The 115,343-nt window shown below is 38.7% G+C and carries 86 protein-coding genes and 1 tRNA gene (2 of these 87 running past the window's edge); 69 read left to right on the forward strand and 18 right to left on the reverse strand.

Translation table 11 applies throughout. From position 1 onward, the window contains the following. Positions 1–1,011, forward strand: the 3' portion of a protein-coding gene (locus I6F42_RS05685) for a beta-ketoacyl synthase (protein ID WP_197151385.1). Its footprint begins 897 nt before the window's first position; only the last 1,011 of its 1,908 coding nucleotides appear in the window; the start codon falls outside the window, past its left edge; it ends in the stop codon at positions 1,009–1,011. Between the two features lie 181 nt (positions 1,012–1,192). Then, positions 1,193–2,218 carry an energy transducer TonB gene (locus I6F42_RS05690; RefSeq protein ID WP_197151386.1) on the forward strand — a complete coding sequence of 342 codons (1,026 nt, stop codon included), beginning with the start codon at positions 1,193–1,195 and terminating at the stop codon, positions 2,216–2,218. A gap of 107 nt (positions 2,219–2,325) precedes the next feature. On the opposite strand, the gene I6F42_RS05695 is transcribed toward I6F42_RS05690, so the two are convergent. After that, on the reverse strand, positions 2,326–2,742 hold the full coding sequence (locus I6F42_RS05695) for an MgtC/SapB family protein (RefSeq protein WP_024590122.1): 417 nt from the start codon (positions 2,740–2,742) through the stop codon (positions 2,326–2,328). Positions 2,743–2,955: 213 nt separating this feature from the next. Between I6F42_RS05695 and I6F42_RS05700 the strand changes: the two genes are divergently transcribed. Together I6F42_RS05700 and I6F42_RS05705 are read left to right on the forward strand one after the other, a co-directional pair. Further along, positions 2,956–4,473 (forward strand): BCCT family transporter, encoded by a 1,518-nt coding sequence (locus I6F42_RS05700; RefSeq protein WP_308807875.1) that lies wholly within the window; start codon positions 2,956–2,958, stop codon positions 4,471–4,473. A 71-nt stretch (positions 4,474–4,544) separates the two neighbouring features. Then, on the forward strand, positions 4,545–4,883 hold the full coding sequence (locus tag I6F42_RS05705) for a hypothetical protein (protein ID WP_197151388.1): 339 nt from the start codon (positions 4,545–4,547) through the stop codon (positions 4,881–4,883). Here the strand turns inward: I6F42_RS05705 and fghA are convergent. Together fghA and I6F42_RS05715 are read right to left on the reverse strand one after the other, a co-directional pair. Further along, on the reverse strand, positions 4,837–5,679 hold the full coding sequence (gene fghA / locus I6F42_RS05710; RefSeq protein ID WP_121954832.1) for an S-formylglutathione hydrolase: 843 nt from the start codon (positions 5,677–5,679) through the stop codon (positions 4,837–4,839). The genes I6F42_RS05705 and fghA overlap by 47 nt on opposite strands. Positions 5,680–5,751: 72 nt before the next feature. Beyond that, complete coding sequence (locus I6F42_RS05715; RefSeq protein WP_007375333.1) at positions 5,752–6,873, reverse strand: S-(hydroxymethyl)glutathione dehydrogenase/class III alcohol dehydrogenase; 1,122 nt, start codon at positions 6,871–6,873, stop codon at positions 5,752–5,754. Between the two features lie 134 nt (positions 6,874–7,007). Between I6F42_RS05715 and I6F42_RS05720 the strand changes: the two genes are divergently transcribed. The 8 genes from I6F42_RS05720 to I6F42_RS05755 all read left to right on the forward strand — a co-directional run bounded on the left by I6F42_RS05720 (position 7,008) and on the right by I6F42_RS05755 (position 16,475). Continuing rightward, a complete protein-coding gene (locus I6F42_RS05720) occupies positions 7,008–7,880 on the forward strand; it encodes a LysR family transcriptional regulator (RefSeq protein WP_169060182.1) in 873 nt (290 codons plus the stop codon). Between the two features lie 147 nt (positions 7,881–8,027). Beyond that, complete coding sequence (locus tag I6F42_RS05725) at positions 8,028–9,245, forward strand: lipoprotein-releasing ABC transporter permease subunit (protein ID WP_165721537.1); 1,218 nt, start codon at positions 8,028–8,030, stop codon at positions 9,243–9,245. After that, positions 9,238–9,936, forward strand: coding sequence for a lipoprotein-releasing ABC transporter ATP-binding protein LolD (gene lolD / locus I6F42_RS05730; RefSeq protein ID WP_007375330.1), 699 nt, complete (start codon positions 9,238–9,240; stop codon positions 9,934–9,936). Before I6F42_RS05725 ends, lolD begins: the two co-directional genes overlap by 8 nt. Further along, on the forward strand, positions 9,926–11,170 hold the full coding sequence (locus I6F42_RS05735) for a lipoprotein-releasing ABC transporter permease subunit (RefSeq protein WP_165735013.1): 1,245 nt from the start codon (positions 9,926–9,928) through the stop codon (positions 11,168–11,170). Before lolD ends, I6F42_RS05735 begins: the two co-directional genes overlap by 11 nt. Positions 11,171–11,287: 117 nt before the next feature. Then, positions 11,288–11,761, forward strand: coding sequence for a DUF1456 family protein (locus tag I6F42_RS05740; RefSeq protein ID WP_002960721.1), 474 nt, complete (start codon positions 11,288–11,290; stop codon positions 11,759–11,761). 373 nt (positions 11,762–12,134) lie between these two features. Then, positions 12,135–13,487 carry an NADP-specific glutamate dehydrogenase gene (gene gdhA, locus I6F42_RS05745; protein WP_007582676.1) on the forward strand — a complete coding sequence of 451 codons (1,353 nt, stop codon included), beginning with the start codon at positions 12,135–12,137 and terminating at the stop codon, positions 13,485–13,487. A gap of 198 nt (positions 13,488–13,685) precedes the next feature. Continuing rightward, positions 13,686–15,035 carry a GTPase HflX gene (gene hflX, locus I6F42_RS05750; RefSeq protein ID WP_024592374.1) on the forward strand — a complete coding sequence of 450 codons (1,350 nt, stop codon included), beginning with the start codon at positions 13,686–13,688 and terminating at the stop codon, positions 15,033–15,035. Between the two features lie 129 nt (positions 15,036–15,164). Continuing rightward, a complete protein-coding gene (locus I6F42_RS05755; protein ID WP_197151391.1) occupies positions 15,165–16,475 on the forward strand; it encodes an IS4 family transposase in 1,311 nt (436 codons plus the stop codon). A gap of 85 nt (positions 16,476–16,560) precedes the next feature. On the opposite strand, the gene I6F42_RS05760 is transcribed toward I6F42_RS05755, so the two are convergent. Together I6F42_RS05760 and I6F42_RS05765 are read right to left on the reverse strand one after the other, a co-directional pair. Further along, positions 16,561–18,294: an AMP-binding protein gene (locus I6F42_RS05760; protein WP_197151392.1), complete on the reverse strand. Its 1,734-nt coding sequence runs from the start codon at positions 18,292–18,294 to the stop codon at positions 16,561–16,563. Between the two features lie 185 nt (positions 18,295–18,479). After that, entirely contained in the window at positions 18,480–18,926 is a 447-nt protein-coding gene (locus I6F42_RS05765; protein WP_007582681.1) for a DUF3010 family protein, read from the reverse strand. Positions 18,927–19,281: 355 nt separating this feature from the next. On the opposite strand from I6F42_RS05765, the gene thrS reads away from it, so the two are divergent. The 10 genes from thrS (at position 19,282) to I6F42_RS05815 (ending at position 29,945) form a co-directional block, all read left to right on the forward strand. Continuing rightward, positions 19,282–21,192 carry a threonine--tRNA ligase gene (gene thrS, locus I6F42_RS05770; RefSeq protein ID WP_197151395.1) on the forward strand — a complete coding sequence of 637 codons (1,911 nt, stop codon included), beginning with the start codon at positions 19,282–19,284 and terminating at the stop codon, positions 21,190–21,192. A 59-nt stretch (positions 21,193–21,251) separates the two neighbouring features. Further along, positions 21,252–21,812: a translation initiation factor IF-3 gene (infC, locus tag I6F42_RS05775; protein ID WP_002960714.1), complete on the forward strand. Its 561-nt coding sequence runs from the start codon at positions 21,252–21,254 to the stop codon at positions 21,810–21,812. A gap of 212 nt (positions 21,813–22,024) precedes the next feature. After that, the gene (gene rpmI / locus I6F42_RS05780) at positions 22,025–22,225 is read left to right on the forward strand and encodes a 50S ribosomal protein L35 (RefSeq protein WP_002960713.1); all 201 of its coding nucleotides are present in this window, start codon (positions 22,025–22,027) and stop codon (positions 22,223–22,225) included. 15 nt (positions 22,226–22,240) lie between these two features. Further along, positions 22,241–22,600: a 50S ribosomal protein L20 gene (gene rplT, locus I6F42_RS05785; protein WP_002960711.1), complete on the forward strand. Its 360-nt coding sequence runs from the start codon at positions 22,241–22,243 to the stop codon at positions 22,598–22,600. Positions 22,601–23,087: 487 nt separating this feature from the next. Continuing rightward, the gene (locus tag I6F42_RS05790; RefSeq protein ID WP_197151397.1) at positions 23,088–24,905 is read left to right on the forward strand and encodes a M14 family metallopeptidase; all 1,818 of its coding nucleotides are present in this window, start codon (positions 23,088–23,090) and stop codon (positions 24,903–24,905) included. Position 24,906: 1 nt separating this feature from the next. Further along, the gene (locus I6F42_RS05795; protein ID WP_166376284.1) at positions 24,907–25,548 is read left to right on the forward strand and encodes an MBL fold metallo-hydrolase; all 642 of its coding nucleotides are present in this window, start codon (positions 24,907–24,909) and stop codon (positions 25,546–25,548) included. 107 nt (positions 25,549–25,655) lie between these two features. Then, positions 25,656–26,114 carry an Lrp/AsnC family transcriptional regulator gene (locus I6F42_RS05800; protein WP_007375323.1) on the forward strand — a complete coding sequence of 153 codons (459 nt, stop codon included), beginning with the start codon at positions 25,656–25,658 and terminating at the stop codon, positions 26,112–26,114. A gap of 129 nt (positions 26,115–26,243) precedes the next feature. Beyond that, positions 26,244–27,800, forward strand: a complete 1,557-nt coding sequence (locus I6F42_RS05805) for a SulP family inorganic anion transporter (protein ID WP_010554472.1) — start codon at positions 26,244–26,246, stop codon at positions 27,798–27,800. A 251-nt stretch (positions 27,801–28,051) separates the two neighbouring features. Continuing rightward, positions 28,052–29,128, forward strand: a complete 1,077-nt coding sequence (locus I6F42_RS05810; protein WP_007582687.1) for a sensor histidine kinase — start codon at positions 28,052–28,054, stop codon at positions 29,126–29,128. Continuing rightward, entirely contained in the window at positions 29,121–29,945 is an 825-nt protein-coding gene (locus I6F42_RS05815; protein WP_007582688.1) for a LytTR family DNA-binding domain-containing protein, read from the forward strand. The genes I6F42_RS05810 and I6F42_RS05815 overlap by 8 nt, the downstream gene beginning before the upstream one ends. Before the next feature lie 68 nt (positions 29,946–30,013). Here the strand turns inward: I6F42_RS05815 and pyk are convergent, their stop codons facing one another. Continuing rightward, positions 30,014–31,450, reverse strand: a complete 1,437-nt coding sequence (gene pyk / locus I6F42_RS05820; RefSeq protein WP_007582689.1) for a pyruvate kinase — start codon at positions 31,448–31,450, stop codon at positions 30,014–30,016. Positions 31,451–31,827: 377 nt separating this feature from the next. Between pyk and gndA the strand changes: the two genes are divergently transcribed. Beyond that, positions 31,828–33,201, forward strand: a complete 1,374-nt coding sequence (gndA, locus tag I6F42_RS05825; RefSeq protein WP_010554474.1) for an NADP-dependent phosphogluconate dehydrogenase — start codon at positions 31,828–31,830, stop codon at positions 33,199–33,201. A gap of 69 nt (positions 33,202–33,270) precedes the next feature. Here the strand turns inward: gndA and ansA are convergent, their stop codons facing one another. Next, positions 33,271–34,281, reverse strand: coding sequence for an asparaginase (gene ansA / locus I6F42_RS05830; RefSeq protein WP_197151398.1), 1,011 nt, complete (start codon positions 34,279–34,281; stop codon positions 33,271–33,273). Between the two features lie 82 nt (positions 34,282–34,363). Further along, positions 34,364–36,229 (reverse strand): signal peptide peptidase SppA, encoded by a 1,866-nt coding sequence (gene sppA / locus I6F42_RS05835; RefSeq protein WP_197151406.1) that lies wholly within the window; start codon positions 36,227–36,229, stop codon positions 34,364–34,366. 219 nt (positions 36,230–36,448) lie between these two features. On the opposite strand from sppA, the gene I6F42_RS05840 reads away from it, so the two are divergent. From I6F42_RS05840 to I6F42_RS05870, 7 genes are all read left to right on the forward strand, one after another. Then, positions 36,449–38,410 carry an FAD-dependent oxidoreductase gene (locus I6F42_RS05840; protein ID WP_010554476.1) on the forward strand — a complete coding sequence of 654 codons (1,962 nt, stop codon included), beginning with the start codon at positions 36,449–36,451 and terminating at the stop codon, positions 38,408–38,410. A gap of 93 nt (positions 38,411–38,503) precedes the next feature. Then, positions 38,504–39,187, forward strand: a complete 684-nt coding sequence (locus I6F42_RS05845; protein ID WP_007582701.1) for a DoxX family protein — start codon at positions 38,504–38,506, stop codon at positions 39,185–39,187. Between the two features lie 130 nt (positions 39,188–39,317). Then, on the forward strand, positions 39,318–39,866 hold the full coding sequence (locus I6F42_RS05850) for an NAD(P)H nitroreductase (protein WP_007582703.1): 549 nt from the start codon (positions 39,318–39,320) through the stop codon (positions 39,864–39,866). 203 nt (positions 39,867–40,069) lie between these two features. Beyond that, the gene (locus I6F42_RS05855) at positions 40,070–40,447 is read left to right on the forward strand and encodes a hypothetical protein (RefSeq protein ID WP_007582705.1); all 378 of its coding nucleotides are present in this window, start codon (positions 40,070–40,072) and stop codon (positions 40,445–40,447) included. Positions 40,448–40,605: 158 nt separating this feature from the next. Next, positions 40,606–40,696 (forward strand) — tRNA-Ser (locus I6F42_RS05860). 52 nt (positions 40,697–40,748) lie between these two features. After that, the gene (locus I6F42_RS05865; RefSeq protein WP_010554477.1) at positions 40,749–41,135 is read left to right on the forward strand and encodes a hypothetical protein; all 387 of its coding nucleotides are present in this window, start codon (positions 40,749–40,751) and stop codon (positions 41,133–41,135) included. Between the two features lie 69 nt (positions 41,136–41,204). Then, positions 41,205–41,825, forward strand: coding sequence for an FKBP-type peptidyl-prolyl cis-trans isomerase (locus tag I6F42_RS05870; protein ID WP_007586200.1), 621 nt, complete (start codon positions 41,205–41,207; stop codon positions 41,823–41,825). A 375-nt stretch (positions 41,826–42,200) separates the two neighbouring features. Here I6F42_RS05870 and I6F42_RS05875 read toward each other — a convergent pair whose 3' ends face one another. Then, positions 42,201–44,570 (reverse strand): TonB-dependent receptor domain-containing protein, encoded by a 2,370-nt coding sequence (locus I6F42_RS05875; protein ID WP_197151410.1) that lies wholly within the window; start codon positions 44,568–44,570, stop codon positions 42,201–42,203. Between the two features lie 439 nt (positions 44,571–45,009). Between I6F42_RS05875 and I6F42_RS05880 the strand changes: the two genes are divergently transcribed. The 6 genes from I6F42_RS05880 (at position 45,010) to I6F42_RS05905 (ending at position 52,894) form a co-directional block, all read left to right on the forward strand. Continuing rightward, positions 45,010–47,337 (forward strand): agarase, encoded by a 2,328-nt coding sequence (locus tag I6F42_RS05880; protein ID WP_197151413.1) that lies wholly within the window; start codon positions 45,010–45,012, stop codon positions 47,335–47,337. Then, positions 47,324–48,301 carry an SMP-30/gluconolactonase/LRE family protein gene (locus I6F42_RS05885; RefSeq protein ID WP_165725842.1) on the forward strand — a complete coding sequence of 326 codons (978 nt, stop codon included), beginning with the start codon at positions 47,324–47,326 and terminating at the stop codon, positions 48,299–48,301. The genes I6F42_RS05880 and I6F42_RS05885 overlap by 14 nt, the downstream gene beginning before the upstream one ends. Positions 48,302–48,500: 199 nt before the next feature. Then, on the forward strand, positions 48,501–49,610 hold the full coding sequence (locus I6F42_RS05890) for a mandelate racemase/muconate lactonizing enzyme family protein (RefSeq protein ID WP_010554481.1): 1,110 nt from the start codon (positions 48,501–48,503) through the stop codon (positions 49,608–49,610). 448 nt (positions 49,611–50,058) lie between these two features. Next, positions 50,059–51,231 carry a cytochrome P450 gene (locus I6F42_RS05895; protein ID WP_197151416.1) on the forward strand — a complete coding sequence of 391 codons (1,173 nt, stop codon included), beginning with the start codon at positions 50,059–50,061 and terminating at the stop codon, positions 51,229–51,231. Between the two features lie 60 nt (positions 51,232–51,291). Beyond that, positions 51,292–51,600 carry a 2Fe-2S iron-sulfur cluster-binding protein gene (locus I6F42_RS05900; protein ID WP_007586189.1) on the forward strand — a complete coding sequence of 103 codons (309 nt, stop codon included), beginning with the start codon at positions 51,292–51,294 and terminating at the stop codon, positions 51,598–51,600. A 16-nt stretch (positions 51,601–51,616) separates the two neighbouring features. After that, positions 51,617–52,894: an NAD(P)/FAD-dependent oxidoreductase gene (locus I6F42_RS05905; RefSeq protein WP_010554483.1), complete on the forward strand. Its 1,278-nt coding sequence runs from the start codon at positions 51,617–51,619 to the stop codon at positions 52,892–52,894. Here I6F42_RS05905 and I6F42_RS05910 read toward each other — a convergent pair. Beyond that, positions 52,880–53,734 (reverse strand): helix-turn-helix transcriptional regulator, encoded by an 855-nt coding sequence (locus I6F42_RS05910; RefSeq protein ID WP_010554484.1) that lies wholly within the window; start codon positions 53,732–53,734, stop codon positions 52,880–52,882. The genes I6F42_RS05905 and I6F42_RS05910 overlap by 15 nt on opposite strands. A 36-nt stretch (positions 53,735–53,770) precedes the next feature. Here I6F42_RS05910 and I6F42_RS05915 point away from each other — a divergent pair, with 36 nt between their 5' ends. From I6F42_RS05915 to I6F42_RS05925, 3 genes are read left to right on the forward strand one after another with little or no spacing between them, the layout of a single operon-like run. After that, positions 53,771–54,880 carry a Zn-dependent alcohol dehydrogenase gene (locus tag I6F42_RS05915; RefSeq protein WP_007586186.1) on the forward strand — a complete coding sequence of 370 codons (1,110 nt, stop codon included), beginning with the start codon at positions 53,771–53,773 and terminating at the stop codon, positions 54,878–54,880. Between the two features lie 11 nt (positions 54,881–54,891). After that, entirely contained in the window at positions 54,892–55,710 is an 819-nt protein-coding gene (locus I6F42_RS05920; protein WP_010554485.1) for an alpha/beta hydrolase family protein, read from the forward strand. Positions 55,711–55,721: 11 nt separating this feature from the next. Continuing rightward, entirely contained in the window at positions 55,722–57,644 is a 1,923-nt protein-coding gene (locus tag I6F42_RS05925; RefSeq protein WP_197151417.1) for a beta-agarase, read from the forward strand. A 510-nt stretch (positions 57,645–58,154) separates the two neighbouring features. Here I6F42_RS05925 and I6F42_RS05930 read toward each other — a convergent pair. Next, positions 58,155–58,541: a YkgJ family cysteine cluster protein gene (locus I6F42_RS05930; protein ID WP_007586180.1), complete on the reverse strand. Its 387-nt coding sequence runs from the start codon at positions 58,539–58,541 to the stop codon at positions 58,155–58,157. 663 nt (positions 58,542–59,204) lie between these two features. Between I6F42_RS05930 and I6F42_RS05935 the strand changes: the two genes are divergently transcribed. Further along, complete coding sequence (locus I6F42_RS05935) at positions 59,205–59,633, forward strand: hypothetical protein (protein WP_007586178.1); 429 nt, start codon at positions 59,205–59,207, stop codon at positions 59,631–59,633. 136 nt (positions 59,634–59,769) lie between these two features. On the opposite strand, the gene I6F42_RS05940 is transcribed toward I6F42_RS05935, so the two are convergent. Next, entirely contained in the window at positions 59,770–60,765 is a 996-nt protein-coding gene (locus tag I6F42_RS05940) for an alpha/beta fold hydrolase (protein WP_197151418.1), read from the reverse strand. Positions 60,766–61,233: 468 nt separating this feature from the next. On the opposite strand from I6F42_RS05940, the gene I6F42_RS05945 reads away from it, so the two are divergent. Next, positions 61,234–63,699 carry a ricin-type beta-trefoil lectin domain protein gene (locus tag I6F42_RS05945; protein ID WP_007586175.1) on the forward strand — a complete coding sequence of 822 codons (2,466 nt, stop codon included), beginning with the start codon at positions 61,234–61,236 and terminating at the stop codon, positions 63,697–63,699. A gap of 234 nt (positions 63,700–63,933) precedes the next feature. Here the strand turns inward: I6F42_RS05945 and I6F42_RS05950 are convergent, their stop codons facing one another. Together I6F42_RS05950 and I6F42_RS05955 are read right to left on the reverse strand one after the other, a co-directional pair. Next, positions 63,934–65,037: a 6-bladed beta-propeller gene (locus tag I6F42_RS05950; RefSeq protein WP_197151419.1), complete on the reverse strand. Its 1,104-nt coding sequence runs from the start codon at positions 65,035–65,037 to the stop codon at positions 63,934–63,936. Between the two features lie 77 nt (positions 65,038–65,114). Then, positions 65,115–65,888, reverse strand: a complete 774-nt coding sequence (locus I6F42_RS05955; protein WP_007378079.1) for a phytanoyl-CoA dioxygenase family protein — start codon at positions 65,886–65,888, stop codon at positions 65,115–65,117. A 235-nt stretch (positions 65,889–66,123) separates the two neighbouring features. Between I6F42_RS05955 and I6F42_RS05960 the strand changes: the two genes are divergently transcribed. The 8 genes from I6F42_RS05960 to pbpC all read left to right on the forward strand — a co-directional run bounded on the left by I6F42_RS05960 (position 66,124) and on the right by pbpC (position 81,957). Continuing rightward, positions 66,124–66,891 carry an IclR family transcriptional regulator gene (locus I6F42_RS05960; protein WP_197151421.1) on the forward strand — a complete coding sequence of 256 codons (768 nt, stop codon included), beginning with the start codon at positions 66,124–66,126 and terminating at the stop codon, positions 66,889–66,891. 250 nt (positions 66,892–67,141) lie between these two features. Beyond that, positions 67,142–69,913 carry a TonB-dependent receptor gene (locus tag I6F42_RS05965; protein WP_007586166.1) on the forward strand — a complete coding sequence of 924 codons (2,772 nt, stop codon included), beginning with the start codon at positions 67,142–67,144 and terminating at the stop codon, positions 69,911–69,913. A 72-nt stretch (positions 69,914–69,985) separates the two neighbouring features. Beyond that, a complete protein-coding gene (locus I6F42_RS05970; protein ID WP_197151424.1) occupies positions 69,986–71,539 on the forward strand; it encodes a tryptophan halogenase family protein in 1,554 nt (517 codons plus the stop codon). 23 nt (positions 71,540–71,562) lie between these two features. Further along, complete coding sequence (locus tag I6F42_RS05975; protein ID WP_197151425.1) at positions 71,563–72,285, forward strand: SapC family protein; 723 nt, start codon at positions 71,563–71,565, stop codon at positions 72,283–72,285. Between the two features lie 219 nt (positions 72,286–72,504). Further along, positions 72,505–72,984, forward strand: coding sequence for a hypothetical protein (locus I6F42_RS05980; RefSeq protein ID WP_197151555.1), 480 nt, complete (start codon positions 72,505–72,507; stop codon positions 72,982–72,984). Between the two features lie 27 nt (positions 72,985–73,011). Next, entirely contained in the window at positions 73,012–73,605 is a 594-nt protein-coding gene (locus tag I6F42_RS05985; protein ID WP_197151426.1) for a DUF1287 domain-containing protein, read from the forward strand. Between the two features lie 65 nt (positions 73,606–73,670). Then, on the forward strand, positions 73,671–79,595 hold the full coding sequence (locus I6F42_RS05990; RefSeq protein ID WP_197151433.1) for an alpha-2-macroglobulin: 5,925 nt from the start codon (positions 73,671–73,673) through the stop codon (positions 79,593–79,595). Further along, positions 79,576–81,957 (forward strand): penicillin-binding protein 1C, encoded by a 2,382-nt coding sequence (gene pbpC, locus I6F42_RS05995; RefSeq protein WP_197151435.1) that lies wholly within the window; start codon positions 79,576–79,578, stop codon positions 81,955–81,957. Before I6F42_RS05990 ends, pbpC begins: the two co-directional genes overlap by 20 nt. Before the next feature lie 285 nt (positions 81,958–82,242). On the opposite strand, the gene I6F42_RS06000 is transcribed toward pbpC, so the two are convergent. Both I6F42_RS06000 and I6F42_RS06005 read right to left on the reverse strand, forming a co-directional pair. Next, positions 82,243–82,857: a GntR family transcriptional regulator gene (locus tag I6F42_RS06000; protein ID WP_007586156.1), complete on the reverse strand. Its 615-nt coding sequence runs from the start codon at positions 82,855–82,857 to the stop codon at positions 82,243–82,245. A gap of 172 nt (positions 82,858–83,029) precedes the next feature. Next, entirely contained in the window at positions 83,030–85,369 is a 2,340-nt protein-coding gene (locus I6F42_RS06005) for an agarase (protein WP_197151437.1), read from the reverse strand. A 326-nt stretch (positions 85,370–85,695) separates the two neighbouring features. On the opposite strand from I6F42_RS06005, the gene I6F42_RS06010 reads away from it, so the two are divergent. The 16 genes from I6F42_RS06010 to I6F42_RS06085 all read left to right on the forward strand — a co-directional run bounded on the left by I6F42_RS06010 (position 85,696) and on the right by I6F42_RS06085 (position 110,951). Further along, the gene (locus tag I6F42_RS06010) at positions 85,696–87,291 is read left to right on the forward strand and encodes an MFS transporter (RefSeq protein WP_007583098.1); all 1,596 of its coding nucleotides are present in this window, start codon (positions 85,696–85,698) and stop codon (positions 87,289–87,291) included. Further along, a complete protein-coding gene (locus I6F42_RS06015) occupies positions 87,288–88,226 on the forward strand; it encodes a sugar kinase (protein ID WP_197151440.1) in 939 nt (312 codons plus the stop codon). The genes I6F42_RS06010 and I6F42_RS06015 overlap by 4 nt, the downstream gene beginning before the upstream one ends. A gap of 9 nt (positions 88,227–88,235) precedes the next feature. Further along, positions 88,236–89,318, forward strand: coding sequence for a family 43 glycosylhydrolase (locus I6F42_RS06020; protein WP_197151452.1), 1,083 nt, complete (start codon positions 88,236–88,238; stop codon positions 89,316–89,318). Positions 89,319–89,330: 12 nt separating this feature from the next. Further along, on the forward strand, positions 89,331–90,386 hold the full coding sequence (locus I6F42_RS06025) for a UDP-glucose--hexose-1-phosphate uridylyltransferase (RefSeq protein ID WP_033039538.1): 1,056 nt from the start codon (positions 89,331–89,333) through the stop codon (positions 90,384–90,386). Next, a complete protein-coding gene (gene galK, locus I6F42_RS06030; protein WP_197151455.1) occupies positions 90,383–91,537 on the forward strand; it encodes a galactokinase in 1,155 nt (384 codons plus the stop codon). The genes I6F42_RS06025 and galK overlap by 4 nt, the downstream gene beginning before the upstream one ends. 10 nt (positions 91,538–91,547) lie before the next feature. Next, entirely contained in the window at positions 91,548–92,576 is a 1,029-nt protein-coding gene (galE, locus tag I6F42_RS06035; protein ID WP_197151459.1) for a UDP-glucose 4-epimerase GalE, read from the forward strand. 67 nt (positions 92,577–92,643) lie between these two features. Beyond that, positions 92,644–94,983: an alkaline phosphatase D family protein gene (locus I6F42_RS06040; RefSeq protein WP_197151460.1), complete on the forward strand. Its 2,340-nt coding sequence runs from the start codon at positions 92,644–92,646 to the stop codon at positions 94,981–94,983. A gap of 210 nt (positions 94,984–95,193) precedes the next feature. Beyond that, positions 95,194–98,664, forward strand: coding sequence for a TonB-dependent receptor (locus I6F42_RS06045; RefSeq protein WP_197151462.1), 3,471 nt, complete (start codon positions 95,194–95,196; stop codon positions 98,662–98,664). Positions 98,665–98,811: 147 nt separating this feature from the next. Continuing rightward, a complete protein-coding gene (locus tag I6F42_RS06050; RefSeq protein ID WP_197151465.1) occupies positions 98,812–100,086 on the forward strand; it encodes a family 16 glycosylhydrolase in 1,275 nt (424 codons plus the stop codon). Positions 100,087–100,090: 4 nt separating this feature from the next. After that, positions 100,091–101,776 (forward strand): sodium:solute symporter family protein, encoded by a 1,686-nt coding sequence (locus I6F42_RS06055; protein WP_197151467.1) that lies wholly within the window; start codon positions 100,091–100,093, stop codon positions 101,774–101,776. Then, entirely contained in the window at positions 101,766–102,980 is a 1,215-nt protein-coding gene (locus tag I6F42_RS06060) for a glycoside hydrolase (RefSeq protein ID WP_197151469.1), read from the forward strand. Before I6F42_RS06055 ends, I6F42_RS06060 begins: the two co-directional genes overlap by 11 nt. Beyond that, a complete protein-coding gene (locus tag I6F42_RS06065) occupies positions 102,973–105,258 on the forward strand; it encodes an FAD-dependent oxidoreductase (RefSeq protein ID WP_197151471.1) in 2,286 nt (761 codons plus the stop codon). Before I6F42_RS06060 ends, I6F42_RS06065 begins: the two co-directional genes overlap by 8 nt. A 14-nt stretch (positions 105,259–105,272) precedes the next feature. After that, a complete protein-coding gene (locus I6F42_RS06070) occupies positions 105,273–106,421 on the forward strand; it encodes a lactonase family protein (protein ID WP_197151473.1) in 1,149 nt (382 codons plus the stop codon). A gap of 9 nt (positions 106,422–106,430) precedes the next feature. Beyond that, a complete protein-coding gene (locus I6F42_RS06075) occupies positions 106,431–107,015 on the forward strand; it encodes an RNA polymerase sigma factor (protein ID WP_197151475.1) in 585 nt (194 codons plus the stop codon). Then, positions 107,012–108,568: a LamG-like jellyroll fold domain-containing protein gene (locus I6F42_RS06080; protein ID WP_197151477.1), complete on the forward strand. Its 1,557-nt coding sequence runs from the start codon at positions 107,012–107,014 to the stop codon at positions 108,566–108,568. Before I6F42_RS06075 ends, I6F42_RS06080 begins: the two co-directional genes overlap by 4 nt. Before the next feature lie 64 nt (positions 108,569–108,632). Beyond that, the gene (locus I6F42_RS06085) at positions 108,633–110,951 is read left to right on the forward strand and encodes a beta-galactosidase (RefSeq protein WP_197151480.1); all 2,319 of its coding nucleotides are present in this window, start codon (positions 108,633–108,635) and stop codon (positions 110,949–110,951) included. A gap of 2 nt (positions 110,952–110,953) precedes the next feature. Here I6F42_RS06085 and I6F42_RS06090 read toward each other — a convergent pair whose 3' ends face one another. Next, positions 110,954–111,160, reverse strand: coding sequence for an AraC family transcriptional regulator (locus tag I6F42_RS06090; protein WP_308807876.1), 207 nt, complete (start codon positions 111,158–111,160; stop codon positions 110,954–110,956). On the opposite strand from I6F42_RS06090, the gene I6F42_RS06095 reads away from it, so the two are divergent. Both I6F42_RS06095 and I6F42_RS20315 read left to right on the forward strand, forming a co-directional pair. Next, complete coding sequence (locus I6F42_RS06095) at positions 111,095–111,292, forward strand: hypothetical protein (RefSeq protein ID WP_007583024.1); 198 nt, start codon at positions 111,095–111,097, stop codon at positions 111,290–111,292. The genes I6F42_RS06090 and I6F42_RS06095 overlap by 66 nt on opposite strands. A 220-nt stretch (positions 111,293–111,512) precedes the next feature. After that, positions 111,513–111,641, forward strand: a complete 129-nt coding sequence (locus I6F42_RS20315; protein ID WP_269435891.1) for a hypothetical protein — start codon at positions 111,513–111,515, stop codon at positions 111,639–111,641. 91 nt (positions 111,642–111,732) lie between these two features. On the opposite strand, the gene I6F42_RS06105 is transcribed toward I6F42_RS20315, so the two are convergent. After that, a complete protein-coding gene (locus I6F42_RS06105; RefSeq protein ID WP_010552867.1) occupies positions 111,733–113,688 on the reverse strand; it encodes a CRTAC1 family protein in 1,956 nt (651 codons plus the stop codon). Between the two features lie 290 nt (positions 113,689–113,978). Here I6F42_RS06105 and I6F42_RS06110 point away from each other — a divergent pair, with 290 nt between their 5' ends. Both I6F42_RS06110 and I6F42_RS06115 read left to right on the forward strand, forming a co-directional pair. Further along, on the forward strand, positions 113,979–115,001 hold the full coding sequence (locus tag I6F42_RS06110) for a zinc-binding dehydrogenase (RefSeq protein WP_165725812.1): 1,023 nt from the start codon (positions 113,979–113,981) through the stop codon (positions 114,999–115,001). A 31-nt stretch (positions 115,002–115,032) separates the two neighbouring features. Beyond that, positions 115,033–115,343, forward strand: the 5' portion of a protein-coding gene (locus I6F42_RS06115) for a 2,5-didehydro-3-deoxy-L-galactonate 5-reductase (protein ID WP_033012689.1). Its footprint extends 454 nt past the window's final position; only the first 311 of its 765 coding nucleotides appear in the window; the start codon lies at positions 115,033–115,035; its stop codon lies beyond the right edge, outside the window.

Consider the following 115,343-nt stretch of genomic DNA (forward strand, 5'->3'; position numbering starts at 1 on the left):
ACACGCGTTGCGGTTGTCGCAAGTGTTGAATGTGCTATTACACCAGAAGTGATTGAAGGCTTTGGTAACATGAGCGCACTTGCAAATGTAGAAGGTTTGCGCCGTTTAGATAACTTATCAAGTGATGAAGAACCAGATTATCGTAAAAGTAGCCGACCATTTGGCGACAACTGCGGCTTTACATTAGGTGAAGGCGCACAAGTTGCTATTTTAATGGACGATGCCTTAGCCCTTGAACTAGGCGCTGACATAATGGGCTGCGTACCAGATGTATTTGTAAATGCAGATGGCATAAAAAAATCAATTACGTCACCAGGGCCTGGTAACTATATTACCATGGCTAAATCGGCTGCTTTAGCAACGAGCCTTTTAGGCAAAGAAGCCTTGCAAGAACGTAGCTTTATTTTAGCGCATGGCTCAAGTACACCGTTAAACCGCGTAACAGAGTCGTTGATATATCACAAAGTGGCACAAACGTTCGCTATTGATAATTGGAAAGTGACAGCGCCAAAAGCCTATGTTGGTCATACTATAGCTCCTGCAAGTGGCGACCAATTAGCGATAGCTTTAGGTGTATTTAGCCATAATATTATGCCGGGTATTACCACAATTGATAAAGTGGCTGATGATGTTTACACCGATCATCTTGATATTCGTAATAGCCATTACGAATGCGCCGATATGGATATTGCTTTTATAAATTCAAAAGGCTTTGGCGGTAACAATGCAACAGCTACCGTACTTTCACCAAAAGTAACAATGCAAATGCTCGCTAAGCGCCATGGCGATGAAGTTATGAGTAGTTACGCGCAGAAAAACGTGGCAATTAAAGCCGCGCAACAAACGTATCAAGCTCAAGCTGATTTAGGCCAATATGAGCTTATTTACCGCTTTGGCGACGGACTTATTGACGACAATGACATTGTAATAGACGAGCAAAGTATTCAGTTACCGGGCTTTGAAAAAGCAATTACGTTTAGCACAACAAATTCCTATCAAGATATGTTTTAAGCACACATACTTGCTAGCAAGGCGCTTTTTAAGCGCCTTTTTTAATGCCTCAAATATATTTACCTATTAAGTTTTTTCTAAGTAAAGCTCATTAAATGAACTAACCTTTTGTGTTTACACTTGCTTTTATGTTGATCGTTTGTTTCTATTATATAAACACTATCTAGGATGGATAAAACTGATGAAAAAACTCATATTAGCGCTTTCTTTAACTTGTACTTTTACTCAACTCTCTGTTTTTGCTGACGACTTTATTCCTGCAGAAGTAATTAATAAAAACTACGATCAGCTCACTAATACTTCTTCGCGCGCTTCGAGGTTAGAGGGGATTAATTTGAGCAGTTACGTGGTTGATAAAAGCGGGCAGGTTAGTAATATAGAAATTGTAGCTACGGTTGGGCAAAAAAAGTACCAAAGAGAAGTAATGGATTACGTGTCTAAGCTCAACTACAAAAGTGCAAAATTAAATGGTGAGACTATACCTGTAGCAAAAACCATTACTGTAAGTTCGCAAAATTTACATATTAATTTTTCAAACGATAAAGCGTCTCGCGGCTTTTTTAATGATTATGAGCAAGCTAGTAAATTAATCGACGAAAAGAAATACGATGAAGCTAAAAGCCGTATCGATGAATTAGAAAATGAACATACAAAAAATACGGTTGAGATTGTTTTGCTTGCATGGCTTAAAAGCCAGCACAGTTATTTTGTGCAAGACTGGAAGAGCTTTGATCAGCATATCTACGAAGCGTTTTTATTTAGGGATAATCTACCAGATCAAATTCAAAAACGTGTGATTAAAAACGCTTTACAGTGGTTTATATCAAAACAAGATTATGTACGTGCTTATGATGCAATAGATGCACTAGGCAATATTGAATCCATAACCTTTACAGAGCAAAACAAGGAACAGTTGTTAACTCAAGTGAACGATATTTATAAAAACTCGGGAGATATTAAGCAACAATTTAGTTTAGCTTCAGAACAAGCTGTAATGCCTATGATGTCGAAGTCTGAAGTTAAATTAGAATCAGAATTACCACTGAGCAAAGTGCAACTTAGATGCGAAAACAAAGTCGTTGACTATGACACTAATACAATTGATAAAATTGTTATTTCGAAAAATGATTTGCGTTGTGGATTATTAATAAAAAGCGCTCAAGCACAAACAATTACACTTAAGCAAAGCGGTGAAAGCTTTTTATAAAAATTGTAACTCCCCACATATAAATTATGGGGAGTTATTGCATTAATAAGTTTTGGCTATTCAAATAATGCATTGGAATTTTGCTGCAATACTTATTAAAAAAACTGTTACTTAAACTTTTTTACATACCTAAGCGTTATAAAATTAATAATGGCAAGTAAAATGGCTATTTCGTAACGGCTGTAGGCTACAGCTATACCAATTAAGCCCATATTCCAAATACTGGCTGCGGTTGCTGTGCCGGAGGTTGATTTGTTATTTTTCAAAATTGCGCCACCGCCAATAAAACCAATACCAGTAATGATGCCTTGCAACATTTTTGATTGAGCTTCTGCGCCATCTAAAACCGACATAGCAATTAATGCATACCCACACGATGCAACAGCAACAAGAGGAAAGGTACGAAGGCCTGCGCCATCATTACTACGCTCTCTGTCGTAAGCCATGGGTAGTGCAAGTAGGTATGCAATACCTAAGTGTATTAAGTTATCGATGATTTCATTCCACTGTAAATCAATTTCCATTATTGAACCTGTGCTGGTTAACTTTGTTAATAATAAGCAAACAGTAAGCCATGGCATAAATGACTATTAATCAATGAGTTATTGTTAATGCCTGTATTTAACAAGAATTATTGAGGAAACTTTTACATGTTTTTATTACTATTTTACGCAATAGTTAATTTGATCTGAGTTTTAAAGCCCCGTATTCTTTTATCCAGACTAAAAGACACCTATGTGAATCTCTTGCCTTTAAATAAAACATTAAGCACACCCACTAAGCTTGAAAAAACAGCCTTACTATTTTGCGTTGGGTTATCTGTTATTGCTTTTTTATTTCCTGAATTACTCACAGAGCACTTACAACCCGCTATTAATAAAATTTTAGGTTATTTAGGGTCGCCATTTTTTATATTGGTAAACTTGTTACTTTTTTCTGTGATAGCTATTGCTATAAGCCCATTAGGGCAACGAAAAATAGGAGGAACGCAAGCACTTGTTGAGTTTAGTACCTTTGGTTGGCTTTCTATGTTGTTTGCAGCAGGAATGGGCTCAGGACTTATATTTTGGGGAGTAGCAGAGCCTGCACTACACACAGTTAACTCGCCTTTAAAGCAAAGCTTGTATCCCAACCACCAAACAAGTGGTTTGGCACTTACACTAGTTAATTGGGGCGCGCATGCATGGGCGCTCTATGCAGTATTTGGCTTGGTATTAGGTGGGCTTACTCGCAATAGTGGTACAGCGGGCGATATTAGTGCTCCTGTGATCAGTGCAACTAAAGGCGTTATTAATCGGGCTTGGCAGTTACAGTTGAGCTTTAGCATTAAATTAATTGCCATACTTGCAATATTTTTTGGTGTCGTGGGCACAATTGCTAATTCAACTTTATTACTGCGTAAAGGGCTCGAGCTTGAGCTAGGGGTTGAGTCTGCTTTATTTTCGGGGTTTATTATTATTTTTTTAATTGCGCTGCTTTATACTATTTCTGCAAAGTTGGGGCTTAAAAAAGGAATTCAAACTCTTAGTAAATTTAATGTGTTTTTAGCATTTGCACTTATAGCATGGCTATTAATTTTTGTGCCTATACAGCCAATTATAGATATAGCAATAGGCGGTACATGGGATTACATTCAGCTCATAACCACAGGTACATGGCAGTTTGAAAGCGTACTTAATGACCCTGCATGGGCAACAGGTTGGACATACAATTACTATTTTTGGTGGTTAGCTTGGGGTCCGTTTGTTGGTGTGTTTTTGGCAAAAATTAGCCAAGGACGGCCGGTTTGGCAATACATATTAGGTGTCGTATTTGTACCAACCTTTGTGACTATTATATGGTTTAGTGTGTTTTCGGGCTCTGCAATTGCGTGGGATCAAACTCACAATGCAGGCATTTTAGCGGCTATTAAAGCCGATTATACGCAAGGGCTGTTTGTATTTTTCGAGCAATTAGGCTGGCAAGGCGGTCTATTAATTTGGTCAAGTTTATTGCTTCTACTCATTTTTGTAGCCACATCAGCAGACTCTGCTGTTTTGGTTATTCGCCAATTAAGTGGTGCAAGTGAAGCTCAAACATGGAGCTTGTATGCTTGGTCGTTTGCACTAGGTTTATGCGCTTTTGTTTTGTTAGTACAAAACAATGAACCATTAAACAGAAGCGTTGCGATTATTGGAGCGCTTCCTTTTTTAATTATATTTATATTGCAATTAATTGGTTTTATTAAAGAGTTCATACGTGAATTTAAGCACTAAGGCTTACATTTTTTTACAATGCTATTTTTAAATTGTATATAATTTAGGTAATTATATTGGTGGGGTTAATAATGCGTACTTTATTGATTATTCTATTTTCAAATGTATTAATTGGTTGCGCTGCTGCGGGTATAATTTTAGATGGGGCAGCGCGCTCTCAACCTAGCCCAGTAAATGCGGGGCCTGTTGTAAAAGATAAAGAGGGCTTTAGCTTTACTAAACTCGGTGTTGAGGCCGATATGGCTATAGTTGAATTTATTAAAGGTAAGGGCAATAACAATACGGTACAAGTATGCAGGCAAGTGAGTAAAGTATTGAAAGAGTGTGTAGAGTTAGAAAAGTCATCCCTACACACTAATGAGCCTATGCAGTTAAAAACTGATGATGAAATAATAAGTGTTGGTCAATAAAGCTGCTTATAAAAAAGTAGCTATGATCGTAGCCTGCTTGCATTTCAAGTGTAAGCGGGTAGCCTTTTTTATCAGCAATAGCGACTAAGTTTTCTGGCTTAAGTTGCTCTTGTAAAAAGCCATCAGCATCACCTTGACTCACTAACATGGGTAAGTAATGAGCTTGCTCTGCGTTTTTCATCAACTCGCAGCTATCATATTGTGCCCAAAGCGCCTTATCATTTCCTAAATAGCCAGTAAATGCTTTTACACCCCAAGGGCATTCAATCGGATTTACAATAGGGCTAAAAGCCGAGGCACTTACAAACGCAGTCGGGTTTTTAAGTGCAACCATTAATGCACCGTGCCCGCCCATAGAGTGACCACTAATTGCTTTTGTGCTTGTAATCGGAAAATGTTGTTCAATAAGTGCTGGTAATTCACTAACAACATAATCGTACATATTAAAATGAGTGTTGTAAGGAGCTTGCGTGGCATTTACGTAAAAGCCTGCGCCTTGTGCAAAGTCGTAACTGTCTTCATTGGGTACGTTTTCGCCGCGCGGGCTAGTGTCAGGCGCTACAATAGCAATACCCAGCTCAGCTGCTTTTTTAAATGCGCCGGCTTTTTGCATAAAATTTTCGTCTGTACAGGTTAAACCTGATAGCCAATAAAGTACCGGTACTTTGTTTGTCTCACTTGCGCCAGGTGGTAAAAATACGGCAAAGCGCATAGTGCTATGTGTACTTTGCGAGCTGTGAGTATATTGTTTATGCCAACCGCCAGACACTTTTACACTTGAGATATTTTCTAACATACTTAATCCTTAAAAGCCGTAAACTTAAAAGTATTACGGCTTATTAATAAGCTATTTTACGAATGCAGTTTATTAGTAATGAATGACTGTACGAATACTTTTGCCTTCGTGCATTAAGTCAAACGCTTCATTAATATCTTCAAGGCCCATTGTATGAGTAATAAAGTCGCTAAGAGCAAATTCACCCGCCATGTAACGCTCAACAATTTCAGGAAGTTGTGAACGGCCCTTAACACCACCAAATGCGCTACCACGCCATACACGCCCAGTTACCAGTTGAAACGGACGGGTTGATATTTCTTGGCCAGCACCCGCCACACCAATAATTACCGATTCTCCCCAACCTTTATGGCAACACTCAAGTGCTGAGCGCATTACGTCAACATTACCGATACATTCAAACGAGTAGTCAACGCCGCCGTCTGTCATTTCAACAATAACCTCTTGAATTGGCTTGTCGAAATCTTTTGGGTTAATTAAATCAGTTGCACCTAGTTTTGTAGCTAAATCGAATTTAGTGGTGTTTATATCAACACCAATAATACGACCCGCACCAGCCATTTTTGCGCCAATAATCGCAGACAAACCAATACCGCCTAAGCCGAATATAGCAACAGTGTCGCCAGGCTTTACTTTAGCAGTGTTGGTAACTGCGCCCATGCCTGTTGTTACACCACAGCCTAGTAAGCAAATCTCTTCTAGTGATGCTTCTTTATTTACTTTAGCGAGTGAGATTTCTGGCAATACAGTGTACTCAGAGAACGTTGATGTACCCATGTAGTGATAAATTGGTTGGCCGTCTTTAAAAAATCGTGTAGTGCCGTCTGGCATTAGGCCTTTACCTTGTGTTTCGCGCACGGCTGAACACAGGTTAGTTTTACCTGAAGTACACATTTTACATACGCCACATTCTGCAGTGTATAAAGGAATAACATGATCCCCAACTTCAACACTCGTTACGCCTTCGCCAACAGCATAGACAACACCAGCCCCTTCGTGACCTAAAATAGCAGGAAATATGCCTTCAGGATCTTGGCCTGATAATGTAAATGCATCGGTATGACACACACCTGTAGCGGTAATTTTTACCATTACTTCGCCTTTTTTAGGCATCATCACATCAACTTCTTCAACACTAAGTGGTTGATTAGGACCCCAAGCAATGGCAGCTTTTGATTTAATAAATTCAGACATGTGTTTTATTTCCTTTAACTGGCTATTAAAAAATAATTGTAGACCCAATTTGCTTGGGTGATGGGGTTATTGTATTTGTTTCTCAAATAATGATAATCTCAATTTTATTAAAACACTTTTACAGTATGGTAATAATGTCGCGTTGGAATGGAATAGATGAGTTTATAGCTGTAGGGGAGGAGGGCAGCTTTACTGCGGCTGCAAAAACGCTTGGGCTTTCGGTTGCGCATATTAGCCGCCATGTTACGGCGCTTGAGCAACGTTTAAATACCCAGCTTTTAACCCGTACTACTCGTAAAGTGGTTTTAACTAAAGAAGGCGAAGTGTATTTACATCAAATAAAGCACTTACAACATGCTATGGATGAGGCAACTCAAGGTCTTGCCACGCACCAAACTACACCAAAGGGTAAAATTAAGCTCACAGCCCCTGTTATGTATGGGGAAACGTTCATTATGCCTATAGTGCATAATTTTATGAAGGATCATCCCGAGGTCGAAGTTGTTGCCACACTAAGTAACGAGCAAGAAAACTTATTAGAAGGAGGATTTGATTTAGCAATAAGGCTTGGGCATTTAAAAGATTCGAGCTTAAAAGCGCGTAGGTTAAGTGCGCGGCGTTTTATTATGTGCGCGGCACCACAGTATTTAACGCGATTTGGTGAGCCGCATACTTTAGGCGAGCTAAACAGCCATGAATGTTTAATTGGGAATAGTAGCTACTGGCGCGTAAACGAAAATGGGCGCGATAAACACATTAAAATAGCGGGGCGGCTACAGTGTAATAGTGGTTGGGCGCTGGTGGATGGCGCAAAAAAGGGGCTCGGTATTGTACAACTCCCAGACTACTACATTGAAAACGAAATTAACTCAGGGCAATTGGTGCCTATTTTAACACCCTATCAACCACAGCAAGAAGGAGTATGGGGCGTGTATCCGCCAAGGCAGTTTGTGGCCACTAATGTACGGGTATTGCTCGATTATTTAGTTAAAGGGCTGAAAACTTAACCGCGAATTAATGGTTAAACACGTATTGCTGTAAATATAGCCAAGTATCAGATTTTTAAATTATTTCTTACATTTTACGCCATACCCAAAGGCACTTTTTTCGTGCTACTATTGCTCAATACTTTTACGATAAGTGTTAAAAATAATATGTTTCAACCGGTTAGCTTATTTATAGGGCTTAGATATAGTCGCTCCTCTAAAGGAAATGCGTTTATATCGTTTATTTCGTTTTTTTCTATTGCCGGTATCGCTATTGGTTTAATGGCATTATTTACGGTAAGCAGTGTAATGAACGGGTTTGAAAATAGCCTAAAAACCAATATGCTTGGACTTATTCCGCATGTTGAAGTTAGCGCAGGTAAAAACACTGCCACCCAAATGAACACCCTAAAAACCGACCTCGAACAATCTCCTTATGTTGATCATGTAAGCTTATATCGCCACGGTGAAGCTATTTTGCAAACGAATAAAGACTTGCACGGCGTTTTATTACAAGGCCTTTATAACGATAGTGGTTCTTTGTATAGAATTACCGATAAAATAGTGCAAGGCGATTGGAAAACTGTATTAAACAAAAATTACAACATTGCTATAAGCCGTTATTTGAGTCGTAAATTAGGCGTTAGCGTGGGTGATAAGCTTCGCGTTATTATGCCTAATGCTTCAACGTATACACCACTTGGGCGAGTACCCAGCCAGCGTTTATTTAAAGTTGCCGCAATATACGAAACCGGATCTGAGATAGATATGGCGCTTGCGTTTACGAGTGGCGCTTCACTACAACGGGTGTTAAAGCTGGATAAAAACACTGCCCCAAATTTAAGTGTTTCATTGCACGAACCTTTCGAACTAGATGAGTTTATTGAAGCAAGCCAGCGTATTTTACAAGATCATAATTATAGTGATTGGCGCAGTACCCAAGGTACTCTATTTGCAGCCGTTGCTATGGAAAAGCGCATTATGTCTATGTTGCTTGCCCTCATTGTATTGGTGGCTGTATTTAATATTGTATCGGCATTAACCATGATGGTAAGCGAAAAACAAGGTGAAGTAGCCATACTACAAACGTTAGGTTTAACACCTTCGCAAGTGCAAAAAGTGTTTATGGTGCAAGGCCTATATAACGGCGTAATTGGTACCGCAATAGGCGCATTTTTAGGTGTAATATTTAGTTTATATATAAATGAGCTACTTGCATTAGTGGGCTTAAACTTACTGGCGGGTATAGAGCTTCCGGTAAAATTTGATATTTTGAGTTTAGTAATAATAGCGTTTGCCAGTATTGCTATGAGCTTTTTAGCTACCTTATATCCTGCGCGTAAAGCCGCAAAAGTAAAACCAGCAGAGGTATTACGTTATGAATGATTTAGTAATTAGTTGTGAAAATTTAAGTAAGGTTTATCAAGATGGCAGCAACCAAGTTGAAGTATTAAAAGGCGTTGATTTAGCGCTTCAGCAAGGTGAAATGCTCGCTATTGTGGGGAGTTCTGGCTCTGGTAAAAGTACGCTTTTACACATACTTGGCACATTAGATACCGCAAGCTCAGGTAGCGCTAAAATTAAAAACCAAGAAGTTGCAAAACTTTCGCGAACAGAGCAAGCCGCATTTAGAAACCAAAATTTGGGCTTTATCTATCAATTTCATCACTTATTAATGGAGTTTAGCGCAGTTGAAAACGTGGCTATGCCATTATTAATTAAAGGCCTGAGTGCAAAAGAAGCCAAAGCTCAAGCGCTCGATATGCTCGAAAAAGTCGGCCTTGCACATCGCAGCTCGCATAAACCGTCTGCGCTTTCTGGTGGAGAGCGCCAGCGCGTGGCCATTGCCCGCGCACTGGTTACTAAACCTGCGCTTGTGCTTGCTGATGAACCAACCGGTAATTTAGATAAACAAAATGCGATTAAAATTTACGATTTAATTAATGAGCTTAACCAAAGCTTAAACACGAGTTTTGTGGTAGTTACACACGATTTAGAACTTGCCGATAAGCTAGGCAAAATAGCTTATTTAGACGATGGAAAATTAGCTATTAAAGAGTCGCAGCATGTTGCTTAGTGCATTTTTAAGTAAACGTTTTAGAGCCTATTCAGGACACAAAGATGAAAAAAACGGCTTTGTTAGTTTTATCGCTAAAGCGTCGACTATTGGTATTTTATTAGGTGTCGCGGTTTTAATTGTGGCGCTGTCGGTAATTAATGGTTTTGAGCAGCAACTAGTACATAGATTGCTAAGTGTTGTGCCGCAGGTTGAATATGTAGCACCAAGTAGACCCATCGCGAATTGGTCGCAAAAAGTTGAGGATTTACAAACACAACCGCATGTAACAGGGGCTGCGCCATTTATTGCAGTGAATGGGATGGCGCAATATAAAAGCCAGCTAAAAGCGATAGAAATTCGAGGTGTTGAGCCATCGCTCGAGAGTAATGTATCGGCGGTAAATCAATTTACCAGTGGTAAATTAGTGAGTCAGTTAGGCCTTGATGATGTAATTTTAGGTAAGCAAATAGTAAAACAGTTAGATGCAAAAGTAGGCGACAACATTACGTTACTTATTCCGCAAATAGGCCAAAAAGGTCAGTCATTATTAGCGCCTAAACGCGTAACACTTAACCTTGCAGGTGTTATAGAAATGGGCGGCCCCATTGATAGTACCGCTGCGTTTATACATCTTAATAAAGCTCAGCAAACATTGGGTTACGATGAAACTCAAGTAACAGGGCTGCGGTTAAGTGTTGATGATGTGTTTACGGCGCACCAAATAGCGCTAAAAGTGGGCCAAACTATTGACGACTACGTGTATGTTTCCAGTTGGTTTAGAACCCAAGGCAGCCTTTATCAAGATATTCAAATGGTACGTACCATTGTTTATATTGTGGTGTTTTTAATTATAGCGGTAGCCAGTTTTAATATTGTGTCCTCTTTAGTGATGGAAGTACGCGAAAAACAAGGCAATATCGCAATTTTAAAAACCATGGGCGCGAAAGACAGTACTATTTTAGCCACCTTTGTAATGCAAGGCTTAATGCAAGCATTTGTAGGCGTGGCACTAGGAACACTAATTGGTGTGGTATTAGCGCTTAATATAAGTGAACTTTTTACGTGGATAAGCCAATTATTTGGAGCTAATCCACTTGAGGGCGTTTATTTTATAGAGTTTTTACCAAGTAAATTAGTACTTGAAGACATTGGTATTACAGTGATTGTTACGTTTGTGCTTGCGATACTTGCCACTATTTATCCTGCATGGCAAGCAACGCGCGTAGATCCTGCCAAGGTGCTTGGTAACTAGGTATAAGAAGCTCAGATAAAAATTAATAGGGTGGTATTAGTAAACCTGTTAAACTAGGTGCTTATTTAAAATTAAGCAATAACTGCTTGGTTGCTATACCTCACTTTGGGATTTACTTTGACTAATAACGATATTTTACGCCGCATTCGCTACACTTTTAACTTAACTGATACTGCTATGGTCAATGTTTTTGCATCAGCAGAGCATACGGTCACCAAAGAGCAAGTAATTGCATGGTTAACTAAAGAAGGTGAAGAGGCTTTTACCCCAATAAGTGATACTGAGTTTGCTAGCTTTTTAAATGGGTTTATTAATACCCAACGTGGCAAACGCGAAGGTGAGCAACCAGAGCCTGAGAAAAAGCTAAACAACAATATTATCTTTATGAAGCTACGTATTGCTTTAAATATGAAAGCAGAAGATGTTATAGCAACACTTGCACTTGTTGATTTTGATTTAAGTAAACATGAGTTAAGCGCATTTTCTCGAAAAGTAGATAACAAACATTACCGTGTTTGTAACGATCAAATATTACGTTTGTTTTTAACTGGCGTACAAAAGCAGCACCGTCCAGAAGAGTCTGCTGAGTAACTGGTTTTAGCTAATTAGTTTTTAGTTAGTGGGTTTTTTGCGAGCGCAATGCAGTATAAAACCCATTAATTGTTATATTTTTAAACAAACCCACACCTAACCTAATACTTCTAAAATTCCCTTTTGAAAATATAAAAACTCACTTGGCACTGTTTTAATTTTAAATCTGTGAATTTAAATTCATCTTTAATAAATAAAAATTAAGCTTCCAATCAAAAATAATTCACGTAGCTCGCGTTAAATATCTCAATTTTTCATGCTAAGGTAATAGTTAATTATATTAAATTAAGACCTTAAAGCATGAATCATAAACTTGATCACGTTTACTTTAACATCTGATAAATACTTTTATTATTAACACGGAAGAATAATTATGAATTATATCCATAGCACAATCGCACAATTAAAAAATAGTAGTCCTGCACAATGCGAGTTTTATCAAGCTGTTGAAGAAGTACTTGAATCACTCGAACCTATCTTAGAAAACTCAGAAAAATACAAAAAAAATGCAATTATACAACGCTTAGTTGAGCCCGAACGCCAAATTATGTTTAGAGTTCCCTGGGTTGATGACGAAGGCAATATTCAGGTAAATAAAGGCTACAGAATTGAGTTTAACTCTGCACTTGGCCCCTATAAAGGTGGCTTACGTTTTCACCCAAGTGTGAATGCCAGCATAATTAAATTTTTAGGGTTTGAGCAAATATTTAAAAATGCTTTAACAGGTTTACCGATCGGTGGTGGTAAAGGCGGGGCAAACTTTGATCCAAAAGGGCGCTCAGATGCTGAAATAATGCGTTTTTGCCAATCATTTATGAGCGAGCTCTATCGCCATATTGGCCCTACAACCGACGTACCCGCTGGAGATATTGGAGTAGGGGCAAGAGAAATAGGTTACTTGTTTGGTCAATATAAGCGTTTGACTGGGCGCTATGAAGGTGTTTTAACAGGTAAAAGCTTATTGTGGGGTGGATCGCTTGTACGAAAAGAAGCCACGGGATACGGCGCTGTTTATTTTGCTGACTATATGCTGCAAGCGCGTGGCGATAGCCTACAAGGTAAGCGCTGCTTGGTCTCGGGCGCAGGTAATGTGGCTATTTATGCCATGGAAAAGCTTTATCAAATGGGGGCAACACCAGTAAGTTGCAGCGACTCTCGTGGCACTGTGTATCATGAGTCGGGTATAGATTTAAATCTTATTAAATGTTTAAAAGAGCAATCGCGTGATTGCTTGAGTGTATATAAACAAACTCACCCCGATGCTATTTATATTTCTGTAAATGACTACCCTAAAGATGGGCACGCTGTTTGGCGCTTTAATGCCGACGCTGCTTTTCCGTGCGCCACACAAAATGAATTAACACAGGCAGACGCTAACGCATTATTATCCGGCGGTTGTTTATTAGTAAGTGAAGGCGCAAACATGCCTTCAACAAAAGAGGCTATTGATTGCTTTATTGCTGCAAAAATTGCGTATGGGCCAGGTAAGGCCGCCAATGCTGGCGGCGTTGCAACAAGCCAATTAGAAATGGCGCAAAATGCGAGTATGCAAAGTTGGACCTTTGAAGAAGTTGACGAAAAGCTAAAACAAATTATGAAAAATATATTTGTTACCGCTAACGATACCGCTACAGAATTTGGTGAGCCTGGAAACCTTTTATTAGGCGCTAACATTGCAGGCTTTAGGCGTGTTGCAGATGCAATGATTGAGCAGGGCGTCGTTTAATATTAAAGCTGAAAAATAAGGCTTTAATATAATGTGATTTTAAAACTAGCCATAAAATTGAGTATATTATGGTTAGTTTTAAATATTAACGTTATTAGTGAACTATAACCCTATAAAGCTGGGCTATAACAGCGTAGGATCAAGTTACTTTCGAATGAAAATTAGGTTTGCACTTTAGGTGCATTAAGACAAAAAATTATGCAACTAACTGCAAAACCATCACTTCCTAATGCGTTACTTATTTCTATTAGTACACCACAATTTAAAGGTGACGAAGCAACAGAGTCGCTTGCAGAGCTTGCTCGTTTGGTGACTACGTTAGGATTTAAAGTAGTAGGTACGCAATCGCAAAAGCAAAGCTCAACTCAAAAAGTTAATGTACTGGGCTCAGGTAAACTAGCTGAAATAGCACACCTTACCGGCAATAAAGGGATGGTTGAAAACGAGCAAGAAGATGATTTACTTGATGAAGACCCTTTAACCGAAATATCCTCAGAAATTCCATCAGACGAACTTGATTTTGCATGTGCCGATGTAGTGGTATTTGACTGCGATTTAACGCCTTCTCAACTGCGTAATGTTGAGAACCAGCTTGGTGTAGAAGTATTTGATCGCACCGGTATTATCATTGAAATATTTAGCCGTCATGCGCGTACTAAAACTGCAAAACTACAAGTTGAAATTGCTCGCCTTAATTATGTAGCGCCACGGCTTCGTGAAACATCAACAGGTGATAAAGAACGCCAAATGGGTAAAGGTGCGGGTGAAACCACACTTGAGCTAAATCGCCGTAAGGTGCGCGATCAATTAGCAGAATTAAAGCGTGAGCTTGTTAGTGTTCAAGATGTAATGATGGACAGACGTACGCAGCGCTCTGAGCTATTTTCAGTGGCCTTAATTGGTTACACCAATGCGGGCAAGTCATCAATGATGCGCGCAATTACAGGTAGTGATGTAGAAGGCGAAAATAAACTCTTTGCAACGCTAGATACCACTGTTCGGGCGCTGTATCCGATTACCCAGCCTCGTATATTGGTTTCAGATACGGTTGGTTTTATTAAAAAATTACCTCATGATTTGGTTGCTTCATTTCATTCAACGCTCGCTGAGGCACATGATGCGTCGTTATTGTTGTATGTTGTAGATGCTTCAGATCCTTCTTTTCGCTCACAACTTGAAGTAGTACATAAAGTACTGGCAGAAGTTGGGGTAGAAGGTAGCAAAAAATTATTAGTACTGAATAAGTCAGACCAATTAAGTACTGAGCAGCAGCAGTCGCTAATGGATGAATTTCCTGATGCGATGATGACCTCTACGCGTAATCCAGATGATATTAGTAAATTGCACAAATACATTATTGGCATTGCTCAAGAGGACATGATTGAAGAAGAGATTGTTATACCGTACACAGCCAAAGGTATCGTGGGCGAAATCCGATCGAGTATGAGTGTTGTTAAAGAAGAATATGAATACAGCCACATTAAATTAACAGTGCGCTCGAGTGCGATTGATTTAGAACGTTTAAAAAAGAGAATGTTAGATTTATAATAAATTTAGTATACAAAAAGCACAGCCAATTGGCTGTAATGCCGATCATTTAAGAATTAGTTAATAGCACTTGAACGATCTTCTAGGTATGTAAGAATCCGAATTCTTTTGTAGAATTCGGATTTTTTTATGCAACTTTCTAATGCTCTCGATATTATTAACAACATCAAACCTAATGACGTTGAAACACTCGCAGACTTACTCCCTTTATCTCTTATCGAAGAAGCCTATGCACTGACCGAAACCGTTACACTACGAAAAAGAAAACTAACCCTAGAATCGATGGCTTGGTTGTTGATCGGGATGGTTATTTATAATGACAAATCGATGGCCGATGTCGTTAATATGCTCGACATTGTTGACCGCGAGGGTAAGCCATTTGTTGCGCCAAGTGCTTTAACTCAGCGTCGTAAAAACCTAGGTGAAGCCGCCATGAAAGCCTTATTTGAATGCACCCAAAGGCATTGGAATAATGGCGCTAATCATCCTCATTGGAATGGGCTTACCTTGCTTGGTGTCGATGGTGTTGTTTGGCGTACGGATGACTCACCCCAAAACAATGAAGCCTTTACAAAACCGACCAATACACAATACCCACAGGTCAGAATGGTGTGTCAAATGGAGCTAAGCAGCCACCTAATCACGGGGAGTGCTTTTGATGATTACAAGGTCAATGAAATGGTGCTGGCTGAAAAGCTTATAGAAACCACACCCGATAACAGTCTCACTTTATTCGACAAAGGTTTCTATTCTTTAGGGCTTTTACATAAATGGCAAACGACTGGCTGTGAACGTCACTGGCTAATCCCCCTGAAAAAAAATGTGCAATATGAAGTTATTCAAACATTAGGGCGTAATGATAAATTAGTCCAACTTAGCAGCAACCCAAGAGCAAGAAAGATGTGGCCAACGCTGCCTGACACCTTAATAGCGAGGTTAGTGACTCGAAAAATAAAGGGTAAATCATACAGTGTGATGACATCGATGACAGATCCGATGCAATATCCGTCAGCCGATATAGGCGATTTATATAGTCACCGCTGGGAGATAGAGCTTGGTTATCGCGAACAAAAGCAATATATGCTGGGTAATCGATTAACATTAAGAAGTCGCTTACCTGCGCTTGTAAAACAAGAGCTGTGGGGAGTGTTGCTTACTTATAATATGGTGCGATATCAGATGGTAAAAATGTGCCACACATTAAAAGGTGATTATTTACCATACCAACTCAGTTTCAATGGTAGTTTAGCTCAAATAATGAGGTTGCTTGTTGGATTACCTTATTCAACACCTGGAGCCATACCACGTCAATTAAGATACTTTTATGCGATGGCAGAAAGCCTCATTCTAGAGCCACGAAGGGGGCGAAGTTTTCCTCGTTCAGTCAACCCAAGACCACAGCGGTACGCTAGAAATAAAAAAGCCGTCCACCTTAAGTGAACGGCATTAGCCAATTGGCTGTGCTTTTTAATCGTTACTTGAGGGAGATTTATTATTCAGAGTTCAGATTTTTTGTAGAGAAAAATTAGGAGAAGGCTTTGTCGCTTAGCTCTTCTTGCATTTGCTCACGCATTTTAAATTTTTGCAGTTTACCTGTTACTGTCATTGGATAGTTTTCTACAAAACGGATATGTCGTGGCATTTTAAAGTAGGCTAGTTTGTCTTTTAAAAACTCACGAATTGCTTGCTCATCAAGCACAGCGTCTTCTTTTGGTTGGATCCAAGCGCACACTTCCTCGCCATACCTTTCATCTGTTATACCAAATATGGCAGCATCTTGAATGCCCGGGTAGGTGTAAAGCACTTCTTCTATTTCGCGCGGGTAAATGTTTTCGCCGCCACGAATAATCATATCTTTAATACGGCCAACAATAGTGACAAACCCTTCTGTATCCATGACACCTAAATCGCCAGAGTGTAGCCAACCACTTTCATCTATTGTGGCTTTTGTTTTAGCATCGTCATTCCAATAGCAGCGCATTATACCTGCACCTTTACTACACACTTCGCCAGGTTGACCAATTTGTTGAATGTTACCCAGCTCGTCAATAATTTTAACCTCGGTATGGGCAAGTGCGCGGCCAACCGTCGTTACTTGCCGCTCTATTGAAGAGTCTGTTTCGGTAATGTTGTTTATGGGGCTGCACTCAGTTTGCCCGTAAGCAATCAGTACTTGATGCATGTTCATTTGTGTTTGTACTTTGCGCATTACTTGCTCTGGGCATGTAGAGCCTGCCATTACACCCGTGCGTAAAGTACTTAAGTCATAATCGTTAAAATTACTTAGCTCAAGCTCACTAATAAACATGGTAGGTACACCGTGCAGCGCTGTACATCCTTCTTGTTGAACTACATCTAGTGTGGTTTTTGCATCAAACGAATCGCCTGGATAAATGGCTGCTGCACCTTTACTAACACACAACAAGCTACCCAATACCATTGCAAAGCAATGGTATAACGGGATGGGGATACATAACTTGTCATCGCTCGTAAAGTGCATAGATTCGGCGACGAATAGCGCATTATTTAAAATATTTTTATGAGTGAGCGTTGCGCCTTTTGGGTTGCCTGTTGTGCCTGATGTAAATTGTATATTGATGTCTTGCTCAGCATTTAAGTTTGCACCTATTGCTTTTAATTCAAGTTCATGTGCCGATGTTGGCAAGTTAATAACATCATTAAAAGAGTACATACCAGGAGATGCTTCATCGCCAATGCGGATTATATTTTTAAGAGTGGGCAGTGCTTTTAAATTAAGTGTGTCTTTATCGCAAGTTGCAAGTTCTGGAGCCAAACCATTGAGCATTTCTAAATAATCACTGCCTTTAAAGTTTGATGCTGTGATTAGAGTAGAGCATTCAACACTATTTAAGGCGTATTGTAATTCGTTAGGGCGATATGCAGGGTTGATGCAAACCATTATTGCGCCAATTTTTGCGGTTGCAAATTGAGTTAAGCACCACTCAATATTATTAGGAGACCAAATACCAACACGCTCTCCTGGTTTTACACCAAGGGCCAGTAAGCCCATAGCAAGTTGATTAACTTCTTTTTGAAATTCTTTATACGTTAAGCGAATACCCTGGTGATGAACTACAACAGCTAACGCCTCTGGATTTTTGTCGACAATAAAGTCAAAGTACTCGCCTATAGTTGAATTTGTTAAAGGTGTGCTTTGTATACCTTTAAAATAGCTTTGCGATAACGGTAAGTGATTTATTTGTTCTACTTCTTTTACCGCAATAGTGTGTGTGTGCATTGCTCTCTCCATGAAAATGTGTGTGAGTTATGTAAACTACAAAGTTAAAATAAACACATATTGTCGACAAAGAGAAGTGCAGTTAGACTAATGTATTATTAGATTAATAAAATCTAATCATGTTTTTTAGATACAAAAAAACGCGTCTTACAATGTAAGTACGCGTTTTTAAACGAGTAATGAGTTTACATTTCGTCGCTGCGGTATGTTTTTTTCATTATGTAAACGTAAGCGTTTACAAATGCATTTTCTTGGTACTTTTTAAGACCTGTTTCTTCAAAATCAATAGGAATAGGATTACGCTTTACCTGTTCTTTAATTTCAGTTGTGGTAAATAAACGTACGTCTAAATTGTCGATTAATTGAATCGCAGTTTCCATTTTGAATCCCTTTGCGCTGCCAGCAAATTTACCTTTAGGCTGACGCTCACGGATTGCAACAGAATCAATTTGGTAATCTTGCATTAGTTTTGCAAAATCGAATTGAAATTTACGCATTACTTCAGTGTCGTTACCGTTACCTAAGGTAAAGCGTGTTTGGCGCACATCGCGAATATCAAATACGTCATTATCTTTACTTAAAATACAAAGTAGTACATCACTACCGGTAATTTCTACACCACATGTTCTCATGTCTATTCTCTAAAATAACTTAATTACGCAGTATTATACGCAACACACATTAAAATGCGAGTGTAGGTATAGTTGTAGGTGCGTAATTAGTGCGTTGATGCTTTTATATTTTAATGAAATGATTTTTTTTGCTCTAAAAGTTACATTTTGTGCTCAAAACGGGTGGATTTCACCCCTTAAAACTTGTAATTAAATGCGCAGCACGCGACAATATATCTTTGTAGTTGAATAGACTCTGCATCTACATTTATTAGTCAATGCTTATTCGTAAAAGCGTTGTCGAGTCATTCTCATTTAATTTATTAAAAATACACGTGATACATTGTAGGTGTCACCACTGTAGCAAGGATTTATAATGCCAGTTATTACTCTTCCAGACGGAAGTCAACGTAGTTTTGAAAACCCTGTAAGCACGCTTGATGTTGCAAACGATATTGGCCCTGGTTTAGCTAAAGCGACCATTGCGGGTCGTGTTAATGGCGACCGTGTTGATGCATGTGATTTAATTAGTGAAGACTCTCGCCTTGAGATCATTACCGCTAAAGACGATGACGGCCTTGAAATCATTCGTCACTCTTGTGCTCACTTAATTGGTCATGCAGTTAAGCAACTTTTCCCAGACGCGAAAATGGCAATTGGTCCTACCATTGATAACGGTTTTTACTACGATATCGATATGGAACATTCATTATCACAAGATGATCTTGAAGCAATTGAAAAGCGTATGTTGCAACTTGCAAAAACCAACTACGACGTAGTGAAAAAAACAGTAAGCTGGCAAGAAGCACGCGATACATTTGAAGCGCGTGGCGAAACATACAAAATAGAAATTCTGGACGAAAACATCGCTAAAGATGACCGCCCAGGGTTATATCATCACGAAGAATATGTAGACATGTGTCGTGGACCTCACGTTCCTAACATGAAATTTTGCCAAAACTTCAAAATAATGAAAGTTGCGGGTGCATATTGGCGTGGTGATTCAGAAAACAAAATGCTACAACGCATTTACGGCACAGCGTGGGGCGATAAAAAGCAACTTAAAGCGTATTTAAAACGCCTTGAAGAAGCTGAAAAACGCGATCACCGCCGTATTGGTAAAGCGCTTGATTTATGGCATTGGCAAGAAGAAGCGCCAGGCATGGTATTTTGGCACAACGATGGTTGGAGCATTTACCGCGAGCTTGAAGAATTTGTACGTGAAAAATTACGCGAATATGAGTACGAAGAAGTAAAAGGTCCAATGATGATGGACCGTTCACTTTGGGAAAAATCAGGTCACTGGGAAAAATATTCAGAAGCAATGTTTACCACTGAGTCTGAAAAGCGTGAATACGCGATTAAACCAATGAACTGCCCAGGACATGTGCAGATCTTTAACCAGGGTTTAAAATCGTACCGTGATTTACCACTTCGTATGGCTGAATTTGGTTGTTGTCATCGTAATGAACCATCAGGTGCACTACACGGTTTAATGCGTGTACGTGGCTTTACACAAGATGATGCTCACATTTTCTGTACCGAAGAGCAGATAATGGACGAAGTTTCAGCGTGTATTAAGATGGTTTATGATACATATGAAACATTCGGATTTGAGAAGATTGTAGTTAAGCTATCTACTCGCCCAGAACAACGCATTGGTGAAGACCATATGTGGGATAAAGCAGAGCTTGCTTTAGCCGAAGCACTTAAGCTAAACGATATTGAATTTGATTATCTTCCGGGTGAAGGCGCGTTTTATGGTCCAAAGATTGAATTTACTTTATACGATTGTTTAGACAGAGCGTGGCAGTGTGGTACAGTGCAATTAGACTTTGCATTACCGGGTCGTTTAGGCGCTACTTATGTAGCAGAAAATAACGAACGTCGTACACCTGTAATGATACATCGTGCTATTTTAGGTTCTATTGAACGCTTTATTGGCATTTTAACTGAAGAGTACGCTGGTTTATTCCCGACGTGGCTTGCGCCAAAGCAAGTGGTAATTATGAATATTACCGATAAACAGGCTCCTTATGTTAAAGAAGTTGTACAAAAATTAAATAAACTTGGAATTAGAGCCGCTGCTGACTTGAGAAATGAGAAGATTGGCTTTAAAATCCGTGAGCATACACTGAAGCGTATTCCATACTTGCTTGTTGTTGGCGATAAAGAAGTTGAACAACAAGAAGTAGCAGTGCGTACTCGCACAGGTGAAGACCTAGGCAAATTTAATGTCGATGATTTTGTAGCTAAAATTAGCGAAGAAGTTAAAAATCGACAGTAAAAATCGAGCGTGTAAGGCATTAACAAACAGCCAATTACACGCTTATATTATTGATATTCTTGGAGGAACGTACTATTAGAGGCGGCAAGAAAGGGCAACAAACAGCTCAAAAAAATCGTATTAACGAAGAAATTACAGCGCAAGAAGTTCGTTTAATTGACATTGAAGGCGAACAAGCTGGAATTCAGTCATTACAAGACGCGCAAACTATGGCCGATGCAGCGGGTGTTGATCTTGTTGAGATCAGTCCAAACGCTGAGCCGCCTGTTTGTAGAATCATGGATTACGGTAAGTTCATCTTTGAAAAAAGCAAAGAACTAAAAGAGCAGAAGAAGAAGCAAAAGCAAATCCAGATAAAAGAAATCAAATTCCGTCCTGGTACGGATGAAGGTGATTATCAGGTTAAGCTTCGCAACTTACGTAAGTTCTTAGAAGCTGGCGATAAAGCTAAGATTACTATCCGCTTCCGTGGTCGTGAAATGGCTCACCAAGAAATTGGTATAGAATTATTAAACCGTATCAAAGCCGATTTAGAAGAACTTGCAGTAGTTGAGTCTTTCCCAAATCGTGTTGAAGGTCGCCAAATGGTTATGATGATGGCGCCTGTTGCTAAAAAATAATTTTTAAGCGATAATACGCACCGAAATTAGCTCAGGTCTGCAAGTAATATGCGAATATTCACCTGGGTTAACCGGTATTAAAGTAAGATTGCGGCATTTATGTTGGGTCTTCACCGGAACATGGCAGTAAGTTAGGCCTAAAAGTGGAGCTATAGAAATATATCTCACGCCTGCTTACTAATTTAAAAGCAATACAATTTGGAGTTATTGCAATGGCTTATAAGCTAAAAAGTCACAGTGGCGCTGCTAAGCGTTTCAAAAAGACTGCTTCTGGCGGTTTCAAGCGTAAACAAGCGCATCTTCGTCATATTCTGACTAAGAAAACTTCTAAGCGTAAGTTACACCTACGTCCTAAGATGATGGTTCATAAAAATGACCATGGTCTAGTTTCACGTATGTTACCGTTCGCTTAATAGGGGTTTTTAGAAATGGCAAGAGTTAAACGCGGCGTTGTCGCACGTGCACGTCACAAAAAAGTTTTAAAACAAGCAAAGGGTTACTACGGAGCACGTTCACGTGTTTACCGCGTAGCTTTCCAGGCTGTTACTAAAGCGGGTCAATACGCTTACCGTGACCGTCGTGCGAAGAAACGTACTTTCCGTCAATTATGGATTGCACGTATCAATGCTGCTTCACGTCAAAATGGTCTGTCTTACAGCCGTTTTATCAATGGTCTTAAAAAGACATCTGTAGAAATCGATCGTAAGATCCTTGCAGATATCGCTGTTTATGACCAAGTTGCATTCGCAGCGCTTGTAGAAAAAGCAAAAGAAGGCCTAGCCGCTTAAGCTTTTTCATATAAGTATTAAAAAAGGAGCCTATGGCTCCTTTTTTTGTGCCTGTAATTTAATAACTTACACTTTTTTATAGCTGAGCTAAATCGGCTTTTTCAAATTAATACCCATCTGCTTATATTAGCTCTATTTATCGATAAAAAGATACGTTAGAGCAGGGCGAAATTCACTATTTAGTTGTTCTTGGCAATTGCTCCATCATTACTCACTCTCCTGGATCCATGCAGACGTATATCAGACATTTTTGGCGCTGTTAGCGTCAGATGTAATCCTTTAAATTGATTAAGTATTTTTACGAGTTGGTATAAATAGTAATGTAATGAATTACTGTACATTAATAATGTTGTATAGCCTTAAAAGACAGGTGTGAATGAGTGACATGTAATTGGCTGCATTTTTTTGTTGAATCACCGCAGTTTCCTCATTATAAAAAATTTAGTTGATATAATTTATATAATTAAGGCGTTTGTTAGAGAATTTTATGTTTGCAAGTTTACTAGTTTTATCTGCGAGTGTGGCGTATGACGCACACTTACCTCCATTAATTGAGTGGCAGGGGAAAAGCGTAGAGCTTTTACAAAAACAAGGGCCGTTAACTACTGATTTTGAGCTGTCAGCAGGGGAAGCGTCGCCCGATTATGCAAATACAATGGCATTTGTAGATAGGTTAGTTGCTGCAAACCCTACTCAGTTTCAATCTCAAACCATTGGCTATAGTAATAGCAAGCGTGCAATAAAAATGTTGATTGCCAGTGAACAAGGTTTTTTTGAAGCAAGGCAAATGGCTAATAGCACTAAGCCAACTATTTTTATCCAGGCAGGAATACATTCTGGTGAAATAGACGGTAAAGATGCCATGTTTATGTTACTCAGAGATATAGCGACGGGTAAGCGCCGTGACATTTTAAAAAAGGTAAACATATTATTTATTCCTATTTTAAATGTAGATGGACACGAACGTAGTAGTGCATTCAATCGCATCAATCAACGGGGCCCTACAAAAATGGGCTTTAGAACAAATGCTAATAACCTTAATTTAAATCGTGATTTTACTAAATTAGATACCCCAGAAGTTAGAAGTGTTCTAAAGGTTATTAACGACTACAACCCAAATTTATACATTGATGTACACGTAACCGACGGCGCAGATTACCAATACGATGTGACTTATGGCTACAATCCGGTATTTTCAAGCGAGTCGCCTGCGGTATCTGATGCACTAAACCAGTTTTTTAAACCTCTGATTGACGATACGCTAGCTAAGCAAGGGCACATGCCAGGGCCACTTGTTTTTGTTATGGATAAGCGCGACTTTAAAAAAGGATTAGCGGGATGGGTTGCTACGCCGCGCTTTTCAAATGGTTGGGGTGATTTAAAGTCATTACCGACTATTTTAGTTGAAAATCATTCATTGAAGCCTTACAAGCAACGTGTATTAGGAACTTACGTATTTTTAGATGGTGCTATTACTGCGCTATCAAAGCACAGTCATGAATTAGCTAATGCAGTAAAAAAAGAACAGGAATTTGTTCCTAAACAGTTAATAGTAAAGCGTGGCTATTCCAAGCAAGCTGATACGATTGCGCAGTTTAAAGGTATTGAGTATTCATCAAGCATGAATGCGCTCTCAGGCCAAAATGAAGTGAAGTATTTGGGTAAAGCACATACATATACCGACTTACCTATTTATTGGCAAAAAGATGTACAACATACAGTTGAAGTACCTAAAGCTTTTTTTATTCCGCCTGTATATCGCAATATTATTAAGAAACTAAAGTTACATGGTGTCTCTATTAATAAACTTGAAGGGGCAAACACACAGCCTTTAAAAGTAGCAAAGTTGGCAGACTACACGTTTGATAAAGCACCATTTGAAGGCCGTTTTAGAGTGTCAGCAAGTTTTGATTATGTCCCTGCTATAAATGTAGATTTAGATGGTTGGTATCAAGTCAATACTCAACAAAAAGCAGGTGAGCTTGCTGTGCATTTATTGCACCCTGAAGCACCAGATTCGTTTTTTGCATGGGGGGAATTTAATACAATTTTTCAGCGTACTGAGTATATGGAAAACTATGCACTAATTCCGTTTGCACGCCAAATGCTAAAAGACAATCCAAAGCTAGCGCTTAAGTTTGATGAAAAGCTTAAAGATAAATCGTTCGCAAGCGACGCTGATGCGAGATTAAACTGGTTATATGAGCAAAGTCCATTTTATGATCAAGCGTACTTAAAGTACCCAATATTGATGTCATTTGAAGAAGAAGTTGTTATCCCGGATCAAAAAAGTAAAGAAATCTAATATGCAAATTATAACCATACCCGTCACTGCATTTGCACAAAATAGTCGTATTATTTGGTGTAGTGAAACTAAACAAGCCGTAGTCATAGACCCAGGTGGCGACCCTGATAAAATAGTAGCAGCCCTTAATGAGCATAAACTAGAATTAAGTGCTATTTGGTTAACGCACGGGCATTTAGATCATGTGGGTGGGGCTGATATTTTACGTAATCAATTTAACGTACAAATTATTGGCCCACAAAAAGATGAGTACTTCTGGTTTGAAAACTTACCTATGCAAGCACAAATGTTCGGGTTTAAACCCATTGAGCCTTTTTATCCGGATATTTGGCTAAACCATAACGATACCGTGAGCGTAGGTAAACTTAGCTTTTTAGTGAAGCATTGCCCAGGGCATACACCTGGTCATATTGTGTTTTATCAACAAGAGAATGAATGCGTTATTGTAGGTGATGTTATTTTTAAAGGCTCAGTAGGGCGAACTGATTTCCCTAAGGGGAACAGCGAACAACTTATAGAGTCGATTAAGACGCATATTCTAACCTTACCTGATAATACTAAAATATTGGCAGGGCATGGGAGCGACACTACGGTTGGATTTGAAAAACAAACAAACCCTTTTGTGAGTGGTAAGTTTGGTTAAGTTACTTATTTGAAGTTTGGCAAACTGCATAAAAATTAAAAATAAGCAGACTGAGTTTTAAAATGGTTGTATAATTTAACCAGTTTATTTGATAAATAAGAAATAAAATGTCTCTAAATCACGTAGATCGCCAAATATTGGCACTTTTACAACAAGATGCTAGTTTATCAACCGCAGAAATTGCTGATAAAGTAGGCTTGTCTCAGTCTCCATGCTGGCGTCGAATTGCCAAGCTAGAGCAAGATGGTTATATAAAAAGCAAAGTGGCTCTTTTAGATGAGAAAAAACTTGGCTTTGATATGCTTGTATATGCACATGTGCGCTTATCAAATCACGGTAAAAAGAACCTTGCTGAATTTGAAAAACTTATAATGAGTTATGATCAAGTAACAGAGTGTTACACCATGGCCGGAACAATGGACTTTATGCTACGCATAATTTCACAAGGCATAGAAGGTTATGAGCACTTTGTACGCGATAATTTACTAAGCTTAGAATATGTACAAGAAGTACATTCTAATGTAACAATGACATGTGTAAAACGTAGTACTTCCCTCCCTTTATAAAAGCACTTCTTTTAAAAGCTAAACCTCTTTTAGTTTAGTTTAACCACATAATGACAATTGTTAACTGAGCGCTAATTTGGTAGAATTTAGCGCTTTTTTTGATACCCATTACACCATTTGAGGAACTCAATGTTTAACTTACTCAGTAGGGCGCCTAGCTCTGCTAAAAACGATATACTCTCTGGATTAACTGTGGCGCTAGCCTTGGTGCCAGAAGCTGTTGCGTTTGCCTTTGTTGCAAATGTAGAACCTTTAGTTGGTCTATATGCCGCGTTTATCGTTGGTTTAATTACGGCTATATTTGGTGGCCGCCCTGGTATGATTTCAGGTGCAACCGGTGCACTAGCTGTTGTTATGGTAAGTTTAGTGCTTGATCATGGTGTTGAGTATTTATTTGCGACCGTATTGCTCATGGGCATACTGCAGATACTCGCGGGTGTATTTAAACTCGGTAAGTTTATCCGCATGGTTCCTCATCCGGTAATGCTTGGTTTTGTAAACGGCTTAGCTATTGTTATTTTTCTTGCTCAGTTAGGACAATTTAAAGTGCCTGATGGTATGGGCGGACAAGAATGGATGACGGGTAACCCGTTATATATTATGCTTGGTTTAGTGGCTTTAACGATGGCTATTATTCAGTTTTTACCTAAACTAACAACGGCTGTACCCTCTACATTAGTCGCTATTATTACAGTGACCGCTTTAGTTATTGGTTTGGACTTAGAAGCGCATACCGTAGTTGATTTCTTAAAAGGAATGACAGGCGACGAAGCTGCAACAATTGCAGGCGGTTTACCTCAGTTTCATATTCCTATGGTACCGTTTACTTTCGAAACGCTACAAATTATTTTTCCTTATGCACTTATTTTAGCGGCTATTGGTTTAATTGAATCATTATTAACGCTTAGCTTAATTGACGAGATTACAGAAACTCGCGGTCATAGTAATAAAGAGTGTATAGGCCAAGGCGCTGCAAATATTACTTGTGGTATGTTTGGTGCTATGGGTGGTTGTGCAATGATTGGTCAATCAATGATCAACATTAACTCAGGTGGTCGTTCTCGCTTATCGGGTATAAGTGCTGCATTGATGTTGCTTGCGTTCATCATATTCGCTTCAAGCTTAATTGAGATGATCCCACTAGCTGCACTTGTTGGTGTTATGTTTATGGTTGTATTAGGTACGTTTGAATGGGCCAGCTTTAAAATGATGAAGCGTGTGCCTCTATCAGACGCGTTCGTAATAGTACTTGTATCGGGTGTGACGGTTATTACCGATTTAGCGATTGCAGTATGTGTAGGTGTTATTGTATCTGCATTAGTATTTGCTTGGCAGCATGCTAAGCACATATACACAACTAACTATATTGATGAAGAAGGCGCTAAAGTATATGAGTTACATGGCCCGCTTTTCTTTGGTTCAGTTAAAAACTTTGCAGAGTTATTTGATGTTAAAAATGATCCTAAAAATGTAATTGTTGAATTTAAGCATAGCCGCGTATCTGATCACAGTGCAATAGAAGCAATTGACACACTTGCTGATAAGTACACAAAAGCAGGTAAACAACTTCACTTACGTCACTTAAGTAAAGACTGTACGCAGTTGTTGCATAAAGCACGTGATTTGGTTGAAGTGAATGTGATTGAAGATCCAACATACAAAGTAGCATCAGACAAACTAGCTTAATTTACACAAAGCTATTTATATTTAAAAAGCGAAAGGTGAATAACCTTTCGCTTTTTTAGTGTATCTACTATTTGTTTGCGGTAAGACTATTAAAAAGCAAGGTAGGCTGTAGTGCTATGCAAACTCATAAATCTATATAATAAGACTATCTAATTTTATTAAAATTAGCCCTACATAGGTAAAAATAATAAAGAATAACAAGCGCCTATTTTATGGAATTAGTCTTTAACTATACGGAGTAAACATCTATTTTGAACTGGCAATCTTTAGTCGATAACAGACAGCGCTTTTTTTGGCTTTTGCAAATTGCAGGCTGGATTGGTTATGCGTTAGTAAATTATATTGGCTCTAAAGTATTTGAAATGCGTGATATATACGTATTTGTTATTTTATTAAATGCTTACGCTGGTTGCTTAATGACAGTACCGCTTAGGTATATTTACCGTAAAATTTGGAATGCCTCGCCTTGGGTATTAATGATTGTGGTATTTGGTGCCTCTTATGTAACAGGTACTTTATGGGCTGTCGTTCAAAAATTTAATTTGTGGGAAATATACCGCCATGGTTATAGACCAGAGGAGTGGTTTTATTACCTGCAGCAAGGTTTAGATTCGGTTTATATTATTTTATGTTGGAGTGGTTTGTACTTTGGCGTTAAATATTATCAGTTATTACAAAGTGAGCGACAAAAAGCACTAAAAGCCACAACTATGGCACACGAAGCGCAATTAAAAATGCTTAGGTATCAGCTCAATCCCCATTTTTTATTCAATACACTTAACGCTATTTCTACTTTAATTTTGGTTAAAGAAAACAAAGATGCTAACTTAATGGTAGCAAGGCTAAGTGACTTTCTACGTTATACATTAAATACCGATCCAATAAAGAAAGTACCGCTAGAGCAAGAGTTACATGCACTCATGCTTTACTTAGAAATAGAACGTGTACGTTTTGATGAGCGATTAAAGGTAAATGTAGATATAAGCGAGCAAGCTAAAGAGGCTTTAGTACCGAGCTTAATTTTGCAACCTATTATTGAAAACGCAATTAAGTATGCTATTGCCCATCTAACAGAAGGTGGAGTAATTGATATAAAAGCACAGGTATTTGCGAATGAGTTATTACTAGAAGTGGGCGACAACGGCCCAGGTACTGACATACTCGATGGCCAATTAGTTAACGCTCAAGGCGTAGGTGTTGCTAATACCAAAGATAGATTAAAAACGTTGTATGAAAATAATTATTCGTTTGTATTATCACATAATACGCCAAGTGGATTAAAAGTTAATCTGCGAGTACCTTTTGAGAAGGCTGTGAAAAATGACTAAAATAAAAACACTCATTGTTGATGATGAACCGTTAGCACGAAAAGGTTTAGCGGTAAGGCTCGAAGAATACTCTGATATTGAAGTAATTAAATTGTGTAGTTCAGGCGCTGATGCAATTGAAATGTGTCAAAGCGAGAAAATTGATTTGGTTTTTTTAGATATTCAAATGCCAGGTATGAATGGCTTTGAAGTAGCAAGAGCCCTTAGCGAAAGCTCAAAAGCATTACCAGCGATTGTATTTGTAACGGCCTTTGACCAGTTTGCTGTAAAAGCGTTTGAAATTCATGCTCTCGATTACATTTTAAAACCCGTTGATGATAACAGACTAAAACAGGCGGTAGAAAAAGTGCATACCTACTTAAAAACGCAGCAAGACAACGCCCATAAGAAAAAACTAGCGAGTTTTGTAGCCGGTATTACTGGTAACAATTGCGAAGAAATACTTAAAAAATTAGCCACTGGCGATATGCTAACAGACAGACGTTACCCAGAATCGCTTGCTGTAAAAGAGCAGGGTGAAATTATTCGAGTACCAGTAGCGACTATCCAATGGGTTGATGCAGCAGGTGACTATATGTGTTTACACTGTGAAGACGGACAAACGCATATTCTACGTAAAACAATGAAAGAGCTTGAGCAAGAGCTCGACCCTCAGTTATTTGTGCGTGTGCACCGCAGCGCAATAGTAAATACAAAACAAATTAGTAAACTGGTTACACAAGTAAGTGGCGAGTATTTATTAGTACTTGAAAATGGCCAAGAATTAAAAGTGAGCCGTAGCTACCGAGATAAGGTTAAAGCGGCGTTAGCAAGTTAAAGCTAACGCTTTTATTACAGACACAAAAAATGCGAGCTAAGCTCGCATTTTTTATATTCGGCGTTTAATTATGCAACAGTTACAATTTTCATTGTGTTAGTTGCGCCCACAGTTTCCATTGAGTCACCGTGAGTAATAATTACTGTATCGCCAGACTGTAAAGACCCTTGAGAAACTAAAGTATCAAGCGCGGCTTTTACCATACCGTCTTTTTCAGTTTTTGTAGAATCAAAAAATACTGGGTAAACACCACGATAAAGTGCTGTTTGACCTAATGTACTGGCATGACGTGAAAGCGAGTAGATTGGTAAGCCTGAGCTGATACGCGACATTAATTTAGCCGTACTACCAGATTCAGTAAGTGTGATAATTGCTTTAACAGAATCTAAGTGATTAGCTGCATACATAGCAGAAAGCGCAATTGATTCAGCATTGTTAGAAAAGCGACTATCTAAACGGTGTTTAGAAACGTGCGTTTCTTTTTGCGATTCAGCACCTAAACAAACGCGTGCCATAGTCGCAACTGTTTCTTCAGGATAATCACCTGCAGCTGTTTCAGCTGAAAGCATTACAGCATCTGTTCCATCAAGAACAGCATTTGCAACATCCATAACTTCTGCACGTGTAGGCATAGGGTTATCGATCATCGATTCCATCATTTGCGTTGCTGTAACTACAGTACGGTTTAATGAACGAGCACGACGAATAATTAGTTTTTGCTTGCCCATAAGAGCAGCATCACCAATTTCAACACCTAAATCACCACGAGCAACCATTACTGCGTCAGACGCTAAAATGATGTCATCAACAGCTTCTTGGGTTTCAACGGCTTCAGCACGTTCAATTTTAGCAAGTAACTGTGCTTTTGAACCAGCAGCTTCAGCAAGTGAGCGTACGTAGCGCATATCGTCGCCACTACGTGGGAATGATACGGCAATGTAATCTACGTCAATTTCAGCGGCAGTTATTAAATCTTCTTTGTCTTTTTCAGTAAATGCTGGAGCAGTTAAGCCACCACCTAAACGGTTAATACCTTTATTGTTAGATAAAACACCGCCAACAGTGACTGTACAATGCACTAAATGCCCAGCTACTTCATCAACACTTAATTGAATAAGGCCGTCATTTAGAAGTAGTAAATCGTTAGGGCTTACATCGTTAGGTAATTCTTTATAATCAATACCTACAGAGTTTATGTCGCCTTCGCCTTTTTCCATTTTTGCATCAAGGGTAAATTTTGCACCCACAGCAAGCGTTACTTTACCTTCTTTAAAAGTAGAAACGCGGATTTTAGGGCCTTGAAGGTCAGCAAGTATAGCAATATGCTTGCCTAATCTTTTTGCAATATCGCGTACAGCTTGTGCACGGTCTTTATGATCTTGGGCAACACCATGTGAGAAGTTTAAACGTACTACATTAGCCCCAGCGATAATAATTTTTTCTAAGTTGTTATCTCTATCGGTAGCAGGTCCAAGGGTAGCGACTATTTTCGTGCGTCTTAGCATCAATTTCTCCTGTTTGCTTGGTGAAAGCATGTTGACGTTATTTTGTTGACTTAAAATATCTATATTAGAATAAAATATTTTAGTTATGTGCAAACTTCAAAGGTTTGCCACTATTTTATACAAAACTATTGTGTCATCATTATGACACCGGTGTCAGAATGCGTCAATGATCTTAATTTCAATTAGCTTTGCTTTTAGTCACCCCTAGACCATTGATGTTTGATATAATTACGTAGCTTATTTATCTGTAATAAAAAAGCATGTTGTATTGACTCATAATTAGTATTTTATGACTGTATGAGTATAATGCACGCGGTATTATTTAATTTATACACTGAATTTTCTAACCAAATAGTTGTTACCGAGGAGGACACTAGATGCAAGTTGCATTAGTAGGGTTAGGCGTTATGGGAAAAAATCTTGCCCTAAACTTGATTGAAAAAGGGATAACGCTAGTCGCTTATGACAAAAACCCACATGCGGGTGAAGAGTTACTAAGTTGTGCTAAATCTCAAGGCATGGCTGATAGGCTTCACATTGTCTCTGATTTAAGAGACATGGTAAGGCGTTTAGAGGCACCTCGTTCTATTTTATTACTTGTTCCTGCTGGTGAGTTAGTTGATACAGTTTGTAATGAACTTGTAGAGGCCGGCGTTAACTGTGACGATATGATTGTCGATTGCGGTAATAGTAATTATAAAGACGGTATAACGCGTAAACTTAAATACCAAAATAAATTTGAATTTGCCACTATGGGAATTTCTGGCGGTGCAGAAGGCGCTCGCCATGGTCCTGCAATGATGGCAAGTGGTTCTGAGGGTGGTTGGGAACGTATTGAGCCATGGTTTGAAAAAGTAGCTGCTAGCTATAATGGCGACTCGTGTTTTGCACGTGTTGGTCAATCAGCAAGTGGTCATTTTGTAAAAATGGTTCACAACGGTATTGAATACGCACTTATGCAACTTATTGCAGAAGTGTACCAATTACTTCGTTTAGGCACTAATCGTTCTCCAAAAGAAGTGGCTGAGATATTTAATGACTGGTCAGAAGGTCAATTAAATAGCTACTTACTGTCTATTTCTAGCCACATATTGTCACTTGAAAATCATAATAATGTACCGCTTGCGGACTTAATTGATAATAAAGTTGGCGCTAAAGGTACTGGTCTTTGGACTGCGCAAAATGCACTAGAACTTGGTATTGCAGTTCCTTCACTTGTTGCTGCTGTACAAGCTCGTCATTTAACTAATGCATGTAATACAACGGCTGCACAAGAGATGACGTATGCATCTAAATCAACTAACAATGTTGAAATTGATTTAGAAGAGCTAAAAGAAGCGTTCTTACTTGCAAGCTTACTAGCGTATCGCCAAGGTTTAGCGTTAATTAAAGGTGCATCACGTACTCATCAGTGGAAAGTTGATTTATCTAAAACGCTTCAAACGTGGCGTGCTGGTTGTATTATTCGTGCTGACTACCTTGATAGCGTTGCACAAGGTGTTGAATTTATTGATACCCTTGAGAAAGAGTCTAACTCTTTGCGCAAAATTACCGGACAAGCAATAATGACTGGTTTAGCATTCCCTGTATTGGGTGCTACACAAACGTATTTAGCAACATTAACCACACCGAGTAATGGGCATTTAGTTCAAGCCCAGCGTGATTACTTTGGTGAGCACGGCGTTAAAACCCATAGCGGTGAAACATGCCATTTAACTGACTTAGTAGATATCGACGCTAAAGTTAGGTAATAAACAGTTGTTTAAAACGATAAAGGCACGCTATTTAGCGTGCCTTTTGTATTTTAGGCGCGGTGAGATTTAACGGCTTAATTCACCACGTAAATTGTCTTGCATTAAATGACGAATCGTCTCTACTTCTAGCTTTTGGCTAAATAAATAATGTAATTTAGTTAAACACGCTTCAAGGGTCATATCGTATCCACTAATAACACCAATATTTAACAGTGCATTACCCGTTGCATAGCCGCCCATATTTACATGGCCTTTTAAGCACTGGGTTAAATTAACAATAACGACGCCACGTTTACTTGCTTCTTCAAGTATTGATAAAAAGTTAGGATCTTGCGGTGCATTACCTACACCAAAACTAAGCAACACCAAGGCTTTAATATTGCCATTAACTAAGCTTTTAACCACTTCTTGACTAATACCAGGGTATAAATAAAGCACACCAATGGGTTGAGGTGTAATAGGAGTAACTTGCAGCTCATTTTCAACATAAGGACTAAGTTGGCCTTTAATAAGTTGAATACTAATACCCGACAACGCTAAGGGATCAAGATTAGGCGACGCAAATGCATTAAATCCATCGGCGTGGGCTTTAGTTGCTCTGTTACCTCTAAACAGTTGGTTATTAAAAAATAGACTTACTTCTGCAATTGGATAATTTGCCGCTAAATACATTGCATTCAGAAGGTTTACTTGACCATCTGAGCGTAATTGAGAAAGCGGAATTTGTGAGCCAGTTACAATCACAGGTTTAGTTAGGTTTTCGAACATAAACGATAGTGCTGAGGCTGTATACGCCATTGTATCGGTGCCATGAAGCACAACAAAACCATCATAATCTTGGTATTTATCTTTAATGTCATCAGCAATAAGTTGCCAATGCTCAGGAGACATATCTGAAGAATCTATAAGAGGGCAGTATTCGTGAATATCAAACAAAGGCATTTCATCACGGTTAAACTCTGCGTTGTTCATTACGGTTTCTGTTAAAAAACCTTCAGCAGGAATATAACCTCGACTCGATTTTTTCATACCTATAGTACCGCCAGTATAAGCGATATAAATGCGTTTACGTTTCATAAAAAAAGCCCAGTAAAAAAACTGGGCTTAGTATAACGTTAAGTAACTTTAAATACAGCTGATTAGGTAAAGCTATGCACTTTTATTGTGCAACGTTACACACTAAACAGCGTGCATATACACCTTGTGGGTCGTTGTAATCTTTAAGGTTTTCAACTTCAGTACTTAATTGGTTAATAACGCTTTGCAAGTTAGCTTGCGTTGCTAACACAGATGTTTTTTGTGTTTGTAAACCAAGCATCGATTTAATAGATGCGTTACCAAAAATGTTTTGAATCATTTTTTCTTGCGAGCTTAAATCTTGTTTAATGGTTTTAACTTCATAGTGATTAAGTTTTGCAAGTGCTGCGGCTGCTTTTATAGCATCTTGTTTATCACCAAGTTTGTCTACTAAACCCAGTTCAAGTGCTTGAGATGCAATCCATACGCGGCCTTGGGCAATTTTATCAACTTGCTCAGGCGTCATATTACGGGCATCAGCGACAACGTTTAAAAAGCGACCGTATGCTTCTTCAACGCTCATCTGAATTACTTGACCCATTTTTTCGTTTAGGGGACGAGTGATAGAAAAACCAGCCATTTCGGTTGTTGCAACGCCATCTGAATAAACACCAATTTTAGATAAGGTTTTTTCAAATGTCATAAACGTACCAAATACACCAATTGAACCTGTAATAGTACTCGGTGCTGCCCAGATTTCGTTTGCAGCAGAGGCAATCCAATAACCACCTGATGCAGCTACAGAGCTCATAGAGGCAATAACAGGCTTACCAGCAGCTTTAAGCGCTAATACTTCTGCACGAATAACTTCAGAGGCAAACATACTACCGCCACCTGAATCAATGCGCAGTACGACCGCTTTAACTTTGTCATCAAGGCGTGCTTTACGAAGTAGGGCTGCTGTAGAGTCGCCACCAATTTCTCCAGCTTTACGCTCACCATCAACAATTGTACCTTTAGCAACTACAACGGCGACTTTTTCGGTAATAGGGTTATCAAATTCAATCGGTGGTTTAACTAAGCTTAAGTATTCACGAAATGAAACTTGCTTAAATGTTTTGCCATCTTCTTGTGCGCCAACTAAATCAATTAATTGTTTGCGAACTTGTTGATTTGTTTTTAAAGAATCAACCCACTGGTGGTCAAGTGCATATTTACCTGCATCGCCATCTGCAGCTTTCATTTTTTCAAGATATACGTCCATTGTCTCGTCGAAATTTGACTCATCAAATGGGCGAACCGCAGCAACATCTTGTTTGTATTCGCTCCAAAGAGCGCCTAACCAAACACGGTTAGCTTCTTTGGCTGCTTCAGACATGTCGTTACGAATGAAAGGTTCTACTGCTGACTTAAATGTACCAACACGGAAAATATGCTGCGTTACTTCAAGTTTTTCAAGTGCATCTTTAAAGTAAAGCGGATACATGCCGTAACCTTCAATACCTACGCTACCGTATGGGTGCATAGCGATTTCATCAGCATGTGATGCAATATAGTATTGTGCTTGGGTATAGTAATAACCCGATGCAATCACTTTTTTGCCAGCTTGTTTAAATGCATCAATAGCATTGGTAATTTGCTTAAGTTTGTTTAAATGCGCTTTAGGCATTTCTTGTAAATCAAGCAGCATCACCGTAATGCGATCGTCTTTAGTCGCTTCGTTTATTACTTCAACAATATCGTCGAGTAATATTTCGCTTGGCGCTTCAGAACCAGAAGTAGCATCACTAATTGCAGCTTCGACCGGATCTATGTATGTTTTTTCTTCAACAATAGGGCCATTTAGGTCAAGCCTAAGCACAGAGCCATTTTCAACTATTATTTTATCGTCGTCACTTGAGAGTGACACTAAGAAAACAATTACCAGTAATAAAAACAGAATGTTGAGTATTAAACGACGAGAAAAGTTAATTCCAGTCCAAATACCTTTAAATACCTTTGCTATCAAAATAGCTCCTTAATTTGGTACAGTTAATACATTAGTTCCATCTTAGCCTAGAATAAAAATAAATTTAACTGCTAAATCGTAACGAAGTGTTTATGAGGTGCTATTAATACATGTTTTTATGGCTTTTTTTAATTAAATGAAGGCACATATTGCTTATTACTTGCCATTAAAGCAGAATTAGCTAATGCATACAGGTTAGACCAGTTAACGGGGCACAAGATGTTAGAACAACAATTACAACTAAAACACACACAATTACGTAACCGCTTAGTGATGGGCTCAATGCATACAGGCCTTGAAGAGGGATGGCATAACCGCAAACGCTTACGTGCATTTTATGAAGCACGTGCAAAAGGCGGTACCGCAATGTTAATTACGGGCGGATACAGCCCTAATTTACGTGGCAAATTAACACCTATTTCATCTTCATTTAATAGTTATTACGATGTATTTAAGCACCGCGCTTACACAGATGCTGTGCATAAACACGGCGGAAAAATTTGTTTGCAATTATTACACGCTGGACGTTATGCGTATCATCCATTCAATCAGGCACCAAGTGCAATAAAAGCACCTATTAATCCTTATAAACCTAAAGCGATGACGCTTGGCTCGATTAAGAAAACAATTAAAGACTTTGCGCACTCTGCCTATATGGCTGAAAAAGCTGGCTACGATGGCGTTGAAGTTATGGGTTCTGAAGGGTATTTGATTAATGAGTTTATGGCGCCGCACACCAATAAACGTGAAGATGAATTTGGTGGCAGCCTAGAAAATAGAATGCGACTTGCGCTTGAAATAGTTAAAGCTGTAAGAGCAAAAGTATCTGAGCAATTCTTAATCATTTTTAGATTGTCGGTTATTGATTTAATCCCAAACGGTTCAACACCAGAGGAAGTTGTCATACAAGCTACCGAGCTTGAAAAAGCGGGTGTTGATATATTTAACACAGGTATTGGTTGGCACGAAGCGCGTGTACCGACTATTGCGAGTATGGTGCCGCCAGGTGCATTTAAAGAAGCATCAAAACGTTTAAAAGACGTGGTGAGCGTGCCAGTTATTGCTGTTAACCGAATTAATACTCCAGAAATAGCTAACGATATTTTAAATGCAGGCGAGGCTGATTTAATTTCGATGGCAAGGCCGCTACTTGCCGATCCAGAGTTTTTTAATAAATACGCAAATAATCAATCTAAGCAAATTAATATTTGTATAGGGTGTAACCAAGGTTGTCTAGATCACGTATTTAAAAATAAACGTGCTACGTGTTTAGTTAATCCACAAGCTGCATTTGAGCTAGATTACCCGTTAGAGCAAGCAACCAAAGCTAAAAACGTATTAGTAGTCGGTGCAGGCCCTGCTGGTTTATCGGCAAGTTGTTACTTGGCTCAAAAAGGGCATAACGTCACGTTAATTGATCAAAAACCGCAAATGGGTGGCCAATTTAATTTAGCTATGCAAATACCGGGCAAAGAAGACTTTAACCATACTCTTACTTACTTCACTAATGAGCTTGATCGATTAAAAGTAACTGTAGAGCTTGGTAAAGCTTATGACGATTCAATGCTTAAAAGCTATGATGACATCGTATTTGCAACTGGCGTTAGGCCGCGTGAAGCCTCTATTAAGTGTAGCGATGATAAGCGTGTATTTGCTTATGACGAAGTTATACGCGGCGAAGTAGAGTTGGGTAAATCAATTGCTATTTTAGGTGCCGGTGGTATAGGTTTTGATATGGTTGCGTTTTTAAGCGAACATAAATCGCAAACTATTAGCGAGTTTAAAACGCAATGGGGGATTGAGTGTGAAGCCCAACCTCATAAAGATGAACGTCAATTGTATATGTTAAAACGCAGTGCGGGTCGTTTTGGTAGCGAGCTTGGTAAAACAACGGGTTGGATACATCGCCAAGTTGCTAAGCAGCATGGCGTTAAGCAAATTGCTGATTGCCAATACCAAAGCTTTGATAAAAGCGGACTAACTATTAATGTTGCTGGTGAAACTCAAGTACTGCCAGTAGACACGGTTATTGCCTGTATTGGTCAGGTTTCTAACAACGAAGTGCTAGAAAATTACACAGATAACGCAAAGGTACATGTTATAGGCGGAGCTAAACTAGCTGCTGCTATTGATGCTAAACGCGCTATTTTTGAAGCTCTTCAGGTCGCTAGAAGTATTTAACCTTTGTAAATAAATTGAAATAGTTTATCAATTCATGCGGTCTTTGCTGTTTATAGTCTATAACTTAATAAACAGTGAACACACAGGATACGCATGAACAAACTAACCAATCTTTATGATGCAATATTGGGTAAACTATCATTTTTAGATGGTTTACCTGCATTGCTATTTCGCTTGATTTTAGCCCCTGTTATGATCATTGCAGGTTATAACAAACTTGCTATAAGCGGTGAGACAGAAGGTTTCTTTGATAACTTTTTAGCATCTCCAGATGTAGTTCAATGGTTTGGTAATAATGAATGGGGTTTAGGATTACCGTTTCCTGACTTACTAGCTTTTTTAGCTGGCTGGAGTGAATTTTTAGGAGGTTGGTTTTTATTACTTGGCCTTTTAACTCGCTTGGTCAGTATCCCACTTATGTTCACAATGGTTGTCGCTGCAACCTCAGTGCATTGGCATAATGGTTGGTTTGCAATAGCACCAACTAATCCAGAAACAAGTGCTGCGCAAGTGCTCGATTGGTTATCAATTCCGGGCGCTAAAGAAAGCCTTGAAAACTCACTAGAAGTACAAGACCGAATAGGTAAAATTCGTGGCTTAGTTGAAGAACACGGTTTTCCTGATTATCTATACGAAAAGGGCAAGCCGTCTATTTTAAACAACGGTATAGAATTTTCGGCAATTTATTTTGCTATGCTTCTTAGCTTGTTTTTTATGGGCGGTGGGCGTTTTGTTAGTATAGATTACTGGTTAAGGCGAAATATTGTAAAAGAATAACGTATTTAATCTACTTTACTAACGGCCGCATAGCTTAACCCTTTGCGGCCGTTTTGCATTTTAATTTCTCGGTATTTATTTTTTAAGGGTTTAAATGTTACTCTAGCGTTTTGAATTTTGAGGAATCGTTATGAACGCTATCGAGCTTTTACTTACCCGCCAATCAGACTCTAAACTAACAGAGCCGGGCCCTACGCCTGAGCAGCTCGACATAATTAAGCAAGCAGCATTACGTGTTCCTGATCATGGCTGTATAGCACCGTGGCAGTTCATTGTTGCTCAAGGTGATGCACGCAATAAACTGGGTGAAATTTACCATCAAAGTGCAGTGGCAGAGCAACAAGAAGAAAAAGTAATTAACCGTGCTAAAGAGCTTCCCCTTCGTGCGCCTATGATTGTAATAGCAATTGCTAAATATCAAGAACACCCAAAAGTTCCTCGAATAGAACAAGTACAAAGCGCAGGCTGTAGTGTATTAGCGATGCAACAAGCTGCATTTGCCCAAGGGTTAGGCGGTGTTTGGCGCACAGGCTACTTTGCACAAAGTAGCGCGGTTAAAAAAGCGCTTAACTTACATGAGCAAGATGAAATAGTAGGGTATTTATATATAGGTACACCCGAAGTCGATTGTAAAAAGTCGCCTCGCCATAAGCCAGAAAACTATTTTAGTAATTTGTGAAATAGTATGAACTTTGCGCAACTTACATAGTCATAATTCATTAAGGTTACAAAGAGTATTATTCAAAAGTTAATGGCTTGGCTGTAAGAAGCGCTTGGAAGCACTAAATTTACTAAATCTTCTTCAGTTTGTTTTTTAATCGGTTGTTTTTTGATACATTATGGAAAGTCTTAATAAAAATAACGATAAAGAAGACGAAAACTATGGGAAATTTATTTTTACGTGAAAAAGAGAATTGGCTAGCATGGTCAATTTGGGGAATCATTGGTGCTTTTGTAACACTGTATGTTGCAATGAGCACAAATGCATCACACTTTATAGCCGGTTCAGCGATGGGTATGCTTGTGTTGTTAACATGGTGGATGCACCAGTCCAAACGTTTCGACTTTGGGCGTGCATTTAAAGTATGCTGCTACGTTTTATCGCTTAGTGTGCTACCAGCTTTTATGTTTGTTGTAGTACCAAGTGATGATTTAAATCGATTCGATTTAATTTTTCAAGGCGTTACCTTTACCGCACTGAGTATACTGGCTTGTTTAATCTGCTCTTGGATTGCACGTAGACCTAAACAATATTATTAATGTGTTTAACTTTAGTCTATTAACTACACTTTTATTAAAGTGAAGAGCTTAACAAAAGAACAAAGTGGGTCTATTTTATCCAATATGTTAATATTTTATATTAATTTCTATTTAGCTCTTTACAAGTTATGTATTTAGCCATATTATTCGCGCCGTGCGGAGAGATGGCAGAGTGGTCGAATGCACCGGTCTTGAAAACCGGCATGGGTTTATAGCCCATCTAGGGTTCAAATCCCTATCTCTCCACCATTATTTAAAAAAACCGCCTTATGGGCGGTTTTTTGCTTTGTGGAGTTTCTAAATGACTAAAGCAACAAACCTACCAACCTCGCAGAAATTAATAAAACATCTTTTATTATGGACTGTATTTGGTTACTGCTATCAAAGTGCTATTAGCTTATTAGTAAAAATGGCTATAGATGCTCAACCAGAGTATCCATTAATTACCGCTTTAATTTATGGTGTTGGTTTTAATGTTTTAGCTGCCCATCTTATTACCAAATACGATAAGCATTGGCCAGTTATTGGCTCTGTTTTTATTGGTTGTATAGGGCTGCTTGTAGTGCCATTTTTACTGTTTGGCGAATCAGGATTACTAACAATGCCTCTACTTGTTGGAATTTTATTCAGTTTGCCGCTTTGTAGTTATATTGTTGGCCTAATTAAGCTAAAACTCAGCAAAAACTAGCCCCAAACGCGGTTTATTTTGTGATAGCATAGTCGCGTCTTTTAACTAACAAAACGTGAAAAACACATTATGTCAGATAATTTTACTACAGATGCTGAAAAAGCAAGTTACGGTATTGGCTTACAAATGGGTGAGCAACTTAAGTCTAATCCTTTTGAAGGCTTAAACCTAAATTCAGTATTTGAAGGCATGAAAGATGCGTACGCTGGTAGCGCATTTCAAGTTGAGATCCCTGAGATCCAAGCTGCATTTGAAAAAATCAACGAAGAGATTCAAGCTCGTCGTGAAGAAGAGTCTAAAGTACTTTCTGCAGAAGGTATTTCATTCTTAGAAGAAAACGCAAAACGTCCTGAAATCACAGTAACTGAGTCTGGTCTTCAATACGAAGTACTAGCAACTGGCGAAGGCGAAAAGCCAACAGCTGAGTCTACAGTACGTGTTGATTACCACGGTACACTTATTAACGGTACTGTGTTTGATAGCTCATACGAGCGCGGTCAACCAGCTGAATTTCCAGTTGGTGGCGTGATCAAAGGCTGGACTGAAGCATTACAAATGATGCCTGTAGGTACTAAATGGCGTATCTACGTTCCTCATGAGCTTGCTTATGGTGAACGTGGCGCAGGTGCTGCAATCGCACCTTTCTCAACGCTTGTATTTGACGTTGAGCTACACGAAATCATTTCTTAAATTAAATTAAATAAATTTTAATTTAAAAGTGTAAAAAGCCGTATTCAATTTGAATACGGCTTTTTTGTGTTTGTAATTTAAGAGTTTTATACCAATTCGCTTAATTAAGTTATCTGTTTTTCGCTAAGAAAATTGTGTCGATAACAAGGTAAAAATTTCGTTGTTTAGTTGTTATCACTAATTGCTCTTGCATTGCTCTACCTCCTGCATCCATGCAGTCGTATATCAGCAATTCTTAACGCAGTTAGCGTCAGGTTTAATCCTTCAAATCGATTAAGTATTACTGCGTGTTGATATTATATATTCTAAAAATAAAAAAACCGCATTAATAAAATGCGGTTTGTAAATATATAAACTAAAAACTATTTTTAATTATTAAAAATAACCACGAACACCAAAGCGGAAGTTTCTGCCTGGTAGTGGGGCTTTATCTTTAATAAATGAGCTATGCACAAAGCCTAACTCATCAGTAATGTTATCCACGTTTATATAAAGCTGTGCATCTACACTGCCTAAACCTAATTGGTAATTAGCTTGTGCATCAAATAACGTATAGCCGTCCGTTTTTGTTTCAAATGCAGTTACATCGTTTTGATCAAAGTAATGAGTACCCGTCAGTGTTAGTTGTAAGTCACCTAAATCGTACTGTAACTCAGAGCCTAATTTATTGGCAGGGATACGCGGTAAGTTGCCTTCGTCGTCTTTTAGTTTTGCACGAGTTGAGTCACCAAATACTTTAACCATAGCGCTTGGGGCTACTTGGTAATGTGCGTCAAACTCAATTCCATAAAGCTCTGCGTCTTTACTTGTAAACTGATAAACCGCAACAGCATCGTCATGTGCACCAATAGCTGATTCTAAACCATCTTCTTCATCGTAAACTAACCCCGTATTTTCTTGGAAATAAAAGTTTTTAATATCGTTATAGAAAAAGTTAACGGTGTAGCCAAAATCACCGCTAAAACGTCTAAAGCTTAAATCTAGGTTTGTTGAGGTTTCTTGCTTGATATTCTCTGGCTCAAAATGCGCTTCATTATCTTCAATGTTGTAACCAAGACCTAGCTCATAAGTGCCGGTTGCAATGTGTAAACCATTTGATAAAAGCTCTGCCGAAAGTGGTGCTCTTTCTGAGTGAGAAATACTTGTCGCAATACTATGACCCGGCCTGTACTGCCAGATGGCACCGGCAGAGGCGCTTAAATTGGTAAAGCTTTTATTGTATCCAATAGTTTCTTCGTCGCTATGATCTATTTCTACTTCATCGTGGCTATGTTCGTGTGCCGTGATTTGGCTTTCAATTTTGTAATCTTCTACACGTGCACCAAGCTCTATTGTCACGTCGCCAAATTCACGCTCTTCTAGTAAATATAATGCGTTAGTTGTAGTTACACTCGCGGGTGTAAATGCTTCTTCACCAATTGCATCGTAGTCAGAATCGCTGTAGTGATAGCCCATCATTCCGTGCCAATCAGCAAACTTATGCTCTACATTTAGACGTGCTTCAGTCGTTTTATTTTTAAAAGTAGTACCAATTTCGCCATCTTCAATTTCGCTGTGTGAATAATCTGTATAGCCAACACGTAGGTTGATGGTTTCAATCCAGTTATTATGAAGAGCGTAACTTACAAGCCCTTGCCAGCGGTCTTGCTCTAAATGTGCGTAAACAGGCTCTTCAGCAGCTTCATCTTCATGTTCAGCATGCTCTTCTTCAGTTTCACCTTCGTGATCGTGATGATGCTCATGCCCAGGAATACCGTAATCAGTCTCAATGCTACCGTAAGAAAAACCAATCGTTAAGTGATCGCCAACATAGCTGGTACCAAAGTTGAGTGTTTCGCTATCAATAAAAGTATTTTCTACCGAGCTTTCGGTTTCAACATCGCCATCATCGTCGGCAATAGTAAAGGTCGGTGTTTGGTAATCATCGCCGCTGCGCTTAGTACCATCAAAATGAAAGTTAAAGCCTTCATTACCTGTTTCAAGTTTTGCAGCTACGGTGTTTGAATTTGACACCGTATCGTGGCTGTATTCAGCAGCGCCTGTAAGCTCGTCGATATTGCTAGTAGGAATACGGTTATCAACCACGTTTACAACGCCACCAATTGCACCAGAGCCATAAAGTAGGGTACTTGGACCGCGCAACACTTCAATTTGCTCTGCCGCTAGGCTGTCGCCTGATGTCGCGTGGTCTGGGCCAATTCGCGACGCATCGCTGGCATCTAATCCATTTTGTGTGATTTTAACGCGAGGGCCATCTAAACCACGAATAATTGGGCTTGATGATACAGGGCCAAAGTAACTTGCATTTACGCCTGGTAAACCTTTAAGAGTTTCGCCAAGTGTTGGTTTAGATTTATTTCTTAATTCATCACCTGAGAGTACGCTTACTGGCGATATCATTTCTAGGCTGTTCTTATGAAGTGCAGAGGCATAAACAACAACTGTTTCAACCGATGTTGGTTTAAGTGACACAGACAGATTATTTGAAGATTCGGTAACAGCAATACGAGAGTCTATGTAGTTGTCTTTACTAATATGTAATTGGCTGTTTGCATCTATATCGATAGCAAACTCGCCTAAATCATTACTTTTAACGCTTTGGTTTTTGCCATGGACATGGATAGAGGCATTTTTAATTGGTTGATTTTTATCATCCATTACTTTACCAGTAACGGTTGCAGCCAAAGCTGATTGAGAACATAAAACAGAAAAAATAGCAGAGGAGATTAATGTTAACTTTGTCATGGATATATTGGTTCGTGGTTATTATGTTGTGATATAATATAACACCGCAAAATTAACGAATCAACAATGTTATAGTATAACTTTGTATTTTGCGTTCAAACCACTAAAAGTGCCGATAAACTGTTTGCTCTACTATAGAAGTTAATCTGGCATTAACTCTACTTTACTGTAACAAATCTACTCGTAGTACCCTCAAAGAATATCTGCTAATGATTATGGAGAGTAGTGTTTAAAGTATTGAATTTTATGTTTTTTATCTATAACTTATATTTTTTAATAGCTCCCTCTATTATATAACGCTTCTAAAATCCACTGTATTGTTAACAGTTAATTGTTTTGTATCGTCGTGTGTGTAATTATCTTGTGTAGTTTTAACGCTTTTTAGCTATCAATTATTGCTCAAAAGTACACATTTAAACACGCACAATAGTAGGCCAACATGTTTCTCAATCCTTACAGTGTAAAATTAGCATCCTCGTTTTTTTGTTTATCGGTACTTGCAGGGTGTCACAATGCGAAAACTTCAGATCAAGATTCAACTAAAGGGGCCACTCCATTAAAAAAAGAGCATATAATTTTTGATTTTGAACAGGATAATTACAGCCAATATATAAATACAATTAATGGCTTTAGTACATTAATAAAGGAAGGTGGAAACCATAAACTAGCGGTTACATTAAAATCTAAATCTAATGTAGAAAGTGATTTTGAATTCATTAATCCAAAAGGATGGAATTGGCAAGCAACAGGAAACTTTGCCCTTGCACTTGATATACAAAACCCTGATGAGGTTTCTACTCACCTATACATAAAGACAATAGACAAGTCGGGACAATTTCAAACTCGAAGTGTTGTTGTGCCTGCTCAGTCGCAAAACACGTATTATATAGAATTAAAAGGCGTAAATTTGAATGTTAATTCAGGTATTCGCTCAAACCCACCAAGTTGGAAGAGCAGTTATACGCCAATAGTATATAGAGGCGGACAAAAAAATATCGATGTAAGTAGCATTGTTAAAGTATCATTTGGAGTAAAGGGATTACTTGAGGATAAACGTTTTTTAATAGATAACGTTCGCTTAATCAAACCAACTAATTTTGATACTCACTATCTTAAAGGGTTAGTTGATAAATTTGGGCAAAATGCAAAATTAGACTTTACCAACAAAGTATCTTCAACAGAGCAGCTACAAGTTATTTCTCAAAAAGAGCAAATTAACTTACAAAACTCACCAATGAAAGGACGTTCTAAATATAGTGGCTGGAAAAACGGCCCACAATTAAAGGCAACGGGATATTTTAGAACCGAAAAATACAAAGGGAAATGGAGTTTAGTCGACCCAGAAGGTTATCTGTTTTTTTCAACCGGCATTGATAACGTTCGTATGGCAAATACTTCAACCATAACCGGTTACGATTTTGATCAAAGCTATATCAAACAGCGTGAAGCTGGTGATTTAACACCAGAGGATTCTCTTGGGTTAAACCCAGCCCCAGAGGCAGCGTGGCCAACACGCTATAAAAGCTCAGCACTTAGAGCTGATATGTTTAATTGGTTACCCGAGCAAAATAACCCTTTAGCAGATAATTACGGCTATAGGCGCGAAGTTCACAGTGGTGCAATTAAAAGAGGTGAAACATTTAGCTTTTATCGCGCTAATTTACAGCGAAAATATCAAGCCAACAATAATAACAATTTAATGAAACAGTGGCAAAACACCACAGTGAAACGCATGCTTTCATGGGGTTTTACTTCATTTGGTAATTGGATAGAAGAAGATTATTACCATACTAATAAATTACCTTATTTTGCTAATGCGTGGATCATTGGTAATTTTAAAACGGTAAGCAGTGGTAACGACTACTGGAGCCCATTACCTGACCCATTTGATTCCTTATTTGTTGAGCGCGCTGATGTAACGCTTGCAAAAGTAGCCCAACAAGTTAAAAACAGCCCTTGGTGTGTTGGTGTATTTATTGATAACGAAAAAAGCTGGGGCATGATGAATTCTGACGCCGCACGTTATGGTATTGCTATTAATACACTTAAAAATAACGCCCAAAATAGCCCGACTAAAGCACAATTTGTTACCTTAATGAAAAATAAGTACAGCAAAATTAGCAAACTGAATGAAGCATGGAATATACGCCTTGCCTCATGGGATGAGTTTGCTGCAGGCGTCGCACTTACGCAGTTTAACGAGCAAACTAATGAAGATTTATCTACTATGTTATTTCATTACGCTAATCAGTATTTTGCCGTGGTAGACGCGGCTATTGCTAAACACCTTCCAAATCAGTTAAATATGGGGGCACGTTTTGCCGATTGGGGTATGACGCCTGAAATAAGAGCCGCCGCTGCCGCGCATGTAGATGTGATGAGCTATAACTATTACCGGGAGGGATTAAACGAAGATTTTTGGGCGTTTTTATCAGATATAAACATGCCAAGCATTATAGGTGAATTTCATAATGGTGCGCTTGATTCTGGTTTATTAAATCCAGGACTTATACATACTCAATCTCAGCAAGAGCGTGGTACTAAATATAAAAAATACATGAATAGCGTTATAGACAACCCATATTTTGTTGGTGCGCATTGGTTTCAATACATCGACTCTCCACTAACCGGACGAGCATACGATGGTGAAAACTATAATGTAGGCTTTGTAAATGTAGCTGATATTCCATACAAACCGCTTGTAGATGCAGCTAAAAGCATGAATAAATCGTTGTATGAACGTAGGTATAACAATGCTAAAAATTAAATATATACTAAGCGCATTGTGTGTTTTATGTTTGGGTGTATCTGCTAAGCAAAGTAACACACTTTTATTCGAGCAAGGTCCCTACAAAATATTTAATGAGCAAGCGCTTGAAGTGCTTAACTTAAATAGCCATGTTAAAACCCTCGCCTCGGGTTATGCTTGGCTAGAGGGGCCTGTTTGGATTAACCAAGGAGGGTATTTATTATATTCTGATATACCTAATCATCAGGTATATAAATACACTCCAGGCAAAGGAGCAAGTTTGTATTTAGCACACAGCGGCTATTCAAACGGTTTAATTGTGAATAAGCAAAATGAGCTTGTACTTTTACAATCGCGCTCACGTGTAATATCAAAAATGAAGGCATCATTGAGCGTGCCTAAATCAAAATACTTACACATAGTTAGTCATTTCAATACGCAAAAATTTAACAGCCCTAATGATGGTGCTTTTAATGACGACGGCACGCTTTATTTTAGCGATCCCCCCTATGGTTTGCCCAATCAATTAGATGACGAAAGTAAAGAGCTTAATTTTCAGGGAGTATACTCACTTAAAAATACAGGGGAGCTTACCTTGTTAGATCGTGATCTTATTTATCCTAATGGGGTCGCATTATCAGCTGATAATAAAACCTTATATGTAGCAGCATCCAATGCAAATAAACCCGCATGGTATCAGTATCATTTAAACGATAGTGGGGCAGTGATAAGTAAATCATTATTTTATGAATTACCATCAGTAACTAAGCACGACAAAGGTTTACCGGATGGTTTAAAGGTACATAAAAGTGGGGTTATTTTTGCAACTGGACCTAACGGGTTATGGCTGTTTAATAAAAACGCTGAGCTATTAGCTCAAATTGAAATGCCAAATATTAGTGCTAATTTAACGTTTAATCAATCACAAAATCGCGTTTATATAACAGCGCATACGCAACTACTTGCACTTGATTTAAAATAACTTCGCTTTTTCTATAGCTTATTTCAAACCTTTTTAAACACAGCGATAACGTGTGTAGTTTCATAAACTAAAACACGAATGCATTAATATTTAACTAAGTTAATTTCGTTTTATTTAACAAGATAGACTTTACAACGATCACTAGCTGTTGTAGATTGTTAACAATGAACAGTGTTATGTAAACTAATTCGGTGGCTTAATGAAAGTATCATCACAAACAATTAAAAGTGTAAAAGTCGAGTATTACCAAATTCCGTTAGCTGAAGTGCTAAGTGATGCGAAGCACGGTGATCACACTCACTTTGAAGTTATTACACTGCATATTATAACTCATGATGGTTATGAGGGGATGGGGTATACCTACACTGGCGGTAAAGGTGGTCGTGCAATTTATTCACTTCTTAACGATGAAATTAAGCCTGGTCTAATTGGACAAAGTTCAATGTCTATCATGGCAATTTGGGACAAATTACAGTGGGAACTTCATTATGTTGGCCGTGGTGGTTTACTTAGTTTTGCCATATCTGCAGTCGATATAGCGCTGTGGGATATTAAATGTAAGCGTTTAAACGCGCCATTATGGCAAGTCGCGGGCGGTAGCTGTAATCAAACAAAATGTTATGCAGGTGGAATAGATTTAAACTTTAGCCAAGAAAAGCTGCTTAATAATATAGGTGGTTACCTGCAGCGTGGTTTTAATGCAGTAAAAATTAAAGTAGGTAAACCCAACTTTAAAGAAGACATAGAACGCGTAGCCGCAGTAAGAGATCTAATTGGCGAAGATAAAACGCTTATGGTAGATGCTAATTATTCAATGAGTGTCGAGCAAGCTATTCGTTTTGCCAAATCAATTGAAAAATACGACATTACTTGGTTTGAAGAACCTACCATACCTGATGATTACAAAGGCTTTGCTCGTATAGCGCAAGCTACTTCGATACCGCTTGCAATGGGTGAGAATTTACATACATTGCACGAATTTGGCTATGCGATTGACCAAGCTAAATTAGGTTTTTTACAACCAGATGCATCAAATATTGGTGGCATAACAGGGTGGTTACATGTAGCGAGTATGGCATATACCCATAATTTACCTATTTGTAGCCATGGCATGCATGAACTACATGTATCACTGTTGGCATCTCAGCCTCACGCTGGTTTTTTAGAAGTTCATTCATTCCCTATAGATGAATATACAACACGTCCTTTAAAGCTTGAAAATGGGCAAGCGTGCGCGCCAGATATAATTGGGACGGGTGTAGAATTTGACCCTCAACTAATGAGAACACATTTAATTAAACAGTCGTAACTAGAAAAATTAGTAATAAAAGAAAAGAGTTGTTGTGTGTCCACAAATTCAGTGTAGAAATTATTTATCAAGGAATGAATGATAATCTCTTTGTCATAAGTTTTAATTTATGAGTACTGATTTTGTGGACGCTTTTATAAAGGTAAATAGTTATTGCCATTGCAAATATTGATTTTTTTACACAAACCCAAATTGCTTAGTCTGCTGTAAAACTGTTGGTTGCAATTCACACCGAAAATAGCTTCATTACCTAGATTTTAAATTAATTAGTTAGGGGCTCTCACAACTCCGTCAAAAGCCAGCTTTAATTGCTGGCTTTTTTATATTTAAAATAGCAATAAAGAGCATCAAATTACCATTTTTAAGCAAAATCCGTGTATTTGTATAATAAAGTTGCGATTAAAATGGTGTAACAAAAATAGATTAATAATAGAAATTAGGTTTCATTATGACGTCAAAAGTAACTGGTATTAGCGAGTTTCCCGATGCGTTTGCACAGCAACGAAAAGTAACAGGAATGGGTCAAATGGATGACCAAAACGATCCTGTAAATATGATCTTAGGCTTAAAAGATGTACGAAAAGCAGCGCATAATTGTGCTGTTTTTCAATCGGGTGCTAAACCTGGACGTATTGTAATTCCATCAGAAGTGGCAATACGTGAAACACGCCAAATTCCGTTTGAAGTAGACCCTCCTCAGCACGGTGGCTTTCGTGAATTATTAAACCCTTGGTTTAAACGCCCATTAGATGAATGTTACCAAGCGCGTTTACAAACCATTATTGATGAAACTATTGAAAACGCCTTTAAAGCAGAGTCATTTGATGTGGTGTCACAATTTGCTTTACCACTTCAATCTAAAGCGTTAACGCTGTTACTTAATACCTCAATGGATAAAGCACAAACATGGATAGATTGGGGTACTCATGTATTTAGAAGTGAAGACAGTGACCTTGATGGCGATAAAGCCAATATTCTATACAACTACATTGATGAGCAAATAGAAAACGCCATTGCAATCCCGGGTGATGATTTATATTCAGTGCTTTTAAATTCACAGGCGAACGGTAAAAAGCTGAGTAAAGAAGAAGTAAAAGGTGTGATGATCCTCACCTTTGCAGGGGGGCGCGACACCGTTATAAACGCGATCACAAACTCTATTGCCTACTTTAGCGAAAACATCAGCGATTTAAAGCGTATTGATGATGAGCCTGAAATATTAAACAGGGCCGTAGAAGAACTAATTCGCTATTTTTCGCCGCTTACGCAAATGGGCCGTGTCGCTACGCAAGACACAAGTGTATGTGAGCACGCTATAAAAGCCGACACACGAGTTTCGTTATGTTGGGCGTCGGCTAATCGCGATGAAAAGGTATTCAAAAACCCTAACAATGTCGACTTCGATCGAAAAGTTAACCCGCATATTAGTTTTGGTTTTAGCCATCACAATTGTTTGGGCGCAACGCATGCCCGCCAAATTTTACGTCAACTAGTGTTATCGCTTGCTAATAAAGTTGCTCAAATAGAGGCAATAAAAGCAGATGAAAATATTGAAAAACTCGGTGAGTTTTCAAGAAAGGTTGGCTTTAACAGTCTGCACGTTAGCTTTAAATCAAAATAAAAACACCGTAGAAAATAGTTAAATAAATATAGTAACAAGTAAAAGTAGAGGATTAATACGATGGCGAAAGTAATATTTATAACCAAAACAAACGATGCAGTTGAAGTAGAAGGCGACAGTGGCTCGCTAATGGAACTGGCATCAGCAAATGGTGTTGCTGGTATTGATGGTGATTGTGGCGGTGTATGTTCGTGTGCAACGTGTCATATTTACTTAACACCGGATGACTTTAAAAAAGTAGGCACACCCGATGAGATAGAAAGCGACATGCTAGAGCTGGACGATAACGTAACGCAATACAGCCGTTTATGTTGCCAAATTGAGGTGTCTGAAAATATTGATGGCATGACCTTCAGAGTAGCCAATTAAAAGCGGGTACAGCATTATGCAAAACACACAATTAGAGCCAAACTCACTGCAGCAAAGCGTTGTTATTATTGGTGCAAGCCATGGCGGCGTTAACTTTGCATTTAACTTACGCCAGCAAGGTTGGCTGGGTAAAATTACATTACTCGATAGCGATCCTGAACTGCCATATCACAGGCCACCGCTGTCTAAAAAAACGCTGCAATCGTTAGAGGTAAAATCAATACCTTTAAAGGTGCAAAAATCCTACACAGATAGCCATATAGATTTATGTTTAGGTAAGCGTGTTACTGCAATTAATAAAGATAACAAAATAGTTACTCTTGAAAATAATAAGCATCTAGCATTTGATAAATTAGTAATCGCAACCGGTTGCTCAGCTTTTATTCCTCCAATTACAGGCCTTAGTGAAACTGTAGATGAATATGGCACCTCTCAATATTTCGCAATGCGAACACATAGTGATGCCGTAGCAATAAAAAAAGCGCTAAGTGCAAGCACTAACAAAGAAGTGGTGATTATTGGTGGAGGTTATATCGGCCTTGAATCGGCGTCATCCTTTATTGCACTTGGCGCTAAAGTAACGGTTATCGAAAAACAAGAAAAAATACTATCGCGAGTCACATCATCTGCTATGTCTGACTTTTTAACTGATTTACACAAAGCGAAGGGGGTAGACCTGCAAACAGCAAAAGATATTGTACAAATTAAGCACACAAACAATAAACATTATGTGCAATGTAGTGATGGTAGTGAGTATCCCGCCGATTTTATTTTAATTGGCGTAGGTGTAAGGCTAAATACACAACTTGCAACAGATGCTGAGCTGGTGGTTGATCAAGGCATAAAAGTAAATGACGTATGCCAAACATCACACCCTGATATCTACTCAATTGGTGATTGCACTATTCATTTTAATAAAATTTATAATCGTTGGATCAGACTTGAGTCGGTACAAAACGCAGTTGACCAAGCTAAAGTTGCTGCGCAGTTTTTAGCTAAAAATAATACGTCAGCTCCTGCACTCCCTTGGTTTTGGTCAGATCAATACGAATATAAATTACAAATAGTAGGTTTATCACAAGGCTATAACGAGATTATTAAGCGCCAAGAAGCTCCCGGTCAATTTTCACTTTGGTACTTTAATAACGACACACTGCTTTGTGTGGAAGCTGTTAATTATGCAAAGGCCTATGTACTTGGCACACAGGCTATTAAGCAAGGTTTAAAGGTAAACAAACAGGTATTGAACAATTTGACTATAGCACTTGCAAAGCCTCAGTTATTTCAGGCGTAACTGCTGTCGATACTGATGCGGAGTCACTTTAAAGTGATGTTTAAACTGCTTAATAAAATACGACGGGCTAGAAAAGCTTAAATCGTAAGATATATCAGTCACCGAAACATCACTTTGCCCGAGTAACCGTGCGGCATTATATAACTTGTGCTGAATCAGGTAGTCGGAATAAGGCTCTCTAAAGTGCTTTTTAAATACCCTTGAAAAATACGAAGGTGATAAATGGCAAAGGGCTGCGGCTTGCTCAAGTGACAGGTTAAGGCCGTTATTTGTTTTAAGCTCATTAATTACCGGAGCAAGCTTTTTAAAACTTGCTGAGCTACTTAATGACGTTTGCTGCTTAGATAAACTGCTTTTACCATATTCGCACACCATAGTGATTAAGCTATCAAACAGTTGAGCACAGGTTTTACTTTTAGGATTTTCGTTAAATTCGCTAAGCATCCAAGCGAGCAACTTATGAATCCTTTTTTGTATTTCAATGCTAAAGCTTAAATGCAAACCAGTTTTTAGTAATTCTATAAATTCTTGTAAGGCCTGATTATTAAGGCGTTCAGGCATAAATTGCACAATATACCAAGATTTAGGGCGCGGATTTAAAGCAAAGTCGTGGGTTTCCATAGCGGGTGTAAAAACGGCCTCAAAATCAGAAAGAATCGATTCACCTTGATGATAAAAATAAGTGCCGTCAATTTGTTCAAAAAATATAAATTCATGCACCTGATGAAAGTGCATAAAACATGAATAGCTATCGTGCTGAAGATAACTTACATGATGAATTTCGAAATCGTAACCGTCTTTTATACAAAACGGTTCACAGTAAATTGTCGGTTGCTTCATAACATAATACTTATATTTAGAGACTTAGGAGTCTACATGTACAAGGCAAAAGCTGCAATTGCAGATGGAAAAGGCGGTTTTTTCTTCGATACCGTTAATGTCGGAAAACCAAGTGCTGGCGAAGTAAAAATTAAAATAAAAGCCTCAGGTATTTGTCATACAGATTGGGATTCAATTAAAACGTGGAATAAAAAATTTATCATTGGTCATGAAGGCGCAGGAACCGTTGTTGAGTTGGGCGAAGGTATAACGGAATTTACTATCGGCGATAAAGTAATACTAAATTGGGCAATTCCGTGTGGTGAGTGTTTCCAGTGCCAAGAGGGTAATTTACACATTTGTGAAGTAAATAGCCCCGTAACGGGCAATGGTTTATGCGGGCACGCAGGTAAACAAGCGTGTGAGCATAATGGCAATAGCTTAGAGCGCTCATTTCATTTAGGTACGATGAGCGAATACACCGTCGTTAAGGCTGCTGCAGTTATAAAAATACACAGTGACATTCCTTTTCCAAGTGCAAGTATTGTTGGTTGCGGCGTAATGACCGGTTATGGATCAGTAGTTAATGCAGCTAAAGTAAAAGCAGGTTCTTCAGTGGCCGTATTAGGCTGTGGAGGCGTAGGACTAAATGCAATACAAGGGGCTGCAATTTCAGGCGCCGCTAAAATAATAGCAATTGATTTGTCACCGGAGCGATTAACACAAGCTAAAGCATTTGGTGCTACACATACCGTACTTGCTAAAAAGTATGACCCTGATTTAGTTCACATGATAAACGAAGTTAAAGCGCTAACAAATAGTCGCGGAGCCGATTATGCCTTTGAGTGTACAGCAGTGCCGGCACTTGGTTCAGCGCCATTAGCATTAATACGCAGCGCGGGCGTTGCGGTGCAAGTGAGTGGCATTGAGCAAAAAATAGATTTTGATTGCGAACTATTTGAATGGGATAAAATTTATATAAATCCGCTCTACGGGCAATGTAATCCTAAGCGCGACTTTGCTCAAATACTAGACCTTTATGACGCAAAAAAGCTCAAGCTCGATGAGCTAGTCACAAAAACTTACTCGTTAGATGAGTTACAAACAGGCTTTGACGACATGCTAGCAGGGCGTATCGCTAAAGGTGTCGTCGTGTTTGATGATTAAAGGAGTATAAAATGGCAATTCATCGTTTAGAAATATCAAATAGCAGCTACACCGCTGATAACTTTGTAACGCTAACCGCGTATAGCAGCCACTTAAAAGGGCGAGGTGATATAAGCATTTACCAAGAAGCAACCAGTAATAAAAATGTACCTATGATTGTATTACTGCATGGTGTGTATGGTAGCCACTGGGTGTGGAGCCAGCTAGGGGGCGTACATAAAGTGTATCAGCAGCTTCGTAGCAGTGGCCTTAACGAGTTTGTATTAGTGATGCCATCAGATGGCGCGCACGCCGAGGGCAGCGGGTATTTGCCACTTAAAAATGCAGATTATGAAGCATGGATAGTTGATGATGTGATTAGCGCTGTTATTCAAACTCAACCAATGTGCTCGAGCTCATCAAATATTTATATTACGGGCCTTTCAATGGGAGGGTATGGAGCATTATGTTTAGGTGCAAAGCATCCAACTATTTTTAGCGGTATATCAGCGCATTCATCAATTACTGAGCTTGACGACTTTAATCACTTTGTTGATGAACACACTCTAAAGCCACTAAAAAAAACCACTGATAAGTACAAAGGCGACGTGTTTAAAACATTGAGCGCGAATAAAAAGACATTACCGCCACTGCGATTTGATTGCGGAAAAGACGATGTACTTTTTAGTGCTAATACTGCGCTTGCAAAAAAGCTAGTTGATGAAAATGTTCCTCATACGTTCGATATTTTTGCAGGCACCCATTGCTGGGAGTATTGGCACGAACATGTAGCTAAAACTATGATCTTTTTTGCTCAATTAGAAAGCAAAACTCACACACAATTAAAATAAGGAGATAACCCATGAAAGTCATTAGCTCACTTTTAATTGCATTTGCATGTACTGCATCAAGCAATTTAGTCGCACAGCCAGAAGTATCCGTAAATTTAAACGTAAAGCGAAGTATTGACGGCCTATCAACCTTTGATAGAAGCAAATATATTGTTATGCATTCGATGCTAACAACAACCGATTGGAAGGGGGAAGAAGATAAGCTCGACTACTTACTTAACGACCTTGATGTGTACTTTGGTCGTGATAACGGTTCTATGCCGTATTACGCGACTCAAGTTGAGCAGAACCCAAATAATCTAGGGTACGCAAGCCCTGAGAGTATCGCTGCTTATGGCAAAACTGCTCGCGAAGATTATTATGGTAAAACGTTGTCGAAGCTTCATAAATACGACAATAGAGCCCACGTAATGATAGGCGGGCAAATTAATCAGTTTTGGATTGGTAATCATGAAGGCAAAGGCGAATGGAGCTTTGCTAATACCGATGCCGTGGGTCAATATATGGGAAATTTTGTAAATGAATTTTATCGAAATGACAACCAAGGACCGAACAAAGGCCCAGTACCCCCACAATACCTTGAAATACTTAATGAGCCACTTTACGAACTTGTTGATGTACATCACGGTAAGCCTATCGATACATTTATTTTTCATAACGAAGTAGCCCAAGGCATACGAAAAGTTAATACAAGTATTAAGATTGGTGGGTACACCACTGCTTTTCCATGGTTTGACGATAACAATTTTAATCGTTGGGATGAGCGAATGAAGCTATTTTTAGATACCAGCGGTGAATACATAGATTATTTTTCGATTCACCTTTACGACTTTGGCTACTTAAACCGCGATAAAGGCGTTGCTAACTTTAAAGGAGCCCGTATAGAAGCCACTATGGATATGATGGAGCAATACGAAAAGCTTAAACTAGGTAAGGTAAAACCTTTCATGATTTCGGAATACGGCGGGCGTGACCATAAAACAGAAGCAACGCCATGGACTGCAATAAATGACTGGCAAACTATGAAATCGTTTAGCCCTATGATGATGCAATTTATGGCTAAACCTAATCTCATACTTAAAGCCATTCCATTTAGTTTAGCAAAAGCAGAGTGGAGTGGTAATGAGGGACGCGATTATGCTTGGCGCTTACTACGCCACAATGACGAAAAAACAGGTGAAACAGGCGATGAATATGTATTCACCGACATTATTAAATTTTATCAATTGTGGTCAGATGTAAATGGCACACGTGTTAATACTGAATCAAACGAAGCCGACTTACTAGTAGATAGTTATGTAAACAATAACAAAGCATATGTAATTATCAGTAATTTAGAAACAAGTGCTAATAGCGCCTTGCTAAATTTAATAGAGCTACCAAGCAATCCGATTAATAACATTAAAATTAAGCACTTGCACTTTGCTAATGGTGAGCCAACACTTACAACAACATCACAAAATATTGGTGTAAAAAATGAGTTACCAAAAAGCATTAACATAGGCGCAGAAGCCACAGTAATTATTGAATATACGTTCAGCGACAATATAAAAATTATTGCTGAGTCTGACGAGCATAAATACTATGCAACAACCTACAAACAGGCAATTAAAGCCAATACAGCGCTTAAATTTAACATTAACGATGTAAAAATAAGTGAATATGGTAAAGGTATATTGCGTTTAAGTTTTGGTAGAGAGCATGATTTAGCTCAACAACCTATCGTTAAAGTAAATGACACTTTAGTTACTGTACCAACCGATTATGCCGTTGATGAGCAAGTATTTCGCCCACAAGTATTTAGTATGCTAGAAATCGAAGTACCAAACGAGCTGTTAAAAACCAATAATACAATATTAGTTACATATCCTGATGATGGCGGATTTGTTAGCAGCGTGACGCTCCAAGCGTTTGAGTACAGTGATGATATTTAATTTAAAAAACTAACTATTTGTTATGATATAAAAAGCAAGGTCACTAATTATTAGTGGCCTTAGTTGTTATGCGTCCGCTTTTTAAATTCATAGACAATCTTTAATTATCACAGAAGTCTTATTAAATTTTAAAAATAGATGGCATAATTCGTATGCATTAGTGATTGATCTTTATGTGTATTATATTTACTTGTGCTATTGGCCGAAAAGAAAACAGATGCCTTAATGGTTGGCGGAAGCTTATTTTATGTTTATCCCGCACTACTTGTTTATGGGGTACCAATATCAATTTTATTAAAAAAATTTAATGTTTTTAATTTACCTATGGTTCTTTTAGCGAGCGTAACTCCATTTATTATAATTATTCCAATGGGATGGAATGAGCCTATAATACCCTTATTTGTAATTTGCTTTGGCTCTATTGTTGTGGCTATAGGTTGTTGGTATACACTTTTACTCTTATTTAAAAATAAAAAAATAACCAATAACCTGTTGCAGTTTATAAGAGAGTTACCGACTATCAATCATAAGTATATCTAGTTTATGTTGAGCCCTGGTTTGATTTTTTATGTCGATAGGTTCAATCATTTCGCATTCGTCTCTGATCATTTCAGGAATGAGGCTTGGGTAGTGGCGACAGTCCTCTGGGCGGTCGAGATAAATACTGCAGGTGTACATGTTTTTAGCCAAGGGATCTTTTTTAGGCGCAATTTCTAAAAAAGGGCACACTTGAAGTCTTAAACCTGTTTTTGGGTCAAACCAAATTTCGTTGTTTTTAACGTATTCATAAATTTCGGGGTTAAAGAGCTCCCATAAATCTATTTCCTCTTTCGTTGCGCTTAAATCGCCGCCGCCATATTTAATACAGCATTTACCACACTGGTTGCATTCTTTCATAATTTGCTAATTTGGTTGGCTGTTAACGAGTTTAAGTTAGTTATTAGTGTAGCACCAAATTTATTATTAACGCTCTACTGAATTTACCCATCCTTTAATTTTTGGGTGTGTAAACAATAGTTAGATACAATAACTTAAGTTAAAACCCTTTGTTACATTTTATATAGTACAGGCTTTATTTAATGGTTTACTCTAAAGGTAGCGAAAAATATTACAAACCCCGCTTGAGCAACTGTGTGATTGTTAAATGTTGCTGAGCGCAGATACCTAAGCAGGGCGTTATTATGAAGGAGGCTGTCACTAAGTTAAAAACAGAATTTAATGCAAAGCTATTGTATTGGAACAATCTTAAAAGTAGCAAAGCTAAAGTGGCAATTATCCTATTATTTTTAGTTGTCATTGCACTTAAAGTCTTTACGACCATTTTTACGTTGGATTGGGTTGCAAGTTTATTCAGCGTGTAAGTTTACCAAGAGTAATTGCGATAAAGTTTAATCTCAGAGTGTTTAACGCCTACGCGATGTTCATTATTAATGTATTATTACGCTATACACCAAATTAAATAAATCAGTTGTTTAAATACGTTTTATAATGACTGTAATGATACATTTTAGCTAAATTGAGTGAGTAAATGAGTTTAGCTGCATGAAAGGATAACCAGTGATGATGAATACAAAAGTATATAAAGCGGTACATGATCTAGCAGAAGATTTAATGGCGGCGGCTAACAAAAATAACCGTGAAAAGTTTGAGTCGTTATTTGCTCAATTAAAAGCTATTTGTATTGAAAACGAAAACACCTCAAAAGATCACCCTGTACAATGGGAAACTTTAGCTGATTTTACCGAAGAGTTAGAAGAGGCAATTACTACTTACGAAAAAGCATTAGAAAAGTCGATTGCGATTAATAACAAAGATCACATGTCGTCGGTTTCTTTTTCAATGGCTACATTACAGCTTGAGCTTGGCCAAAAAGATGAAGCTATTAAAAACCTTCAAAATGCTAAAGTCAGCGCCAATAAAATTGAAGACAAAGAGCTTAAAGCTGAAATACACGACCTACTAGAGTCGCTTATTGAAGAAGAAGGTTAAATACATAAAAGTATAACTTATCCATATTAAATGTGATTTTTGTGGATTTAGCTTGAGCTTAATAAAGCGCTGATGGTTTATACCCTCAGCGTTTTTTTATGTTCGCTATAAATACTAAACCAAAATAAAAGGCTTACTATTGAGCTAGCTTATTCATAAAGTCGATAATGTACTTTGCAATTTCTACTGGTTTTTCTTCAACGCTAAAGTGCCCTGAATCGAGTAAATAGAGTTCAGCGTTCGGTACATCTTTTAAGTATGCTTTAGCGCCTTCGGCTATGAATGCTGGGTCGTTTTTACCCCATACAATTAACGTTGGTGGTTGGTACTTGCGTAAATAAGCTTGCCACTTTGGATAGTCGAGAAGGTTGTTGTAGTAATCTTGTAGCAATTGTACTTGAATTACTCTATCGGCTTTGGTTTGTAAAAAGTGAAGATCGTGCGTCCAGCTATCTGGGCTCATCACTTCTGGGTTACTTTGTACGTCTCGTAAATACTGCTTATTAATAATGGCTTGTTCAGACGTGAACGAATAAATTTTATCTTGCTGAGCTTTCGAACTATCTTCATTCGCGGCTTTAAAAAATGCTTGCCTCAGTAGGGTTAGCCCCTCTAAATACGCATTACCATTTTGTACAATAAGTGCATCAAGTTTATTAGGATTATTTAACAACATTCTAAAGCCTACAGGTGCTCCAAAGTCTTGTATATATAGGCTGTAGCGCTTTACTTTAAGCGTTGTTAGTAACCCTTCAACGTATTGAGCTAGTAATTCAAAAGTATATTTTTGAGTTTCTGGGTTTGGGCGTTCGCTGTAACCAGAACCTAAATAATCAGGTGCTATAACATGATAACGCCCTGATAAAAGCGGAATTAGCTCACGATAACTATGTGAAGAGGACGGATATCCATGTAAAAGTACAATGGTTTGCTTATGTTGGATGCCAGCTTCTCGGTAAAATATTTTTTTACCGTTTACGTTTGCATATTTGTATGTCGTTTTTGACGGCCATACAGCATCAACGGCATGCACTTTTGCGCTAACCAAGTACAAGATAACTAATGAAAAGACGAGAAGTGAAAGTAAGTGAGCTAGTTTTATTATGATTAGTTTTTGTAAATTATAGGGCATAAGTAAACTCGTTAATGTGTTTGATAATACTGCTTTATTAACTAATTAGACCTGCCTTTTTGATAATTACATTCATTGAAGCCTACAAATCCCTTAAATACTTAAGGGTAAAATATAATAGCTGTTAACTCTACAACCTCTAAAATAACTATTCTGATCTGTAGTTAAAAATATATTTAAAAAAATATACTTTCTGAATACTGACAAATTAAATACATTTTATAACAGATAGTTATGGTTTTTTTTGTCGCAAGTATTACAAGTTGATATTATTTTTAACTGTAAATGGTGTGTTCAGGCTGTTCATTTAAGCTTTAAATAAACGTGCCGGATATTGATACTAAAGTGTGGAATTTAAATAAAGAGTTAATTTTATGTTGTAAATAGTTAATTGTTAACATTATATTGGTTGTGTACTCAATGCCTTTACACAAAGGATTAATTTTCACACCAAGATAGGTAACAAAAATGAAAAAAAGCTCATTATATTGTGCGGTTTCGTCCGCGCTACTACTTTCAAGCGTTTTTAATGCACACGCTGGCACAGTTATTAAACAAACGTCGTCGCAAATGTGTTTTAGAACCGCAGGCAATGCAGTAAATGGTACTCAAGTAATATTAAATAATAATTGTAGTGGCGACGCAGCTAGGTTTAGTTGGACATCTGGTGGGAGTATAAAACACGATAAGTCAGGTTTATGCATTCATCCTGGCGGGTTAGTAAATCCGGCGGATGGACAGCAACTTGTATTGTGGTCGGGTTGCGATTTTGATAATCGAGTTAAATTTACTAAAACATCCGCAAACGCCATTAAGCATGTATCGGGAGGTAAATGTGTTCAACCAACTAACATATCAAATGGTAGTAACTTAGTTGTTAGATCGCAGTGTGGTGCAAATCAAAATAAGTTTGTTGTTGAGCAACAAGCAAGCAGCGGTGCAAGCGTTAGTAACGATAAAGTTAAGGTACAATTTAATATTGATACAAAACATGCCGTAGGACAGTTTGATAGCTTCGACCGTCGTAAATTTATTACGTTACATTCATCAAATACCGAAAGTGACTGGTTTGGAAATAATGCTCAAAGCTTAAATGCGCCTAATGCAGATCCTGATTTAATGACGCATTTTTTAGAAGATTACGATGTGTACTTTGGCCGTGATACGGGTAACATGAAATATCAACTAACACAATTACCAGAAGATTCAGCAAAACCAGGTTATGCAAGCGCGGCAACCGCAACAACAAATGGTGGCGGAGTTAAATGGAATTACACCAATATTACAACAGCTCAAGCTAAAACAATGCGAAAGCATGAAGGGCGTAACAGTGATTTAATTGTCGCTGCACAGCAACACCCTTATTACCCTGATGGTACTAAAATTGGGAATCAAAATTGGTCTTTCTCGCAAACAGATACAGCAGGTGAACCACTAGGTACAGCCCTGGGCGACTACATGGCGCAGTTTTTACAAAAGTACTTTAAAGCAGGCACATCAGACAGCCTTGGTCAAAAGCGCCCAACATATGTTGAGGTAATGAACGAGCCACTATTTGAACTGCACGACTTTCCGCATAACGGCTATGATAAAGAGAGCCTCTATGACATTTTTAGATTGCATAACTCAGTTGCTGATGTAATTAATGCTAACCCTTCACTGAATGATGTAAAAGTAGGGGGGTTTACGGTGGCGTTTCCTGATTATGAAAAAGGGTCACAATTTTTCGATAACTGGAAGCAACGCGACAAGGCATTTTTAGATATTGCAGGAAATAAAATGGACTTTATTTCGATGCACTTATATGACTTTCCAAATTTCCCAGGTGGTCCTGGTGGTCAGCATCAAATACAGTACAGAAAAGGCAGCAATATGGAAGCGACCCTTGATATGGTTGAGCAATATATGGCTTATAAGTGGGGTAGTATTAAACCGTTAGTTATTTCCGAATATGGCTCTCAATTACAAGGCTCATTTGGTACTAAATGGACTCCGCAACGTGACTGGTTATGTCTAAAGGCAATGAGCTCTATGCTTATGAGCTTTATGGAAAGGCCAAACCGTATTGATAAAGCCATTCCGTTTATTCCATTAAAAGCAGAATGGGGCCGTATTAGCGACACTATTCCCTACTACTGGCGTTTACTGCGTCAAGCTAAAGAAGGTGAAGGCGAAACCGGCGAGCAATGGGTTTACACCGAAATGGTTAAGTTTTACCAGTTATGGTCTGACATAAAAGGGACGCGAATTGATAGCTGGGCAAGCGATATGGATATTCAAGCTGACGCGTATGTTGATGGCAAAGATGTTTATTTGATATTAAACAGCCTTGAATTTTCACCGACTGATATCGATTTAAGTGTTTTAGGTAAGGGTTCTAACGCCGTAACGAGTGTAAATATTAAGCACTTATATCCTAATGCTCAAGGAAAACCAATATTGGATAACAGCAACAGAACAACGCTCCCAAGCTCTGTTGTATTGGGCTCTGAATCAACCATGATAATTAAAGTGAGTCACCAAAATAATGTTGCTATTAACAATATCAATCAAGAGTCTAAGCATTACGCAAGTGCAGTAGTTAAAAATATTGCAGCCAACGCGACCCAGTTCTTTACTATTAACAATGTAGATAAAGGGGCTAATGGCGAGGCTACATTGCGCTTAGGTGTTGGCCGCCCTCATGGAAAGTCGTTAACGCCAGTTGTGACTGTTAATGGTAATAGAGTCGCTATTCCTACTGATTTTAGAGGATATGATCAAAAAAATGGTGGCCTTGGACGTGAGCGTTTCTTTGGTGTTATTGAAATTCCAGTGCCATATAATAACATTAAAAAAACTAACAATATTGAAGTTACATTCCCTGACAGCGGTGGTGCAGTTAGTTCACTAACATTACAAAACTTTAAAATGAGTAAACGTATTACTCGCTAAAAACGTGTAATAAAGGTTTAGTAATAAACAAACTGCGGGTTTATCTATATGATAGCTTCGCAGTTTTTTATTTGTATCGCTACAACTGCCTAACACAATACAAATAAACTAATACTAAATATGCGAGGAATGGCTTTAGGTGTATTTTTGCTGTTAAGCCTGTGAGTTTTATGCTTTATAATGAGTACAAGGTACTCATTATTAAAAATAAACACTATTCTCAGAGCGTTAAACTTAGCATGGTTGTTTTATTAATTTAATTGGGTATGTTTTAGAGGAGTTCCACTGGCCTACATATAAGTTGTCGTCTTGATCTACGCAAATGCAATGCACGTGATTAAAAATGTCCCCGTTACTTTGCATCGGCTGTAGTTCACCATTTTTGTACTGGGGTTGCGGTGCTCCTAAATTAGCTATGAGCGTGTTATTTTTATCAAATATACTAATAAAGCCAGAGTCGTCAGCATTTTTATTGTCAATATGCGACCAGCAAACAGGTGCATAAAATAGTTCGCCTTTGAACACGGGACCGCCAATATATGCCCCATTAGCGCTAATTCTATCAAGGTACTTACCATCAAACGAAAATATTTTTAAACATTGCTCAAAACGAGAGCTTACTATTAATGTGGGATTTGATGGATCGCGTAAGTCTACTTCAATACCGTGGGTGTTGTGTAAATTGTAATTTTCGTCATCATTATGGTGACCGCCCCAATGGTTTATATAGCGGCCTTGTTTATCATAATGCAGTAAAAAGTCGCTGCCATAACCATCGGTTACATATAAGTCCCCATTGGGGGCAATGGCAATATCAGTAGGGCGAAAAGGTTGCTCGGGTTTATAAGCACCGCACGTTTGTGGATGGCCAATACTGTAAATCAGTTTGCCATCTAAGGTCATTTTGGAAATAAAGCCAGCCTGTGGAATGACATTGTTAGTAGGGCTATCCCATTGCTCTGTGCTGTGACCATCCCAGTGGCGATTAACAATCCAGCCACTATCTACAACGTATAAAAATTCTTGCTCGCCTTCTTTTATAATTTTTATAGCGTGTCCACCAGGAAAAGAGCTTCCAAAAGCGTCAAGTAATTCACCGTTTTGGCTATACACTAAAATATTATTAGTCGTGTTATCGGTGATCATAAATATTCTCCCTTGTGAGTCCATCACCATCGCATGACAATTTTCTATAGGGTATTTATTGGGGTTTAACTTCCCCCAGTGGGCGTCTATTTTGTATTTAAATTGACCTTGGCCAATTATTTTCCCGTGCGGGTCTTCGTCATTTTTAGGAGTAGCGTGAGGTATAAGGTGTTTTTGTTCTGAGGTTAACATACAGAATTTTCCATATAAAAAAACCAGCTTATGCATTGGGCTATAATGCATAAGCTGGTTTAGGCTAGAAGGTTACTTTAAGTGCGTTCTTTTGCTTTAAAATTTAAAATAGCATCATCGTTAACGCGATTTAATGGATAATAAACAGCTTCGTTTTCTTTAAATGGTTGGTTGCTAATCGCATTGTAAGCACTGATCATTGACCAACGAGGTTCTGCAGCACGGTTTTGATTTGATTTATGCAGTAAATTACAGTGGAAAAACAGTACATCACCTGGTTCAAGTTCTACATTGATAAGTTCATGGTACTTCATTGCTTCTTCTACAAACTCTAAACAGGCGCCTTTTTGGTCACCCGTTTTACTGTGATCCAATCGTCCCAAATGATGTGAGCCTTTAAGTACTTGCAAGCAACCATTTTCTTGCGTCGCTTTATTAATGGCGACCATACAGCTAATTGATTTTGGATAAAGCATGTAGTTATCACGATGCCAGTAGCCAAAATCTTGGTGCCATTCCCAGGCACCACCTACAAATGGTTCTTTCATCATAATTTTAGTGCTGGTGTGGTACACCTCTTCGCCAATAAGTGTTTCGCATACTTCAATTAAGCGACGACCGCGAGAAAACATACTGTATAAATCGTCGCCTGTTTTTTGCCATAAACAGACTTTACTTACAGCGCCGTCGGCGTCTTTTTTGTCCCATGCTCGCTCATAGAGTGTATCGTCATTAAAAGCAGTTTGTTGTAATAGCTCAATTTCATCAGCGCTGTAGTAATTTTTGACAATAATATAACCATCACGATGAAAATCAGCTATTTGTTGTGGTGTTAAATAAGTGTGTGACATAAAAACATTTCCATTTTCTCTTACAGTTGTATATTGTTAACAATGATTGCTCGGTTAAGCATTTAGGTCAAGCGTAATTTATATAAAAATATAGAATTCATATATGAATGAATTTTGTTTTATTAAGTTATTGATTTTAAATTATTATTGAAAATTTCAAGCTAAAAAAAAGTTTTAAATTTATATATAAACAAACGTATTGTTTATCAATTTTAAAAGGCATAAATAAGTACAAATGAACGATAAATCAAAAACTAAATATGCAGTTCCTGCTTTAGATAAGGGGTTGGATATATTAGAATTTTTAGCAAAAAATAAAAGGCCTTGTACACAAAGTGAGATAGCGGCTGGTATTTTAAAAACACCTAACGAAGTCTATAGAGTACTTATTGGGCTTGAAAAACGCGGTTATCTAATTCGCTCTGAAACCTCTGGTCGATATCATTTGTCATTAAAGTTGTATAATTTATCGCGAAGTATTTCACCAATGGATAATGTACTAAAATCGGCCTTGCCACATATGGAAGATCTAGCTGTAAATATTGAACAGTCATGTCATCTAAGTATGCTTTATCAAAGCCAAGCTATGGTGGTAGTGCAAGCGCGTAGCAAAAGCCCTATGCATTTGAGTATTGCAGAGGGGGCTTTATTTCCACTTAGTAGCTCAAGCGCTGGTAAACTGCTTTTAGCCAACAGTAATGACGAAGTGCGGCAAATGCTTATCGAACACGATGAAATTTACAGTGCTAGTAAAGACGCCTATAAAGCATTATTAAATGAGCTAAACACAATCAAAGTGCAAGGGCACATAATACAAAGCAATCCACTTATCGCCGGAGTACACGATTTTAGTGTCTTAATTGGCAGGCCTAATGCAAATTTAATAGCTGCATTGACCATTTCTTCTTTTGACTCAACCCTAAACACTCACGCTAATAAACACAGTGTAATTAGCGAGCTTAAAAATACCGCCCAAAAAATAACCTCATTATTAGAGCGCTAATACCAACTAGCGCTTTTGTAGGGAGCAACCCGCTCAACAGTCATGCATAAGTCTCAGTACTTTACTGCTTGCTTACAATGTCAATAAAAAACCAACGCTAACTGTAAAATAAATGGTCAATTTGTTTGACTTAATTAGCTAAACTAACTTATTGTAAAGTTAATTGTTAACAATATTATGGTGACAATAATCATCCCGTAAATAATCCGTCAACGATTACACGTAATAAACACAATATTTAGGTGCAAAAATGACTAACACACAATTTAAATTAAATGCGATTTGCGCAGCAATGCTGATAACGTCTCCTGTAAGTTATGCCGCACAGGAAAACGAGACAACTGTACAAAGTGATGTTGAAGTTATCCAAGTAACAGGTATCAGAAGCGCATTAAGTAAATCTGCTTCAATAAAGCAAGATTCATCAGGCGTAGTTGATGCTATATCAGCAGAGGACATTGGTAAGTTACCTGATACTAACTTAGCTGAATCGCTGCAACGTATAAGTGGTGTATCAATCGACCGTGCAAACAATGAAGGCAACCAAGTTAGTGTCCGTGGTTTTGGTCCAGGTTTTAACCTTGTCACCTTAAATGGTCGTCAAATGCCTAACTCCTCTGTATTGCAAGAGGCGGGTGTTTCACGCAGCTTTAACTTTAGAGAAATAGCGGCTGAAAGTGTGTCGGGCGTAGCCGTTTATAAAACGGGCAAAGCGAATGTGGCCTCAGGCGGTATTGGCGCAACGATTAATATAAATACAGCAAAACCATTTGATTTTGACGGTTTTAAAGCATTTGCAAATGCAAAGGCAATTAAAGACACCAGTTCAGAGAAATCAAACGTAACACCAGAAATTTCGGGAATGGTTAGCCAAACATTCGCTGATGATACGTTTGGTGTTTTACTTGCCCTGTCGCATTCAGAGCGAGAAAGTGGCCGAGAGCGCGTAGGCACATCGCAAGGTTGGGTGCGTAACCGAGCAAATGCTGCAGGTGTTGATAGCAGTGCAATTGATACAACAGCTAATCCAACTGGTACTTATTGGGTACCTTGGACGCCAGAAATGGAGCGCTTTGAAACTAAGCGAGAACGCCAAAATGCGCAGTTGGTTTTACAGTACGCTCCTAGTGACAACTTAACGGCTACCCTTGATTACACTTTATCGCGCTTTGAAGAAATTAGTAACACAAATAAAATGGCATTTTGGTTCGATAACCCAACAGGCACCGCCGATGAAAATGGCACTTTAGTCGATATTAAAAATGCAAATGATGAGTTAAATTTTTGGGCGTGGGAACTCTACGAGGAAAAAGAAAACGATTCATTAGGCTTAAATTTAGCGTGGCAAGCAAGCGATTCATTGAAACTTACGTTTGACGCTCATAACTCTACATCGCACTCAAACCCAGATGGTGATACAGCTGAAACAATCGCGAATTTAAAGAATGTCCCAGGTTCGGTTAAATCCATCAGTGCTAACTTCTCTGGTGATATTCCGAGTATTGGGGTTGATGATTCAACATTGGCGGGTGGGGCTTACAACCCAGCTAATATTGTGTCAGATTTATATCAGCGCCGTGGCTATGAAATGAAAAATACCATTAAGCAGTATCATGCAAGTGGGCAATGGGAGAATTTGAAGAGTGGGGCACTCAGCGCTATAAATTTTGGTGTAATGTATACCGATTATCAAATTGATACTTATCTTTCTGAGCAGTTTTCATTTGTGGATATTCCCCTAGACAACCTAGGGCTAACCTTTGATGAACAAGGTGACTTTGCTGATGAGTTTTCAGGTTCGGATCAGCTATTTCCATTTATTCCACGTTACAGTGCCAACGATTTTGTAGATATTGTCAGAGATGAAGGATTATTTATTGAGCCAAATATTTCTACAAATGGGGTTGAGGAGCAAACGCTCGCGATATATGTATCATTTGATCTTAAAACCGAATTTAACGATATTCCAATTGATATGAATGTCGGTGTGCGCTACGAAGACACCGATGTAACAGGTTATTCAGTCAAGCCTGGGGTTGTTGCTTTTAACTATCGTCATGCTGAAGAGCTTCGCCCTGTATTTGCTGCAACAGCAACACCGCAGGAGCTTGAAGGTGGTTATACACGTATATTACCAAACTTTGATATAAGCGCCGACTTAGATGACGGCTTTAAAACTCGTTTTTCATATAGTCGTACTTTAGCCCGTGCAGGTATTGGTGGTATGTTCCCATCAACTACCATTAACGCCCGTCCTGAAGGACCGTTTAATGCATCGCAAGGTAACCCTAACTTATTGCCAATTACGTCAGATAACTTTGATTTTTCAGTTGAGTGGTATGGAGACGACGGAAGCTATGCATCGGTTGGTTACTTTAAAAAGTTTGTTGAAAACTTCATTGGTGCAGGCGTAGTGCAAGGTACGCTAAATGATGTAAATGGCGAGCCGTTGCGCGATCCAAGTGTTAACCCTCGCCCTGGTTGTCCTGATAGTTCAGATACACCTAACCCAGCATGTTTAAGCCAAGCGTCAGACCCGATTGTTACATTTGATATTGCAACGCCAGATAATCTTCAAAATCGTGAAGTAGATGGTTGGGAATTAAATGCGCAGTACATGGTGCCTGATACAGGCTTTGGCGTCGTTGCTAATTATACGATAGTTAATAGCGATGAATCGTTTAAACCGTATGATTTTGACCAAACAATTGCACTAGCAGGACTAAGCGACTCAGGTAATTTGGTCGGCTTTTACGAAAACGATGATTACCAAGTTCGTTTAGCCTATAACTGGCGCGATGATTTCTTACTGTCTTTGGGAACTGAGCCTACATTTACAGAGGCGTACGGTCAGCTAGATTTTAGTTTTAATTACACCATTAACGACACCTTGGGTGTTAGCTTTGATGCACTTAATTTAACTAATGAAACAACACGCCGCCATGGTCGTTTTGCAGAGCAATTAGTATCTGCTGAGCAATATGGTCCGCGCTTTAGCATTGGCTTAAGTGCTAAATGGTAAGTTAGTTTTTGACAAATAATACAAAACGACAGCTCAGCGCTGTCGTTTTGCTTTTTAACTAACGAGGTTGCTATGAACGATGATATTAAATCAATAGTAATAGTTGGCGGTGGAACTGCAGGATGGCTAAGTGCAGGAATAATTGCGGCGTATTTGCAAAAACATCACAGCAAAAAAATAAATATAACGCTGTTAGAGTCCTCAGATATTCCTACAGTTGGCGTTGGCGAAGGAACTTGGCCTACAATGCGCAGAACCCTTAAAGACATGGGTATTCGTGAAACTGAATTTATTAAAAAATGTAATGTATCGTTTAAGCAAGGTGCTAAATTTGCTAAGTGGGTAACCGGAGAAAATGATGATTACTATTATCACCCGCTTGAGCTACCTACGGGTATGTTTGAAAATAATTTAGCCACCAGCTGGCTTAATATTAATAACGCACAACCTCCTTTTGCCCAGTATGTAAGTGCGCAGCAATCAATATGCGAAAGTGGATTAGCTCCCAAACAAATCACCACACCCGAATTTAGTGCAATAGCAAATTATGCTTATCACTTGGATGCAGGCTTATTCGCGACATTCTTAAAAAACCACTGCATTGATAATCTTAATGTTAAACACATTGTAGGCACTGTCGTCGGTGTAAACAATTGCACAAATGGCGATATTAAAAGCGTTAGCCTTAATAATAAAATAGAGATAGCTGGGGATCTATTTATCGATTGCAGTGGCTTTAAATCGTTATTACTAGGTGAGAACTTAGGGGTGGGGTTTAAATCTTGTAAAGATGTATTATTTGCTGATAGTGCGCTTGCCATACACATGCCATACAAAGATGACGAACCAATATGCTCGCATACTTTATCTACAGCACAAACATCGGGCTGGATTTGGGATATAGGATTACAAACACGCCGTGGAATAGGGCATGTGTACTCTAGTAAACACATTAGTGATGAAGATGCTAAGCAGCAATTATTTGATTACTTAAATATTAATAAAGATCAGCAAAGCGAATACAAAGTTAAAAAGCTTAGTTTCGAACCAGGACATCGTGAAAAATTTTGGCATAAAAACTGTGTCGCAGTAGGCCTCTCAGCTGGTTTTTTGGAGCCACTGGAAGCCTCTGCTTTATTACTGGTAGAAATATCAGCCAATTTTGTTGCGCAGCAATTTCCGGCCAATAGGCATGTAATGAATATAACAGCGCAGCGTTTTAACCGCATATTTAGTTACCGATGGGAGCGAATAATCGACTTTTTAAAGTTGCATTATATGTTGAGTAAACGAACCGACAGCCCATTTTGGCAAGCGCACTGTCATCAAAATACTATTCCACAAAGCTTAAAAGATAACTTATCACTTTGGGAATATCATACACCAAGCGATAACCACTTTGATCATTCACAAGAAGTGTTTCCAGCAGCAAGCTATCAATATGTGATGTATGGCATGGGGTTTACAGGCTCAAGCGAACTGTATGGCAACTCAGAAAGTTATTTTAAAAAGGCCATTGCGCTTGTTAATAACAACCAGCAATACACCCAAAAATTACTTAATAAATTACCTACCAATAAAGCATTATTAGCGCAAATTAATCAATTTGGTATGCAGCAAATATAGTTAAAACATAAGAGCGACACACTATGACAAACTCAGTATTACTCGATAAAAATACACATAAGCACACTCGCATTAAAACTGAACGCGGTACACAATACGGCGAAGCAGTAAACTACATTCCGGTTGTTGCCGATGAGCTTGCTCAACTTGCATTAGACTACCCAGTCTATTTTATGAAGAACAATCAAACTGGCCAGTTTGAACTATATGCTTTAACTGGCTTTGATGAGGGGCAAAACTTATTTTTACAAAATGATATATGGCATGCCACTTACGTACCGTTACACTTACAGCGACAACCATTTAAGTTAGGAATAGGAAATAAACTTACTAACAAGACCGAGCAAACAGATCTCGCTGTTACAATTAACGAACAACACCCAAGAGTAAATAATAGTGAGGGAACACGGTTATTTAACGAAACAGGGGAGCCAACCACATATCTAAATAATGTGAGTGAGCAATTGATAAAGCTTATGCATGGCGGCGAACGTACAACCGCTTTTATCAATACTTTACTAAAACACGATTTAATTGAAGCAGTGCAGCTAAACATCACTAAATCAAATGGCAAAACACAAGGCTACAATGGCTTGTATTCTATTGCCGCAGATACACTACAACAACTACCGACAGAAACACTAAACGCTTTGCACTCAATGGGTTACATACAAGCTTGCCATCTAATCTTATGTTCAAGCGGGCATGTTAAAAAATTAGTAAAATGGTTACACGATTTAAAATAGGTTTTTTATTAATTAGCGTTATTTACCCCCACTGGTTTTATGTGCATTAGTTTATGCTGATACCGATGAAATAATAAATGAACTACAACTGGACACTATTATAAGTTCACTTCTTAGGTTTTGGAGTTCGATTATTCGCCTTGGTTTTGGTATCATTTAACTTATCGGCTTATATCGCAATGGGAAAGGTCAAGCCAGTAAACATTGATGATTAAGAGAATGGACGTGCTCGAACAAATAGAACAATGGATTGATGCAACAAATATTAAATATAAAACCCAAAGAATTAGCTGTGAGAAATTTGCTAGTGAGTTTGCAGGGTTTTATCCTGTCGAATTTTTAAAAAATGCCTTTTACGTTATTGTCGATGAAATACCCAAACCTAACTTTCCTTTTTTGCGTGAAATGGGATTAGACGATTTTATTGACATGGATGCCGCAGGTACTACATACAAAAACACTTATTACATGCTTCCTTACGTAGCTGATAATTTAGCTGTGCATTTTCATGAACTTGTTCACGTAGCCCAATGGAGTGAACTTGGGGCCGAGGCTTTTATGTTGCGTTACATAACCGAAATTCAGCAGGTTGGTTATGCAGCTGCGCCACTTGAAGTCATGGCGTATGGTCTTGATAAGCACTTTACAAATAATGGCAAGAAAATAAACGTGCCTGAACACGTGGTTCAAGCGTTGTAGTCAATTAACATTTTCAAAGGATTGCATATGACACGCTTTACTGTTTTTTTACTGAGCTTACTTAGTGTAAATGCCTATGCGGCATCGTTTGATGACGATATTGTGGCTGCGTTACTTGAAAGAACAACACATAACGTTACCTACGATGGGTCTTATCACTCTATTGCTTATCCGGGTGGCGATGTGCCCGCTAATGTAGGAGTGTGTACCGATGTAGTTATTCGATCATATCGACTTTTAGGTATTGATTTGCAAAAGCTTGTGCATGAGGACATGTTAAAAAGCTTTGAGCTATATCCCTCTAAGCGTATTTGGGGTTTGACCAAACCGGATAAAAATATAGACCACCGCCGTGTGCCAAACTTACAGGCTTACTTTAAAAATCATGGCCAAGTGCTCGCTAAATCAAGTAACGTGAACGACTATAAAACGGGTGACATTGTAACGTGGATGCTGCCAGGTAATTTGCCGCACATTGGGATGGTTGTGAATGAGTTAGCAAAAGACACAGGGAATCCATTAATTGTTCATAATATTGGTCGAGGACCTGAAAAAAGCGACATGCTTTTCGATTTTAAAATTACGGGGCATTACCGTTTCGTCCCACAAGAATATAAATAACCAGATTATAAGTATGAGTTCTCTCATTTATTGATATTGCAGTATAAAGAAAAAGGATTTTGAACGTGAATACAAAAACCGATTCAAAAGAGGCTAACCCAAAAGAGGTTAATCTTAAACATAGTAAACTCGCTCCCAAAATAGCTAGTTTATTTATGAGTATTGCTTTTTCAGCGATAGGAACGGGTTTATTTAGTTTGGTTGCAAGCTTACTTGGCAACGTGAATGTAACCGAAAAAACAGTTGGCAGTGTGTGGGTTTTACTGACCACATTTTTTGTTATTTTAAATGTATTTGGTGTCATTATTTGGCATAAACCGAAATGGTTAATTACTGCTATAAATAATGTGCTTAGGTTTGCTAAAGAGCGCAAAACAGCATTTTTTAGCGCCGTGCTAATGCTGATATTAATTATAGCAGGCTATTGTTTTTTTCTTTCCTTACCACAGCCAATTAGTTACAAAGCAACTCACTCTACACCTGCTGTTACCACTTTATCTGATGTTTTAAACCCTGAACCGCTTTATATTGATTTTACTCCCGTTTTAGATGATGTAGAAAACACGGATGCAGTGTCTTACTCTGTCGCAAAGCTTGCGCTTGTTGGCAAAGTGATTCCCACAGGTATAAAAGTCACGCCTGAGCTAATTGGACAGTGGTCTTGGAATAGTGAAAGCCAGCTTAAATTTATCCCAAAACAAGATTGGTCAGCAGGGCAAGAATATAAGGTACGTTTTGATTCATCTATTTTTAAAAGTGATATACATCTAAGCGATAATGAGCATGTATTTAAAACTCCCAACTTTGAACTAACACTAAGCTCGCTCGCTTTTTATCAAGACCCTAACGTTAAAAAAAGTCACAAGGTGGTTGCAACATTAAAAGCGACTCACCCAACAGATATAAGCACCATAAAAAATAATTTAAAGCTGACTCAATCACTTGAGCAAGATGGCAAGAACGAACTCGCACAATATAAATTTGATGTTACTTACGACAAGCATCAACGAGAGATTTACATTACTTCAGAGCAAATACGTATTCAAGATACCGAAAGCTATCTGTATTTTGTTCTTAATAACGGTGTAAAGCCGGTTATGGGTCCTTCTCAAACAACAGAAGAGATTAAAGACGCCGTGTTGATCCCAAGTGTAAATAGCTTTTTTAGAGTAAATACGGCCAATGTGTTGATGGTAAATAATACGCAAGGGGAACCCGAACAAACACTTGTTTTAGACTTCACAGATGATATTTCATCGCAAGATGTGGTTAGTAAAATGGTTGCTTACGTGTTACCGACTAAAGATTCAAAAGGTAACTATAATTACTTCAGTAGCCCACGAGAAGTTACTGATACAGTGCTTAAGCAATCTCAAAAAGTTAAGTTAAATGCGATTCCTACCGCGCAAGATACAACTAAGTTACACAGTTTTACGTTTGATGCACCACAAAACCAGCAAGTTTATATCGCGATTGATAAGGGATTAAAGTCGACGGATGAGTTTACGATGGCGAATAAATACGACACTATTTTAGATACGCCGGCTTATCCGACACAAGTAAATATTATGTCTAAAGGGTCTATATTATCAAAAAATGGCGATCATAAATTGTCATTTTTGACCCGCGGTGTAAACGCACTTCACGTTAAAGTAGGTAGGGTAGAAGCCAATCAAATTAACCACCTTATAAGTCAAACCAGTGGTGATATTTCTAATCCAGAATTTAATAATTATTACTTTACAGAACAAAACATAAGTTCAATTTTTACCAGACAAGTTAATTTAAAATCGGAGCACCCTAAAAAAGCGGTCTATTCATCTATTGATTTGAGTAGTAAGTATAATGAGTCAGTTGGTTTAGGCTTATTTTTTATAAATGCTCAAGCGTTAAATACAGAAGATAATTACGTATATGGACCCCAAGAAAAACGACTTATCCTTATTACTGATTTAGGTATTTTGGTAAAAAATAATGCAGATGGATCTCGCGATATATTTGTCCAATCTATTGAAACAGGAAAACCGGTAGCAAAAGCGAAGGTGTCGTTATTGGGTAAAAACGGATTAGTTATTTTAAATGCTAAAACAGATTCTGAGGGGCACGCATTTTTCGACAACACAACGTGGTTTACTGATGATCAAACTCCCGTTGCTTTTGTAGTCGAAGCTAAAAGTGACATGTCTTTTATTCCTTATAATCGCTATGCTCGAATGGTTAACTACTCTCGGTTTGATACCGGAGGTGTAAGTTCTGGGCTCAGTGGTAGTAATAAAATAGATGCGTTTGTTTTTTCTGACCGTGGAATTTATCGACCAGGCGATAGTGTTAAACTTGCCACGATTGTGAAGCAACAAAACTTTGCAAAACTGGGCGATATACCGCTTGAACTTATAATTACCGATCCTAAAGGGACAACTGTTTATAATAAACGAGTGAGCTTAGATAAGTATGGATTGCTTGATTTTGACTTTAAAACACAAAATAGCGCCAATACCGGAACGTATTATGTATCGGTCCAACTTATTAAAAATAATAATAGCCGCGACCAATTAGGCAGTACTCAGTTTAAAGTTGAAGAGTTTGTACCCGATAGATTGAAAATTAGTAGTCAATTTTCTCAATCATCTGCAAAGGGGTGGGTAAACAGCTCAAAATTTAAAGCATTGGTGAGCCTTCAAAACTTATTTGGTACACCTGCTCAAAATAGACGTGTTACTGCTGATTTACGTTTATCTCCAGCTGGTTTTTACTTTAATGAATACAAAGATTATGTGTTTTCTGATCCCCACAGTGAAGGAAAAAATATTAGACACAGTATTGAATCATTAACCGAAACCAAAACTGATGAACAAGGCAAGGCAGAATTTGATATTGACTTAACTCGCTATGAGGCAGGTACTTATCAGTTAAATTTTGCAGTACAAGGGTATGAAGAAGGCGGTGGTAAAAGTGTTCGTGCAAGCAGCTCGGTGCTTGTTTCACCCGTTGAGCAGTTAGTTGGTTATAAAGCCGATGGCGATTTAAGCTACATATCAAAAGAGTCAAAACGTGTTGTAAAATTTATTAATATTAATTCAGAAACTGAGCAAGTAGCTCGTGATGATTTATCGCTAAATTTAATAGAACAACAATATGTATCTACGTTGGTGCAACAAAATAACGGCACTTATAAGTACCAATCGGTTAGAAAAAACAAACAGGTATCAAGCAATCCGTTTTACATTAAACAAGATGGCGCAAACTACGAATTACCCACTGCTGAACCAGGTGATTACTTAATAGAACTCGTTGATGGCAAAGGGAATACCGTTAGTAGGGTATCATTTACGATAACCGGCACGGGTAACTTAGCGGGTAAGCTTGAAAAGAATGCTGAACTGCAAGTTCAATTAAATAAACCGGATTACAAACCGGGCGAAACAATTGAAATAAGTATTGTAGCGCCTTATGTTGGCTCGGGTTTAATTACAATTGAAACTAATAAAGTACACGCTTTTAAATGGTTTGAGAGTAAAACAACAAGTAGCATACAAACCATAACGTTACCTCAAGGGATAGAAGGCAATGCGTATGTTAATGTTTCATTTGTTCGAAGCCTTGAATCGAAAGAAATATTTACAAGCCCATTAAGCTACGCAGTTAAACCATTTGCGATTGATCGTAGTAAACGCGCAATAGATTTTGACGTAAACATACCTGATAAAGTAAAACCAGGTGACGATTTAGTCATTTCATATAGTGCCAAATCACCTTCACGTGTTCTGTTATTTGCTGTAGATGAAGGTATTTTACAAGTGGCGAATTATCGGACGCCAAAGCCGTTAAATCACTTCTTACAAAAACGTGCTTTAGAAGTCAGTACCATGCAAATTGTTGATCTTATTTTACCTGAATTTAAACTAGTGCAAGAGCTTGCAGCTGCGGGTGGTGGTTATGCAGAATCAATGGCAATGAACCGCAAGAGCAAGCAACTGAACCCGTTTTCTCGTAAGGTACAAAAACCAGTCGCATTTTGGTCTGGTATTTTATCGGCTGATGCTAAAACGAAAAAACATACGTTTACTATCCCAGATACTTTTGCAGGTCAGGTACGTGTAATTGCTATTGCCGTAAATGACGAGGGTGTTGGTGTTAAAGAAAGTACAACACTTGTGAAAGGGCCCTTTGTATTAACTCCTAATGTATTAACGACAGCAGCACCAGGCGATGAGTTTGATATTGTACTTGGTATTGCTAATGGCGTTGAGGATTCAGGTAAACAACTGCCAATTACGGTAGAAGCGCTTACTTCAAGCAACATTGAAATAATAAGCGATAAAAAATTAACGCTAAATATTGATGAAAAATCAGAAGACACATTAACGTTTAGAGTGAAAGTGCTTGATAAGCTTGGCGCTGCATCAATTACATTTACTGCGTTATCGGGTGACAATGTTAGCCAACGCACGGCAACGTTAAGTGTGCGCCCTGCGGTTGCATTTGTTAGTAGCTTTGAAAGTGGCTTTAGTGAATCAGGTAAAAAAGAAATAGCGGTTTCTAGACAGCTATATCCTAACTTATCACAAAATAATATTACCGCTTCACAAAGCCCGTTAGCGCTTGTTGATGGTCTTATTAGTTATTTAGATAACTTTCCTCATATGTGTACCGAGCAAGTAGTGAGTAGTGTGTTTCCGGTGCTAAGTTATTTAGAACATCCAAGTTATATGGGCGATGTATCTTATAAACATGAGCGTATAAACAACTTAATAGATACCCTTCGTCAACGTCAGTTACCTGATGGCAGATTTATGTTATGGCCGGGTAATTCTAGTGCATCTATTTATTCTTCTCTTTATGTTATGCATTTTTTATTAGATGCAAAAGAAGCGGGCGTAGCAATACCTTATGATATGTGGAGCAGTGGTTTTGAAGGTGTGCGCAGTATAGCGAGCGGATCTTTAGAGACGAATGACAGAAACCACGCTTATGCCATTTATTTGCTAACACGACAAGGTGAGGTAACAACTAATTACTTATCTGATTTAGAAAAAAGTGTAAATGCGAGTAATAGCAAAGTATGGCAACAAGATATAACGTCCGCGTTTATGGGCGCAACTTATCAGCTATTACGTGCAAGCGACAAAGCGCAAGCACTGATCAATAGCTATAAAATTGGGCAAGATACCCAGCACGATAATTGGGGCGCTTACGACTCACGTTTAGCTCACGACGGACAGTATATTTATTTGTTATCAAAACATTTTCCTGCTCGCTTAAAGCAGTTAACTAAAGATGATTTGTTTAATGTCGTTGACCCTATTTTTAAAGGAGACTACAACACGTTGTCGTCTGCTTGGTCTGTACTTGCTATGACGGCATACTCAAAAGTTGCGTTATCACAAGCCCAGCCTGAAGATGTAAAAATAATGGCAACAACGACAATGGCAGAAAAAAAGGCATTAGACGTAACCTATACACCTTATCCTAAAGCCTCGTTTTTAAATGACGTTAAAACGCTTGATGTATTAGCGCCACCTCGCTCATTTTACATGATGAGCCAAGCTGGTTTTGATACAAACGTGCCACAAAAGTCATTAAGTAATGGTTTAGAAGTTGTCAGAGAATACCAAGACGATAAAGGTAATGTGATAACCACCGCTGTTCAAGGTCAAGAACTAAACGTTGTATTACGAGTGCGTAGTACAACGGGTAAAAATATTTCGGATGTTGCTGTTATTGATTTACTACCTGGTGGGTTTGAAGTACTCAGAGACAGCGTTCGCAATAGCTATAATCGCTGGACCTCTGATTATAAAGATATTCGAGAGGATCGCGTTATATTGTATGGCAGCTTTGGCGATAACATGACTGAGCTTACTTACAAGATTAAGGCTACTGCATCTGGCAGCTTTGTAGTGCCATCGGCTTATGCTGAATCTATGTATGATTTAAGTATTAAAGCGCACTCAAAATCGGGTCGTTTTGATGTTACCGCCGCTAAATAAAAAGTTTAGTTTTATAATAAAAACGGCTTTTTTTACAACAGCACTGCTTGCAGTGCTGTTGTATTTTTTTACTCCAAAGCCTGATATTACCCAGCCCAATGCTTACTCAACGGCTTTTTACGATAGCAGTGATAAATTACTTCGTTTAAATTTAGCCGCAGACGATAGATATAGATTATGGACGCCAATAGATAAAATCCCTTTGAGCATTCAACAAGCTACTTTACTGTATGAAGACCAAGACTTTTATGAGCATATTGGTGTCGATTTTATTGCTTTAATAAATGCGTTTTATACTAGCTATATTAAAAGAAGTCACCGAGTCGGTGCGTCAACAATAACAATGCAAGTAGCCCGGTTGCACTTTGGGATGAACACGCATGTTATTTTTGGAAAAGTAGAACAAATACTTCGAGCGTTACAAATTGAGAGACACTACAGTAAAAACCAAATACTCGAGGCGTATTTTAACTTAGCGCCTTATGGATCAAATATTGAAGGTGTTGGTGCAGCCAGTTTAATTTATTTTAAGAAACCAGCTATTGATCTTAATTTACCTGAGTCATTATTACTTAGCTTAATCCCGCAAAACCCAACCAAACGAAATCCCATTAAAAAATCGGCTAAACTGGTATTGCTAGAAACAAGAAAAAAACTGTTTACTCGTTGGCTTGAAAAGTACCCAGACGATAAACACTGGCTAGCAGCTATGCAATTACCGATAAAGGTATATGCCTCTTCAGACTTGCCTTTTGAAGCTCCACATTTTATTAATAATTTACAAAGCGAGTACCCGCACCTAAAGCCTGGAGAATATAAAACGTCGATAGACCTTAATTTACAAAACTTACTTCAGCGCCATGCAAGAAATTACATTAATCGCAGGCATAGAGACGGGCTTAGTAATACGTCTGCTATTTTACTAAATTATAAAACTATGGAAGTAGTTGCTGAATTAGGCTCTGTGGATTTTTTTAATAATGACATTAGCGGTCAAGTAAATGGTGTAAGAGCTAAGCGTTCACCAGGTTCAACCCTTAAACCATTTATTTATGCGCTTGCTATAGAGGAAGGGTTAATTCATCCATTAACGCTTGTAAAAGATGCCCCCAAACGCTTTGGAGGATATACACCAGAGAATTACGATCAGCAGTTTTTAGGGCCTATATCGGCTACTGAATCGCTAGTGCTGAGCCGTAATGTGCCTGCTGTTAATTTGATGTATCGCTTACAAAAAGTTGGGCTATACGATTTACTCGTTGCAGCCGATGTTAAAAAGCTTCAGCCCAAAGAGTTTTATGGTTTAGCGCTTGCGCTGGGCGGCAGTGAAGTAACGATGCTAGAGCTCGTTAAGTTATACGCTATGTTAGCTAATTTAGGGGTGTATAAGGATGAAGTTATATTAAAAAAAGACGCCACTGTTATTAACCAAAACAACCCAAATAATCAAAACAATCATATTAAGCAACTCATCAGCCCAGAGGCAGCCTACCTGACTTTACAAATGCTAAGTAAAAATAGTGCAGTTGATGAAATTTCATTTCAAAAAGAAAGAAGACAATCATATCTTGTATATTGGAAAACAGGTACTTCATTTGCTTTTCGCGATGCATGGTCAGTAGGTATTGTTGGTCCGTATGTTTTAGCTACATGGGTGGGTAATTTCTCAGGAGAAGGGCACCCATCTTTTATTGGGCGACAAGCAGCCGCGCCTTTATTTTTTGAAATAATACGTTCATTAGATAGTTACGGCTTAATCAAAGGCAATATAAAACCAGGTGGTTTAAATATTACAGAAGTAGATATTTGTTCAACAACAGGTGATTTACCTAATGTGCATTGCCCTAAAACAGAAAAAGGGCTTTTTATTCCAGGTAAGTCGCCAATTAAAGTGTCCGATGTACATCGTGAAATTTATATTGATAAAGTATCGGGATTACGTGCTTGTCAGTATGTTGAATCTACAACTACAAAGGCAGTTTATGAATTTTGGCCATCTGACTTAGTCAGATTATTTAAACAAGCAGGTATTGTTAAACGCCAGCCTCCACCTTATTTAGATTCATGCTTAATTAATGACACGAGTACACGAGGCTCAGCACCGAGTATTACATCCCCGAGTAATTTAATTAGCTACACGATAAGAGCCAGTAAATTGAAGCAAGAAGGCCTGCCTTTTAGCGCAATCACAGATACAGATTCACGTATTTTATATTGGTTTGTAGATAACAGCTTTGTTGGTAAAGTAGAGCGAGATACGCCTTTTTTCTGGCACCCGCAAGTAGGCGAATTTGACGTAAGAGTGGTTGATAATTTAGGGCGTAGCGCATCAGTCTCAATGCGTGTAAAGCTCGTTCAGTGATATTGAGTGTTCATGCATTTAATGTAATAAATAAAGGGTAGTTTTTTATAACTGAAATTTATATAAACTAGGGTGATTTACTCTTTCTTACCTACATGGATGATGGTAAGGGGCGTGAGCTGGATGCGGAGGTTTTGCTCGGTAGCCCACTAGACTACAAATCTCGGGCCGCGATTAAATCGGCTCCTAGATTGAACAAATTTCAATCCACAAAGATCAACATGCCCTTATGACTTCATAGCCGCTAGTTTATATAACGGAGTATCAAAATGACTTCGAAAGTAGTTACTTGATATTATGTTTTACAGCCTTAACTGCTGCGGCGCTATCTTGAGCTTTAAGTGCTTCTAAAATAGCGCGATGCTCATTAACACACTCAGAGCTTGAGGTAATACGTTTGTAGTTTAAACGCATACGCATGACATACGGATACCAAATATTTACCAGCTCTTCGCCCCCAGCTTGGTATATTAAATACTGATGAAACGAAATATCGATTTTAGTTACTTCGGTATAATCTTCGCGATCGAGTGCGTCTTCTAGAGATGCTAAGATACCTTCAAGTTCAGCAATGTTTTGCTCAGTTAAATTACCGTTTAACTCTGTGATTGCGTACTCTTCTATGCTGCGACGAAGTTTAATCATTAAACGCTGTAGCTTAGGCTCTAGTACGCTGTTGACTGATGCGCCACAATTGTTTCGCGAAATCAACAGACCTTCTTTTGTTAATTGCAAAATCACATCTCGAATTGGACCTCTGGAGAGACCAAAGCGCTCTGCCAGCTCTTTTTCATTTAACTTAGTTTGTGGTGGCATTTCACCAGAGATTATATCTGAACGTAATTGTTCAGCGATTTGATCTTTTACAGACAAAATTTTTGTTGCTCTGTTACCAGCCATATTTATTCCTAGATTTAATTTACTTTATGTGACCTTAGCTACGGTTAATAAATAGTCGTTATTCGAGTTAAGATCATGTACTTATCTCAGTGTATATAAAAAAAAAGGAATGGTCTATTGTTAACACATTACAACAGACCAATAAATATACAATTAAATGATGAATGTGCAATTATTTTTTAAATCGTCGCTCATACATAGACTCATTCATCGCTTTAGCGGCTTCAATCATTTCAATGTAGGGTCTATCAGTGACACTTATAAAGCCTACATTATAATTTTCGCCATCGTAAGCTCTGCCTGTAATCGGAGAATCTATATACTGAAACCAATGAGCACCTATAAAGTAGGGGTTATCGATCACTGAGTTCATATAATCGGTATACATATTTGCTCTGTCTTGTTGATTAGCCGCATGTATTAACCCAGGATGAAATAATCCTGAATCAGATGAACCAACATGAAACTCACCAATTATAGCGGGTTTATCAAATTGTGATAAAAACGCCCACTTGTCATCTCTTAGACCTTCTTTATATGCGTTAAAACTTATTACATCAACATATTTAGCTGAGGCTTTAACAACTTCTATAGGCATGCCCCAATCAGGAAAACGCGCACCTAAATACATATGATTTGGTAGGTATTTATCCATAGCGGCATTTACCACACTAAAGTACTTATCAGCATAGGCGGTGAGTAATATAGAAAAATCGATCAGCTGCTCTTCATTTTTTATATCAACCGTTACACCTTTGTCAAACTCAACCCATGAGGCTAAGTTTAAGTGCCATACCTTATTAAGTTTAGCGACATCAGTATATTTTTCTTTCATTAAGCGAGAAAATTCAGCTTTAGTAGGCACTGTTTTAGCATCACGGCCTAATGTGTTTATTACAATACCATAATGGCTTTTAACGGAATCAGGGCGGCCAAAGCTTTTTTCGTTATCAATAAATACGCCTACTGCCCAAGGCGAATTTTTAACTTCTTTTGCAACAACACTAACGGTTTCGTTAGCACGCACTGTAAATTCAGGGTCGAATACATCCGGCATGGCTCCCCAAAAATCGTTTCCGCTTGATACGGTTTTAAAGTCACCGATAATCCAACCATTGGCAAAGTAGGGCACTTTTTGATTATCGTAGTAGCTTGGATCTGTCCAGTTGCCTAATGAACTAAAGCCCCATGTAATCATTCTATCGAGGGTAACTTCTCGCCATTTTTGCATGTAATCTGCATTATTTTGACCATATTTACGTTCTAAATTAGCTGCGTAAAAGCTATATGTTTCGCCGTGTTCTAACGGACCCGAATGCGCACTTTTACGATAGCCAAAATGTTTACCGAGTGGATCGGTATAATCAGGTAGCCATTCAAATAAATTTTTACGCACTTGTGACGCTACAAAGCGGCTTTTAAGCGCTTCTTTATTTACTTGGTTTAACCCTTTTGAATCCTCAGGTGTTACACCTGCATTAGCTGGTTTAGCCAACAACGCTTGATCAAAATCGTAACCCGTTAGTGTTGTTGAGTTTGCAAGACGAATAATATCAATTCCAGTTGCAAGGTATAAATAGCCATCAGGGTCGACTAATGACCATTTATCATTATATTTAGCCGTTCTAAAATAACCAGTAGCTTCTAATTTTGGACCTTCTGCCCAGCCACCGAAGCGTGAGCGATTAGTTGGGCGTTTAGAAAGTAACTGTGCTGCTTCTTGTTTTTTGTCGCTCAATAGCTCTGCTTCTGAATGTACCTTCCCTGAAAATTCTTGTTTTGCATTTTGGCCAAATTCATCAACAATCTTGGTTAAAAAAGCAGTATTAAATTGAGGGTTTTTACGAAGTGAAATAGATTTTATTGCCAGCTCTTTGTCATGCAATGTACTTTGCACGCTAATTGCTATTTTAGCGATGCCTTTTAAGTTAAGATTTTTTTTACCCCACATAGAAATAAACTGTACCTCATCAGACTCCCATGTATCAGGGTTTGAACGAAGTCCTGAGGTAAAGTTAAGTTCTACATTTTCTTTGCCATCGGGCGTTGCAAGGTCGTGGCCGTCAAGTTTTGCGTAATACGTGTTGTATCCACCTACTGGCACATTAACGCTACGCGTATAGTTAGCACCGTCAATATCGGAGATATCTAAATAAATTTGTACAGAGTGTGTTCCTGGGTTTGCCAATTCAAAGGCGAGATTAAAATCACTAAATTCACTCCAATCCCAAGGTTTTTCCGGTGAAAAAACAATACTGGCGTACGAATTTTTCTTAGATTGAAATGTCACATCTAATACAGAGTTTTCTGCCTTTACAGTGGCTGCATTACTTTTGTATTGAACTGGGGTTAGCTGTGTGTGTGCAGCATCAGCAAATAAATACATTAATGCATCTGCTGAATTAACCTCTGTAGGCTCATTGGTTGGTTTTTCAACCTTGATTTCTTGTTGGTTACAGGCACTTAGCGCAAGCAAGAGCGATGTGAGTAGTATGTTCTTTTTATATTTCATTGCTGTTCAACCTTTAATTACAATTTAACATACCATACAACAAAAAAACAAAATTGAATATTGTTGACAATGTGCAATTTGTGTTTTTGTGTGTCATTTATAATAAACTTTTGATTTTGTTTAACTAATTTTTAATGTTAATTGTAAAAGAATTTAAGTTAAAGCATGATTTCTTAAAATAGATGTTGCAAGTGCGTTAATTTTGAAATAGTCTCGAAGTCATTACTCATGGTTAATTGTTAACAATGTTGGGTTTTGACACTAGCACTCGCTTTATTCTCTATATAAAGCAACACACAATGATAACAACAAAGTTGGATAGAAGTATGAATGGTAGTAAACGTAATGTGTTTTTCTTTGCATTTATTGTCGCCTTTGGCGGCTTTATATTTGGATTAGACGCTGCTCTTATTTCAGGTACGGTTCGTTTTGTATCGGCAGAATTCAATTTATCAGACATTCAAATAGGCACTGTAGTGAGTGCGCCTGGTTTTGGTGTGCTATTTGCTTTAGTCATTACCGGTTACATATGCAATATGTTTGGCCGAAAAAATACTTTAATAGGCATTGCGTTTATATACATACTGTCGGCAATTGCATCGGTTTTCGCGCCAAGTTACGAGCTATTAGTTGCTGCTCGTTTTATAGGTGGATTAGCATTCACGTCTTTATCAGTCGCTGCTATGTATATAGGCGAAGTTGCACCGTCTAAGTACCGTGGTAAATTAGTGTCTATGATTCAAATAAATATTGTTGTTGGATTATCCGCAGCGTATTTTGCTAACTACTTACTTGTTGATTTAGCTCACAGTAATTTTGAGTGGGTAACACAGTGGAATGTACAAGATAATTTATGGCGCTGGATGCTAGGCGTTGAGATTATTCCTGCTATTTTATGGTTTTTATTATTATTTACTATTCCTCAAAGCCCGCGTTGGTTAGTTATGAAAGGCAACGAAACACGCGCTATAACTATCTTGCATCGTTTAAATAAAAATACTGAATTGGCCCAAGAGCAACTTAAGAGTATTAAAGAGAGCTTGGTTGATTACAGCGAAACAGGTGGGTATTTTTCTTCATTTAAACAACTACTCGAAAGTCGTGTTCGCGCCGCTGTCATTATTGCTTTTACTATTGCTATTGTGCAGCAAGTGACGGGGATTAACGCCATAATGTTTTATGCTCCAACGGTGTTTGAACAACTGGGAGTCGGCACTGATGCGGCTTTTTTTAACGCTGTTTTAATTGGTTTAGTCAGTATTGTATTTACTGTGGTAGCTATTGCTTTGATAGATAAGTTAGGGCGCAGACCCCTTGTTATTTGGGGATTAGCAGCTGCAACAATTAGTTTGTTTATGTGTTATTTAGGCTTTAGCCAGGCAGAGTATAGTTTGTCGGCTGAAGATATAGCCTCGTTTTCAGCGTTAAACTCTATTACAGGACTGGAGCACATAATTGGTACTGTGTATCACAGTGATATTGAATTTAAGCAAGCACTAGCGAGCGTACTTACTGCTTCGCAACAGCAATTATTTGAAAGTGATTTAATTTCACGCGCAGCAACTATAAACGCGCCACTTATATCATTTGGTATAGCGGGCTTTATTGCAGCCTTTCACTTTTCGATTGGGCCAATTATGTGGGTGATATTTTCTGAAATATTCCCGACTCGTATTCGAGGTGTGGCCATTCCTACCTTCGCATTTATTGCCAGTGTAATTAGCTATTTTGTTCAGCAGTTTTTCCCATGGCAGCTAAGTAATTTAGGCGCTGCAAACATCTTTTTACTTTATACCGTATCGGGTGTTGCCGGCTTTGCATTGCTATTTAAGTTTATGCCAGAGACTAAAAATAAATCGATAGAAGAAATTGAAGTCTACCTAGAAGGCCTACACACTAAAAAAGTACAGGAGGGTGTGTGAGTACTTTACTTGCTATTGGCGAATGTATGGTTGAGCTAGTACCAACAGGTATTAGCGAATGCAAGCAGTCATTTGCGGGCGATACTTACAATGCTCTTGTGTATGCAAAGCGTTTTGCTAACACACTAAATTGCGCGCTATTTACAGCTGTAGGTAGCGACGTACTGAGTGCCAATATGCTCAAATGTTGGCAACAAGAAGGTATTAGCACGCAAAACGTGATTACAACAGCAGACTATAACGTGGGTATTTACGCTATTTCAACGGATGCTGATGGTGAGCGAAGCTTTGATTATTGGCGTAATCAATCAGCAGCGAAGCATATGATGAGTTTATATACTCAAAAGCCATTTAATTTAGGTTTGAAAGAATCAGACTGGGTGTTTTTCAGTGGCATTAGTTTAGGTATTTTAGATGATGAATCTAAACAAGGTTTACTCACATTATTAGCTGATTTAAAAAAACAAGGCTGCACAATTGCGTTCGACCCTAATTATCGCGCGCGTATGTGGCAATCAAAAAGCCACGCTATTGAATGGCTAGAGCGTGCTTATGCGCTTAGTAATGTAGTTTTACCAGGTCTTGATGATCACCGTGTGTTATTCGGTCATTCAAGCAGTGCAGAGATTGTTAAGTACTGTACACAATTTGATATCGACGAAATTGTTATTAAAGCTGGTAGTGCCGGGATGCAGGTTTATTGCAAAGATGATCTTAAAGCGTCATGTCCGTTTACACCCGCTGCAAAGCAAGTTGACAGTACAGCGGCTGGCGACTCATTTGCGGGAACCTACTTAGCCGCCAGAATGTGCGCACAAACCCCTCAAAATGCATTAGAAATGGCTGACAGTGTTGCCTCACAAGTTGTGCAGCATCAAGGCGCGATTTTACCTCTTGACGTATACCAGTCGCTAAATATAAGCCTAGGTAAGTAAGGAATTAACATGTCTGATAAAAAATTAAGTTTAGCAAGTAAGCGTGCAATAGAGCGTGGCTACGATAAATATGGCCCGCAGTGGCTGACAGAATTTGATGTGGAACCGTTGCTGGGTGATTTTGCCTATGAAGAAGGAGTTATACGTCGCGATCCTTCATCTGTTTTATACATTGATGGTGTTTATCATTGTTGGTACACCAAAGGTGAGGGGGAAACAGTTGGTTTTAATGCACAAGACTCAAGTGCAAAAGTGTTTCCTTGGGATTTAACGCAAGTTTGGCATGCAACGTCAAAAGACAGCATAACGTGGCAAGAACAAGGGGTCGCTGTGAGTCGAGGCGACGCTGGTAACTATGACGATCGCGCTATTTTTACCCCTGAAGTATTTGCGCATCAAGGTAAGTATTACTTGGTGTATCAAACGGTACAAACACCGTACACCAATCGCCAATATGAGCATATTGCTATAGCGCATTGCGATACCCCTTTTGGTCCTTGGATTAAATCACCTGAACCTATTGTTAGCCCAAGTAAAGATGGTCAATGGCACGGTGATGAAGATAATCGCTTTGCAGTAACAGCTAAAGGTAGTTTTGATAGCCATAAAGTACACGATCCGTGTTTGGTGTTTTTTAATAACAAATTTTACTTGTATTACAAAGGTGAGACCCAAGGTGAGGGAATGAACTTTGGTGGTCGTGAAATTAAACACGGTGTTGCTATTGCTGATGATGTATTAGGGCCTTATGTTAAATCGCCTTACAACCCTATTTCTAATAGCGGTCATGAGGTCGTTGTTTGGAATTACAAAGGTGGTATTGCTAGTTTGCTAACAACCGATGGCCCTGAAAAAAATACTATTCAATTTGCTCAGGACGGTATTAATTTTGAAATTATGGCGCATATAAAAGGCGGTCCAGAAGCAATTGGCTTATATCGACCAGCGCAAGGGTTTGAGCAAAATCCAGCACCAGGCATTAGTTGGGGCTTGTGCCATAAATACGATGCCAGTTGGAACTGGAACTATATTTGTCGTTTTACTCCTCGTAAGCAAGTGCTCGACGCCGGTACCTTTCAAAACAGTAACTAGGGAAAGTAAACAATGAGTGAGCAACAAAATCAATTTGACCCGACAGAGCATCCACACCGGCGTTTAAACCCATTATTAAATGAATATGTGTTGGTGTCGCCACACAGGGCTAAACGCCCATGGCAAGGTCAAGAAGAAAGTGTAGATATTGAGGTTAAACCAGAATACGACGAAAGCTGCTTTTTATGTAAAGGCAATACGCGTATCAACGGCGAAGTAAATCCAGATTACAAAAACACCTTTGTGTTTACTAATGACTTTGCCGCCTTGCGTGAAGGTGTGCCTGATGTGGAGCAAACCGATCCCCTATTTAGCATGCATACAGAGCGTGGCACTGCGCGTGTTATTTGTTTTTCGCCTAATCATGCAAAAACACTACCAGAGCTCAGTGTTTCGCAAATTACAAATGTAGTAAGCACATGGCAAGAGCAATGCCAAGAGTTATCAAAAACTTACAACTGGGTTCAGGTGTTTGAAAATAAAGGCGCTGTAATGGGATGCTCTAACCCGCATCCACATGGTCAAATTTGGGCACAAAATAAATTACCGAGTTTGGTTGCACGTAAACATACAAACCTTAGTAACTATTATAAACAGTATGGCAGTAGTTTATTGCTCGATTACGCAAAACGTGAGATGGAATTAAATGAACGCGTAGTATGTGTAAACGATGATTGGCTTGTGGTTGTCCCTTATTGGGCTGCATGGCCATTTGAAACACTGCTATTACCTCGGTTTGCGGTTACTCAAATGATAGAGCTGACAGACGCTCAACAAAGTACTCTAGCTGAAATTATTAAAAATATAACGACTCGTTACGATAACTTATTTCAGTGCTCGTTCCCTTACTCTATGGGCTGGCATGGCGCGCCTTATGATGGTCAAAGCCACTTATTTTGGCAATTACATGCGCAGTTTTTACCGCCATTACTACGATCAGCCAGTGTGAAAAAATTTATGGTTGGTTACGAAATGATGGCCGAAGCACAGCGTGATATAACACCCGAGCAAGCTGCCACTATTTTGAAGAAACAATCACTAACGCATTATAAAGAGAACACTAAATGAATGTTGAACAAAGCGCACGGTTAGCTTTTTTAAACCACTTTGGACGCGATGCCGACTTTGTTGTCAAAGCCCCTGGGCGTGTTAATTTAATTGGTGAGCACACCGATTACAATGACGGTTTTGTACTGCCTTGTGCCATTGAATACGCTACTTACATTGCAGTGTCACCTCGAACTGACGATGTAGTAAATGTACTTGCACTTGATTGCGATAACCAAACCGACAACTTTTTAGTAAATAAACCGCTTAATAGCCACAGTACGCAAACGTGGAGTAATTATGTTCGCGGCGTAGTTGATGAACTGCAAAAACGAAATCATCAACTCAGTGGCTGCGACATATGCATCACAGGTAATGTCCCGCAAGGAGCTGGTCTTAGCTCATCGGCTGCACTTGAGGTAGGTATTGCTTATGCGTTTAATCACTTATGCGAACTGTTTATTGAGCGCAAAGATATAGCCAAAATTGCACAAGCCGCTGAAAACAATTTTGTGGGCTGCAACTGTGGAATTATGGATCAGCTCATATCGGCGTGTGGTCAGCAAGGACAAGCATTGGGTATAGATTGCCGCTCACTTGATTTAATTGAAGTGAGTATTGACCCAAAGATGACCATTTTAATGGTTAACTCAAACGTTAAACGTGGCTTGCTAGATAGTGAATATAATTTACGCCGAGAACAATGTTATGCAGGAGCAGAAGCCTTGTCTAAACCGAGCTTGCGGGAAGTAAGTATTGGTGAGTACGAAAGTAAAAAGCATACCCTTGACCCAAGTGTAGCTAAACGTGTTGAGCATATAGTGTATGAAAATGTGCGCACATTAGAAGCTATGCAAGCTTTTACTAATAACGATATCGCCAAACTAAGCACACTAATGGCACAAAGCCATGCTTCTATGCGGGATTTGTTCGAAATAACCACCTCCCAAATCGACACTCTTGTGAATATTATCGCAAAAGTAATTAATGAACACGGCGGCGTAAGAATGACGGGCGGTGGCTTTGGTGGTTGTGTAGTGGCGTTTGTTCCTAATTTTCTGGTAGAGAATGTAATTAGTGCTATTGAAACGCAGTACGAGCAACAAACAGGATTAAAAGAAACGATTTACACAAGCGTACCTTCAGCTGGTGTATCACTTATAAGAGCATAAGGACAATCTAATGAAAAAAGTACTGGTAACAGGAGGCGCGGGATATATTGGCAGCCATACTGTTTTAAGCTTATTAAAAGATGGTTTTGACGTAGTAGTAATAGACGATTTAAGTAACTCGAGTCGTGAATCGCTAACTCGCGTAGAAGCGTTATCAAAGCGAAAAGTTGAATTTATTCACGCCAGTTTACTTGATAACGATAAGTTGTCTGCCACGTTTAGCGAGCATAAATTTGATTCAGTTATTCACTTTGCAGGTTTAAAAGCGGTAGGCGAATCCATAGAAAAACCACTTGAGTATTATTATACCAACTTGGTGTCGACCTTAAATTTATGCCAATGCATGCTTAAATATAATGTTGATAAACTCGTGTTTAGCTCATCAGCTACAGTTTATGGACAAGGCGCATCGGTGCCTTATACCGAAAGTTTACCTCTAGGGCGTGCAGCAAGCCCGTATGGGCAAACAAAGGTAATGATTGAGCAAATACTACAAGAAATAGTAGCCTCAAATACCGGTTTGCAAGTAGCAAGCTTACGCTACTTTAATCCTATTGGCGCAGATATTAGCGGCCAAATAGGAGAAGACCCATTAGGTATTCCTAACAATTTAATGCCCTTTATTGCTCAAGTTGCTGTAGGTAAACGTGACAAATTAGCCATTTATGGAGGCGATTACCCTACTGAAGACGGCACATGCGAGCGTGACTATATACACGTTAGTGATTTAGCCAATGGTCATATTAAAGCCCTTAAATGGCTTGGCGAGCAACACCACAGCTTATATGAAGCATTTAACTTAGGCACTGGTACTCCTTATTCTGTGCTTGGCATAGTAAAAGCATTTATTGAGTATACCGGAGTTGATATTAACTTTGACATTGTAAAGCGCCGCGATGGCGACTTAGCTGCTTTTTGGGCTGATTCATCTAAAGCTCAGGGTGTTTTAGGCTGGCAATGTAAGTATACCCTTGCAGACATGATGAAAGACACGTGGCGCTGGCAAAGTAATAACCCTAATGGCTACCTGAATGCATAACCCCCTTATGTAAAAACACTGTCTACACAAGGCGTCTTATTAACACACAATAATAAAGGTGACTAAAATGAAACGCAGAGGTTTTTTAAAACTCAGCGCCGGCCTACTAAGTTCAAGTATGTTAGGTGGTTGCAGCGGTTTATTTACATCATACCGAGGTGACTTAACCTCAACTGCACCATTAGATAATACAAATTTAAGTAAGCAAGTGTGGCTCGGTAAGCATTTTTGGGGGAACAGACTCCAAGACTGGCAACGCATAGGTAATGAGCTTTTATGTACTCGAGAAGAAAAAGATTTTGAAGCGCGTACCGTATCGTTACTCACCAGGCAGCTTAATAGCTCTTTACAAAGTGGGCGTATAAAAGCCACCGTACGTAATTTAACGCCGAACGAAAAAGGCTTTTGTGGATTTTTATTAGGGATTGGTAAAGGTGAACTAACAGCTAAAGGTGCTGCTTTAGCGCAGCGAGCTGGTGGCGAAAATGGCGGAATAATTGCGGCCTTTGACAGTTTAGGTAAATTATCATTTAGACAGTTTGATGATGAAAGCAAAGCCCTTGATTTTACTATTATTAATCGTACTCCATTTAATATACAACAATATAAAAGCGGCGATAAAATAACACTCGATTGCCATTTAGACCCAATAGATGCAAACCATTTTGATATTCGTCTTGTGGCAAGTAACACAAATACTGCCCAGGAGTTAGGATTTGCAGTACTTCACAAAGTCCCCGCAGATCAACTGCAAGGAGGTATTTCGTTATTAAGCTCCTCAGAGCCTTTTGTAGCAGGCGCTCGTTGGGGGTTTAGTGATATTGAAACCGGTGGAGGTAAAATAACTCTAAATAATGCCAACACCTTAGGCCCCGTTATGGGGTGTATGTATAGCGTTAATCAGCAGGTACTCAAGTTATCTTGTCAGTTAATGCCTATTAATATTAAAAAGTTCTCACGCGTGGAGCTGCAATATCAGTTTGAAAACCAATCGGATTGGCAATATGCAAGTACAGCAAAAATTGAAGATGGTTTTGTAGCAAGGTTTAGATTAAGTAATTGGGATTATTTAAAACAAGCTCAATACAGAATTGTTAACCCACAAAAGCCTGATGACACTTTATATTCTGGAACTATTGCTAAGGACCCACAAAGTAGTAAAGAATTTACGATTGCATTGTACTCTTGTATTATTCCTACTTCTAAAAGCTTAGACAACACACATTACACACGCCTTATTAGTAGCGAGCGCGATTTAGGACGTTACACCAAAGACAATATTTTATTTCCTCACACTGAACTTGTAGAAAATGCTAATTACCACAACCCTGATATGTATGTCTTTTGTGGCGATCAGTACTACGAAACATACCCGACTCGCTATGGTCGCCACACCAAAGATGCCAAACTAGATACCTTATATAAATGGTACTTATGGTACTGGGCGTTTGCCGATAGTATAAAAGATAAGCCTACACTTGTTTTAGTTGATGACCATGATGTGCTGCAAGGTAACTTGTGGGGCGATGGTGGCGATCACTCCGATATGCTAAAAGAGGAAGACGGCGGTTATAAGTGGGACAAAGACCTTGTTAGAATGATCTACCGTATGCAAAATGGGCATAATCCGGACCCTTATGATCCCACACCGATAAAATATGATATTCCGGTTAGTTATGCTGCATTTGAATATGGCGGTATTAGTTTTGCGATGGTTGAGGATCGTAAATTTAAAACGCCACCTGACTACAAAGCGAATAAGCTTGCCACAACGGGTGAGTTATTAGGTAAACGCCAAGAAGCCTTTTTAAAAGACTGGCAAACTATGCACCCGGGTAAACCTAAAATATGTATTACAGCTTCCATGTGGGGGTCGCCTCAAACCGATGAAAATGGCAAAGCATTAATAGATTACGATGCAAATGGCTACCCGGCTGATGGGCGTACACGCGCAGTAAAACTAGTAAGTGACGCTAACGCATTAGTAATTGCGGGAGATCAACACCTCGGATTGCTTGCCTATCAAGGAATCAATACTTTTGATGATGGCAGCTTGTTTTTTGCAGGCCCAGCTAGCGCAGCATTTTGGCAGCGATGGTTTGAACCCCACGCACCTTTACCAAATCAGCGAAACAACGACAAAAACACCGGTGATTTTACCGACACGTTTGGCAATAAAATGCGAGTTCTAGCGGCAGCTAACCCAAAAGTTACGCATAAACTTTTTGCTAAACAAAATACAACGTGGGGTAAGTTTTTAGCTGACAGAAATTTAAAAAGTGAAGGTTATGGGATTATTAAAATAAACCATGCAAAAAAATATTATCAATTAGAGTGCTGGGAGTGGAATACAGATCCATCAACAGAAAAGCAGTTTACTGGTTGGCCGTATATAAAAGAATTTTGATTAGGCTAGAACTATTGACGATAAACTCTGTGTAAATATTTACTTTAACACTGTTACTTAAGAGCAATTTAATGCTTACGCATTAAGTTGCTTTTTTATAATTAAACGAATATTGTTAACAAAATACAGTTGACAATTATTTGGTTATTATATTATTGTTTACAAAAGATTAACCTGACAACATAATAATACCTTAGAAAGGGAACACACATGACAATCATCAACAAAGCGTTCAAGTTGAGCGCGATTACAGCTGCAGTACTTGCAACACAATTGGTTTATGCCAAGCAAGACGAAAGCACACAAGAAAAACCGAAAGTAGAAGCCGATATTGAAATAATTGAAGTCAGCGGGTTAGCCGCCAGTCTTAAAAAATCTATTAATGATAAGCGTTTTGCTGAAAACGTTGTTGACTCCATAAACGCTGAAGACATTGGTAAGTCCACTGATCAAAACATCGCTGATGCGCTTTCGCGTGTAACTGGTGTATCAGTACAATCCGTTGATGGTGAAGGTGCACGAATATCTGTGCGTGGTGCTAACTCACAACAAAACAATATTAGCATGAATGGTGTGCAATTAGGTTCTACAGGTTTTAGCCAAGGCGTAGACTTATCGCAGTATTCATCCGATATTTTATCTAAAATTGAAGTGGTAAAAACACCGAGTGCAGATCATGAAGAGGGTTCGCTAGGCGCAAATATCAATCTTTCGACTACAAAGCCGCTTGATTTAAATTATGAAATTTCCACGATGACTTTAGAAGGCAGGTACAACGATTTATCTGATAAAGAAAATTATAAAATATCGGGTACGATGTCGAAAAAGCTTTTTGACGATACCTTTGGCGTGGTTTTTACTGCAGTTAAAGAGACTAACGAATACCGAAAAGACCAATACTCTGCTACAGAGTGGACAGCAGTTCAGTCGCCTTTAGCAACAGATACAAATGGCAACGTTGTTGAAAATGCGGTAGGTATTACACCTCGTTTAGTTAATTATCAGCTTTTTGATAGTCAAAATGACCGCACCAGTATTAACTTAGGTTTGCAGTGGCGAGCAAGTGAAAACACAGAGTTTAACTTTAACGCAAACCTTGCAAAACAAGACGTTAATAACTCAATGCATGGTATTAATACGCGCTCAATGGAAACTAAAAACTTAGTTGAAGGTGAAGACCCAGGCCTTTCCGGCGTGACAGCTAAATTTACTGATCCTGAAGCTAGCTGGCGTACAATCGATTTAAAAACGAATACATTTACTAAGTTTATTAACCGCTTTGGTAACGGTGGTTTAGTGCAGTCAGAAGGTGAATTTGAAAATAAAAACCAAGTTTACTCACTTGATATGAATCACGGTTTTAGTGACTCATTTTCGATGGAAGCAGGCGTTGGGTACTCTAAAACGCAGCAAATACCAGAAAACTCAGTGTACGTTGCGCTGCAAAATTTTGCCAATATTAGTGCATGGAGCTTAGTAAATGTGCCACCAGAGGATATGGAGCCTGTTGGTTATGACTGTACAGCAGGCGGTCCGTGTAAATTAGTTACAGGCACCGGCTTAATTGATTACGGCGAAAACGACACTTTTGGTGACCCAACAAATCTATGGGATAACTACAGCACCACGGGATTTAATCCGGATGAGCTAAAAGCGCAGCATTTATCGTACATGGGCAGAACCCTCAACGAAGTCGAAGATGAACAAAAATCGCTCTTTGTCGATTTTGATTACGTGCTTGACACAAGCTATGTACGCTCAATTGAATTTGGTGCAAAATGGTCAAAACGTACAAAATATGTAGATGCTCAGCAAGGTGCCTTTAATAGTGTAGGCGAGGGGGTTGTAGTTATAAACCCTGCAACAGGCCAACCTGCAGTACTTGGTAGCGGTTTAAGAGATATTTCTGGTGATTTAATAACCAACGGTGAAGGGTTTCCTGTTGACGATTTTATGGCTGATTTAGGTTATGGCCGCGACAATGTAACCGACGGGTGGAATCGATTTTCGGCTTTTAAAGCATTTGAAGTAGCTTTAGGGAGTCCAGAAGTTGCTTTTGCCACAGACGATTCAAACACTCGCAATACAGAGCTAGATAACTTAGCATTTTACACCAAGCTAAATTTTGAATTAGCAGATGGACGTGTTACAGGTGATGTGGGTGTGCGTTATGTAAAAACGACTGTAGAAGTGCAAGGTGCATCGGGTGTACAGTTTGCATTTGACCCTTCAAATAATGCTCGTTTAATGGACCCATTTAAATTAGCAGAGTTGCGTGATACTAGCTTACCATTGTGTGCTGCAACGCAATTTTATGGTGCAGATTACAACGAAGAAATACGCTGGTCGAGAACCGATGGTCTAGGCTACGACACAAAAGGCACTATTGATAAATCAGACGATGTGGCTATTCCTGCTCAAGGCGCGTGTCATGATCCTAACGCTGTACGTGGTAATCCAAATGAATCTGAGTGGTGGTTATGGCGCCATTCTGATGTATCAACCGAAAAAAACTGGATATATGGCGAGCGTAAATTTGATGCAAATGGAAACTTATTACCAACAGAAGACAGAAGCTTACGCTCGTTTGCAGTAACTGGTGAGCACGACTACGATTTGTTTTTACCCAGTATCAATATTAACTACTTGCAAAGTGAAGACACCATTATTCGTTTTGCAGCATCTAAAACAATGGCTCGTCCACAAATAGATTCACTACGTCCTGGTTTTAAAGTAAGAGAAACACAATGGGGCGGTGAAAACCGTAACAACTCAATTACGCTTACCAATCCTAAACTCGATCCACTTGAATCAATAAACCTTGATTTATCATATGAATGGTATTTCAACGATTCGGGATTATTAGCAGCATCATTATTTTATAAAGACATGACAAACTTTGAAGAGTCTGAAACGATTGTTACCTACATGGATGACCTACGTGGAGTGGGACTCGAAGAGGGCGAATCTTATAACCCAGACGATTTAGTACTTATTGCAGGCCAAGATAGCTTAGAAAAATGTATGCCTAAGCGTTTTCAAGGTGGCCAGGATTATCAAAAAGAGTGGATGTATTCGGGCGACTTAGAGCAAATGTGTGCCAAATTTAACACCACCCGAATTAAAAATGGTAAAGGGGCAAGTATTAAAGGGTTAGAGCTTCAATATATGCAGACCTACGACAACTTACCTGGTATTTGGTCGGGCCTCGGCTTGCAGGCTAACTATACATTTCAAGACAGTAAGTACGATCAAGAAGTATCATCTATTGATGACAGCGTAAAACTACCTTCATTAGCGGTAGCGTATACACCAGAGCACAGCTACAACGTAACAGGTTTTTGGGAAAAAGACGGACACCAAATTCGTTTAGCGTATCAAGGCACTACAGATCAACTTGTACAACGCTCATGGGAAAACGGATCGCTGTGGGAAGAAGGACGTAAAACACTCGATTTTTCTGCAAGTTATAAAGTAAATAACTACATGACTGTATCGTTACAGGTGGCTAACGTAACTGATGAAGGCGTAAGACAATACTTTACCAGTCGTTTCTTAAATGCTGGTGGCCAAACGTTTTCTGAAGGCAGCCCGCTTGAAGGCGATGCAACTAAATCACGTACTGTTTACGCATATAAAACAGGCCGGACATTGAGACTTAATACCCGTATTAATTTCTAAATGTTTAATCTAATAAAAAGCCCGCAGCATTTCTGCGGGCTTTTTATTTTTTTAATAAAAATTGTGTCATTTTGATTTCTCAAGACAATACCTAGCATGAAATAAAACTTATAACTCGTTAGATAAAACAACAATAAAGGGTAAAACATGTTTAAAGTATTTTCCAAATGTACGCTGGCAACAATAGTTGTCACATCGTTTTTTGCCGGTGCTGATCAACCACGCGAACTTGACTCCTCAACATGGCAATTACAGTGGAATGATGAGTTTAATTATGCGAATGCTGAATTAGATAAAAACTGGGTTTCTCAAAATGGACCGACAGAAAACCCATGGGTATTAAGTAGTCGCTGGCGCGATAATGCACAAGTTAAAAACGGAATACTGCACTTATTAGCGAAGAAAGAACCTCGAGGTGGCCAAGACTGGACGACAGGTAATATTTGGTCAAAACGCTCATTTCATTATGGCTACTTTGAAGCTCGCTTTAAATATGCCGGTGCCTATGGCACGAATAACTCATTTTGGTTTTGGCCAAAACAAGGGGTTAAAGATGGCTTAAAGGCATGCGAGATTGATATTAATGAAGGCCATTTCCCTAATATAATTAATACCAACGTACATAATTGGACCGATACTTATACACTACCAAATGGCCGTGTTACTCACAGTGATAACCAGTTACACCACACTTTAATCGGCAAGCCTGATCACACTGTTGAGTTTAACAAGCCAGTTAAAACTAAAAAAATACGATTAACATCGACTAATCCTACGTCTCTTCATATTTCTGAATTTAGAGTCTTTGCGCCTAGCGCTCAATACCCTGATGCATTTGACGAAGAAAAAATAAAGAATATAAGTAATTTAGCGCAAGCTGACGATGTTTCTATAAAAACGAATGGGTTATTTAATAAGTTAATATCAGAAGAGTCTTTTGCTATTGATGGTAATCCGCAAACACGCTGGGTGTCAGAAAAACATGGTGAAAAGTTTTTAGAACTCAGTTGGGATAAGTCGCATGAAATTGGCGCTATTCAATTTATTAATGGTTGGCTGCAAGAGCATGGTGTTGATAAAGGTGCTTATCGCAATTTAATTTCCGATTACAACATCGAGTATCACGATGGAGAGAATTGGCAAAAAATCACCTCATATAATGCCGCTGACGTTGCTGATTTTTCAAAAGAGTTTCATACCTATGGACTTGAATGGGATAAAGATTACTTTAATTTTTATTTTGACGGTGAACTCTATTACACAATGAGAAATGATGTCTGCTTTAGTGAAACAACGATGTTATTTAGTTTAGCTATTTTAAAAGCGGCGATTGCAGGTCCTGTAAGTGATGATATTGCTGGTACCAGCATGGCGATAGATTGGGTTAGGTACTACACCCGAAAAGAAAATAGCGAGGACTAAGGCTATGCATATTATTGATATAAGTGTAGTCGTTATATTTTCTTTATTGATCATTGGGTGTGGCTTAAGTTTTTCTGCTGCTGGAAAGAATATGAAAAGCTTTTTCTCTGCGGGAGGTGCGCTACCTTGGTGGATGAGCGGGTTGTCACTGTTTATGAGTTTCTTCTCGGCAGGTACATTTGTTGTATGGGGAGCTATTGCATATAAGCATGGCTGGGTGGCGATTACTATTCAATGGACTATGTGTTTAGCAGGGGTGCTGATTGCTTTATTTATTGCGCCTAAATGGCAGAAAACCGGTGTATTAACCGCAGCCGAATTTATTAAGCAGCGCCTTGGCTTAAATGTACAAAGAACTTATACCTATATTTTTCTCTTAATTGCGAGCTTTTCGACTGGTGCTTTTTTATATCCAGTGGCAAAAATAGTTGAAGTCGCTACGGGTTTATCTCTTGAATATACCGTCATCATTTTAGGACTATTGATCTTAGCCTATACCGCTGTTGGCGGTTTATGGGCGGTGATAATTACCGACATTTTGCAATTTGTGGTGCTCACTGCAGCGGTATTAATTGTGGTACCGCTATCATTTGAGGCGATTGGCGGCATTGAGAACTTTATCGACAAAGCACCTGATGATTTTTTTAACTTAGTAAATGATGAGTATTCATGGGAGTTTATCTTTGCCTTTGGGCTCTATAACTTATTTTTTATTGCTGGTAACTGGTCTTATATTCAACGCTTCACCAGTGTGAAAACACCAAAGGATGCAAAAAAGGTTGGGGGACTATTTGCGATTCTTTATCTTATTTGCCCAGTAGTTTGGATGTTAGCCCCGATGATTTACCGAACGATGAACCCCAATCTAGTTGGGTTTGAAAGTGAAGGGGCTTATTTGCAAATGTGCAAAGAAGTATTGCCAGTAGGGATGCTTGGATTAATGCTAGCAGGAATGGTATTTGCGACATCAAGCTCAATTAACACGTCTTTAAACATCGCCGCAGGTGTTATCAGTAATGACATATATAAAAATATAAAACCAGATGCTTCCCAAGCTACGCTAGTCAAGGTCGGTCGAATTGCAACTGGCGTACTCGGTCTAATTACGATTATTGTTGCGTTACTAATTCCCTTACTTGGTGGTGTAGTTGAAGTGGTAATGACCATGGCTGCGCTCACTGGTGGACCGTTGTTTTTGCCACCCATTTGGTTGCTTTTTTCTCGTTATCAAACTGGGAAAACGATTTTAATAACCACTATTTTTAGTTTACTGGTGAATGCTTTTTTTAAGTTTGTGAGTCCTTGGTTATTTGATTTTAGCTTAGATAGAGCGCAGGAGATGATGATGGGGGTGTTATTTCCTGTATTGATGCTGACGGTATTTGAGTTGTACTTAAGAGCACAAAGAAAAACACCTGCGTGTTATGAAAACTACTTAGTCGAATTAAGCCAAATTAAACCGACGGCCGAATTAATAACTCCAGAAAAAAGCGCGGATAACAATCATGGTATTCGAGTTTTAGGGTTTGGTATTCTCTCTACTGGCGCGATTATGCTTTCGTTGGCCGCAATTGCAACTACCGGAAAAATCGAAATAACAGTAATAAGCAGTGGCATTTTTATATTAGGGGGTGTTTTAGTTTTTAAGTTTAGAAGTAAGGCAGTAAAGGTACGTATCAATGAGCAATAGCAATAACAAATTAAAGCAGCAAAGTTACCCATGGGATATTCCAGCTAAAAAACCAGCACGAGAATTGAGTGCAGCAATGTCGAGGTTGTATGACAATTATTTAACCCCTCGTCCGGAAGACAATCCTTTATTTACTAGTTTTAAGTACACTGAGCTCACTGGGTTTAGCTATCATAATAATGATGGGACTATTTCAAGACGCGACCCATCTAAAATTATAAAAGTTGATGGTCTTTATTATGTTTGGTACACAAAACGGTGCACTCAATTCCCACCAAAAGGGGCGCAGCACTGTAACGAGTTGACTCCCTCCACTGATTGGGATTTATCCGAAATTGGCTATGCCATCAGTATTAATGGATTTGACTGGGTTGAACAAGGTATCGCCGTCACCAGGCCCAAGCACCCGCAGTTAGGTTGGCGCTCGGTTAGTACACCAGATATCTTGATTTATGAAAATAAATATTATCTTTATTATCAAGCCTTTAATGAAGCTAGCGGTAAGAAAGGTGATCATTGTCCGGTAACACTATCAGTTGCCGATACGCCAGATGGACCGTGGTTGCCACATGGTGAGGTTATTATTGAAAATGGTGAGCCGGGAAGTTGGGATCAATTCTCGATTCATGACCCTTATTTATTAATTTATAACGGAAAAATACATTTATACTATAAAGCCGCCTACGGAGATAGACCCGATTACTTAGTGGGTAATGGCTTGGCAACCGCGAATAATCCTTTTGGGCCTTTTGATAAACACCCTCTGAACCCTATTTTAAACTCAGGCCACGAAACTACTTATTTTCCGTTTAAATCAGGAGTAGCTGCTTTTACTATCAGAAATGGCAATGAAAGTAACACCATTCAATATTCACCTGATGGGGTGAACTTTTCGATTGCCGCGGTGACATCCCTCATGCCAATTGCAGCAGGTCCTTATGTTGCCAATGCATTTGACTGTGAAAGCAAATCAAACGGGATTGAGTGGGGCTTGTGCCACTTTTCAGACAAACAAGCGCGCAATAAACACAGTTTTTTAGCCAGATTTGATTGTAGTTTAATGGTAAATGAGCTTGAAAAAGAATTAAAAGTTACGGATGTACCTCACCAGCCTAGTGTTTATTTTGCGCAGTCATTAAGCCCAGAATTAAAAAATAAACGCTCATATCAAAAACAAGAAAAAGAGATCAAGAGTTATGATTAAGCAAAACTTTAATGAAGCTGCACGTGAAAATAAGAAACAACAATTAAATACTCAGTTTGTGGTTGCCGGTGGTGGCTTAGCAGGTACATGTGCAGCAATCAGTGCGGCGCGAGCGGGTAGCAAGGTTGTGTTAATTCAAGATCGTCCCGTACTCGGTGGTAATGCGTCAAGTGAAGTAAGATTATGGGCGTTGGGGGCAACATCGCATATGGGCAACAATAATCGCTGGTCACGTGAGGGTGGGGTTATTGATGAGATCATGCTGGATAATCTTAAGTTAAACAGACATGGTAACCCATTAATTTTCGATACCATTTTGCTCGACAAAGTGATTGCCGAAAAAAATATTACCTTGTTGTTAAACACCTCTGTGCTTGATGTAAATAAACAGCACAGCACTAAGATTGCCAGTGTAGAGGCATTTTGCAGTCAAAATTCTACTCATTACATTATTAGTGCGCCGTTATTTTGTGATGCGACCGGCGATGGCCTTGTTGCGTTTAATGCTGGAGCGGGGTTCAGAATTGGTGCTGAATCAAAAGTAGAGTTTGGTGAGCTGTTAGCATCTGATGAAGAGAACATGGAGTTACTTGGCCATACATTATTTTTCTACAGTAAAAAAATGGATCAGCCTATTAGTTACAAAGCCCCTGATTTTGCTTACTCGTATGAACAAATAGAGGCGATACCTCGCTGTAAAGATATTGCCGGAAGTGACTCTGGCTGTAAGTTTTGGTGGATAGAATTTGGCGGAATACGCGATACTATTTATGAAACGGAGGATATTAAATGGGAGCTTTGGAAACTCGTTTACGGAATTTGGGACTACATAAAAAATAGCGGCAGGTTTGATGATGTCGAAAATCTAACTTTAGAATGGGTAGGCACAATTCCTGGCAAACGCGAAAGCAGGCGCTTTGAAGGGGAATATATGATAAAACAGCAAGATATTATTGAGCAAATCCAGTTCAATGATGCTGTATCTTTTGGTGGATGGGCGATTGATATTCACCCCGCTGAAGGCATATACAGCGAACGACCTCCTTGCTCTCAATATCATTCAAAAGGGGTTTACCAAATACCGTACCGCTGCTTTGTTAGCCGTGATATAGAAAATTTATATTATGCAGGACGAATAATCAGCGCAACACATATGGCGTTTGGTTCAACACGAGTTATGATCACCTGCGCACACGGCGGACAAGCGGTGGGGGCAGCTGCTGCTATGTGTAATAAACTCAATATCACACCCAAAGAGCTATTACAGCCAGAACACATAGCACAGTTACAGCAAAACCTGAATCTAAATGGCCAAAGTATCCCTGGGATCCGTTTAGATAAGCACAATAATTTAGCAGCCCAAGCCTCTATTACTGCATCGAGTGAATTAGTGTTCAATGGTTTTCAACCTAGCGACAGTAGAATGCAATTAGATTCATCGTGTGCACAGTTGGTTGCTTTTGCAAAAGGCCAAGGACCAACAATTAGCATAACGGTTTTTGCTCATAAAGAGACAGAGTTAACGTGTCAATTGCGCACTAGTATCAAGCATGAAAACTATACGCCAGATGTTATAAATAAAACTATCAGTTTGTCTGTCACGGCGGGCGAAAGTACGCTCGAATTTGATTTTAGTGATTGCAGCTTAGAGATGCAGTACGGGTTCATTTGTTTTTTACAAAACAGTGATATAGAGCTTGCTACCACAGAGCAGCTTATTACGGGCACTATGGTTGTGTTCAATAAAGTTCACAAAGCGGTATCAAATAAAGGCAAACAAACAGTACCTGAAAATAGTGGTCTTGAAGAGTTTGAATTTTGGACACCAGCGCGGCGGCCAAACGGTCAAAATTTGGCAATCGGTATATCTCCCGCCATTCATAATCACCAAGCGACGCAGGTAATTAACGGCTTTGTGAGGCCTTGGCTACAAACGAATGCATGGGTTGCTGATTTAGCAGATCCATCGCCAACCCTAAGGTTAGTATGGCCAGAAAAAGTAACGATGAGGCAAATAGTTCTTTATTTTGATAGTGACTTTGACCATGCGTTAGAAACCGTATTAATGGAGCATAACGAAGACCAGGTACCTTATTGTGTGCAAACCTATACAATTAAAACAGATTCTGGTGAGGTAATTGCACACGTTACGGGTAATTATCAAAGTATTAATAAAATCGATTTAGTAGAGCCTATAACAACGCAACAATTGATACTAGAATTCGCTCATCCATCTAAAAATGTGCCTGCAACACTGTTTGAAATTCAAATTAAGTAAAGGGAATTGAATAAATGAGTTTATGGCTAACAGGATTACATATACGACTTGAAAAGTGCGCTCAGCTGTTTGTTTTTATATCCTTTATTTTTTGCCTTGGTGGTTGTCAAAGTATCAGCGATGAACAATCTCGACTTAATTATTTTTTAGTCGGCAGCTACACAAATGAGCCTGATCAGGGCGTTTATTTAGTTTCTTATAACGAAAGTGATGATCTATTAATTAACGAACGCGTCGTTGTATCGGCAACCGATCCAAGCTATCTAAATTGGCAACCGACAATAAATAAATTGTATAGCATTGGTAGAGGGCTTGATAAAAAATCTGTTATTAACGTGTATGACTGGAAAAGTAACGCGTTTACAAAGCTTAAAACGTACCCGATTGAAGGAAAAGGGCTATGTCATATTAATATTTCGGATGATCGCCAGCAGTTAGCTGTTGTAAATTACACGACAGGTAATAGTGAACTGTTTAATATTAATAAGGCAGGATTATTAGTATCACGGGGTCAATTTACTAATACAGGAAGTAGTATTACGCCCAGACAACGAAGTGCTCATTTACATTTTTCGGGGTGGGATAAGCAAAGTCGCTATCTGTATTTGACGGATTTAGGTACAGACGAGATTATTGTTTTTGATAGCTTAAAAAGTGATTTTACGCCAGTACACCGCATTGAATTAACGCCGGGGGATGGGCCTCGTCATCTTGCTTTTCATCCGGCTAAAAAATTAGTGTTTAGCTTAAATGAATTGAGTAACAGTATTAGTATCTTCAAAATATTACAAAATGGTGCGTTATTACACGTTTCAAAAACAAATATAATGCCCGAAAAAGTTGGCGAGCAACAAAACCTTGCATCGGCAATTCGTATTTCTGAGGATGGTCGTCATGTTTATGTGGCTGTGCGCGGTGAGAATGCAATTTATGGTTATCAATTAATGGCAGAAACCCGACTACAATTAATTAATAAAGTCTCAAGTGGCGGTTTACATCCTCGTGATTTTAATTTTTCAAAATCACAAAAACAGTTATTAGTGGCTAATCAATATAGTAATAATGTTGTGATTATTAAGCGTGATTTAGCATCTGGGAAGTTATTTACGACTCAAAGTCAATTGCAAATTGACGCACCATCTTACGTCAGTTATTTCAATTAGGACTCTGATTTGAAAGAAAATATAATATCGTTAGATGGTAAAAGTGATGGTTCTATAATTGACGATATATTACAAGGCAATGTTGCTGCATATTCTCTGTTAGTTGAGCGTTATCAGTCTGCTGTGAGGGCCTTTTTAGTTATTCGACTAAATACCCCTCACGAAGCAGAAGATTTAGCACAAGAGACCTTTATTATTGCTTTTAAAAAAATCGCTGAGTTTAACAGTGAAAGTTCCTTTTTAGCTTGGTTGAGGGGGATTGCTGCTTATTTATTAAAAAACCATCAACGTAAACACCGAGCCGTGGCATTAGGTAGCGCTGATGAGTTAGAGCACTTAATAAATCAACACATTGATGAAAATATCCATGAAGGGGCCGAGCTTGATATGTTTGATAATTTAACTATTTGCCTTGAAAAATTAAGCGAGAAAATGCGCAATTTATTAACTGAACATTACACATTAGGCGTTTCATTGGCTGAGCTATGTCGAAAATATGAAGATAAACATTCTACTATGACTATGCGCTTATTTAGAATTCGTCAATCATTGAAAACATGTATTGATAAAAGAATACAGCAGCAGCAACGATGAGCATGACTGAACAAATGACGAAGCACCAACAACAGCTATTAGCCGCGTATTTGGCTGGCGAAGATGTTGCCGACGAATTGCTTGAAGCCTGTCAGCATGATGTTAATTTACTTGCACAAGTGAGTAAATATGTGACGAGTGAACGTTTATTAAAAGCACATCATCAATCGGATACGCGACCAGACAATTTTACCCGCAGTGTAATGGCAAAACTAAGCGAGCAACAAAAAACGATTCGGCCGAAAAGTACAATGAGCTGGTTTTCAAGCCCGTATGCGCTTGCTGCAAGTATTATGCTTTTTGTCAGCGTTATATTTTTGGCAGAGCACTTGGACTACACAAATAAGTTTGCTGAAGTCACAAAAATGACTGCTTCGCATAACGCTAATTTTTCTGTTGGCAGTCAATTAGGTCAAGGAGATATTATTCTTGAGCATGGTTACAGTGAAATTTTACTCGAAAATGGCGTGGTACTCGTTTTAGAAGCGCCGGTTAAAGTGAATTTGCAATCCAGAGATAAAGTAACGCTTCATCATGGTAAGTTAGTGGCCCGAGTACCACAAAATGCAATTGGCTTTAGAGTTGATACCCCAAGTTCAGAGATAATAGATTTAGGCACAGAATTTGGCGTCGAAGTGTCTAATAGCGGTGAATCTCAAGTACATGTGCTCGATGGTGAAATAAAAGCGCGTGGCAATAAAACGCAGTCTTATCAACATGTGAAAAAAGATCAGGCATTAGCGTTTGATTTAAATCATCAAATTACCAGCTTTGTTAGCGTACCTTCTGATTTTATGCGTGTATTACCTGGAGACTCAATAGAAGAGCCTCACTTATTACATTGGTCATTTGATGATAAGCAGCAACATAATTATCTCTCCAGCGGCCGTGGTATTGATGGGCAGCAGTATGTAGCCAAAGATAAATCACCCATTGATGAACCGTTAACAGAAGTAGCTGGGGTGTATGATAAGGCAATCAGCTTTAATGGTGAAAATAATTGGTTAGAAACACAGTACCCTGGTGTTGGCAGTGATAACCCCAGAACGGTCGCCTTTTGGCTCAAAGTACCTAGTGATTTTTTACCTGAAAATGCATACGGCATTGTGAGCTGGGGATTACAGCAAGATTATTCAGCGTGGCAAATTTCTCCTAATCCAGAGTTAATTGACGGGCCTTTAGGTAGGATCAGAATAGGGACCTATAATGCTCAAATTGTGGGTAATACCGATTTGCGAGATGATGAGTGGCACCATATTGCAGTGGTTTTATACGGTGGACTAAAGAGTAACTTAGCGACACATGTTTTGCTATATGTTGATGGTAAGCTTGAAAAAACGCAGAAAAAGTCAATCGCTAAAGTCGCAACAAATTTACAGCACCCAGCCTCTCGGCCACTGACGATAGGAAAAAATATTGGTTACATAGAAGGCGCAACACATGAGAAGCAAATGTTCTTTAAAGGCGGACTCGATGAGCTTTATGTAGTAGAAGCGGCGTTGAATCAACAGCAAATAATTCAACTAATGACTCATAACCAGTTAAATGAATAAAAATATGTGTCAGAGTGCGTTTTCATAACATTACCTATTACTCGTTAAAGTATAAGGTAATAAAATGAATAAAATAATTAGATGCTTATCTATCTTTGTATACTCAACGTTAGTTTTAAGCGGTGAAGGTGTTGCAAGGGAATTTGACTTGCAACACGATAACAAGACTATTTTAATTGACGATTTTGAGCACGCTAGTAACAGTTATAAACTAACAAATAAAAATATAAAAACGACACAAGTAATTAAAAATAAAAATAAAGCATTAGAGCTTTCGTTTTCCACTAAGCATAAATTCTCTGGGATCACACTCAAACCGAATAAGTTATGGGATCTGAGTGTTTTGGGCAATAGCGCTTTATTTTTCGATGTTTCAAACGTAAGCGACTTTCCAGTGATGCTCAGTGTGAATATCACAGGTAAAGATAAACAAGTCCAAAGACGTACAATTGGGCTAACAACTAACGAGCACGCTACATTATATTTTGAGCTCAACTCCCAGACTTTAAATGTTGATACAGGACTCAGGGACACTCCTGCTAGCTTTAAAACAACCGCACGAAAAATGATCTTGAGAGGCGCTAAACTCAATGTAGATTTTAGCCAAGTTGAAAGTATCGCTATCTATACAGAAACTCAAATAAATCCAACGGCTGTAACCGTTGATAATTTACGATTCGAAACGATACCCGATGCAAAACCAGATTTTTTAACAAACATCGTCGATAAATTTGGTCAATCTACACAGGTCAACTACCCGTTAAAGGTCAGCTCTGAACAACAATTAAGAGCAATCGCAAATAAAGAGTTAAATGATTTGTCGAAAGTAACCCCGCGGGCGGATAGAAGTAAGTTTGGCGGTTGGAAGCAAGGGCCTAAGTTAAAGGCAACAGGTTTTTTTCGTACGGAAAAAGTAAATGGCAAATGGGCGTTAGTTGACCCCGAAGGTTATTTGTTTTTTTCCTCAGGTATTGCCAACGCGCGAATGGCTAACACAACAACATTTACAGGTGTAGATTATCGCGATGATGCGGTCAGAGCGCGTGACCCTGATGATGTAACGCCAGAAGATTCAAAGGGTTTAAATAGTAATTTAGCTAAATATCAAAAATCAGCCTACATCGCTTATCCAGACCGAAGAGCCATGTTTAATTGGCTACCACAGTATAATGATAAGTTGGCAAATCACTATAGTTACAAGCGCTCATCTCATCTTGGACCAATCCAACATGGGGAAGTTTTTAGCTTTTACCAAGCAAATTTAGAACGTCGTTATGCTCAGCAATACCCAGATTCTTATATTGATAAATGGCGCGAAGTAACCTTAAAAAGAATGCAAGATTGGGGCTTTACTTCATTTGGGAATTGGACCGATGCTAGTTTTTATAATAATCAACAAGTTCCCTATTTTGCGAATGGGTGGATCATCGGCGACTTTAAAAGGTTGAGTTCTGGTTTTGATTATTGGGGAGCCATGCCTGACCCTTTCGATCCTGAATTTGTTAAAAGAGCTAACATAACCACTCAAGTTATTGCCCAAGAAGTACAAAATAACCCTTGGTGTATTGGGGTGTTTATTGATAACGAAATGAGCTGGGGAGGAGAGGGCTCAACAACCTTACGTTATGGCATTGTACTTGATGCACTATCTAAAACGACTGCGAATAGCCCGACCAAATCAGTGTTCAGTGATATGTTAAAACAAAAGTATAAAACTATTAGCCAGCTAAATAAGGCATGGAATAGAAATATTAAGTCATGGGAAGTATTTAATAATACTGGCGTTAACTATAAAAAAGACAGTAATTTTAATAACGCTATGATTGCCGATTTGTCGTGGTTGTTAACTCGTTTCTCCGATGAATATTTTAAGGTTGTAAATCATTCTTTAAAATCAGTATTGCCTGACCATTTATATATGGGCGCGAGGTTTACTTCTTGGGGGACATCGCCAGAAGCTCGCTGGTCTGCTAAGAAGTATGCCGATGTGATCAGTTATAATTATTATCGTGAAGGACTAGACCCGATGACATGGGATATGTTGAAAGAACTAGATATGCCTACGATTATTGGGGAATTTCACATTGGTTCAGGTGATACTGGTCAACCGAATCCAGGCATTATCCATGCTGCTAATCAACGCGATCGTGCTGATATGTACAAAACCTATATGAAAACGGTTATTGATAATCCGTATTTAATTGGTGCTCACTGGTTCCAATATATCGATTCGCCAATTACCGGTCGGGCGTATGATGGCGAAAATTATAATGTTGGATTTGTAACAACAACAGACATTCCCTACCCAGAGTTAGTTGAAGCGGCTAAACAAGTTCATAAATCTTTGTATCAGCAGCGTTATGGTGATGTGGAAATTAAATAAACTCATTTAACTGCCCTCATCGATGACTTTAATTGGCATTGATGTTGGTATTCTTTTGGTGATAACTCGGTGTGTTTTTTAAATACCGTTGAAAAGTACGCTGAGTTATTAAATCCTACCGCATAGGCTTCAAGGTAATCACGATGAATATCATCGCTACTCAGCGAGAGTTTGATAACTTTTGTTTTCGTGATGGCGCGCGTGGTTATTTTTCATATGGTAAAGCAGAACAACAGGCTTACCCTTCTCAAAAGATGGAGCGAGACTTTAAACACTATGCTGAACACGAAGGGTACTTAGTGGATACACTTGCGACTCAAGCCAGTCATTTTACTGATTAATCAGTCGCCGAATAAACAACCTTTCTTTGCTGTATTATCGCTTTCAGCGGTTCATAGGCCGAGTAAGCAACGGATGCTGCTTAAGCTCAGTTTGCACATTTTATAGGCGAGGGGGAGTATTAGCTGCGACGAATTTTGCTATGGATCGCCCGATTGTTGTCGTATTAGATAAGCTTAACTTAACGCACTTAAAGTTAGTGATAAAACTCTAGGACATATCTTGGTTGATACATTACCTGCTGAACAAGCGAAATTAGCAAAGCTTTGGAATGAGTGGAATAAACACAATACGAATAATGTATTGCAGCAACCATGGGAATACAAAGTACAGATAGATAAGTTTTTTTGAACAGTTAAATAAGCAGAATATTGAATTGGTAAAACAAGCCCCCTGTCGTTATTCGCTTAATTAAGGGGGCCATGAGAGTCGCGTCTATAGATCAGTTATTTAAGTTACCAATACTTATTAATTGATCTGCAGGTTGTTTATTTAAAAGCTCAGAGCTGCCATCTCGCCATGTAACGATAACTGATGAGATTGAATCTGCTTGTGCTAATCCAAAATGTACAATATTAAGTAAGCTTTGCGAGTGAGTAGCACTTTGCGAGCCAATAACTTGATATTGGTTCGCAGTTGCTGTTTTAATTTGTACTTTTGCACCATACGGATCAACCCCACTTTTTGAGTATCCAACTCTAATAAGGGTGAAGTGGGCGTGACTTAACTCAGTGGTATTTTTATATAAATGCCATTGGCCGTTATCTTCATCTCCGCTTAGTAGGTCGAGTTTTCCGTCTAGGTTGAAGTCAAATGCGGCTCCCATATCGCCGTGTGAGTCTAAGCCACGTTCGGTATCGGCGTTATGAGTGATTGTTGCTTTAAAGTTGTAATCACCTTGGTTAATGAGTAAAACATCAGCAACTCGCTCTTTTAGTTCGCCAAAGCGATAGACCATAAAGTCTATTTTTGTGTCGTTATTAAAATCGCCGGGTACAACTCCCCAGTTATTACTGTTTGTTAATGCTGATAATTTAGATGAAATATCAACCAGCTTACCATTATCGTTACGTAGTAATACATCAGGAAGGGCGAGATTTTGTGGTTGCCAATCGCTTTGATAGCCTTTTACATTTTTGAATGATGCGCGTACATCCCATGCAAGGTTATCGGTAAGTACCCATTCTACTCGCCATTTATTATTCCCTAAATACCCAATGTACCAGCCAGTTTTATCAAGCTTAGTTGGAAACCCGCGTGCTCTTTTCTGGCTAATGGTGGTGTTTTTATTGGGTGTATTTATTAATTCTTTTTTCTCGCCTATGTATACATCCATTTGGCTTAATAGCTTGGCACGCGGGAAGTGATAAAAGTCACTTAGTATAAGACTTCCTGAGTTTGTGTTGTCGGTAATGAGTGTTATGCCATCGTGGCTTTTATTACCTTCATCACGCAGGTCTAGCCGTTTGCTGCCTTTATTAAACGATAGACTGTTATTAGCGATAGCGTAGCTTAGCTTTCCGCGAGCAAGGTAGTAGTCCATATCGCCGTCGTTATCTATATCAGCTTGTGCAACTGCGAGCGTGCCTTTGTAGGCTTCACTATTTGCACCTAATAGATCTTTAGTAACATTGGCAAAGGTAAAGTCGTTATTACCTTGATAAATAGTTAAATCGTTGTATCCATCAAAAGCAAAAATATCGAGTATGTCATCGTTATTGTAATCGGTTAATAATACACGCTCGGCTTTTATATTTTCAAAAGTAGCTGATGGGTGATAAGTAAACTTTCCATTACCGAGATTTTCAAAAATGATATTGCGTGGTGAGTTTTCGTGAATTAATTTTTCGGCGTTTACTTGTATAAAATCAAGATCACCATCGGCATCTACATCAACCCAGCGCACAGAGCGCCCGCGAGCCCCCATTTTAGATAAGCCAGCTTCAACAGTTTTATCTTCAAATTTACCATTATTGTTCTTAAGTAGTCGCTGGGGTTGAGGTGTGGTGCCATTTCCACCGCCTAGTGCAATAAGTACATCGAGATCGCCATCGTTGTCGTAATCACCGGCCGACATACCGTGTAGATCTGCTCGTGGAAAAATATCGTTTTGTAGTGTGTATGTGCCATCTCCATTTGCCATAAATAAACGAATAGGGGTGGTGTCGTGATTTGTTAGCAGCAGATCATAATGACCATCACTGTTTATATCGGCAATGGTAGGGCCGCCATACTTCCAGTTTTTTTGTGTTATTAAGCCTGCTTGTTCAGACACATCAGAAAATACAACGTTATTACTTGTTTGGCTACTGGGCGTTTGTGTGGTTTGGCTGCATCCCGCTAAGCTTATAGCGCTAATTATCAGTAAGCTAAGAATTGATTTTTTGTTTTTAATCACTATAGTCCTCCTTTATATTGTGTTAATTGTTGACAATATAGGTTGAAAGTAAAACATACAAGTAAATTTTATTACTCAAGCCTTAATGTTTTTAACAGGCCCGCTTTACTGCTCTGAAGTTATATTAAATATTAAGAGTGGCTTTACAAACAACATACCTAGGTGTAAATTGTTAACAATAAACCATATTAAGGTGTGATAGTTCACTTTGATATTCCTCGTATCGGCATTGTTTTAATGATGCATTACTTGGTTACTATTTAATTAAACATTCTTGAAGGTATAAAAATATGCAAGCTGCACAATATATAGGTAACAAGTCATTTAACATTGTTGAAGGCACATCTATTAAACCTAAAGCGGGTGAGATTAGATTGAGTGTTGGATACGTTGGGATTTGCGGTACTGATATGCACATATACCATGGTGTGATGGATCAACGAGTGTCTATTCCGCAAACAATTGGCCATGAAATATCAGGTGTTGTTGCAGAAATAGGTGAAGGCGTTGAAGGCTTTGCTGTAGGGGAAAACGTGGTAGTACGCCCATTAGATTGGTGTGGCGATTGTCCTACGTGTAATGCAGGGCATACGCATATTTGTCAAAACTTAAAGTTTATGGGAATAGATACACCAGGTGCTTTTCAGTCAAGCTGGACAGTTAAAGCGCGTACTTTGCATAAATTACCAGCAGGCGTTGATTTAAAACAAGGCGCATTAATAGAGCCTTTATCGGTTGCGTGCCATGATGTACGACGCTCGCGCTTACAAGCGGGTGAGAAAGTGGTTGTACTTGGTGGCGGGCCAATTGGGCAATTAGTTGCTGCGGTTGCTAAAAGTGTTGGTGCAGAAGTACTCGTGTCTGAGCCTAACAAAAGCCGCCGTGCTTTTGCCGATGAGCTAGGTGTTAAATCGGTTAATCCCATTGAAGAAGATTTAGCTGCCTATGTAGATAGTTGGACACAAACAAAAGGTGCAGATGTTGTATTTGAAGTATCAGGCGTAAAACCCGCAATAGAGGCTATGACCGAAATAGCAGGGCGTCGGGGTCGTATAGTAATGGTGGCTATTCACAGTGTTAAACCTGAAATCGATTTATTTCAATTCTTTTGGAAAGAGTTGGAGTTATTAGGTGCACGTGTATACGAAGCGGCCGATTTTGATTGGGCTATCGAATTAATTTCATCGGGCCAAATAGATCTTAAACCTTTCATTAGTTCGGTTAGTTCGTTAACTGATATTGGTAGTGCATTTGCGAGTATGGATGGAAATCCAGAAGGCATGAAAGCGCTTGTTGAATGTAATCCACAATAATAAAAATTATAAAGGTATGAAAATGAATCAGATGCTAGAAAAATTTAGCTTAGAAGGCAAAGTAGCCCTAGTTACAGGTTGTAAGCGCGGTATTGGTAAAGGTATTGCACTAGGTTTAGCGCAGGCTGGCGCTGATATTATTGGTGTATCTGCAAGCTTAGAGCTTGAAGGCTCAGAAGTAGAAAAAGAAGTTAAAGCCCTTGGCCGAAACTTTAAAGCCTACCAATGTGATTTTGGTGATCGTGATGCGCTTTATTCTTTTATTAATGATGTAAAAAGTGATTTTTCAAAAATTGATATTTTAGTTAATAATGCAGGTACAATCCTACGTGCTCCTGCGGC

The sequence above is a fragment of the Pseudoalteromonas sp. SWYJZ12 genome, assembly GCF_015864395.1.
GTDB classification, from domain to species: Bacteria; Pseudomonadota; Gammaproteobacteria; order Enterobacterales; family Alteromonadaceae; genus Pseudoalteromonas; species Pseudoalteromonas arctica.

Bases quoted from the DNA above. Each gene is read 5' to 3' on its own strand.
- I6F42_RS05725 (WP_165721537.1), top strand. From the start codon at position 8,028: ATGTTTCAACCGGTTAGCTTATTTATAGGGCTTAGATATAGTCGCTCC.
- I6F42_RS05980 (WP_197151555.1), top strand. From the start codon at position 72,505: ATGGACGTGCTCGAACAAATAGAACAATGGATTGATGCAACAAATATT.
- I6F42_RS06085 (WP_197151480.1), top strand. From the start codon at position 108,633: ATGAATAAAATAATTAGATGCTTATCTATCTTTGTATACTCAACGTTA.
- I6F42_RS06050 (WP_197151465.1), top strand. From the start codon at position 98,812: ATGTTTAAAGTATTTTCCAAATGTACGCTGGCAACAATAGTTGTCACA.
- I6F42_RS05975 (WP_197151425.1), top strand. From the start codon at position 71,563: ATGACAAACTCAGTATTACTCGATAAAAATACACATAAGCACACTCGC.
- I6F42_RS05815 (WP_007582688.1), top strand. From the start codon at position 29,121: ATGACTAAAATAAAAACACTCATTGTTGATGATGAACCGTTAGCACGA.
- I6F42_RS05955 (WP_007378079.1), bottom strand. From the start codon at position 65,888: ATGTCACACACTTATTTAACACCACAACAAATAGCTGATTTTCATCGT.
- I6F42_RS06005 (WP_197151437.1), bottom strand. From the start codon at position 85,369: ATGAAATATAAAAAGAACATACTACTCACATCGCTCTTGCTTGCGCTA.
- I6F42_RS06020 (WP_197151452.1), top strand. From the start codon at position 88,236: ATGTCTGATAAAAAATTAAGTTTAGCAAGTAAGCGTGCAATAGAGCGT.
- I6F42_RS05705 (WP_197151388.1), top strand. From the start codon at position 4,545: ATGCGTACTTTATTGATTATTCTATTTTCAAATGTATTAATTGGTTGC.
- I6F42_RS05940 (WP_197151418.1), bottom strand. From the start codon at position 60,765: ATGCCCTATAATTTACAAAAACTAATCATAATAAAACTAGCTCACTTA.
- I6F42_RS05985 (WP_197151426.1), top strand. From the start codon at position 73,012: ATGACACGCTTTACTGTTTTTTTACTGAGCTTACTTAGTGTAAATGCC.
- I6F42_RS06095 (WP_007583024.1), top strand. From the start codon at position 111,095: ATGAATATCATCGCTACTCAGCGAGAGTTTGATAACTTTTGTTTTCGT.
- I6F42_RS05900 (WP_007586189.1), top strand. From the start codon at position 51,292: ATGGCGAAAGTAATATTTATAACCAAAACAAACGATGCAGTTGAAGTA.
- ansA (WP_197151398.1), bottom strand. From the start codon at position 34,281: ATGAAACGTAAACGCATTTATATCGCTTATACTGGCGGTACTATAGGT.
- lolD (WP_007375330.1), top strand. From the start codon at position 9,238: ATGAATGATTTAGTAATTAGTTGTGAAAATTTAAGTAAGGTTTATCAA.
- I6F42_RS05840 (WP_010554476.1), top strand. From the start codon at position 36,449: ATGTTAGAACAACAATTACAACTAAAACACACACAATTACGTAACCGC.
- I6F42_RS06070 (WP_197151473.1), top strand. From the start codon at position 105,273: ATGAGTTTATGGCTAACAGGATTACATATACGACTTGAAAAGTGCGCT.
- I6F42_RS05845 (WP_007582701.1), top strand. From the start codon at position 38,504: ATGAACAAACTAACCAATCTTTATGATGCAATATTGGGTAAACTATCA.
- I6F42_RS05890 (WP_010554481.1), top strand. From the start codon at position 48,501: ATGAAAGTATCATCACAAACAATTAAAAGTGTAAAAGTCGAGTATTAC.
- I6F42_RS05925 (WP_197151417.1), top strand. From the start codon at position 55,722: ATGAAAGTCATTAGCTCACTTTTAATTGCATTTGCATGTACTGCATCA.
- gdhA (WP_007582676.1), top strand. From the start codon at position 12,135: ATGAATTATATCCATAGCACAATCGCACAATTAAAAAATAGTAGTCCT.
- I6F42_RS06065 (WP_197151471.1), top strand. From the start codon at position 102,973: ATGATTAAGCAAAACTTTAATGAAGCTGCACGTGAAAATAAGAAACAA.
- I6F42_RS05865 (WP_010554477.1), top strand. From the start codon at position 40,749: ATGACTAAAGCAACAAACCTACCAACCTCGCAGAAATTAATAAAACAT.
- I6F42_RS05875 (WP_197151410.1), bottom strand. From the start codon at position 44,570: ATGACAAAGTTAACATTAATCTCCTCTGCTATTTTTTCTGTTTTATGT.
- I6F42_RS05795 (WP_166376284.1), top strand. From the start codon at position 24,907: ATGCAAATTATAACCATACCCGTCACTGCATTTGCACAAAATAGTCGT.
- I6F42_RS05930 (WP_007586180.1), bottom strand. From the start codon at position 58,541: ATGAAAGAATGCAACCAGTGTGGTAAATGCTGTATTAAATATGGCGGC.
- rpmI (WP_002960713.1), top strand. From the start codon at position 22,025: ATGGCTTATAAGCTAAAAAGTCACAGTGGCGCTGCTAAGCGTTTCAAA.
- I6F42_RS05790 (WP_197151397.1), top strand. From the start codon at position 23,088: ATGTTTGCAAGTTTACTAGTTTTATCTGCGAGTGTGGCGTATGACGCA.
- I6F42_RS05870 (WP_007586200.1), top strand. From the start codon at position 41,205: ATGTCAGATAATTTTACTACAGATGCTGAAAAAGCAAGTTACGGTATT.
- pbpC (WP_197151435.1), top strand. From the start codon at position 79,576: ATGTTACCGCCGCTAAATAAAAAGTTTAGTTTTATAATAAAAACGGCT.
- I6F42_RS06110 (WP_165725812.1), top strand. From the start codon at position 113,979: ATGCAAGCTGCACAATATATAGGTAACAAGTCATTTAACATTGTTGAA.
- fghA (WP_121954832.1), bottom strand. From the start codon at position 5,679: ATGTTAGAAAATATCTCAAGTGTAAAAGTGTCTGGCGGTTGGCATAAA.
- rplT (WP_002960711.1), top strand. From the start codon at position 22,241: ATGGCAAGAGTTAAACGCGGCGTTGTCGCACGTGCACGTCACAAAAAA.
- I6F42_RS06045 (WP_197151462.1), top strand. From the start codon at position 95,194: ATGACAATCATCAACAAAGCGTTCAAGTTGAGCGCGATTACAGCTGCA.
- I6F42_RS05880 (WP_197151413.1), top strand. From the start codon at position 45,010: ATGTTTCTCAATCCTTACAGTGTAAAATTAGCATCCTCGTTTTTTTGT.
- I6F42_RS05935 (WP_007586178.1), top strand. From the start codon at position 59,205: ATGATGAATACAAAAGTATATAAAGCGGTACATGATCTAGCAGAAGAT.
- I6F42_RS06010 (WP_007583098.1), top strand. From the start codon at position 85,696: ATGAATGGTAGTAAACGTAATGTGTTTTTCTTTGCATTTATTGTCGCC.
- I6F42_RS05960 (WP_197151421.1), top strand. From the start codon at position 66,124: ATGAACGATAAATCAAAAACTAAATATGCAGTTCCTGCTTTAGATAAG.
- galE (WP_197151459.1), top strand. From the start codon at position 91,548: ATGAAAAAAGTACTGGTAACAGGAGGCGCGGGATATATTGGCAGCCAT.
- I6F42_RS05690 (WP_197151386.1), top strand. From the start codon at position 1,193: ATGAAAAAACTCATATTAGCGCTTTCTTTAACTTGTACTTTTACTCAA.
- I6F42_RS06060 (WP_197151469.1), top strand. From the start codon at position 101,766: ATGAGCAATAGCAATAACAAATTAAAGCAGCAAAGTTACCCATGGGAT.
- I6F42_RS05805 (WP_010554472.1), top strand. From the start codon at position 26,244: ATGTTTAACTTACTCAGTAGGGCGCCTAGCTCTGCTAAAAACGATATA.
- I6F42_RS06040 (WP_197151460.1), top strand. From the start codon at position 92,644: ATGAAACGCAGAGGTTTTTTAAAACTCAGCGCCGGCCTACTAAGTTCA.
- hflX (WP_024592374.1), top strand. From the start codon at position 13,686: ATGCAACTAACTGCAAAACCATCACTTCCTAATGCGTTACTTATTTCT.
- I6F42_RS05970 (WP_197151424.1), top strand. From the start codon at position 69,986: ATGAACGATGATATTAAATCAATAGTAATAGTTGGCGGTGGAACTGCA.
- I6F42_RS05695 (WP_024590122.1), bottom strand. From the start codon at position 2,742: ATGGAAATTGATTTACAGTGGAATGAAATCATCGATAACTTAATACAC.
- galK (WP_197151455.1), top strand. From the start codon at position 90,383: ATGAATGTTGAACAAAGCGCACGGTTAGCTTTTTTAAACCACTTTGGA.
- I6F42_RS05735 (WP_165735013.1), top strand. From the start codon at position 9,926: ATGTTGCTTAGTGCATTTTTAAGTAAACGTTTTAGAGCCTATTCAGGA.
- I6F42_RS06080 (WP_197151477.1), top strand. From the start codon at position 107,012: ATGAGCATGACTGAACAAATGACGAAGCACCAACAACAGCTATTAGCC.
- I6F42_RS05915 (WP_007586186.1), top strand. From the start codon at position 53,771: ATGTACAAGGCAAAAGCTGCAATTGCAGATGGAAAAGGCGGTTTTTTC.
- thrS (WP_197151395.1), top strand. From the start codon at position 19,282: ATGCCAGTTATTACTCTTCCAGACGGAAGTCAACGTAGTTTTGAAAAC.
- I6F42_RS06025 (WP_033039538.1), top strand. From the start codon at position 89,331: ATGAGTGAGCAACAAAATCAATTTGACCCGACAGAGCATCCACACCGG.
- I6F42_RS05965 (WP_007586166.1), top strand. From the start codon at position 67,142: ATGACTAACACACAATTTAAATTAAATGCGATTTGCGCAGCAATGCTG.
- I6F42_RS05715 (WP_007375333.1), bottom strand. From the start codon at position 6,873: ATGTCTGAATTTATTAAATCAAAAGCTGCCATTGCTTGGGGTCCTAAT.
- I6F42_RS06000 (WP_007586156.1), bottom strand. From the start codon at position 82,857: ATGGCTGGTAACAGAGCAACAAAAATTTTGTCTGTAAAAGATCAAATC.
- I6F42_RS05895 (WP_197151416.1), top strand. From the start codon at position 50,059: ATGACGTCAAAAGTAACTGGTATTAGCGAGTTTCCCGATGCGTTTGCA.
- I6F42_RS05920 (WP_010554485.1), top strand. From the start codon at position 54,892: ATGGCAATTCATCGTTTAGAAATATCAAATAGCAGCTACACCGCTGAT.
- I6F42_RS05950 (WP_197151419.1), bottom strand. From the start codon at position 65,037: ATGTTAACCTCAGAACAAAAACACCTTATACCTCACGCTACTCCTAAA.
- I6F42_RS05905 (WP_010554483.1), top strand. From the start codon at position 51,617: ATGCAAAACACACAATTAGAGCCAAACTCACTGCAGCAAAGCGTTGTT.
- I6F42_RS05760 (WP_197151392.1), bottom strand. From the start codon at position 18,294: ATGCACACACACACTATTGCGGTAAAAGAAGTAGAACAAATAAATCAC.
- I6F42_RS05855 (WP_007582705.1), top strand. From the start codon at position 40,070: ATGGGAAATTTATTTTTACGTGAAAAAGAGAATTGGCTAGCATGGTCA.
- pyk (WP_007582689.1), bottom strand. From the start codon at position 31,450: ATGCTAAGACGCACGAAAATAGTCGCTACCCTTGGACCTGCTACCGAT.
- I6F42_RS05850 (WP_007582703.1), top strand. From the start codon at position 39,318: ATGAACGCTATCGAGCTTTTACTTACCCGCCAATCAGACTCTAAACTA.
- I6F42_RS06055 (WP_197151467.1), top strand. From the start codon at position 100,091: ATGCATATTATTGATATAAGTGTAGTCGTTATATTTTCTTTATTGATC.
- I6F42_RS05945 (WP_007586175.1), top strand. From the start codon at position 61,234: ATGAAAAAAAGCTCATTATATTGTGCGGTTTCGTCCGCGCTACTACTT.
- I6F42_RS05885 (WP_165725842.1), top strand. From the start codon at position 47,324: ATGCTAAAAATTAAATATATACTAAGCGCATTGTGTGTTTTATGTTTG.
- I6F42_RS05800 (WP_007375323.1), top strand. From the start codon at position 25,656: ATGTCTCTAAATCACGTAGATCGCCAAATATTGGCACTTTTACAACAA.
- gndA (WP_010554474.1), top strand. From the start codon at position 31,828: ATGCAAGTTGCATTAGTAGGGTTAGGCGTTATGGGAAAAAATCTTGCC.
- I6F42_RS05765 (WP_007582681.1), bottom strand. From the start codon at position 18,926: ATGAGAACATGTGGTGTAGAAATTACCGGTAGTGATGTACTACTTTGT.
- I6F42_RS05720 (WP_169060182.1), top strand. From the start codon at position 7,008: ATGTCGCGTTGGAATGGAATAGATGAGTTTATAGCTGTAGGGGAGGAG.
- I6F42_RS05910 (WP_010554484.1), bottom strand. From the start codon at position 53,734: ATGAAGCAACCGACAATTTACTGTGAACCGTTTTGTATAAAAGACGGT.
- I6F42_RS05755 (WP_197151391.1), top strand. From the start codon at position 15,165: ATGCAACTTTCTAATGCTCTCGATATTATTAACAACATCAAACCTAAT.